Raw genomic sequence first — 115343 nt, 5'->3', positions numbered from 1 at the left:
CGCCACAGATATTAACCGCTAGGCTACTAGGAGCATATCGCTATCTGGATATTACTAATTTTGCTCAAACATCGGGATGGCAAATTCAAGTTAATGGTAACACTTTGGTGATTGCTACCCCCAAAACACAAATCACAAATATTGTTCAGAGCCAGGAATCTCCAGAGGCGAGTGCGCCTTTGCAGCAAACTCGGATGCTTGTCAATTTAGATCGTCCCACTCCCTGGCAAGTAGCACAAGGTTCTGCGATCGCCAAACCGCAAACTCCATCTTCCGATCCAGATACGCCAACCCCAAAATCCACCACACCGCCAAATCGAGAGTGGACAGTTACCCTGGATGGAATAGCCGATCCCGTTTTGATAGAACGCTATACCCCGAAGCCACCAGCAGCACCACCAACATTACTGCCAAATCTGCTCAAACAATTATTACCAACTACACCAACACAACCAATACCATCACCCCCTGAACCACTGATTCAAAAAGTGGAGGTGCTGAAAAACCAAACGATTATTAGTTTGAGCGTTCCCTTTGGTCTATCGCCTCAAGTTAGTACTGTCGCTAACCCCAATCGCCTGATTATCGATATTCGACCCGATCCTTTAGAAGAGCGGGATATTACTTGGGCCCCAGGATTGCGCTGGCGACAGCATTATGTAAACTTGGGCACAGAACGCTTTCCGGTGGTCTGGCTGGAAGTTAATCCCCGCAAATTTGGGCTAACCTTGAAACCGATGTGGGCTAGCCTTGATGGACTTGCGGGTACTGCTCCCTTGATTCAAACAGCCCAACGTTACTTAGCTGTCGCTGGAATTAATGGTGGTTATTTTAACCGTAATAATAGATTGCCATTGGGTGCGATTCGTCGGGATAATCAATGGTTATCAGGCCCCATTTTGAATCGAGGTGCGATCGCTTGGAATGATTCAGGCCAATTTTACTTTGGTCGTCTCACCTTAGAAGAAACTTTAATCGCAGCAAATGACCAGCACCTACCAATTCTGTTTCTCAACAGTGGTTACGTCCAGAGTGGCATTGCTCGTTATACTCCAGCTTGGGGATCAACTTACACACCCCTGACAGATAACGAAATTATCTTAGTGGTAGAGAAAGACCAAATTACTCAACAGTTACCAGGCGGCAAAGTTGGTGGCACAGCAGTTCCCATTCCCCAGGATGGCTACCTGCTAACCTTACGCGCTAACGCTACTAGTGCTGCCTCCCAGCTACCTATTGGAAGCACAGTCAGCATTTCCAGCGCCACTACTCCAGCTGATTTTAGTCGTTATCCCCACATTATCGGGGCTGGGCCACTATTAGTCCAAAACCGTCAAATTGTCCTTGATGCCAAAAGTGAAAAATTCAGCAATGCCTTTATTGCCGAAAAAGCTATTCGTAGCGGTATTTGCACAACGACAACAGGCACACTAATGATTACTGCCACCCATAATCGTGTCGGTGGTTATGGGCCTAATTTGGCAGAACACGCCCAATTGATGCAACTCATGGGCTGTGTGGATGCCCTAAATTTAGACGGCGGTAGTTCTACCAGCCTTTATTTGGGAGGGCAACTACTCGATCGATCGCCTAGTACCGCTGCTCGTGTTCACAACGGAATTGGTATTTTCCTACAACCACGAAAATGAGGTAATAGAAAAAAACCCAATCCCCATTACCCCTTATCCCCAGAGGGGACCCCACCTTCCCCAATCCCCAATCCTCAGTCACTTTTTAAAGTTTACAACAAGCTGCCATTTTGCTTGATGAAGACTTGGTGTAAACATCAGAATTTTAGTAGTGATAGTTTACACCATCAGGTTTGATTTTGCTATGTTTATCAAAGTGCGACAAAATTGCTGATTTTCAAGCTTGCAAGATAACGCCAGATTTTTTATCAATAGTTAAGAGTACCAACGGTTTGTTATGTCTTCAAATGAGGTAACTATGGCTCGATATCAAGAAACTACACAGACTGAAACTCTACACCTACCTCCAGCCATCACTTCTAGGGGCGTTGCTGCAACTGAATTACGTCCTTGGGGTGCTTTTACAGTTTTGGAAGAAGGGCGCGGATACAAAATTAAGCGCATCGAAGTTAAGCCCGGACACCGCCTCAGTCTACAGATGCACCATCACCGCAGTGAACATTGGATTGTTGTCTCTGGTACAGCTAGAGTAGTTTGTGGGGAGAAAGAAGTACTACTGAGCAATAATGAGTCAACTTATGTACCCCAATGTACATCTCATCGTTTAGAGAATCCTGGCGTGATCCCCTTGGTGTTGATTGAAGTCCAAAATGGCGAATACTTGGGAGAAGATGATATTATTCGCTACCAAGACGACTATGCCCGTACCAAAGATTAAAACCAAAAGAACGCTATTAAAGCTTTAATCCCAAAGGTAATTCGTGTAAACCGTCTTTGTAAACGAACTACTACACCCCAGAAGTCCCTACCTAGTTAAGGTGGGGACTGAAATATGTTAGTGTTATAAATGTAGTAATAGCGATCGCGCTCATACTTTAGATGATTTAGAATTTTGCACAAGCAAGGGTCAACCCATCTGTAAAATGGAAGATGGGGTATTCAATTGCAAAAAACGAGTTCCATGATTCATCTGAGTCAAGCAGCCGTGAGTGAAATTGGGCGCATAAAGTCCAAACAACAGCCAAATGTCTTGTTTCGATTGGCAGTAAAACCAGGTGGTTGTTCCGGGTTATTTTATGATATGTCCTTCGATGAAGCAATAAAAGTTGGCGACCAGGTTTTCGACTTGGATGAAATTCAAGTAGTTATAGATGCCACAAGCTTAAATTACCTCAACGGTTTGAGGGTGGATTATTCAGAAGACTTAATGGGTGGTGGTTTTCGCTTCCACAATCCCCAGGCGATCGCTACTTGTGGCTGTGGCAATTCCTTTTCCTTAAGTCATTAGTGATTGAGCATTAGTCAAAAAACAGATGTTCAATCACTAAGGAAAAATCACAATTGACATAAAGCCGTAAAAAAAGATATAATCAGGATTTGTTAAAACTTAGACCATAAGCAGCTTTACGCGCTGTAACTCATGCCAACAATACAGCAGCTAATACGAACTGAGCGCGAACAAGCGCGTCAGAAAACCAAGTCCCCTGCTCTGAAGCAATGCCCCCAACGTCGGGGAGTTTGTACCAGAGTATACACGACCACACCAAAAAAGCCTAACTCAGCCCTACGTAAAGTAGCAAGAGTCAGACTTACATCTGGATTTGAAGTTACAGCTTACATTCCAGGCATTGGTCACAACTTACAAGAACACTCAGTTGTAATGATTCGTGGCGGTCGGGTTAAGGATCTACCAGGCGTGAGATACCACATTATCCGTGGCACCCTAGATACAGCCGGAGTCAAAGACCGCAAGCAAGGCCGTTCCAAGTATGGAACCAAGCGGCCCAAAGAAGCGAAAAAATAGGATTGGGCGATTAATCGCATCCAACACGATTAATCGTCTACCTTAAAAGCATCGCCGTCTGTGTTCTAGCAGTAGTTATGTCTGTTTAAAAAAATCAAGCAAGCTACACCTACACTAAGCGAGCAAGTGTAGAAGTTCTGAAGAGAAGGCTGTAACCAACAGCAAATTTCTCATCTGAACATTAAAGTTTATAATCTTGTCGCCTTGAGTATTTAGTTGCAGGTAGCAAGTCAAACAATTTTAGATTTTAAATTTGCGATTTTGGATTGGCTGAACCCACGAGGGGATGAGGCTTACAGACTTTTGATTTGTTCAGATCCTTGCGCTCGGAACATGTAACGAAAACTTTTAATCCAAAATCCAAAATCCAAAATCCAAAATTGGCAGTAAATTAGGTCAGCCTTGCTGCAACGGTCGAAAAAATTGAGGAAGTCTGAGGGTTGGGTTCTACCGCTTTTAGTTTCCGGTGTCTGATAGCATATAATTTCGTTGCCAATTCCGAATTAAAGGTGAAGTATGTCTCGTCGTGGTGTTATTCAAAGGCGCCCAGTTCCGTCTGACTCTGTATATAACAGTCGCCTTGTCAGCATGATTATCAGACGGATTATGCGTCATGGTAAGAAATCGCTTGCCGCACGCATTGTTTATGATGCCTTAAAAACTATTGAAGAACGCACTGGTGCTGGTGCCTTAGAAACCTTTGAAAGAGCAGTGCGAAATGCCACGCCTTTAGTAGAAGTAAAGGCTCGGCGAGTTGGTGGAGCAACCTACCAAGTACCAATGGAAGTGCGTACAGAACGGGGCACTACCCTAGCACTGCGTTGGTTAGTGCAATATTCCCGCTCAAGACCAGGCCGGACAATGGCCAGCAAATTGGCAAATGAGTTAATGGATGCTGCTAACGAAACTGGCAATGCCATTCGCAAACGTGAAGAAACACACCGGATGGCGGAAGCTAACAAAGCATTTGCCCACTATCGTTACTAAGTAAAAAAGCGATATATCGCCTTGCCGAAGCGGTATATCGTGGATTTACAAAAAAGACGGTTTTCCGTAAAAGTATAGAATCTTAACAAAGAGTAATATACAAGATATCATGAGGCAAAAACTATAGGAGGTAGCTGTGGCACGCACGATCCCGCTAGAGAAAGTACGCAACATTGGTATTGCGGCGCATATAGATGCGGGCAAAACAACAACAACAGAGAGAATATTATTTTACTCTGGGATAATTCATAAAATTGGCGAAGTTCACGAAGGAACTGCCGTCACAGACTGGATGGAGCAAGAGCGGGAACGGGGAATTACCATTACTGCTGCTGCGATCAGTACCAGCTGGAAAGATCATCAAATTAACATTATCGATACTCCTGGTCACGTAGACTTCACAATTGAAGTTGAGCGCTCCATGCGCGTATTGGATGGTGTAATCGCAGTATTTTGTTCTGTGGGCGGCGTGCAACCGCAGTCTGAGACAGTGTGGCGGCAAGCAGAACGCTACAAAGTTCCTCGGATCGCCTTTATCAACAAGATGGATCGCACCGGAGCGAACTTTTATAAAGTTCACGAGCAAATTCGCGATCGCCTGCGGGCGAATGCGATCGCCATTCAACTACCAATTGGTAGTGAAAACGACTTCCGAGGTATTGTTGACCTAGTACGGCAACGTGCGTATATTTACGCTAATGACCAAGGAACCGATATTCAGGAAACTGATATCCCAGAAGAACTACAAGCGCAGGTAGACGAATTCCGTACCAAGCTCATAGAAGCCGCGGCAGAAACCGATGATGCTCTAATGGCTAAGTACTTCGATGGCGAAGAACTTACAGAACAGGAAGTTCGGACTGCCCTGCGTAAAGGCACAATTGCGGGGACAATTGTACCAGTACTTTGTGGTTCGGCATTCAAAAACAAAGGCGTGCAATTGATGCTGGATGCCGTTGTTGATTACCTGCCAGCGCCAAGTGAAGTACCGCCAATTCAAGGCTTACTGCCCAATGGCGATACTGTTGAGCGGCGGGCTGATGACAACGAACCCCTAGCAGCTCTGGCATTCAAGATTATGGCTGACCCTTACGGTCGCCTGACATTTGTTCGCGTTTATTCTGGTGTCCTGAAGAAGGGCAGCTACGTTCTCAACGCTAGTAAGAATAAGAAAGAACGGATTTCCCGCTTAGTTCTCATGAAAGCAGACGATCGGCAAGATGTCGATGAACTGCGAGCAGGTGATTTGGGAGCAGCCCTGGGATTGAAAGATACCTTGACAGGTGACACGCTCTGTGATGATGGATCGCCAGTAATTCTGGAATCACTATTCATCCCTGAGCCTGTGATCTCGGTAGCGGTTGAACCCAAAACCAAGAACGACATGGACAAGCTGTCCAAGGCTCTGCAATCTCTCTCAGAAGAAGACCCCACCTTCCGTGTCCGCGTCGATCCCGAAACAAACCAAACCGTGATCGCGGGAATGGGAGAGCTACACCTAGAAATTCTAGTAGACCGGATGTTGCGAGAATTCAAGGTTGAAGCGAATGTAGGTGCGCCACAAGTAGCTTACCGAGAAACAATTCGGAAAGCTGTAAACAAAGTTGAGGGCAAATTCATCCGCCAAAGTGGTGGTAAAGGTCAATACGGTCACGTTGTGATCAATTTGGAGCCTGGAGAACCTGGTACTGGCTTTGAGTTCGTTTCCAAAATTGCTGGCGGTTCAGTACCTAAAGAGTATGTTGGTCCCGCAGAACAAGGAATGAAAGAAAGCTGCGAATCCGGTGTTCTCGCTGGATATCCGTTAATTGACGTTAAAGCGACGCTAATTGATGGGTCATACCACGATGTAGACTCTTCGGAAATGGCTTTTAAAATCGCTGGTTCAATGGCGATGAAAGAGGCTGTGCTGAAAGCTTCACCCGTCCTCTTAGAGCCTATGATGAAAGTTGAGGTTGAAGTTCCTGAAGACTATATTGGGAACGTCATTGGCGACCTCATCGCCCGCCGGGGGCAAATTGAAAGCCAAAGCACCGAACAGGGACTTGCTAAGGTCGCATCCAAAGTTCCACTGGCGACCATGTTTGGCTACGCCACTGATATCCGGTCAAAAACGCAAGGTCGGGGTATCTTCACGATGGAGTTCAGCCACTACGAAGAGGTGCCTCGCAGCGTAGCTGAAACTATCATTGCAAAAAGCAAAGGGAACGCTTAGTTAAAATAAGGAAATGAGCATTCATGGCACGCGCAAAGTTTGAAAGAAATAAACCCCACCTCAATATTGGTACTATTGGCCACGTTGACCACGGTAAAACCACGTTAACAGCAGCCATTACTATGACCTTGGCAGCTCTTGGTCAAGCTATAGCTAAAGGCTACGATCAAATCGATAACGCTCCAGAAGAAAAGGCACGGGGTATTACCATCAATACCGCTCACGTTGAGTATGAAACCGAAAATCGGCACTATGCTCACGTAGACTGTCCAGGCCACGCTGACTATGTGAAGAACATGATCACCGGCGCGGCTCAGATGGATGGTGGCATCCTCGTAGTAGCTGCTACCGATGGGCCTATGCCCCAGACCCGCGAACATATTCTGTTAGCAAAACAGGTTGGTGTTCCCAGTCTGGTTGTATTCTTGAACAAAGAAGACTTAATGGATGACCCAGAACTCTTGGAACTAGTAGAACTAGAACTAAGAGAACTGTTAACCAGCTATGATTTCCCTGGCGATGATATCCCCATTATCAAAGGCTCTGGTCTGCAAGCTCTCGAAGCAATGACCAAGAATCCTAAGACCAAAAGAGGTGAAAATCCTTGGGTAGACAAAATCTACGAATTGATGGATGCTGTGGATTCTTTCATTCCCACTCCTGAGCGGGATGTTGATAAGCCCTTCCTGATGGCTGTAGAGGACGTGTTCACCATCACAGGTCGTGGTACTGTAGCGACTGGACGGATTGAACGTGGGAAAGTTAAGGTTGGCGATACTGTCGAGCTAATTGGTCTGAGAGACACTCGTAGTACCGCCGTCACCGGGATTGAGATGTTCAAGAAGAGCCTCGAAGAAGGTCTGGCTGGAGATAATGCAGGTGTACTACTGCGTGGTCTTAAAAAAGAAGATATTGAGCGCGGTATGGTGATAGCCAAACCAGGTTCAATTACACCTCACACTCAATTTGAAGGGGAAGTGTATGTCCTCACAGAAAAAGAAGGTGGCCGTAAGACTCCATTTTTCGCTGGCTATCGTCCCCAATTCTATGTACGGACAACCGATGTAACTGGTACTATCAAAGGCTACACCTCAGATGAAGGTAAAGAAGTAGAAATGGTGATGCCAGGCGATCGCATTAAAGTGACAGTAGAATTGATCAACGCGATCGCTATTGAACAAGGAATGCGCTTCGCTATCCGCGAAGGTGGTCGCACCATCGGTGCTGGTGTTGTCTCCAAAATTTTGAAGTAGCACCTTTTTGCTCATAATGAAGGAGCAGAGATGGTATTTATTGTGCCTCTCTGCTCCTTTCTCTTCCCTTAATTAATTTTAGATTTTGGATTTTAGATTTTGGATTAAATCTAAAATCTAAAATCTAGAATCTAAAATCTCTAGAACCTGGAAAATTAAAGATGGCAACTCTACAGCAGCAGAAGATTAGAATTCGCTTACAAGCCTTTGATAGGCGCTTATTAGATACATCTTGCGAGAAGATTGTAGACACAGCTAACCGCACCAACGCTACAGCTATAGGCCCAATTCCTTTACCAACAAAACGCCGAATCTATTGTGTGCTGCGATCGCCTCACGTAGATAAAGATTCACGGGAACACTTTGAAACCCGTACTCATCGCCGGATTATTGACATTTACCAGCCCTCTTCTAAGACTATTGATGCCCTGATGAAATTGGATCTACCATCGGGTGTAGATATTGAAGTCAAACTTTAATTTAGTCATTGGTCATTGGTCATTTGTCATTGGCAAAGGACAAAGGACGAAGGACAAAAGACAAATAACATTAGTATGAATATTTGGACAGCCCTGAAGAAATATATCTCAGGGCTTTTCTTTAGCTAGGAAACAAATGATAGAATGTAGAGAAAGTACGGGAAAAGCAGAGAAAAATTATTTTTTAAGATTAAGTTTATACCAAAGTAACAATGACATCATCTTCTAAAATTGCAGTTCGCGAACTACCTCTGTTCCCGTTACCCGAAGTAGTTCTGTTTCCTACCAGGCCATTACCTCTGCACATCTTTGAATTTCGCTACCGAATCATGATGAACACGATTTTGGAGAGCGATCGCAGGTTCGGGGTTTTGATGTTCGATCCAGTCAAAGGTACAATTGCAAACACTGGTTGCTGTGCCGAAATCATTCATCACCAAAGGCTACCAGATGATCGGATCAAGATGATGACTTTAGGGCAGCAAAGATTTCGTGTATTAGAGTATGTTCGTGAAAAGCCATATATGGTTGGCTTAGTTGAGTGGATTGAAGACCAACCACCGGCTAAAGATTTGCGACCTTTATCTTCTGAAGTAGAACAACTGCTGCGAGATGTTGTGCGTCTGTCAGCTAAATTAACCGAACAAAATATCGAACTGCCAGAAGATTTACCCGATCTCCCAACAGAGTTATCTTATTGGGTAGCTAGTAACCTTTACGGTGTCGCCGCAGAGCAGCAGTTATTGCTAGAAATGCAAGATACTGTAACTCGTCTAGAGCGGGAAGCAGAAATTTTAACCTCTACTCGTAATCACTTGGCAGCTCGCGCTGTTCTTAAAGATACATTTAGTGAAAAGTGAGGAGTTAGGAGTTAGGAGTTAGGAGTGAAGAGTTAGGAATAAATAACAAAAAATAAAAGATTGGCAACTTATAATTTATATTCCCTACCTGATAACTAATAACTGATAACTCGTAAATCCTAACTGATAATTATTAACTCCTAATTCATAACTCCTAACTTCTCAATTAACGGCGCTGATCGGCAAAACATTGTAAGCACCAAGAATTTTTAAAACCTCTGTGTGGATAGTTAATTCTGCTAAAGCAGATTGCATTTGTGGTTCTTTGGCATCTGCTTCTAAATCCATGAAAAACAAGTATTCGCCTAGCGATCGCTTCGTCGGACGAGATTCAATCCGGCTGAGATTAATTCCTAGTTGAGCAAATATTTGCAAAGGTTTGACTAATGCTCCGGGTGTGTTGGCAGGCATACTAAAAGCTAGCGATGTGTGACTAGTAGGCACTTTTGATGTCTGGTATCCAGTGTCCGTTTCACCCTGACTTACCACCCAAAAACGAGTAAAGTTTTCTGGATTGTCGTTGATGCCACTAGCAAGTATCGGCAAGTTGTAGAGTTGAGCGGCTCTACTAGAAGCGATCGCAGCCGTTGTTGTCTCTTGCTCCAATCGCTGTAGTGCTTCGGTTGTGGAATTGCTGGGAATAATCTGTACAGTTGGCAGAAACCGCTCTAACCATCCCTGACATTGTGCCAAAGCTTGCGGGTGAGAGTAAACAGTTTTAATCTTATCTAAGCTAGACGCGCAAGAAATTAACGTATGAGCAATGGGTAATACCAAAGCCAACTGAATTCGCAAGCTGTCCAACTGCCAAAGTGTATCCAAGGTTGTGGTAACACTCCCTTCAATAGAATTTTCCACCGGCACAACAGCCAATTGTGCTTGACCATTCGCAACGGCGTGCAATGATTGGGAGATAGTGGGATAAGGGCTTAACATAGCTTCAACTCCCGTGCTTTTGTTTAGCCAGTTGACATAAAAAACAGCTGCTTGTTCTGTGTAAGTGCCGGGAGGCCCTAAATGTGCGATCGATAGAGTCATGCCTTTAGCTTTGAGTTACAAGTTTAATCGGTAAAATGAGCGTACCAACTTTTTGCCAATGATGTATACCTGATAAGTAAAAATCATTTTTACGGTCTATAAATTTTGTAATTTTCTAATAATCAGAACTAAGTTGTTAAAAAATATTAAAATTAAGAAACAGATATTTTTATTAGCTCATGGCTACCCGGTTTACTGCCTCCCAATCGGTTGAAATCGCTGTTCCAGAGCAGCCTATTCCCATCCAGCACTACTTACGTCAGCCTCAACGTCTGGTTAAAGCTTTAGTTGACAATAGCCGGATTCAGCAGCTTTCTGAGGAAGTGTTTCGCTTGAAAATGCGTCCGCTTACTTTTATGTCACTGAGTATTCAACCTACCGTAGACATGAGAGTATGGGCAGAATCAAATGGAATAATTTATTTGCGATCGCTAGGCTGTGAAATTCTGGGTTTCGAGTATATTAACCAGCGCTTTGCTCTCAATTTAAAAGGGCATTTGTCTCCTCAAGAGTTTAGCACTGGCACTCGCCTGCAAGGAAGGGCTGATTTAGAGGTGCTGGTGGATTTCCCACCGCCATTTTCCTTTACTCCTAAGCCGATTTTAGAAGCTACTGGCAATGGTTTGCTTAAAAGCGTGCTGTTGTCAGTCAAGCAACGGTTATTAAATCAACTTTTGGCGGATTATCGCTACTGGGTGATATCACAAACCAAAGATAGAGGACTTGGCGGCGATAGTACTGAATTACCAATCCTGAATGCTGAGTAATTTTTTAATCACTCAACACTCAGGTGTTTGATTTGGCAAGGACGAAAAGACAGACGATGTAGGGGCGATGGCCCATATTGTTGCAAAGCCAGCAAATGCCGCTGGCTACCATAACCCTTGTTACTTTCTAGATTGTACATAGGGTATTTTAATGCCAGACGCATTACCAGTTCGTCACGCCAAACCTTAGCAACAATGCTAGCAGAGGCAATAGCGAGCGATCGCTCATCACCTTTGACTATTGTTTGTTGTGGCACTAGTAAATCTTTGATTGACTGATTTCCGTCAATCAAGCAAATTGCAGGCTGTACCTTTAACTTCAGCACAGCCCGCTTCATTGCTAACAGCGTTGCTTGCAAAATATTTATTTTGTCAATTTCGGCAGTGGAAGCAAACCCAATTTTCCAGTCTACAGCTAGCTCACAAATTTGTTGTGCTAGCTGAGTTCTTCGAGAACTAGACAACTTTTTACTGTCTTTGATTTTAGCTGCTATCAGTATTGGCAAAGCATGATCTGGTAGGATCACCGCTGCCGCTACCACAGGGCCAAATAAAGCGCCTCGCCCTACTTCATCCACACCTGCAACCAACCCTGGAATCCCTGACAAGGTAGAAAATTCCAGCCAAGTGGATTGTTCCAAAGGCGTTGGCGATGTTTCTACCATAAAGCAAATTAATTATCCTCGATCGCTGAGGAACGACGGCGACGGCGACGGCTGGCAGTAGCGCTGCTATTGGCTTCGTTTTCATCTGCGATCTCGTTGGCTTTGGCAGCTTTGGCAGACAAGCGTCCCGAAGGATTCGTAGTCAACTCCGATGTTTCAGTTGTCTCTTCGATCAAAGATTTTGGTTCTGGCTCAACAACTTTTGGTGTCGGTATTTTGCTTGCAGTTATTTCAGGTGTTGCCTTTTGAGCAATAGTGATTATTTCAGGTGTTGCTTTTTGGACAATAGTTGATTCTGAGGTTGATTCAATTGGGGTCGTTGGCAATTGACCAGGCTGAATCACATTAATAATCACAGACTTGGTATTTTTAACCTCTTGTTCTAGCTTCACCAAAGGAGATATCCCCATCAAGGCAAATATATCCTGTTCTTGGAGGCTCATTTCTACAGTTCTAATCTCCGGTGGTTCTACCACTGGCTTAACTGGTTCTGCCTTGATAATTTTAGTGCGCTCTACTACTCTTTCACTCCAACCTGGTTTACCAAGGGTAGGGGATGGGATCTCTGGTGCAGATCCTAGTTCTGGTTCTACATCCAGGTCTAAGTCTGGCTCGTTGACAAAAGCTAGGGGATTAGGGATAACCCGAGCTTCATCTTTCCCGTTTAACCCATTGACGCCAATTCGACTGCGGCGAGTGCGGGTACGACGTTTATCATTAAGTTCTTGATAACTAGGATGATTGATCAGATTTAGGTTGCTCAATTCTGAGTCGCCGTCAAATGTTTCCCCAAATCCATCGTAGGTTTCTCGTGGTTCTGGAGTGCGGGCAGATGGCTGACGTGGTTCTCGGTGAGGTAAGGATACAAAACGCTCGCGCTCTGGTGTATCTGCTGGTATCGGCAATCGGTTTTCGATTTCTCCAGGGAGACGCACAGTATGTCCTAAACCGCCACAGGTAGGACAAGTTTCACCAAATAATTCGTAAATATTTTGACCCTGACGTTTGCGGGTCAGTTCTACTAAACCTAGTTCGGTGAGTTGGGCAATCTGGGGACGAGCTTTGTCTGCTTTGAGTGCTTTATTAAAGTGTTCGAGAACTTGTAGTTGGTCGCGTCGCGATTCCATATCGATAAAATCAACGACGATCACCCCGGCGATATTCCGCAGACGCAACTGGCGAGCAATTTCTGTTGCAGCTTCGCAGTTTGTCCACAAAACTGTTTCTCTAGCTGTTGCCGATCGCGTGAAGGAACCTGAGTTAACATCAATCACGGTTAATGCCTCTGTCGGCTCGATGATGATGTAACCGCCAGAAGGTAGGTCTACTCTCGGTTTGAGAGCTTCGCGAATGGCAGCAGTGATGCGGAAGTATTCTAAAATTGGGGAGCGATCGCGATGATGGTCAATCAACAATCCCTGCGGTGTTTGACCGCCACTCCAATTCTGCAAGTACTGTTTAACGCGCTTCAAACCAGTACTAGAATCTACCACAATCCGATTGACATCAGCGCCGTACATATCTCGCAATACGCGCTGGATAAAGTCATCGTCCCGGTTGAGCAGTGCTGGAGCGCGGGTAGAATGGGCTTCCTGCTGAATGGCTTCCCATTGCTTTTGCAGCAACTCCAAATCTTCCATAATCGCTTCTTCGGGTTTGCCTTCGGCTTCTGTACGCACGAGCAAGCCCATCCCTGCCGGTTTGACCAAAATTGCTAATGCTCGCAAGCGGTTGCGTTCACTTTCACTTTTAATCCGTCGGGATAAATTTACGCCCCTACCATAGGGCATCAGTACTACGTAGCGTCCAGGTAAAGTAATATTACCAGTGAGCCTTGGTCCTTTTGTCCCCGTTGGCTCTTTCATTACTTGCACCAAAACTTTCTGCTGTGGTGCAAGTAGTTCTGTAATTGCTGCTGCGGTACGCTTCAGCTTCAATGGACCTAAGTCGGTGACGTGAATAAAACCGTTACGCTCTGGATCGCCAATATTGACAAAAGCCGCATCTATCCCAGGTAATACGTTTTCTACTACTCCTAAGTAGATATCACCTATTTGATGATGACCTGTAGCAACAACGAGTTCCTGTATTTGATCTTCAGAAAAAACCGCAGCAATTTGGTGCTGCTCCGCGATGATAATTTGTTTCGGCATTCAATTTCCTCAAAAATTGGCAGCACTTATAGGTTTGAGGTTTGTTGTATCAAGTCCGGTTAATTACTTCTAATTCCAAACTCCCCGCGTCTGGGCGTCAGTTTTAATTATTAGTGTTTTCTCGGTTTGATATTGTACTTTTGCTGCCCTCACAACCCTCAAAAGGCGCTACTGGTAATAAAAATCGCAAATCTGAGCTTCTAAGTTAAATAGCTATTGGCGCTCTTAAGAGCGTTTCCACGGCTGATTATTCCAGAACTGCTGCATATCGTTTAAGCAATTAAATCAACCGTCCGTAGTTGATCTGTAATACAATACCCTCAAATCTTGAGAGTTCTGAGTTGAAAGTTTTAAATCCTGAGTGAGGATTTGAACTCAGGATGTTTCATTGAGAGTAACCTACCGAATTCGTGAAGAAAAAGAAACTATTTCTATTTTCCATTCCCCGGATTTATCTTAGGGTTATACTCAGCAGCGCCAGTTGCTACCCTGCCTTGAGCTGCTCTAGCCTAAGACAAGCCGCGCTTTGCGCGTCTGTGAAAGTCTACAAGTCGGCATAACCGACAGCAGTTGCTTTAACTCTAAAAAAGTAATGCACTAGCTCTTGGGCACTACGTGGATTAGACATTCAGCAGTTGTTTAAAAAGCATGGATTTAGAGAAGCTAACTGAGCCTGCTGTTAGTTACTGATTCACAAGGTAGCTATAGAGAGAGTGTGCATTCTTTAATCTGCTTTTTGTTTGTCTAGAATAAAATCCTAGAAATTTCACTCTAAATATCTTTGCTTTCGCCCCCTGAATACCAGGGTAGTGAACCAGCTAATTCAATGCAGCGCCAGAAAATTTCTCTTCACCCTATTCTAACGCAACCTTGCTAAAAATCAATTCATATTACCTGCCATGTCAGGACAACTACTAGCAAGTTGCCTTACAGGGATTATACCCCTAAAATTAGCCGATTGCGGTGGATGTGCAGGAGTTGAAATTCTACATTCGCCACTGCTTCTAGCATAAACAGGATTTGTTCGGGACGCAACAGCAAACCGTCCTGGCGATAGCTACCTAGATAACGGATTACAGATGACATAGATTCTGCAATGCAATTGTAGTTTTCTACTAATTCCAATTCAAACAAGCGATCGCGCAGATTTATTAACTGGCTCTTGCCTGATTTATTTGTTTGCTCGTACCAAAATTCCTCTTTTGCTTTGATTATATCAATCCAGTTTTGCCATTGTATGGGTGTTGTTTCTTGAAGTGCTGCTAAAGTAATTAGATACTCTGCGGACTCTAGCAGTTGTGTAGCGGCACTAGCTTTTAAATCGATCTGCTCCACATTATATATTGGTATGTCTGTGGGCATTTCACAAGCCAATTTTTCTCGGAAAGTATCAACTTCCACTGGCACAGTTAACTCAAAATCTGCAATTTCACCGCTGCTAGTAGCCCCTAGAGCCAAAGCAGTTGCTAGAGAAATCCGTGGCATTGGGTGAAACCCGCCAGTAAAAGCAATTGGTAAGCCTGCTCGCCGCACAACTCGGTCAAATAGACGGATTAAATCAAGATGGCTCATCAAAGCCATATTACCTTGTTTCCCAAACCAAACTCGCAGTCTTTGCGCCTTAGTTGTGTTGGGGACAAATTCGCCAGCAAATTTTGGGATAGCAGGTGATTCAATTACCACGTTATGACCAAAGTCAGTGCCACAGACACCACAATGAGAACAACCTTCAAAAGAGCAGTCAGGCACAATAGAGGCTTCTAGGGCGCGTTGCAAGTCTTCTTGAAGCCACTTTTTGTCAATCCCGGTATCAATATGATCCCAAGGTAAGGGAATATCGAGGGAGTGGGGAGTTAGGAATTGGGTATTTTCCGCATCTTCCGATCTTTTCTGCTCTTCTACATGAAACAAATTCCATTCGCCATTTTCTACTTGGCGGTATTTCCAATCTAAATCGGCTTGGGCGATCGCAATCTCCCAAGCGCTAAAAGCTTGATCTAAATTTTCATACCAGGAATCCATACCAGCACCTAATTCCCAAGCACGGCGGACTACTTTGCCCAAATTGCGATCGCCTCGTCCCACAAAATCTTCCATTGCCGAAATGCGGACATCGGTAAAATTTACCTTCACTGCCTTGATTCGGCGGAATTCTTGCCGCAACAGGTTTTGTTTTCGCTTAAATTCAGCAGTAGAAACTGAGTGCCACTGGAATGGTGTATGGGGCTTGGGCGTAAAGTTAGAAATTGTCAGGTTAAAGTTTAGGGATTTTCTGCCCTTGCCTCGACATTCTCGCTGTAGCCAGCTTACTGTTTCGGCAATGCCCACAACGTCGGCATCCGTCTCACCTGGCAAGCCAATCATAAAATACAGCTTTATTTTATCCCAGCCTTGTTCCCAAGCGGTTTTCACCCCCCGCAATAATTCTTCATTTGTCAACCCTTTGTTTACAATATCTCGCATCCTCTGAGTACCAGCCTCAGGAGCAAAAGTCAATCCACCTTGGCGCGTACCTCCAAGGATATTGGCAATATTTTCATCAAATCTGTCTACCCGTTGGCTTGGTAGAGTCAGAGAAATGTTTTCATTTTTTAAGCGATTTTTGATTTCCATCCCCACTGCTGGTAGGGATAAATAATCAGAGCAACTCAGAGATAGTAAGGAAAACTCATTGTAACCAGTTGCCCGCATACCCTGTTCAATTGCTTCTACCACCTTATCGGGTTCTACATCCCGTGCTGGTCGAGTCAGCATTCCTGGTTGACAGAAGCGACAGCCACGAGTGCAACCACGCCGGATCTCAATGGTCAAGCGGTCATGAACTGTTTCTACATAGGGAACTAACCCAATGGAATATGCTGGTATGGGAGTTGCAACCCTTCGCAGAATTCGTTTTGGGACATCTGGGCGATGAGGGTGAACTGAGCCATCCTCTGCCATATCGTAAAACTGAGGCACGTATACACCTGGTATCTGTGCCAAGTCAAGTAACAGATGTTCCCGACTTAATCCTGCTTGCTTGCCTTCTTCCAAGACTAAACCAATTTCTGGCAGTAGTTCTTCTCCATCTCCCAGGGCGAAAAAGTCGAAGAAGTCAGCATAAGGCTCAGGATTTGATGTCGCTGTTTGCCCACCAGCGAAAATCAATGGAAACGATGACTGGGTATCACTAAATTCTCCCCTGTTCCCCTGCCTCTCTCTCCACGTCAATGGAATTCCAGCCAAATCCAACATTTCGAGGATATTAGTTGCACCCAGTTCGTAACTGAGGCTAAAGCCCAAAATGTCGAATTCTGTCAGAGATCGCTTTGACTCTACCGCAAACAATGGCGTATTGGTTTCGCGTAGTTTGGCTGCCAGGTCTTGTCCTGGGAGGTAGGCGCGATCGCACAATTGACGCGGTTGGGCATTTAAAATGTTATAGAGGATAATGTGCCCTAAGTTAGATGCGCCGACTTCATATACTTCTGGGTAGGTTAAAACCCAATGTATTGCTGTCGTATCCCAAGCTTTGTGTATTGCTAATAGCTCGTTACCCAGGTAACGAGCTGGTTTGGAAATACCCGATGTTATTAATTTTTCAACTGCAACAACCACTGTGCTATCTTCTAGCTACCTTAATTACAGCTATCCAAAGCTAACCTTAGCATTGAATTAGGACTTCTAACAGAGTTTGTCGTTGCAACTTACAATTCCTTTACATTAAAGTCTACTTCTTGTTCTAAGTTTTGTACTTTTACATCAAAGTTCTGTTTAGCTAAATGCAGCTTCACCGTCTAAGATTTCAAATACCCTATCAAGTTGCGTCAGTTCAAAAATAATTCTAATTGGTGGAGCAACGGCGCAAAGTCGGCAACTTCGTCCTAAAGTAAGAGCCAGTTTGTGTGTAGATAACAATGCCATCAATCCTGCGCTGTCTAAGGATTCTACTGCTGTGAGGTCTACTACCAAGATGGAAATACCATTTTGTGCCAACGCGGTGGTCATATCTCGTTCAAATTCCAAGGCATTTGCAGCATTCAAAGACCCTTGGGGGCGAATAACTGCAATCTTGGGATAGTTAAGCACTGCCTGCATAGTTACATCCTATTAAGAATTTTGAAGCGTCAAGCTAAGGATTATTTGAACATAAACTCTATTTTGTTGCATCGACCATACGTCTTACCTCTCTTTGCTGAATCTTTATTGCTTTCGTATCTCTGTTTAAAGATTGTTAAAATTCCAGTTTGAAATGTGTTTATGTATACTTTTTTTTTATCTCAGTTCAAAAACAATCAACTATAGACGGTCATAGAGCAGACAAATCATCAGTAACTATGCTGAGAAATCTTGCTTAGTCTATAACTAAAGCTAATTTAGCCAAGTCTTAACGGTAGGTTAAATCTTTCACTTTAGCGTTGCTGATGGCATTACGGCAAAGCCAAAGCGAATTATCTATCCAACTAATTAAACTGTGATATATATCACTAGTAAGTTAGTATTTGGAGCACTCTTCTATACTTAGGCTAATCTGAAATGATTAGTATCATATTACAGTTTGGTTATTACTTATGAGAACTCAGTACGCTATTCGTAAATTGGTAGAAAAAGCTCTTGACATAAAAAAACTCACCCCTGAGATAGAAAATGAAATCAATTCAGAACTTACAGAACTTGGTTATATTTCTGATGTTGATTACGAAGCCCTCGAATTATTAATGGCAGAGATGGATGCTGGCAGAATTCAGTTAGTTCCTAACCTGGGATATTAGAATAATTCGTAATGACGCTCGTGGACTCGCTACCGCTACGCTAACGTAATTACGTAATGATGCTCTATAGGAGACGCTAAAGGCGTAGCTTGCTTCCCTGTAAGGGTACTGAGATTCGCTAACTTAATTAAGTTTTGTAACGGGGATTGAAAAAGAGCTACAAAATTTGCTCATGAGGAGAGATTAAGGGAGAAGAGTTTTCCCCTCCGCTCCTTGCACCTCAAGAGTGCTGAGTAATGAGTGCTGAGTGTGGGAGATGACGGGACAAGGGGGAATTATTGAATAGTCTCTCCCTTGTCTACCTTGTCTCTTCTCCATGCCCAATGCCCCATACTCTAATCCTCAATTCCCAATCCCTCTTGATACGCTTGCCACAGTTGGTGAATAAACTGATTTAGTTGCTGCTTTGCAGCTGAATTTGATTCAGTTTTTGGTTCTTTTGCTAAAACTTGGCTCAAGAAGGTAATTACTTCTGTGTCTAATGCTGGACAAAATAAATTGGCAGGCCAAAGCAGGTCAGACGCATCTCGCAAATCGGTAATTAGCGGCGATTCTTGAATGAAAGTGACCATTAATAAAGGACGCACCCAGCATAACTGACGGGAAACTACAAATTGAATGACTTCTGCATACAGATTCCTGTCGCCATGTTTTAAAGACACAATTTGTCCTGGTTGAAGAAATTCTAGGCTGATGTCCATCATTATGCAGTTTGGGCAAGGGCAAGGATTATTTTGCAACTTCCTTAATCTTAAAAAGTGAAAATGCGTTAACTTTAAGGAAGACTCTCTATAAGATTAGGGTAACACTGTTACGGCAACCATGTCTAAGACATATACCTTACAAGTGGCTACGCAAGACTAATACGACCAATCCTTGGCAGTAAAGGGTTTTCCTCGTATAGTATCTGAGCAGAAATACTATAGAATAGGTGTATGACTGTTGAGCGATCGCAAAACAGAGACTTTGTTGTAGTGAAGTAACGAGAAAAGAGCAAAGAGCCGTGTCAGTTGAAACCATTGAAAAGCCTTCCACAACCCGCAAGCTCGCGCCTCGGTATCGCGTTTTGCTCCATAACGACGACTACAACTCGATGGAGCATGTTGTACAGTCACTAATAGCGACTGTGCCAAGTCTTACGCAACCCCAGGCTGTGAGCATTATGATGGAAGCCCATACTAACGGGCTAGCTTTAGTCATTACTTGCGCTCAGGAGCATGCTGAATTTTATTGCGAAACATTGATCAGTCACGGTTTAAGTAGCACGATTGAACCTGATGAATAGTCAAATAATTCGTAATTCATAATTCGTAATTCGTAAGTAACAAGGGTATAGCACCCCACACTAAATTAAAAATTTAGTGGAAAGTTCAGAGCTAAAACTGATTGTAATTACGGATTATTTTGACTTGTTTAGTATGAACAAAAACCTTGTCCGTTTAGCTGAACGCCCTGCCCCTATTAGGCTGGGTTGTTTTATTTTGATTTTATTGTTGCTATGGCTACCATTGGCTACACCAATATACTTACTAGTGCATGATTCAAACTTAGAAAGTATATTGACATTGGTATTTTTATATGTAGTGTTTATTTTTCTCCTGAGATTATGGGGTAAATATGTCTACCAACAGCCCCAAATTCTGCGGCATTATGGCTTAGAATTCACGCGACAAAATGGTGTGGATTTAATACGTGGCTTGGCTATAGGGATAATTAATATTCTGATACTTTTTGGGGTAGAAAGTTTGTTGGGTTGGTTGGTGTGGCAACAACCAGAAGTTTTTTTGCTGAAAGTTGTTTTAGAGGGTTCACTTGTTGGCTTAGGTGTTGGATTTGCTGAGGAATTGTTATTCCGAGGCTGGTTGCTAGATGAATTACAACGAGATTACAGTCTGCGTGTGGCACTGTGGACAGATGCAACTGCCTTTGCTACATTGCACTTTATTAAACCCTTGGAAGCAATTATTCATACATTGCCGCAATTTCCAGCTTTAGTGCTGCTGGGGTTAACGCAAGTGTGGGGAAAGCGTTGGCGGAGGGGACGCTTGGGTTTTCCAATTGGTTTGCATGGTGGTTTAGTTTGGGGCTACTACATTATTAATGTTGGGGAATTAGTGAAATATTCGGGTCTTGTTCCTGATTGGGTAACTGGCGTGAATAATAATCCCCTGCAAGGAGTGATGGGAGTGTTGTTAATGAGTGTACTAGCTTTGTGGGTACGGGCAAGGACTGAGCGATCGCGTCATATATGAAAATAAAAATATTAATCGTATCAGCTTTATTACTTACTTTTCTTTCTAGTTGTAAAGATTGTCAGGCCAAAAAAACTTCAAATCCCGCTCATGTGAAGCAGCTACTAACAACTAAAAAATGCCCCAAGTGTGATTTAGGTGGTGCTGATTTAACAAATACTGATTTAGCTGGAGCAGATTTAAGAGAAGCTGAATTGACAGATAACTTACAATCAGCTAATTTTTCTGATACTAATCTTTCTGGCTTATTTATTTCTGATAGTAATCTCCGTGCTGCGAATTTAAGTGGCGCTAACTTAAAAGGTACGTATTTTACGAAAGTAGATTTATCACAAGCAAATCTAAATCACGCTAATTTAGCTTATACTACTTTCCGTGATGGCAATTTTCACTCGACAAACTTACAAAATACTGATTTAAGCCACAGCGAATTTACCGTCGATTTAGGGTTAACAGATATAGATATGAGTGGTGCTATATTAAAATTTGCAAAATTGGATGGAAATGATTTAAGAGGTGCAAACCTCCGTGATGTTGACTTTACTCAAAGTAGCGTAGATAGAACAGACTTTCGTCATGCTAAAAATCTGACAACCGAGCAAATTAAATTGGCACAAAATTGGGAAGAAGCAGTATACGACGAAGAATTTCGCGCCAAATTAGGACTACCTGCTTGCAAAACTAGGTTAGGTAAATATTTGGGAGATCCTTTCATTTTTAGTAAAATCAAGAAAGGATGTTTTCAAAATTAATCAGTTGCCTCGTTCCCAGGAGTACATATTTGTCAGCTACAGCACGCAGCATCAAATATCCTCCCGTGGAAAATTAGCCCATTCTTCACTACGGGCTACATCAACTTCCTCTGTGGAAGGTGGGTTTCCTAAATCAGCACATAGTCCCCACAAGGATTGTCGGGGAAAGTTAGAGAGTTTATCTGTTAACTCGCGTTCTATATCAGGAGCAATTTGCTGGATCAAACGTACTTTGTCCACAGTTGAAAGCTGTTTTGCTAGTCTGATAACTTCTTTTAGGCTCACAAATTTTCACCTGCTTTATCTGCAAAAAATTTTAACAATAGCCAAGGATACTGGGGTTTTTGGTGGAATCTTTAAGCAAGCGTCTCAATCATTGTGCCCACCAAACAGGCTTTATTCAAATTAACGCCGCTCAAATTTGCACCTTCTAACTCTGCACAAAGCAAATTTGCTCCTGAGAAATTCGCCCCTGCTAAATTCGCCCCCCGTAAGTCAGCTTCTTCCAAGTTTGCTTCACTCAACAAAGCCCCTTGCAAATCGGCGCGACTCAAGTCTGCACCTTTGAGATTTGCCCCAGTTAGGTTTGCACCGCGCAAGTCAGCACCGCGTAAGTCAACGCCTTGCAAGTTCACGTTCATTAAATTAGTGCCACTCAAGAAAGCACCTACCAATGACACATCACTGAGTCTGGCTCCCATCAAGTTAGCGCCACGCAAATTACTACCCCGCAAATCAGCACCCGTTAAATCTGCTTGCATCAGGTTCGCCCCCATGAGATTCGCCCGCAAGTCAGTTTCTTGGAGGTTCGCTCCCATGAGGTTCGCCCCTTCTAAATGCCCACCTTCGAGTTTAGAACCAGCAAAATTAGCACCTACAAGGGTAGCACCAGCAAGATTAATCCGGCTTAAATCCAGTCGAGAGAGTTCCTCGTCTTCTAAATTTGCCCCTGGAAGTTGTTTGAGTTGTCCTAATCTAATGGCTTCAATATTCATGTAAAGTAACTACCAATCTCTTCACTGATCTTGCTGTGGCTATCCCATTGGGAATCAAGTATCCAGATGCCGGCGCTGACTTTGGGTGTCATCAAGGGTAAGTCGAGTCCCTGTTGTAAACCCATAACTAACAAAGCTAGGGTATCTACAAGTTTAGGGTCAAAGTGACTAGATTCTTGCTGTTTGCACTCATCTAAAGCTTGAGTAAATATCTGTTCCCGGCTTTGATTTGACGATTTTCGCTGATTGACTCGCCACTGAAAGTCTGCCAATAATGCCAAAATTCTCGACTCTAGGGGAATTTGATCTCCAGCTAAACCTACTGGTTCCCCTGCGCCATTCCACCATTCGGTTTGGTGAGTGATAATTTGGGCAACGGCTCGCAGTCGTGGCATGGTTCGCAATACTTGCACCCCTGGTATTAAAGGACAACTGGGGGGATGTAGGTAGCGTGCGGGTATATGATCAGAAGTCAGGACACTTTCGGCATTTTGTAATGGATCTATGCGATGTAACAAAGCCGCTAGCCGCAATCTCTTAATTTGCCATGCGGGAAGATCCAATAGCTGGGCGATCGCTTCCGCAAGTACAACCACTTCCGCAGCTGCCATTGGATTGTTGACATCTGCCATATCCATCAGTTGCGCCATTCGCAAAAAGGCTTGGATTTCGTTAGAAACCAAGTTGCGATCTAGGGTTTGTTTCTGAAGTGCTGTGGAGATGGATAAATTATCTTGCCCAGTCTGGAGGTAATCTACTACACGGGAGACAACTGCACCTAAATTTTCTGATCTGGCCATTGACGGTACAATTTGTTGTTTATCGGCTGTGAGTTTTTTCGCCAGTTCTGGGTTGTATTTTCTGATGTGAGCGATCGCAATTTCTGCTGTCTCTTGCACTAACTCCGGCTCAAATGTCCATAAACCATAGAATTTACGCTCTAAGTCTGATGTCGGTATCCCAGTGCTGCCATAATCAGCCTCCGATAATTCTTGACAAATTACCATTGCTGTGTATTTAGGTGACAAGATAATTAAGTGCCACTCTTGCGCCACAGAATCAACTGGATCTAATGCTACTAAGTCTACATTGGGTAGTTGACTGGTAGGATGTTCAGCAAAGCCAGATTCGGCGGCAGCCATGATGGCAATTTGGCGGCTGTGCTGGGCAATGTCTGCATATCGTTCAGCTTCTTGTAGATACCATTTTCCTTGTTGAAAGGCTGTGATCACCAAGGGTGTACCGTCGTCGGTTAAGATATGGTCTTCTAGGGCATGGCACAGGGCAACGAGGGTATTTTTGTAGTAAACACCGAATCGAATTGGCCTGGTGGTGTGGCGATGGGCTGTTTCTAGCTGTTGTAGGATTGAACCTTCTAACATGGGATTTGGTAAAAATAACCGCAGAGGCGCAAAGGACACAGAGGGGGAAAAATTCAGAATTCGTGTTTTCTAGGATACACCTGCTAACTGCTTTTCTTTAGTCTCTAATGGTGCTGTAAGTGCTGCTTCTAATTCGGCACAACCCAGTTTTTCTTCTAAGATTTTCATGACTTCGCGTCCGAAGTCGTTGGGGTTTTGTTGCCAAGCTTGCAAGCAGACTTCGCCGAAGAATGAACCAAGGGGTTCAGGATTCCAGAGAAGTTTTTTGGCTGTCCACGGCATCAAGCTCATTGGATCGTACCCTGGTTTGAGGATGCCTTCTTTAAAAGCATATTCTTCTAAATGGGTATGGGGTTGTAGCCCAATAAAGAAGATGGCGGGTTCGACTTTATCAGCACCAAAAATCCGTTCTAGTTCGCGGTGGTAAGCGATGGTTTGACGGATGGTTTCGGGACGTTCGTCAATGACGTTAAAGGAGTAGTTAACGGAAACTACATCGTTGAAACCAGCAGCTTTTAAGTCACGACAGTTTTGCAAGACGGTTCGCAGGTTGTAACCCATCCGCATTTTCCGCACGAGTTCTTGAGAACCACTGGTAATCCCGATTTCAAAGTAGTTCATCCCGGTTTTCGCCATCAAGTCACACAACTCTGGTGTCAAATTGTCGGCTCTGATATATGCTGCCCAGTGGATATCTGTCATACCAGAATCGACGATTTTTTGCAAGAGTTCTACAGCATCGGCGATAAATTTTTTCGCGGGGATGAATTGGGCATCGGTAAACCAGAAGTTGCGAATGCCGCGATCGTATAATTGGCGCATCTCGGCAACGACTTCATCGGCTGGGTTAATGCGTACTTGTTTGCCTTCGACAACGGTGTAGACGCAATAACAACAGTTGTGAGGACAACCACGCTTGGTTTGTACACCTATATAAAAGTCTTGCTCTTGCAGGTAATAGTTAAATTCCGGCCAGATGCTTTCGATATAGTCGTAATTGCAAGCAGTTTTTTCTATTGGGGTGGGTTGTTCGTGAATTAGCCGTTGACGTGGTTGAGTTTCTCCAGCAACGTAACAGCGTTCATCTCGAAAATCTCTACCACTTAAAAGTTTTTCCAGCAGGGTTTCGCCTTCACCCACTGAAATAATTGTCCCTTGGGGTAAGCTTTTACCCAACTGTTCGTAAAAAACGCTGACTGCACCACCACCGACAACTACACGCGCATCAGAGTTATACTTTTGGGCACGCTTTAAACCGCGTTTGATTAAGCCCTGATTTTGCCACAACTCTAAATAGTAAGCGGTGAAAATACGCAAACCGCCCAATCCGCCGCGTAGTTTCAATAGAGGATTTTTGGCGTAGTAAAATTCAAAGGCGTTTTGCAGCGGGTTGCCACCACGCCCGCCAACTGGGGCATAGATTTGAATATCCCGCCAAGAAAATACTAGTAGTGTTGGTTTAAATTCATCGATACAGCGATCCAGAGCCGAACTGTAATCTAAAGGTGGTACTGTTCCTAAATCAAAGATGCGCTGTTCAATATCAGGAAACTGCTTGTGGACATGATCGCTCAGGTAGACAACCCCAATAGGAAAGATGGGGTTACAAGGAAGGCGAACATAAAGAATTCGATTTTCCATCATCTGTGTTTGGACTTCCATCTTGCCAATCTGTGGAGAAAGCGAGAGAAACATTCAGTTTTAAAGTGTGTGCTTGTTTTATCTGGTTTTATTTATCAAATCGCGCTTGACATTTTAGCTAATTATTGGTAATCGGAAGCTGCTATTAGCAACTGCGGGAAACGCTAAAATTGCTGTGCATAAAACATACATGGAATCTATGGAGAGCTTTATGAAGACATTTTTTCATATAGCTTTACCATAACATCGAGTTTATTCATTAAGCGATGATCCCAGATGATTAATCCTGGGATACATGAAACAGCAAAACTTACTTCCTGGCTATGCGAAAGGCAAAGGGATCATTGTTATGTCAATTCCCTAACAATTTGCCTAAAGAAAATTAAAGCTTTTATACCAGGAAAAAATATCAAAGACTTTTATCTATAGTGTATAATTCCGAAAAAGGTGTAAATAATTACAAAGTTTTCATAACTGAAAATATATCTTTAGACAGAAATAATCTACAAAGGCTCAGTTGGTATTCGCAGTTACAACAACTGGGGATCAGTGAGTGCTAGGCTTGGCTAGTGTAATGTAAAATTGTGGCGTAAAGCTCCTCAGCAGTTATGGCTCAAATATTAGATCCTCTACCACCTGAACAATCAGGAAAAATTCTCTGCTGCTACATTAATGCCACGAGCAAAATACAGGTAGCTCGCATCTGCAATATTCCCAACTGGTACTTTGAAAGGGTTGTTTTCCCTGGACAACGTTTAGTTTTTGAAGCTCCGCGAAAAGGTCAAGTGGAGATTCACACAGGGATGATGGCAAGTGCAATTTTATCCGATAAGATTCCGTGCGATCGCCTAATGCTCGAAGAACCCAGTACTTATGAGTTTAATACAGACTCATCAGATGGAAAAGACCCTATTAATACCAAATTAATGGTGCAGCAAATTAATACAAAAATCGGAGATACTACAAAACCCTTGCAAATCCTTGGTTTAGCATAGGTTGATTAAAAAAAAGAATTTTACTAAATTTCAGGGTTGCTAATTCAGCAGCCTTTTTTATTTATTGGGGATTGGGGATTGGGCATTGAAAAGAGGCAGAGGTGCAGGGTGCGGGGGGCGGAGGGGAAAACTCTTCTCTCTTGTTCCCTGCTACCTGCTCCCTCATCCCCCTCACCTCCCCCGAAACGTTCTCCTGCTATTGCCAATTTCCGACTAAAACATAAGGTGCCCAATAATAAGGATGAGGTGGTAAATTCTGCAACTCCTGAAAAGGTGGATTCAGTTTCAAAGATTCTAAAAGTGATAATTGAGCGTTCTTCAGAGCATCTGCTTGTTTTCCCTGTGGCTGTTTCAGGTCTTGGTAAAATTGACCCATAAATTTAGCGGTAGAAGCATCACCTACAGGCCAAAGAGTGGCAAGGGTGCTGCGTGCGCCTGAACGAACAGCCATCCCTGCCAAGCCTAAGACAGCTCGTTCATCACCAGTAGCAGTTTCACAGGCACTCAGCACCAATAATTCTACAGGTGTGCCTGGTTCTCTTAGCAAAGCACTCAACTCCTTAATACTGATACTTTTTCCATCCCCTGTAATAATAAAATTCTTCAGGGGATTAGAACTAAATAGCCCATGAGTGGCTAGGTGGATTACAGGAAAATTTGATTTCAACTGTTTTTGAATAGTTTTGACAGTAAACTCTTGATTGAGCAGCTTTTGGGAAGCAGGAAAAGTTTGTTTAATTTGGTCTAATTCCTTGGGAACATTCACCAGTGCGGCAAAAAATTCTCCTTGCACCTTCATTTGCTCGCTAACTCCAGCAGCTAACACCTTAAGTTCTTTCCTTTGCAATTGTTTAGGAGCGAGCAATTGTAGGCTGGGAACTAGGGCAAGGCTATATTTTTCAATCAGATAATTTTGTCCATCGTAGAGCGCAGCTATTGGTACTCTCTGCAATCTCCCATTTAGTACAAACACTAAACTCTTGATTTGTTTGGGATCTAGCTGTGTATCGAAAGGTTTAATTAGCCAGTTATAAACTTCTCCAAAAATTGGTAAAAGTTTCTGAAGATTTTCCTTTAATTCTTTGGGATTTGGGTTAGAAGTTGAGAGAATATTTCTTGCAGAGTTATTGATACTAACGTTGTCTAAATTATCGTAAAGCCGATCTAGAGTCTCATTAACTTCCTGTTCGCTAATCGGTATTACTACCTCCTGCAAAGGTTTTCCTGATACGGAAAGGATAACTTCTAAGCGATCTGGTAAAACAATCGGATAAATGACAGCTGCATTGGCATCAATATTATCAATTTGTAATGCGACATTTCCTGTTTCAGAACAGGGGTCTTGAAAAAAGTTATCTAGTTCTGCTAATTGCAGAGATTCTATCACCTGACGGGCAAATTCTAGGCGTTTTTGAGACTTTTTGGTTTCCGATTTTTCCTGTTTAATTTTAGGATTAGATACTATTAGCGCACTTAATTCGTTGTCACTCAAATTTGATTTCAACAACAAATCTGCTAATTCTAGATACACAGGTTTGACTTCTTGGAGAAAGTCAAACTGAACATCTTGATTGTTGGCGTTTAAATCGCTGCGTAGAGATTGGAGAGTATTAAAGGCGGCGGTATAAGCTGCGATCGCTCCTTTGATATCTCCCTGTTTCCGTAGTAAACTTCCTAACTGAGATTGCCAAAGATAAGTAATTTCTCTCGCATCACCACTGATATTTTGTTCTTGGGCTAACATCAGTGCTTGCTGTGTCAGTTTGGTTGCCTGATTTAACTGCCCTTGTTTGTGGTAAAGTTTGCCCAAATACCCTAGAGCGTAGGTTTCGGTTCGTTTATCCTGTAGAGTCCGTGACTGTTGTAGTGCATTTTTTAATAAAGGTTCAACGTTATTTATTGGGGCGCTTTGCATCAAAGAATCAGCAAAGTTAATTTGGGCATAGATGGCAGCACGACTGGGAGTAAGAGTAGTCAGGTTAGGTAGAATTTGATTTTGCAATGCTTGAGCATCTTGGCTCAACTGCAACTCTAACCCAGAGATAAAATCTTTCCCCCGTTGAATTAATTTAGTTTCCGAAAATCTTGACCAAGAAGTAATCCGGCGTTGCGTCTGTTCACCCCACCATCTTTTCATCTCCAGTAATAGCTGGAAGTGATTTAGTTGTGCCTGAACTTTCGGCAGTGGTGGGGCTGATGTTACCTTTGCTGCTTGAATATAGTAATAAACAGCTTGCTCGTAGGGCGCTAGAGCATCCAAGAGAGATTGGCGATCGATAATTTCTGTGACTGCATCATAGTCCCAGCGATCGCGGATTTGGTTGCCTAAGATCCGTTCGGTATTGCCTAAACTCAGTAGGACTGAGCTTGTTTCCGGCGATTCGGGAGTTGATGACAGACTTAACTGCAAGATTTCTTGCGACTTTTGTAATAACCCTTGTCTGCGTAAGACATCGCCGAGGCTATGCAAGCCAATCGCTTGAGTTAATGTCAGGGAATCACTCTTTTGAGTAAGGGTTTTCTGAAATTCCTCGATTTGGGTTTGGCTACAGTTAGGGTTTTTGATTGCAAAAGCTTCGAGTAAAGTATTGCAAGCTTTGGGGTACAATCCTAAATCTTGCAAAGCCTGGGATTTGTTGATTAGACTCTTAGTCATTCCGTCGCGATCGCCCACTTGTTCATAAGCCTTAGCCGCCGCTTGCCATAATTTTGCTGCTGCTTCTAATTCTCCGGCATTATACCGTTCTTCACCTTCTTTTGCTAAGGCTAGAGGAGTAGCAGCATTAGGATGTAAATTGGGGAGATTTGACCAAGCCGGCGCAGTGAAACTAGATAACAATCCTAATAAGGCTGAAAAGATAAAAATTAATAGACGACGGTACTTTTTATAAATCATACAATTTTGGATTTTAGATTGACTCCATGTCTTTTAGTCATTAGCTCTGCCATTTAATCTTAGATTTTATATTACACAGTTCAGTTAAGCTTCTCTTCCTTTGCGTCCTTTGCATCCTTTGCGGTTCGTTAAAAAAAGGATTTTAGCCTTAACTCAACCGTATTATTTTAGATTTTAGATTTATTATCGCGTTTAAATTCGGGAGCTTAAGACCTTTTTGGATTTATGATTCAAAATCCAAAATCCAAAATTTAAAATCTAAAATTCAGTCAGATGTTCCTGCATTCAAAATGCTTTGTATTCCATTTGAAAATACACCCCATTTTCTTGCCATGTGCGCTTGCTATTATCAATATTTATTAAAGGAATACCCCAATCTAGGCGGGCTGTGAATTTATCCCCCATTTGCCAAAGTAGTCCTAATCCTGAGCCTACTAAAGTGTTAGGGTCGGGATTTCCCCTGTCTGTATTCCAAACAGTACCAAAATCGATAAATGGTGCAACCTGTAAAGTCCCTTGCAGTTCTGGGAACCGGGCGACGGGTAGTCGTAATTCTGCGGAAGCAAAAATGCCGTTATCACTGAGTAAAACATCTTGGCGATAACCCCGCACTGTTCCTTGACCTCCCACACTAAATTGTTCGATGGAAAGTAGAGAACTAGTGGCCAATTGCACATTAGAACGCAGCAACAAAGTCGGAGCGATCGCTGGTTGTCCTTTTGCCTGACCGAGGAGGCGCAAATAGATCAGTTGTCCCCGCCAAAGGAAATATCTGCTATCTGGTTCGCTGTTATTTATTGTGGCGTTAAAAGCTCCAATCCCCAAATTAAACTCGGAACGAGCAGCTAAAACTTCTTGACGACTCCTCTGTAACCATTCTTGGGCGAAACTCAATTCTGATATCCGCGTTTCTCCTCGATCGTCAGCCCCAGGAAACAGAGGAAAATCTACTCCTTGAATTGAAGAATTACTTACCCGCCTAGCTGCGGTTAAACTCAGTGTAAGTTCTTGGCTGACTTCTGGGGTGGCTCTTTGCAGAATTGGCTGACGAAAAGATAATTCAAATTCCCGCGAATTTACTCCAACATCTAAATCATCAAAAGGAGGTTCAATAATTTTGTTGTCGGTAATTCGATAGTTGAAGCCAATAGTGCCATTTCGGGGATTGACTGGCAAGGTATAACCACCCTCAAAGCTATTGCTACCATCGGTATTTTTGTAGGTAAAATTCAAGCGATCGCCGATTCCCAAAAGGCTGGCTTCGGATAAGGTGATGCCGCGCTCAAAACTCCCAACGCTGGGGTTGCGGTTATTATTAATACTGAGTTGGGTACTAAAAGTTTTTGCTCCCTTGACTATCACGGCTAGGGAATTGACACCCGGTCTAGTACCGGCGGTGAGTTCGGCATCTAAACTTTCAATGAGGGGATTAAGTTGCAGCAGTTGCAAAGCTTCTTTGAGGCGGTTGATATTCAACGGTTTGGTAGTAGCGATCGCAATACGACTGCGGACATAATTTGAGTTCAACCGTCCTTTAATCACATTGACTTGAATATCTTCTAAGCTGCCTTCTACTACCTGAATTTTGATGATACCGGAACGAAACTCTTGACTGGGAATATATGCACCAGAGGTAATATACCCTTTTTTAACATACAACTCAGTAATTTGATTGGCAGCTTTGAGGAGTTCGGCAAAGGTAATTGGTTGTCCGGTAAAATTGGCGATCGCAGAGTTTAATTCCCCTTGGCTAAAGGCGGTATTACCAACAAACTCAAACTTTTGTACAGTGATACTACCTGGAATATCTAGTCCTTCTTCTGGGGTTGGTGGTACTGTCGGCTGTATTTGGATAGGTATGTTTGTTGGTGGTAGGGGATTAGCTGGCGGTTGTTCTGGGGGCTTTGGGGTTATAGGATTAATTGGCTGGGCAAAAGCATAATTTGTGTGATTTAGCAAGAGTATGAGGATCATGCAAGGAGATAAAAAAAATCTCCGTCGCCAAACACTTAATACCATTTTGGATTTTAGATTTTAGATTTTGGATTAGTCATTAGTCATTAGTTATTTTTCCCCCATTTTCCCATCTTCCCATCTCCCCAATCCCCATTACCCCTTATCCCCAGAGGGGACCCCACCTTCCCCAATCCCCAATCCAGCAGTACGCAACATAAAAAAGATTTAGTGACAATTCGATGATGTTAACCCAGAACCATAAGGAGTAGGATTAGGCGTTTGGCTGGCTAGAACTAGCACACCTTGGGCGTTAACATACCAACCTCTGGCTGGGGGTGGCAGTTGGGGAGTATTATTCACCTCTGTAGCAGCATTGGTATTAGCAGACTCAAAACTAATTAAAGCTCCGGTACTTAACTGTTCACTCGGTCGAGGTGGCAATCCTCCGCGTCCAGTGATGGTAAATTCGCTTCTATTTTGACTTGTTGTCCCTCGACAAGCCTGAGCTACTACCTGTTCTGGTTTAGCTACTTCTTGTGGTAAATCTATGACTTCAAAATTCCTTTCTGCCTCTGGCGTAATGATGCTAACTTGTCCGGCGACTCCCAATTGGGAACTAGCAGTAATCTGACAAGTTGGACACACAAAGAATCCTTTTGTATTGATACTGATATTTCCTCCCATACCCTGAAAAGCGTCGGCGGTAATCTGACTGCCTTCTAACAGCGTGACAAAATTGGCAGAACTAAAACCACCAATATTAATATTGCCTCCGTTACCGCTTCCTCCCGCAGTGGCAGATATCTGGCTGTTAGTACGCATTAGTAAGGAATTGGTTTGCAAGGATATGTTACCACCTTCACCTGATGCGGTAGAAGCAGATAATAAGGCGCGATCGCTAAGTCCTACATGACTCGCTGCGATCGTCAATCTTCCACCTGCTCCCGCACCAAAATTGTCGCTAGATATCTGACTATTACCGGATACCTCTAAAGAATTCTGGACTTGTAAATCAATGTTGCCACCTTGACCGCCTCTGGTAGCTGCTGTGATTCCACCTTGACTGTCTAGCAAAATAGAGCCAGCCTTCACCCACAACGTTCCAGCATTTCCAGTACCATCATTCCTCGCTGTCACCTGTGCGCCATCGTTAACAACCAATCGCCCAGTGTTAATTGTCACATCTCCAGAAGCTCCACTGGGCACAGGAGGTACTCTTAATAGCTGTTGCAAACTCGGATCAACGATGTTGGCTGAGGAGATGATCAAACTAGGATTTACGGAGCCTGGGACTTTGCCACTGACCTCTACACTGTCTTGAGCGTTAATAGTGACGCTACCAGCCGGGCCGCTGGCTAAGGTGGAAGCATCAACTCTACCACCGTCTTTGATCGTCAGACGTTGAGTATTAATTGTAACACTGCCAGCCTTTCCTGGCCCGGCAGTACCAGCAGTTATTTCGCTAGGGGTGAAAACCAATGGTGTAACACCGATCAATTCTACTAACTTCGAGGCATTTATAGTTACATTTCCACCTAAGCCAGTACCAGCAGTTATGGAGGCAATATTTCCTCCTGAAAGCGCAGTTAATTGCTGCGTTGAAACTGTCAGACTTCCGGCATTCCCAGTCCCAAAAGTTGCTGCCGTAATATTACTGAAGCGACTAGGGTTAATTGGTGAAAATCCTGACACTTCCAACAACTCACCAGCTTTAATATCAATATTCCCTCCAGCAGCAGGCGTGTAAGTAGCCGCAGAAATGGCTGCTCCATCCTGAATGACTAAGCGGGGGGTGTTAACAGTAATATCTCCACTTTTGCCACCGCCGAGAGTTTCTGTAAATAAGTTACTTGAAAGCTGTGCATTTGCTGTAGTGCCCACTAAGGATAAGGATTCAGAGGCGTTGACGTTAATTCCCCCTGATGATTGCGCTCCTTGGGTTTGAATTAACACGATTGAGCCATCGCGGATGGAAATGTTTCGCCCTTGCAACTGAATTGAGCCACTACCTGGGCCACTGGTATCTGCTAATGCCTTTTGAGATAAGGCAATATCTTGAAAGTTTGTTACCCCTTGATAACCTAAATTCCAGCCTTGAGGACTAGGGTTGAGACTTACGAAACCTCCTGCCACACTACCTAAATCAATGCGTCCACCCTCGGCTATGAGGGTTCCTCCCTCTGAAATAATTCCTCCTCCCACCAAGGCTAGGGTATTACCTGGCTGCACCTTTAGTCCGGCGGTGTTTCCCCTAGTAAAGGGTGAGAATATCGGACTTTGCAGACTGAGGTTATGCCCTTGACCTTGGATACTAATCCCTTGCGGATTTTGCCCAAATTGTAAACCTACTGGCACACTAATCGTTAGTCGCGGGGAAGAAGTTGAATCGGTAGCACTAAATTCTGCACCATCAGCAAATTTGAGGCTATCTGCCGTACTCGCCAAAAACGAGCCGCCAATATTGAGTTGAGCGTTAGCACCAAAGTTAATACCACTGGGATTGATAAGGATAAAATTAGCACCGTAGTTTTCTTTAATTAAGCCATCAATATTGGAAATTGAACCACCTGTAACTCGGCTAATGATGTTACTAATGTTGCTTAAAGCTGGGGTGTTACTGAAAAAAGCCTCGCCACCAGTGGGAACAGAAAATTCTCGAAAGCTATGGAAGAGGTTGCTACCGACTTGTGTTCCGCCTGTGATTAAAAAATCCAGCCCTGGCGTTGTCCCTGGTGAAACTACAGTTTGTCCATCGGGAAGTGTGTTATCTGAAGAAATTTGTGCTAGAACAGGAAAACCAGTAATTAGACAGCAGATATAAGCACTACTAGCAATTAAAATTTGGCGAAAGACTTGTTTCATTTTGAGTAGGGGAAAATCACCCCACGGAAAAATTATTTGAATGTTTTTTTAGTTGAACTTAAGTAAATTTAACTAAAAATGATATTATTATTGAGTTTATATTCCAGCCTGAATTTTGATCGAGAAGGGGGGTTAAGTAATATGAACAAGTGGCAGTCTTGGGTAAGTATGGGAGCAACCCCAATATTAACTCTGGGTTTTATAGTAGCAGTCTGTGTACCCAGTAGAGCTAACAATGTACAAATAACCTGCAAGACTACCGATAGTACACCAAAAGTAATTTTGAGTTTGGCTAAAAACGGAACTCCCGAAAATTACATGATGTTGAATTTTCTCCCGAAATATTTCTCAGCGGTGAGTGCTGTGCAAGATTGCCAGAATACAGCTAAAAGTTTACAGGCTGTCTATGATACGGGAAGTTCTAAGTATTTAACGGCTGATAAGCTTAACGAGCAAGCTGTTGTGTGTGCTGTAGAACGCAGAGGTATCGGTTGTAACCATTACAGTGCCCAGGTTTTATTTATTCTGAAACCGGTTGATAACCCCTCTCAGGCTTTATATGAAATGTTGGGTAGCGATTTTAAGCAAGCACAGCGTCCCGATGCTCGGACTCTTAGTCGTACTTACACAGACACCAGACCTTGGTGGTGGCCATTATAACTAGTACAACAAGGCGTAAATAAACCACCCATTTCAAATTAATGAAACGCTTACGCTGCATTCATTTTTAATTTTTAATTCCGCCTTGCGGTACTAGTATTACGAATTAGTAAATTACTTTCGCACAAGTTTCTTTTCCTCGTTTTGCGGGTTGGTAATTAGGTTTGAGCTTCAAAGCTTTATCGAAAGCCACGTTCGCTTTTTCGGTTTGCTGGAATTTACACAGGCTCAATCCCAAATAGTACCAGACCTCAGCTTTTTGAGTATCAGTTAGCTGATGATGATCTAGAAGAAAATAAAATTGTGCGATCGCTTGATCGTCTTGCTTTAAGCCTTGTAGCGCAATCCCTTTACCCCGTAAAGCTACAAAATATTGGTTATTGTATTTTAATGCCTGTTCGTAGGCTTTTAGAGAGCCTTCATAATCTTGTTTTTGCAATAAAACTTTACCTTGATAGCTAAAAGCAATGGCTAACTCTTTGGCGTTTGCATCTTTATGTTCAACTTCCCAAATTTGTTTTAAAAGCTCAATTCCTTGATTAATAGTATTAAGGGCTGCATCTGGTTGCTTTAGTGCTAGTAGTACTTCAGTTTTATTAATCCAGAATACAGGATCTTTAGAGTTGAGTATAATCGCTTTATCAAAAGCTGCGATCGCCTCCTGATATTGTTTGAGGTTATATAATGCTTCCCCTTTACAATTCCAGGCATAAACGGCTTCTGGATTAATGATAGTTGCAGTAGTGCATGATTCTAACATCTGGTTGTAGTCTTTGAGTCCAGCCAGTGCATAGCCTCGGTTAGTCCAAGATTGGTAATAATTGCTATCAAATTTTAAAAGGTTGTTATATTTTGCGATCGCTTGTTGATAATCTCCTTGCTGCAATAAAACATTACCTCGTTTGAAAGTTATTTCTACTTGTAACCATTTGAATACATTGAATCCAAAAAATATCAAACCAGAACCACAGACCATTAAACCAGCTATTGCTACCAATATCAAAAATCGTTTAGTTATTCTAGATTCAGGACGAGCAATGAGATTGCTGACATTCAAATTATTAGCTGGTGAGATGGTTGTATTGGCCAATGAGGCAGAAAGTATTTTCTCTAGCTCCAGGTTTACCCAATTGCGATTAAAAACTGCTTGGTAAATGCGGTTTCCAAGTTTGAGTTTGTCTTGTTCTTGGATTATTAATCCTATATCCAGAAGTTCAGCCTGTTCTAGACTATCTTCGGTTGGTAATTCGCCCTCTTGGCAAATTTGCTGGTACATTTCCAACAGAGATAACGGATCGCATTGCTGATTGTGGAGCATCCTTTCATGTATCTCTTGCAAATGCTCGGCGGCGACTTGAGTTTCCCAATTGTTAATCAAGTAGGTTTGTACTACTTGATTAACAATTGCTGCTTCTGCACCTGCGGCAATACGATCTGGCGATTCTGCAAGCAATTGACAAATTTTTTCAGTGAGAGTCGGTTGTCCATCTGTCCAGAATTGTACTTCTGCCATCAAAGCTTTCGGACAACTAGCTATTTCATCTAATTTGAATAATTCTATAGTACTAAGGCTAGAAACTCCTAACCCTGCTGATTCTTGCTCTCCCGAATTGAAAGTAAAAACTGAATACTCAATGGGGTTAGAGATTTTCAAATTGTTCTGCTGTGGTACTACCATTTTCAAATGCAGTTCTTTCTGCGCTAACCTGTGATTATTTGAAGTTTCTTCCTGTTGGTGCAGTTGGGATTCTAAAGCAAAATTCTCTAGAAAAAATTTAATCGTAGTAGGTTTCAACCAACCCTTAAGTACTGCTAATTCCCCAAAGCGAAGTTTATTTTGTGGTTGTTCAGTCAGGATAGTTGTGATTTGGTGCTTATCTAATAACCCAGCTTCTTCTAAATATTTACCTAAGGGTTGTTTTGGTTTATGCTCTACAAAAGCAGGCCACTCTTGAGAGAAAAAATCAGCCGTTTTTTGTTTAAGCCATCCATGCAATACTAGAATTTCACCAAGCTTCAACCCAGCAACTTGGGTCTGCTCTTTGAGAGCAATCTCTACCTGCTCAGATGAAATAAGGTCAGCCTGTTGTAAAACTTTACCAAGGGGCTTCATAATCAAAGAGAATATATGAAATTATGAAAGTAGAAAAACAGATTATTTTTTATTTGAGTTACCAAAGACTTATATTATCATTCATGTAGCAATTTTGACTATTCTAAATTTATTAATTAATACTAACTAATGCTTTATATAATGACGTTTGGGGTAAATATATCTGCGTTTAGGTCTGTACAGGCTGTGGATATGCTACATCTCATTTTTTGATTATCATTATTATTTAGCAAAGATTGGAGTCGGCGATCGCTGACAATTATTCAGTTTACATAGTTTGTGACCTTAACCGAACCCTATTGTCTCATCTCATCTACAATCATTCTTATGAATCTGCCTTCATTTCTTTGGTTGTGGAAAATAGCCGCCTGGTCAATGGGGTTATCCCTGCTGGCATATCTGATGCTAGCAGTCAGCGGTGTTTGGATGTTTCGGGCGAGAACTTCGCAAGAATTCCCTTTTATTACCCCATTTATGGGTGGAAATAAAGGGGTGCGATCGCTCCACTATACAATGGGCATCAGCATGGTAAGCTTAGTGTTACTACTGCTAGCGATCGGTATTGTTGGTACTTTAGGGCACTTTGGTTCTTTAGGTCACTCGTCACACTTAATCGCTGGATTGATCGTGGTAGCACTAGTTTTACTATCTGCTTTCAGCGCGACGCAAATTAGTGCTATACGACCTTGGGCTAGACCCTTACACATCGGCGTAAATATTATTCTGTTTGTAGGATTTGCCTGGGTATCCCTTACTGGTTGGATTGTAGTACAAAAGTATTTACCATGAAATACCACACATCAACTACCAGGGACATAGACCTACCCTACAATGAAGAAAAGCATTGTAATTGAGCCGTGACAGCAAACTCAGCCACTATCTCACCTTCTGTTTTTCGTCTGTCTCCCTTGATTCGGATAACATTACTGAGTCTATACATAGCACTCACAGTGCCATTACCCTTTTTATCGCAGGTAACAGCTGCACCCGTACCCCCAGAATTATTGTGGATAGGGATTAGCATCGGCTTAGTTGCCTTGTATGCAGTATTGACAGAACAAGTAATAGTAGATAACCAGGGAATTAAAGTTACTTACCCCGCCTGGGTGCCTAGTTTTTTTCGTAAAGGCTGGTTTTTACCTTGGTCAGATATCAAAGAGTTAAAACCCCGCAGCACCGGTCAAGGAGGTTTAGTTTATTACTTCCTCAGCCAAGATGGCAAAGCTTATTTACTACCAATGCGTGTAGCTGGATTTGCCCGTCTAGTGCAAATTGTCCAAGCAAAAACGAGCATTGATACTATAGATGTTCGCCCTTTAGCACAGCCGTGGATGTACCTGATTTTACTAGTATTCACACTGCTGCTACTATTAGTCGATAGCTGGGCGATCGTTACAGCCTTAACTACCAAACAATTAACTTAAAATTGGATATGGGGCATAGGGCATTGAAAAGAGGCAGAGGGGCGGGGTGCGGAGGGGAAAACTCTTCTCCCTTGCTCCCCAATCCCCAATCCCCAATCCCCAGTCCCCAATCCCCATTACCCCTTATCCCCAGAGGGGACCCCACCTTCCCCAATCCCCAATCCCCAGTCTCCTTGAATACAGCAAAAGCCACACTCAGGCTAGAGCAAGTTAATCTGTTTACAAAGCTGAAAACCCAACTTCCTGGCAATCAACAGGGATACCCGATATTGCAGGATATTTCCTTAGAAGTATTCCAGAGCGATCGCATTGCCATTGTAGGCTCAGTAGGCGCTGGGAAAACTTCGTTATTATGCCTCCTCAACCGCTTAATTGAACCCACGAGTGGTAAACTCTATCTAGAAAATCAAGAATATCGCCACATTCCTGTCATCCAGCTACGGCAGATGCTTGTACTTGTATTGCAAGAGTCAAAGCTGTTGGGGATGACAGTTGGGCAAGCCTTGGCTTATCCTTTAGTTTTGCGTGGTTTACCCAAACAGACAATTCAGCAACGAATCAATCATTGGACAGAACAAATCCAGATTCCCAATGAATGGTTAGGGCGAACAGAGGTACAGCTTTCTGCCGGACAAAGACAACTAGTAGCGATCGCTCGTGCCTTAGTCATCCAGCCTAAAATATTATTATTAGACGAGCCAACCTCTGCCCTAGATGCTGGTACAGCTTCTCATCTAATGCAGGTACTAACCCAGTTGAGTCAAACTCATCAAACCACAATTCTGATGGTAAATCACCAACTGGAACTAGCCCAGATGTTTTGTACTCGATTATTACATCTACAACAAGGTCATTTATTCGCAAATCAAAGAGTGTCTGAGATAGACTGGGTTGAATTACGAAAAAGCTTGATTAAAGCAGAAGCTCAAGACGATTTTGGATTTTAAATTTTGGATGGATATTGGGTATTAGGTATTAGATATTAGGTATAAATGTTCCCACTTCCCAGTCCCCAGTCCCCAGTCCCCAGTCCCCATCACACTTGACTACTACTAAGTGTTGAACGTTGATTATTAAATCTCTCTCTTGCTAACTTTGTTGTTTGTGACTGTGAAATGTTGGTATTCAAAATTTCCATATTAAAACGGTATCCAACATTACGGATAGTTTGAATCAAATTAGGTTGCCGGGGGTCAAGTTCAACCTTTTTCCGCAGCGATAAAACGTGAGTATCAATGGTACGAGGGTTATCAATAGCGTCCGGCCAAGCACGACGCAATAATTCCGACCTACTTAGAGGTACTCCCCCAGCTTGTGCTAAAACGTACAGCAAACTGAATTCCTGGGGCGTTAAGTCAATGAACTCCCCCTGAAAACGGACGCGGCGCTGAACTAAATCGATTTGCAAAGTGCCATAATCCAAATAAGCTGGTGCAGTAGGTGTGCGCTTCCGGCGAATTAGTGCCTCTACCCGTGCCAAAAACTCTTGCATCCCAAAAGGTTTGCTCAAGTAATCATCTGCACCCGCCTTTAAACCTGCAACGATATCAGCTTCACTATTACGAGCAGATAGCATTAAGATTAGAGGCTGTTGCTGACGATGCAACCAACGACAAAACTCAATGCCATCACCATCAGGTAGGTCTGCATCTAAAATTACCAGTGTTGGTTGATGGCTTAAAAATACTTCCCTTGCTTGATAAATACTGGCAGCTTGATGCACACGGTATTCCAGTTGTTGCAAGTGCCAACCCAACAACGACCTCAGATGGGGATTCCCCTCAATGATTTCTATACAAACCGAACCCACGGTGGCAAGACCCCTTAGCGTCTGATGACTTTCAAAGTAACAAGCCCATCTCTAAGGTTTTGTAGCCTTTGTTACTTCAATTGCGATTAACTTTACATTTCCTAATAAAAAGGGTGTCAATATCTTTAATTTATGCCTTGCCGAAAGGGTATTAGAAATATTATTAAATTTTTATTAAATTTATCGAAAGTGTTGTTAGACTTAGTCAAAAGTTCTTTTAGCGTAACATTTGCATGGAAATGGATGTAATGTGGCAAATATCCATAACCTAACCAGCTAACCGTTAATACAACCGCTTTTCAACCTGATGGCAAAAGTAGATTTTTTCACCAAAATTAGTACCTACATCCAGGAATATAACACCAATACAATTGGGCTGTTGATCGTGAAAATTAGAAAAATAACTTAGCAGCTAACTAGAATCGATGTTTTCTGGAATAGGATTAAAGTAGCTTGTAGCTGCTACGAGGGTACTACCCAAAGTAGATGTGTTGACTTTGAGTTAATGCCAAAGTGAAATTACAGTTCACTTTCGAGCGTGAATCATTTACAATTCTCATTCCAAAGAGATTAATACAGCAGTTATGCTCCAAGACACACAAACCATCCGCTATTACCAAAGACTTACCGATGCCTTCATCGAACTATGGAATCGCGGTTATCGCACGGATGATATGCGGATGTATTTGGATGGATATCTAGCCGCACTGCGACATAGCAATGTCATTGAACCTTTCCTGATTCATCGCCTAGAAGAGGAAGCCAGCCGCTACTTGTACGATGGGTCAAATTTTGCAGTGCCGCAACCACAGCCACAGCCAGATTACTACTAAGTACCATTTACTTGGTCATTGATAGTAACCGCTAATTACCGCAGATAATTATAGCATATTATCTGTATTGGTCAACGGGTTGCCGTGGTGTGAGATTTTGGAGATATTGTATTGATTAAACGCGTCCCCTCAGCCCCATATTGGTCTTGCCAATGTGACTGAGGGGATTGTTGACGTAACCATAAATGCATTTGGGTTAAGACTTAATCCTCCCTAACTCTTCTTAAAGTGGAATTAAAGCAAAAATTTTTTTAATACCCTGATTTTGTCAAGAGTATGAGTGAGAAATTTAGGGAAGTTAGTAATTGAAAAATTATTATCTCAACGAGTCAATCTATTTTTGTCAGAAACCTATTAAAAAACCTTGAAAGGGGAGATATAGTATTTCCCATTTCAAGGATATTAAAAATAATACATTGCCTTGATTACAAAGCGCTAATTCAGTAGTACACCCTCTAGTTTGTTGTAAACAGGACGTTATGAGGCTATAGCTACTTCTACCTTTTCTTGCAATTCCCCTTTCTGGTACAGTTCAATCAAGATGTCAGAACCACCAACGAATTCACCATTGATATAAACTTGGGGAATTGTGGGCCAGTTAGAGTATTCTTTAATTCCCTGACGAATTTCAAAGTCTGATAGAACGTCAATTGTCTCGAAGGGAACTCCCAAGGTATTGAGAATCTGCACAACGTTGTTGGAGAAACCACATTGAGGCATTAACTTGTTTCCCTTCATGAAAACCAAAATCTTGTTATCTTTTACCAACTTATCAATTTTGTCTTTGAGTTCTGGCGTCATGGTATTTGTGTTTCCTATGTTGCATTAAGAGAGTGAGGAGTGAAGAGTAAGGAGTGAGGGGTTAAAAATTCATAATTCATAACTCCTAACTCATAACTCATAACTTTAGGAACTTGCTGTTGCTTGCCATGCTTCAGGAGTGTATGTTTTTAATGCCAAGGCATGAATCGCTTCAGTTGACATAGCTTGTCCCAACGCACCATAAATTAACTGATGCTGTTGCACTAGTCCTTTACCTGCAAAGCGCGATGAAACTACTGTCACCTGATAGTGGTCTCCGCCACCAGTCAAGTCTTGCACCTGAACCTGGGCGTCTGGCAGTTCCGCCTTGATCATTGCCTCAACCTGCTGCGGACTAATCATCGCAATTCCTGAAAAAACTTACTTTTCTATTATTAACAGATATAGAGCAAATACCTGTGCCAATTTCAGGTTTTAGCAAGGACAGTAATAAATGCGCCTCTGAGGTATATTTTTGAGAGCGCTAGGAAAGCTATGGCAGATAATCTTATCCTAGCACTAGGCGTTCTACGGTGCTGTTCAGGGAGAGAAGGATGTGAAAAATGAGGGAGATGGGGAAAAGCAGGTAACAAAAATTTAATTTATTTTTTTTGGGATGAGGAAGATGAATTACCACCTTCTTTGGGATAGGGAGAATCGACAAAACCCAATTCAAACAACTGTTTATAGGCTTTCTTGCCTAAATCCCGCGTTGGATTTTGACTCTTAATTATTTGAATCAACAACGGTACAGCTAATTCTGGCTGATTTTGTGCGCGATGTACCAATGCTAGCTGAAAGGTGGCTTCGTCTCGTTTTTGGGCTGTTAATAGAGCTTTTTGACGCTGAGAATCAGAAACTCTATTGTCAATTCCCGAAAAGCTAGAATTTAACTCTTGATAAAAATTAGATAGCTGATTATAAACCTGACGTGCTTCTTGCAGTTTCTTGGCAGCTAAGGGGTAGTTTTGAGCAGAAACGGCTTGTTCTGCCTCTTTTACTAAGCGATCGCCTCCTGCAATGCTCAAAAGGCTGTTACTTTCGGTTACGGGGCGAAGATTATTAGGATCGTTGGGATCAATGGGTTGTGGTTGGCTGGTAGTGCCTGGTAACTGTGGTACCTGAGCATTCACAGGTGATAGCAGACTGAGGACTGCTATGACTGATAAAACAGTACGGTGCATCAAGGTAACAGCGGCAGCAGTGTTCATGGGATCAATTAGTGCGACAACTAGATAAAAGAGTTATGGAAACTTCGGGTATCTTAACTCTGTTTTGGTCTTGGACAAAGCAAAGTTACATCCTAAGTATCTCTGATTTAGACTAAAAATCGGTTTAATAGAGTTCCCATTACCCCTGTATACCAATTAACGTCTATCGCAGCGATCGGCGATACCTATAGTAGACTGCTTAATTACCGACTTTTTTCCCCAGTAATATCTCAGGTTAACGTGAATTCGATTGCTTATATAATATCTACCCAATTTGCTCAATCAAAAAACCTCTAAGAAGGTTTTACTACGCAAAACCGTCCCTCTCCGACTCGGAGAGGGACAGACTTGAACTTTAGTTCAAGGCAGGGAGAGGTTCGTCGAATTCACGTCAGGTTAACTAGGATATTTGGCAGGATAATTTTCCCAAAGCACTGCTTGAAGTATTTGCATAGGCATCGCACCAATCCAGTCCACGCTTCCGAAAATTTTGTTTTTAACAGTAATATTTATGACATTAAGAATTAGTAATTTCTGCGAATGAGTGATTAGTAACTTTTGTTTCTTGATGACTTAATTGTTGGAGTGCCTTGACTAAATCAGCTGTAATGCTTTTGGCATCTTGTTTTATACAGCCATTCATGTAATCCCTGACTCTGATTGGGGAACCAATGTCAATACTCACATCTGTACCCCAATTGGGATAAGGTTGGCTGTAATTAATGCCTATAGGTATAATTTTCACTCCCAGCCCCGAATGACTAGATTCAGCATTCAAAGCAAGACGAGCAATTCCTGGTTTCAATTGGTGAACTTGACCATCACGAAAAATGTTACCTTCTGGAAAGATTACCAGGGTTTTTTGCTGCTGAAGTAGCTCGACTCCATGTCGCAGCGTGCGGATTGATGGATGCTTTGAATTTACAGGAAACCCACCCAAACGTCGGACAAACCAGCCTTGCAAACCTTGGCATTCGTCAATCGTCACCATAAACCGCAAGTCTTGTTTTCTCAGAGAAGCGGTAGCATAGGGTACGAGCAAGGCATCCCAACGCGCCCGATGGGTAGGCGCAAGGATCACAGGCCCAGTTGTGGGGATATTTTTTTGTCCGGTTATTCTAATTTGTCCAAAGAATAATGGTAATAGGCAGTGACGCCCTAATAAATGTGCCAGAGGACTTAACCAAGGAGAAACCCTTGAGGTAGCGCTATCTACCTGAGGATTTGCTGGTGTGCGCTGGCAGTTATCGGATGAAGAATAAAATTCCATCATGACGGATGCAGCTGATTGACAGGTAAAAATTTAACGAAAAGTCTGATTAGTTACACCGTAGATTCTCTTGCGTGAATTGTGCCGTACTAGATGGACAGTTTTACCTCTGTCCGTTATTTTCCCCGACGCCGCCTAGTGGCAAACCACGCCTGTAATTGCTGACGACAAGCTGACTCCAGAATGCCTCCGATTACTTGTAAGCGGTGATTTGAAGCAGCGCTATCGGGTATGTTAATAACTGTACGAATTGCGCCAGTTTTTGTATCGTCTACTCCATATACAAGTAGTCCTAGACGCGCTTGCAAAATAGCACCTGCACACATCGGACAAGGTTCGAGAGTTACGTAGAGGGTGCATTCATTAAGATGCCAATTTTGTAAAGTTGTTGCAGCTGTCTTGAGAGCGAGAATTTCCGCATGAGCGGTAGGATCTTTGTCGCGCTCTTTTCTGTTTTCTCCTTGTGCTAGCAATTTGCCTGTTGAATCAATGATAACAGCACCGACAGGGATTTCACCTGCATCACCTGCGGTTTTTGCTAATTCTACGGCACAACTCATCCATTTTTGATGTATAAGATATTCTGTATACTTAGTTAGCATCTTCTTATCAATGCATGATGTGCAACTTAATATTCTGACCTCTCTCCAAATCACCAATACTGTTTGGTTAAGGCAAGAGACGCGATGAATCGCCATCTCTACAATAATCTTTAATAATCTTTTGTCTTGACGGCGATTTATCGCGTCTAAATAGCGGCTTGGGCTAAAAGGGGATCGAGTTGACTTTGTGTGTCTAGTTGATAAAGGTCATCGCAGCCGCCAATATGCTGGTTATTGATAAAAATTTGTGGTACTGTACGGCGATCGTTAGCGCGTTCTGCCATTTTGGCTCTGGCTGATTCGTCGCCGTCGATTTTGTATTCAGTAAAATCTACACCTTTCCACCACAGTAGTATTTTGGCACGAATGCAGTAGGGACAACTTTGCCATGTGTAAAGTTCGACGTTGGCTTTGACTCGCTCTGGATGGCGATTTAAAAGGGGATTAAGAAAGTCCAGCATATTGATCTTAAGCAAGGTTTTAACTATGTCTCTAGCCTAGATCATTCATTACCGCATTGGCGCTGGAACCCACTTTTGGAAACTCTCTAAATGATTCCAGTAAGATAAATATCCAGTCAATGCCCAAATTAAGGCCGCTACTATCAGCACTGCTACGCCAATTAGCCGCCAGGTTCGGTTGGTTTTCCAATAGAGAGTTGGCGCGGCAAAAATCCCACCTAAGCCAGTTAAAATAAAGCCGATTCCCGATAAAAGCGGTTGCTTGGTCAAATTCAAGTTGATGATGCGGATACCGACTACGATCGCAACTGCACCAGCAAAGAAGCCGTAAATTGCTATTGTCAATAAATCCCAATTTTGAGCCAGGGCGATCGCCGCTGCAATAAACAAGATTCCAAATAGTACACTTGTCTCACCAAAAGCAATGTTAAAGCTCCCGATAACTGGCCAGGTGAAGCTCATGTGTAAACCAGTTGTGAGTGCGATCGCACCCGTAATTCCAAAACCCGGAATCCACTGTTTTTGATTAGAACTATCTATACCACGATACACATAGTCAGCTAGTAGAAATAAGCCAGCCACCATGTTAATTAACATGAGGGTGATGTAGTCGATAAACACGATTAACCTCTGAATTTAACAAGTCGCGGCGTTCCTCCCCCATCAACTTTTATGTATGGTGGGGGAGGGAACGCCTCTCCGGTACTGGGGACTGGGAAAAAGTTTTTTAAAATTTAGTGGTGGGTAAGAGCAAGCACCATAATTTTAAGGGTTTGATACCCAATCCCTAATCCCTAATCCCCAGTCCCCAGTCCCTTTTACAAAACTCTTTACTCTGCACCTCGTTTTTCAGTTTTTAGTGAATCTACCAGCTTTTTTATTAATTATTTTATACCTCAAGATAGATACTGAAGAACTGCTACCCATTTGTAACAGTTTTTAACTTAGTTAATTTTGAACACGCTTTATACTGAAGTACTAAGGGTAAAAAACAAGAATGTCTTAAATGGCACTTTTATAACGAGTTAGCAGTAAAACTTAACTTTCTTCCACGTGTATCCGCCCTTTGGTAGACTTGAGAACTGAAATAGGCAGATGAAACGACGCAAATTCAAGCAGATGAGAGGGCTGACTCTGTGGAAAATACACTTGGTTTAGAAATTATTGAAGTAGTAGAGCAAGCCGCGATCGCATCCGCAAAGTGGATGGGGAAAGGCGAAAAAAATATCGCTGACCAGGTAGCTGTGGAAGCTATGCGGGAACGGATGAATAAAATCCACATGCGTGGTCGCATCGTGATCGGGGAAGGCGAACGCGACGACGCACCGATGCTATACATCGGGGAAGAAGTTGGTATCTGTACCCAACCAAATGCTGAAAGCTTCTGTAACCCAGATGAACTAATTGAAATTGATATCGCAGTTGACCCCTGTGAAGGTACGAACTTGGTAGCTTATGGACAACCTGGTTCGATGGCTGTGTTGGCAATTTCTGAAAAGGGCGGATTATTTGCTGCTCCTGACTTTTACATGAAGAAGTTAGCAGCACCTCCCGCAGCTAAAGGCAAGGTAGACATCAACAAGTCAGCCACAGAAAACCTGAAGATTCTCTCTGAGGTTTTAGACCGGGGTATTGATGAACTTGTAGTAGTAGTCATGAAACGCGAACGCCATAACGACTTAATTAAAGAAATTCGTGAGGCTGGAGCGAGAGTTGCCCTAATTTCCGATGGTGATGTGGGTGCAGCTATCAGCTGTGGTTTTGCTGGAACTAATATCCACGCGCTGATGGGTATCGGTGCGGCTCCTGAAGGTGTAATCTCGGCAGCAGCTATGCGTGCTTTGGGTGGACATTTCCAAGGTCAACTGATCTACGATCCAGCAGTCGTAAAAACAGGTCTGATTGGAGAAAGCAGAGAAGCCAATATCGATCGCTTAAAGTCTATGAATATCAATGACCCCGATAAGGTCTATGATTCTCATGAACTAGCATCTGGTAAAACTATTCTGTTTGCTGCTAGCGGCATTACCAGTGGTAATCTCATGCAGGGTGTACGTTTCTTCAAGGACGGGGCAAGAACTCAAAGCTTGGTAATTTCTAACCAGTCAAAAACTGCTCGATTTGTTGACACAATTCACTTGTTTGGTGAACCAAAAGTTCTCCAACTGAACTAATTTTTAGGGAATGGGGAATGGTAAAAGTAGGGGCGAAGCATAAGGAAAAAATATTTCTATAAAACGGAAAAATAGTCACCAAAATGCTTTTCCTTTACAGTAGTTAGTAGTTAGTAGTTAGTGATTAATTGTTGGTTGAAAAACTATCAACAAATAAAAAAAAATTCCCCATTCCCTATTCTCACTTAATGCCAGATTGCCAACTACCAACTAGTAACTACGATTTAGCAAATGAATATAGCAGTGGTGGGGTTAAGCCATAAGACAGCCCCAGTAGAAGTCCGGGAAAAACTGAGCATTCCAGAATCACAAATTGAAAGTGCGATCGCTCAGTTGGCCAGCTATCCCCATATTGATGAAGTTGCAATTCTTAGCACTTGTAACCGCCTGGAAATCTATATTGTTACCAGTGAAGCAGACCAAGGTATCCGAGAAGTAACGCAGTTTCTTGCAGAATTTAGTAAATTACCCGTGCTTTCTCTACGACAACACTTGTTTATGTTGCTCCATGATGATGCCGTGATGCACGTTATGCGGGTAGCTGGTGGTTTAGATAGTCTAGTACTCGGAGAAGGTCAAATTCTGGCTCAGGTGAAGACTACTCACAAACTGGGACAGCAATATAGCGGTATAAAAACCATTTTGAATCGATTATTTAAACAAGCGCTAACAGCTGGTAAGCGGGTTCGCACTGAAACTAGTATTGGTACTGGCGCTGTCTCGATCAGTTCGGCAGCTGTGGAGTTAGCACAGATAAAAGTGGCAAATTTAGCTGCTTGTCGAGTGGTAATTTTGGGTGCTGGTAAAATGTCGCGGTTGCTGGTGCAACACCTACTTTCTAAAGGTGCTGTACAAATTAGTATTGTAAATCGCTCTCGCGATCGCGCCCAAGAATTAGCCAAGCAGTTCCCTCAGCAATCGATCCAAATTCATCCACTGTCGGAAATGATGGGAGTAATTGCCGATAGTGATTTGGTGTTTACCAGTACTTCGGCAACAGAGCCAATACTTGACCGCGCCAAATTGGAGATGGTTTTAGAAGTTCAGCGCTCTTTAATGTTATTTGATATTTCTGTGCCGCGTAATGTTCATGTGGATGTTAATGAATTAGAAAACGTGCAGGCGTTTAATGTGGATGATTTGAAGGCAGTAGTAGCGCAAAACTACGAAAGTCGTCGCAAGATTGCACAGGAAGCCGAGCGACTTTTAGAGGAAGAAGTGGAAGCCTTTGATATTTGGTGGCGCAGTCTGGAAACTGTTACCACTATTAGCTGTCTGCGAAATAAAGTCGAAACCATCCGCGAACAAGAGTTAGAAAAAGCTTTGTCGAGATTGGGTTCGGAATTTGCCGACAAACATCAAGAGGTGATTGAAGCATTAACGCGGGGAATTGTCAATAAAATTTTACATGACCCGATGGTGCAATTGCGATCGCAGCAAGATGTGGAAGCCAGAAGGCGCTGTATGCAAACTCTGCAAATGCTGTTCAACCTCGATGCAGAGGAACAGTTTAGTTAAATTAAACAACAAGTTAGATCCCCGACTTCGTAAAAGTTGTCGGGGATCTTTTGTTTTAAATTAGATATACTTCTAATTAGATATCTATCTAATTAGAAGTTAGTTATGCAACCAGAGCAATTTAACATCTTACTGCGCTTTTTCAAGGCATTAGCGGATGATAGCCGATTGAAGATTGTAGGTATCCTGGCGAATCAGGAGTGTAGCGTCGAAGAATTGGCGGTGCTACTGCAACTCAAGGAACCGACAGTATCTCATCATTTAGGGAAACTAAAGGAGCTAAATTTGGTGACAATGCGTCCTGAAGGCAATAGCCGCCTATATCAATTGGATAGCGAGGCTTTGCAAAGCATCAGTAAGGAAATTTTTACACCTGAGAAAATAGCATCCTTGATTGAGGATGTGGATACTGAAGCTTGGGAAAGCAAAGTGTTGAAAAACTATTTCGAGGGCGGATACCTTAAGGAAATCCCTGCTAGTCGCAAAAAGCGCTTAGTAATTCTTAAGTGGTTAGCAAACCAGTTTGATGTAGGAATCAACTACCCTGAACGCCTTGTAAATGACATTCTCAAACGCTACCATCCTGACTGCGCCACCCTGCGACGGGAGTTGATTGCTTGCCAGTTAATGCAGCGAGAGGATGGGGTTTATTGGCGTATAACATAGGTATGAAAGATGAATAAGCAACCGCACAATCATAGGTCGTATTTTTATGCAGTTAGAAACACAAAAAATATATTACACACCTGAAGAGTATTTAGAAATTGAAGAAAAAGCAGAATATAAAAGCGAATACCGTGATGGAGAAATTGTACCGATGACGGGTGGCACTACAAATCATAATAAAATTGCTTTGAATTTAGCTGCATCCTTAAAAATTGCTTTAAGGCGTAAAAATTATGATGTTTATATTGGTGATGTACGTTTATGGATACCCCGTTATCGGCAGCATACGTATCCCGATGTGATGGTGATTGAGGGACAACCTATTTATACAGGAACTAGCACAACAACGGTTATGAACCCGATGTTAATTGCTGAAGTTTTATCTAAATCGACTAAAAATTATGACCAAGGCGATAAGTTTCTTTATTATCGCTCTATTCCCGAATTCAAGGAATATATTTTAATTGACCAATACCAGTATCATGTGATGCAGTATGTAAAAACTGCGGAAAGTCAATGGTCATTCACTGAACTTGAACATGAATCTGCAATTTTATCACTGCAAACAGTTGATTTTCAGATTGAATTGCGCGACCTTTATGAGCAAGTCAATTTTGCAGAAAATAACGAAGATTGAAACAATGATGTAATTGCGAGCAAGATATGCAAACTCTGCAAATGCTGTTAAACCTGGATGCAGGGGAACAGTTTAATGAAACTCAACAACAAACAAGATCCCCGACTTCTTAAAGAAATCGGGGATCTAAACTTTTCGATTTTCACAAGAGTTGTTCTGGGTCAATTCCCCGTTCTTGCAGTCGTGTCAATAAATCTTGATATCGTTGGCGTTCTTCCTCTAGTTGCTGGAGAGCTATTTCTTTAGCTTGACGTTCTTGTGTACGTACTTGGTCAAGCTCAACGGGTGTAAGAAATTTATATCCATCAAGGCGATATATTTCTAGGGTTTGTGGGGTGAGTTCAAAGCGGATTCCCAAACGGGGACTTATCCATCCATGAATCTGATTAATTTCCTGTAACCAATCTTCTGAGCGCAGAAAACCTGTTAATTCATTTCGGTCTGGGTCGTAAATGTAATATTCTTCAACTCCATAGCGTTGATAAAACAGGAGTTTATTTGCCATTTCTTTAGTTGTATTACCAGGAGATAATATTTCAAATACCACCTGTGGCGGAATATTATCTTCTTCAAATTGCTTGTAAGAACCCCTATCTACTTTGGGTCTACCAAACACTACCAGAATATCTGGTGCTTGTTTGATGTTAGGATTGCCTGCCACTGGATACCAAAATAAATCTCCAGCGATGAATACATCTGGTTGGGATGCAAATAAAATTTCTAAATTTTCTTTAATAGTTACTATCCAGCGAAACTGCTTGGTATTATCCGCCATTGGTTGTCCGTCGCTTTCGGGGTAGATAACCTCAGATGCGGTATTAGGAGTGATTACCATAATGCTACGCCTCCACTCTTGGGCTTTCTCATAGTTTAGATGGTGGGATGGAAGTTGTGAGCTAATAATGGTAATTATGTACTAATTAAATATTGAGCGATCGCTATAAAATATTGTTGATCGTGCGATCGCCTCTTCTTCAACGACAAACACGCACCGAAAAGTGTAGAAATATTATTCCTACACTTTTGCAATTTAGCGATCGCTTAAAACCGCAAACCAGGATTCGAGTTTCATCTAGTAATCTAAACCTGCTTCAGTAAAAGCGGTTTGAACTTGCTCTAAATCTCTGACTGTCATCATTGACATAAAAGGCTTTTTCCACTGAGATATACAACTCGATTTTAACAAGAGCCAAATTTCCAAAAAATTAATCAGATGAGAGCAAAACAATATCACCTTCTTTTGCAGCATTCTGAAAAAACTCTACCAATTTTGGATATAGTTCAAACAAAGGCTCTATCTCCTCTTCGTCCCATCCTCCAGGGCTAGGATTTGGGTAAATTTCTGCTTCATTAAATACAGCAGAATTAAATCTGCTCTTCAATTCTTCAACAGAAATTTGACTTAAAGCATCGGCAACATCTCGAACCTCTTCAAGTGTGAGATAGCGTACAAATCCGTAACCTGCTTCAAACTGTGTAGGCGTACCTCCCATAACGACATTACAAAGAGGAGGTGATACTTGGGTATCAACTTCCAAACTTGACTCTCCAGTGAGAAGAAAATGTAGTGCGTGCCAATCATCAAGGCTGAAGTCACGTTTATTGCTTCGTTGCTCTTGTCGTTGGGCAATCATTGCCTGTGGATTAGTAAAATCAAAAACTAAATTATCTAAATTAAGCTTAAAGAAAGATTCTGCTGCTTTAGTATCATTCTGAATTTCTGCGAACTTTTGTGGCGTAATGCGTTTATAGCTAGCTGTAATACCCATAATATTTAGTTGAACCTAAATGCTGTTAATAGTGTTCCCTTTGACTTTGGACAAATAACGGTATTCATCTACTTTTATTTGTCCAAAGTCAAATCACTAAATGCATTGCATAAGCAGAAAGTTTATAGCAATTTATTTGCCCAAATAAGCTTCTAAAACTTTGGGATTAGTTTGAATCTCCGAGGGTGTACCATCAGCTAAATTTTGCCCTTCGGCAAGTACCCAAACACGATCGCACAAGGACATAATCACATCCATATTGTGTTCGATAATCAAAAAGGTCATACCGTCTTGACGGTTCCAAGTGATAATGCGATCGCAAATATCATCAATCAATCTGGGATTCACCCCAGCAGCAGGTTCATCCAACAAAATTAACTTGGGATTAGTCATCAGCGCCCGTCCCATTTCTAGCAGCTTACGTTGTCCACCAGACAAGCAACCAGCATAATCGTGTGCTTTTTTTGCTAAACCCACTGATTCTAATAAAAACATTGCTCGTTCTTCGAGTTGCTTTTCTTCCTTGGCGACAATGTGCGATTGCAACTGCACCTGCCAAAAATTTTCACCCGTTTGTTTTTGCGCTGCCAGCAGCATATTTTCTAACACCGACAACCGCGAAAGAGTGCGTGCAACCTGAAAAGTGCGGATTACCCCCTGCTGGGCGATTTGATATGGTTGCAAATTGTGAATTGGTTCGCCATCAAAAATCACTCGTCCCTTGTCGGGGCGAATGAAGTTTGAGAGTAAGTTAAATAAAGTAGTTTTTCCAGCACCATTGGGGCCAATTAAGCCCGTAATGCTGCCTTTAGCAACTTCGATTTTCGCCTCATTAACTGCTTTGACACCGCCAAAGCTTTTAGAAAGTCCAGTGGCTACCAAAAGGGGAAGCGGGGATGAATAGTTATTTACCAAGGGTGAGTTCCTCCTTTTTCCCTAAGATACCTTGAGGACGCCAAATCATCAGTACCATCAAAATTAGTCCGATTACCATGATCCGAAATGCACCCAAACGGGCTTCATCAAGGGGGACGATTCTAGGCAAGACTTCTCGCGTTAGCGCATCGTAAGCAAAGAAAATTACCGCACCTAAGATTGTGCCAACGTTATTCCCAGAACCACCTAAAATCACCATAATCCAAGTGTCAAAGGTAATTTGCGGTTGAAAGTTATCAGGGTAAATAGCGCCCAGTTGCCAAGCGAAGAAAGCACCAGCGATACCCGCGATCGCACCCCCTAACATGAGAGATTGTAATTTATACCAAAAGACATTTTTTCCCAGCGCTTTAGGAATTTCTTCATCTTCACGGATGGCTTTGAGAATTCTACCCCAAGGCGATCGCACCAAAATTTCTAACCGCCAGTATACAAGTGCTAAAACCAGCAGCAACACTAGCATTAAACCCGCTTTTGGGTTGTAATTATACAGTCCAATCACCCCAGAAATATAAATCGCTGCTGCCAAAACTGCTAAAACAATTCCCACACCCAAACGGGATGCGAATTCTTGCTTGCTAGTTGTCCTTTTGCCTAAATCAGTAGTCCGAGATACTTGGGTAATGCGAATCCATCGCCACAAGGTAAAGAAAGTTACAGAAGTTAGTAGCGTTAACAACCCAATCATCCCAAATCTGACAAACAAATTCGGCTCCGTAGATAGAGGTATGGGATAACTTTGTACACCAAACGCCCCAGAAACCCAAGTGTCACCCACAGGTAAATCTTGATTATTCACCACCAAACGAATTAATTCGCCTGTACCAATGGTGACAATTCCTAGATAATCTTCCCGTAAGCGTAAAGTTGCAAAACCAATTATCAAACCCAACAAGGCGGCGACAATTGCCCCAGCTATTGCTGATATCAGTAGGGGTACACCCTTTAAGCTTAACAATACGGTTGTATATGCTCCCAGAGTCATGAAAGCAATATGACCAAAATTAATTAACCCGGTAAAGCCCCATTGCAAATTGAGTCCAAGTGCGAATAAAGCGAAAAGTGCTGTAGAAATTGCTAAGAAAATGAGATAGTCAACCATGTTTTGGAATGGGGAGTGGGGAGTGGGGAGTGAGGAATCGGGAATTGGGAATGGGGAATCGTTATTTTCGCTTGTACCCCTACTCCCCACTCCCACTCACTAAGCGAATAAATTTTAGCGTAGCTTGAGCATAGCTAATTTTATGGGAATACTATCTATTGTTGGTGTTTGTTGGTAGGGAATAATTGACGTATGAATTTGCTGCGACTGAGAATGCATCATCTAATCGAGCAATTAGGTGATGACGATTTGCAAGACATTTGGAACGTTCTGGAAGGTTTATATTATGACTTTTATATGCTCAAAGCGATACAACAAGTTAAGCGATCGCAGCAACCGTGGGATATATTAACCCATGAAGAAGCGGTAAGACTGTTGATGTTTTTCTGATTCAGTAGCGCTTTTAGTAGTGCTGAGTGCCCAGTAGTAGCCCATAGTTAAAACTAAGGGATTAGTTAGGATTAGGAAGAAATTTATTTATTATTTAGAACTAAAGTCAGAGGATTTAGATCCATATACTGAATTGTAAGTCTTAGTACTGGTTCTTGACTCAGCACTCAGCACTTTCAACTCAGCACTCTTTGACCCCTCAAGTTTTGGTGAAGGTAACGCCCAGTGAGTCTGGAAATGCGCTATGCCAGGTCTTTTTTACTAGACCTGAAGAATCTAGAACCTGCCGCCTACGAGCGGGTGCATGATTTTGTTTTTATTGAGTTAGCTCAAAAGTGGCAGTTGAGTGATTTACAAGAACTACGACAGCTTGATGGTGAAGGCATTTTTCACCGCTTCACCCTCGATAATTACCTGATTGGTATAGAAATTAGGGGTGAGATTGTGAAATTTCTGCGTGTCATCCCTATGCCAGATGTTTAAAGTGAGGAGTTAAGGGAACACTGAAAACTGTAAACTGTATAAGGCTAGGCAGGGATCGCTATAACCTTACATTAAACTGGTTTTTGAAAAACACTTTATTTGAGATTTCCCTATGGATGCTAGGGCACTTTGGCAACGATACCAAAACTGGTTATATTTCCACGAGGGATTGGGGCTGTACTTAGACGTGAGTCGGATACGGTTCGATGATGCCTTTGTGGAGTCGTTGCAGCCGAAGTTTGACAAGGCGTTTGCGGATATGGCTCAACTAGAGAAGGGTGCGATCGCAAATCCCGATGAGAACCGCATGGTTGGACACTACTGGCTGCGAAATCCTGATTTAGCGCCATCTCCAGAACTTACACAAGAAATAGTCCAAACCCTAGAACAAATCGAAGCCTTTGCGGAAAAAGTCCAAACAGGTGCTATTCATCCTCCCAGAGCAAGCCGCTTTACGGATATTATTTCCATTGGCATTGGTGGTTCCGCCCTCGGTCCCCAATTCGTCGCGGAAGCTCTCGCTCCTGATTTTCCGCCCCTGAAAATTCACTTTATCGATAACAACGATCCCGCAGGTATCGATCGCGTTCTCAATCATCTGCGAAATAGCCTCGCCAGCACTCTGGTATTGGTGATCTCCAAATCTGGAGGAACACCAGAACCCCGTAACGGCATGATTGAAGTTAAAAAAGCCTACGCCGGACACAATTTGGAATTTGCTCAATATGCGGTAGCAATTACCAGCGTTGATAGCAACCTCGATAAACTGGCCAAAGATGAAGGCTGGCTGGCCAGATTTCCCATGTATGACTGGGTAGGAGGACGTACCTCAGAAATGTCTGCTGTGGGGCTAGTACCCGCCGCATTACAGGGGATTGATGTTCGTGCCATCCTAGATGGTGCAAAAGAGATGGATGACGCTACCCGCGTCCCAGATGTGAAAAATAACCCAGCAGCCTTACTCGCCTTGTCTTGGTACTTTACTGGCAACGGCAAGGGCGAAAAAGATATGGTTGTCCTACCTTACAAGGACAGCTTATTTTTATTCAGTCGCTATTTGCAACAGCTGGTGATGGAATCCTTGGGTAAAGAAAAAGACTTAGACGGCAAAGTTGTCCATCAAGGCATCGCCGTTTATGGCAACAAAGGCTCAACAGACCAACACGCTTATGTGCAGCAGTTACGCGAAGGTGTAGCGAATTTCTTTGCTACCTTCATCGAAGTGTTGGAAGATCGTCAGGGCCCATCCACTGAAATAGATCCGGGAGTTACATCAGGCGATTATCTTTCCGGTTTTCTTCAAGGAACCCGGCAAGCGCTTTATGAAAATCACCGCGATTCCATTACAGTCACCATTCCCCAAGTTAATCCCCGAACTGTAGGGGCATTAATTGCGTTATATGAACGCGCTGTTGGTTTATACGCTAGTTTGGTTAATGTCAACGCCTACCATCAACCAGGGGTAGAAGCTGGCAAAAAAGCTGCCGCTTCCATTCTGGATTTGCAAACACGAGTGGTAGCAGTACTACAAAAAGAAAAAACTCCCCTTTCTCTTGACGAACTCGCCGAAAAAGCAGGTGCATCAGATCAAGTTGAGGCAATTTACAAGATTTTGCGTCATATCCACGCCAATCAGCGAGGTGTAGTTTTGCAAGGTGATCTTCAGAAACCCGGTAGTTTGACGGTTTCTGCTAGCTGATAGTTCTAGTCTAAATATCACATCTTATCCATAATTGTTGTATCAGCAACAATTTTTTATTGTGAAGCATCCTAGATAGAAGATATATCTTCCGTCTAGGATGCTTCACCGTATAATTCGTAATTTGTAATTAACTTCTCTCCGGGTTCTCAATACTGTTCGGTTAAGGCAAGAGACGCGATGAATCGCCGTCTCTACAATAATTAATTCTTTCGTCAATGTCTTAATCTTTCATCGCGCTTGGACGCAACCGATGATGATGAAAGTAAAGTCAAAAAAACTGCTATTTGGATGCACGACAACCCTATATTACTTCCTCCAGTAGAAGATTCTCAGCAATCAGAATTTTTAGCAAGTTTTGACAAGCTATTTATGCTGTCAAATTTCTATAATTCTCTGCTCCCAAAGTGGATTCCTGAAGAAAAAATATTTTTGACAACTAATGGTATTAATTAACGTGAGTTCGACAAGTCTTATTTGACCTCTCCCCCAGCCCCTCTCCGTGTCGGAGAGGGGAGCAAAAAGCTTAATTTTTCGTTGCTCCTCCCTCTCCGAAACGGAAAGGGAGGTTGGGAGGGAGAGGTTCATCGAACTCACGTTAATTAGGACTTACGCATTGACAGAAAAGCCAAAATAACAGATATAGTTTTCAAGGCTTCTAGCTAGATTTTTCAATTATCTTTTTGCGATCGCAACCAACAAAGGGTAATGTGCAAAAGTCTGAAACAACGTATTTACGTTGACACACAAGATAGTTATTTTGTACAGTGCGTAAGTCCTATTAATGTAGAAGATTTTAATTTAACAGGAATTTATAGAAATCCAAAAAGACTGATTTCGATTAGTAAAGGTAACAAACCTATGGTTGGGATAAAGTTGCTAAACAGTGGCACGAGGCATTTTTCTCAGTTTAAATAAAATACAGGATTAGTTTGTAAGTGTAGCCCCTTTTAGACATCGTTTCCACCCTATCCCATCCCATTCTCCCAGTCTTTAAACGGAACTAGAGCTAGTCTGAAGAATGGGCTGATTTTGAAGACGCTTCCCCTTCACCACTATCTTCACACCACCTGCTGGGCTAAATAGCAACCCCTTACGTACTGGCTGCACTGGTTTGCTATCAGCCAGTTCCATCTCGCAGTGAGATAGCACTGTTGCCAACACCAGTTTCATCTCAAACAAGGCAAATGCCATACCAATACAGCGACGGTTTCCACCACCAAAGGGTAAATACTCATAGGGGGAAAATTGCCGTTCCAGAAAACGCTCTGGCTTAAATTGCTTCGACTCAGGATATAAATCTTCTCGATGATGGGTCAAATAAATAGAGGGATTGAGCAAAGTCCCAGGCTCAAAGTTGTATTCTCCAATTTGTAGGGGTGATTTGACCACTCGATTTAGTGCCGATATCGCTACTGGATAAAGACGTAGGGTTTCAGAACAGACAGCATTCAAATAAGGCAATCGGAAAATAGCGTTTGGATCTGGTTGTTCACCCAACTTATCTAGTTCTTGTAGCAGTTTTTCCCGTACCTGTGGTGCATGATGAATCCAGTACAGTGCCCATGATAAGGAAGTTGCAGTAGTTTCGTGACCTGCTACTAATAGGGTCATCAGTTCATCACGTAATTCCAGGTCTGTCATCGGCTCTCCCGCTTCATCACGAGCAGCCATCATCAAAGATAGAATATCAGTTCGAGATGGATCGGGTTGTGCTTTGCGTTCTTGAATCTGGGCGTAGATGAGTTGATCGATTTGCTGCCGTAAAAGCAAGTATTTCCCCCAAGGACTCCACGCTCCTAAATCCCGTCGCATTGCTGGAAAAAGCAGCAGAACTGTTCTTAAGATAGAGATTTTCGGATTCAGGATTGCAATCAGGAGTTCATCGAGTTTTTCATAACGTGATCCATCTTCTAGACCAAATACAGCCTTCAAAATCACTTGAAAAGAGATTGCTTGCATTGATGGCAGAACTGCAAAGGTTTCTCCAACCTGCCACTGATTAGTCACTTGCTCAGTGATGTCGCGGATTAATTCACCATAAGCTAGCATTCGTTCCCCATGTAAGGGCGGTGTCAACAGCTTTCGTTGTCGTTGATGAGGCTTTCCTTCCAGCGCCAGTAGTGATTGCCTTCCTAATAAAGGTGAACTAATCCCTGCTGGCTCACCAGAGTCCAACTGCTTTGGATCTGTAGTAAAAATCTGTTGAATCGCTTGAGGATTGCTGATGAAAACTTGAGGAGCAGCATTTTGTCCTAGCTGAAGGGTGAAGATATCACCATAACGTTTAGCACAGTCTTCTATGTATTCTAATGGGTTCGTCAGCCATTGATACGTCTGTACCCAAGGGTGAGTTTGAGGGCCATTAGGCAATTTAAGTGCAGACATTTTTATTAATCTCCCAATGATTAAAGCAAGATTGTTATCACCCAGTCATTCATGCACCCGTAGCTTGATTAATCTTAGAACACAGATTGGGGAGATGAACTTACCAATTCTTGAATCTGCCTTGGGGTTAATTCTTGCACATTACGCAAAACTACTGCTGCTTTGGCTGCTATTAGTGTCTCACTATAGGCATCACCGCGCGCTACTGTTTCCTGGACATGGGGTGGTAAAACCCCTACACCAATCCACGAACGAGCAGAATCTAAACGCCGCGCTTTCTCGACGGTATACATATCTGCTACTGTATCTCCCACATACACTACAGCTAATTTTTGCTCAATTCCATTATCTAACTCACGAACTGTCGCGAAAAGTCCTGTGGGGTCAGGTTTTCCTGGTGCATCTTCCATCGCAATCAATACTGGAGATTCTAAACCCAGGCGTTTTTCTAATACATAGTTAGCAGAAGCACGAGTTGCACCGCTAAAAAATCCCCAAGCAATCCCCGCTTGGGTAAGTTGTTCTAAATAGCTAGGTTGTAATAATAAAGGTTCATTACAAATATACCCAGTAAAATTATTTGGGTCTGGGCCGCGGTAGCGCGATTGAAAAAATGCAACGATCGCACCATAATCTAGTTGCAGTTGTTCGCGGCTCTGTCCTTGGGTTTCAAAGTAGCGGTAAATTAATTCCTGCGAGGCTTCCCAATCGTTATTCCACACACCTTCAGACTTCAGTTGGTCAATATCTTGTGGGGTTGGACGATAGGCTTGGGTCGTAAAATATTCTACGGTATCTGCGATCGCACGGCGATAGGAACCGCTCACATCGCGCACAACGCCATCAATATCGAAAACAACGATCGCTTTTGTAGAAGTGAGTTGAGTCATGGGATAAGAAGCAAAAGAGTTTTACATCATCATAAAACGTGAGATCATGACTCAGGTAAAAAATCGGGGTCGAGGGCTTGCTCTGGCGTCAAAGGAGATTGTTCGGGCAAGGTAGCCACACCCAATGATGTTGTTTGAGATTGGGGCTGTTGGGCAGTTACGTCGCTTCTCTACGAGACGCCAAGGGCGAACGCTCCGAATTCAGCTTCGCGTAGCTTGCTTCCCCGCAGGGGTACGCGGACTCGCTAACGCTACGCTAACAAAATTAATAATTCTCATAAACAAATTTACTTACTCTGTATCATGAGTCTGTTTCGGTCATAAGCATCTTTGTTAGCCCCGACTATCCCTTATGCTAGCCCAATCCAATCACTGTTTGGTCATTTGATAGGGTATTGCGTTAAAATAAGCGATCGCTATCCTTGTTAAATAATGCCCGGAAATTCCCGGAGGTGTGATTGACCAAGTTTATTTTGAAAATATTGTGGTTAGACGAAAACGTTGCTCTAGCAGTCGATCAAGTTGTAGGCAAAGGCACCAGTCCTTTGACTAAGTACTTTTTTTGGCCCAGAAATGATGCCTGGGAAGAGTTAAAGAAGGAATTAGAGTCCAAACATTGGATTACTGACCTGGATCGTGTCGAGTTGCTTAACAAAGCAACAGAAGTGATTAACTACTGGCAAGAGGAAGGCAGAAACCGTCCAATGGCAGAAGCTCAGTTGAAATTTCCTGAAGTTGCCTTTACAGGTAGCGCTTGATATTACAAATTAGCTATTGTCCTGTTCTACAAGCTGCCACAGTTTGATAGTCTTGTCCCGGCTGCCGCTTGCAATTAATTGTGTAACTTTGCTCACAGCAACAGCGGATACTGAGTCTACATGACCAGAGAGAGTAACAATCTCTTCTGCTGTGCTTACCCTCCAAAGTTTAACTGTTTTGTCGCAACTTGCACTTAGGAGCGTTTCGCCATCGGCAGTAAAAGCCACAGCCACCACAGACCAAGAATGGCCTACAAGTGTGCTAATTAGCTGACCAGTGTTTACCTCCCACAATTTAATGGTGTTATCATCACTACCCGTCGCCAAAATTTGACCATCTGGACTAAAAGCGACTGTCAGAACCGCCCATGCATGACCCGAAAGGGTGCTTAACAAGCTATAGCATGGGCGGTTTTGAAGAGGTAAGGGGGCAAGGGGCAGGGGGAAAGGGGGAATGTCCTGCGCCCCTTGTGGATAGTCTTTTAACTCAGCACTATTTATATCCCCCTGCCCCCTGCTCCCTGCTCCCCTGCTTCTTGTTGGTATCTGCCACAAGCGAATTGTTCTGTCATAACTAGCGCTAGCTAAAAGCTCTCCTTGGGGACTAAATGCCACTGAATTTACCTTTAATTGATGTCCAGCTATGGTGCAAATTTCTCTGCCGGTATTGACATCCCAGAGTTTGATTGTCTTATCCCAGCTACCACTAGCGAGAATCTGCCCATCTGGACTGAAAGCAACTGATTTTACTGCGTGGGAGTGTCCCAATAAGGTGGAGATTTCCTTTAATGTCTCAAACTGCCACAACTTAATAGTTTTATCATCGCTAGCAGTTGCCAAAATTTGACCATCTGGACTAAAGGCAACTGATTTTACAGCCTGGGAATGTCCTGATAAGCTAGCTATGACTTTTTGAGTATTTAAATCCCACAACTTGATGTTTTTGTCATCACTACCACTGACTAAAGTATAACCATCAGGGCTAATGGCAATGGTATTTACCCCACTCGACACACCAGAATGTCCACTTAGGGTATGCAGGCATCGCCAAGGAGGATTTGGTAATTTAAAATTTTGAGTTTTACATTCCATACCCATTGCTTGCATAACTTCATTAGCTGATTGAAAGCGGCGGTTAACAGCATTTTGCAGCAGCTTGTCGAGAATTTGCGCCAAGCGTAGACTCTTTGAGTCTTGTAGCCAGACATCCGTAACCTTAGTAGTAAGATATTGTTGCCAGATCCAGCAATCATTTGCAATATCAAATAAATCAAAGGGAGGAATCTGGGTCAGTAAGTAAATACAAGTAACACCCAAGCTATATAAATCACTCGCAAAAACCGCTTTTCCTCTTGTTTGTTCTGGAGGAGCGTATTCTGGACTGCCGATACTGGTTTCAGATGTTAGCTGATCAATTTCTGTGACGATTTTCGCAGTGGAAAAATCGACTATAATAAAGTCCCCTTTCTTGGTAATTGGGGATCTACGGATGATATTTTGGGGTTTAATATCGCGGTGGATAATGTTGCGATCGCTCATCAACTGCAAAACTGGCAAAACATCTTCTAAAAGTTGCCAAATCTGAGTTTCATTAAAAGCACCTTCTTCCTCAACCACCTGAGCTAAATTAGTGCCTGCAATAAACTCCTGTACTAAATAAAAATACCCGTTATGCTCAAAATAAGCCAATAAAGCGGGAATTTGCAGGTGCTTTCCTAATTCCTCTAGCTTTTGCGCCTTTTGCTGAAAATTTTTAAATGTTTCGGATTCCGGCGATGATTCTTGAACAACGCAAGGAATTGGCGGAAACTGACCTTCATCTACAGCGAGGAAAGTTTTACAGAATCCCCCTTTACCAATCTGCTTGAGTAAACGATAACGTTCTTGTAAAAGCAAAATTTCCCTACCTACGAGGTGGGCAAAATGCCCTGTTTTTTGTACTGACAATTCAGATCATCTGGAAAACCTCTCTCTAAATCTCTCTCCTAAAAGGAGAGAGACTTTGAATTTTCCCCCTTCCCGTGACGAGTTGGAGGTTAGGTTTTTGGTGGACTTTTCACGTTATATGGAAAGTCAAGTTTTTGTAAGGGCACAACAATGTTATGCCCCTAACTCATGTTCCTGATGTTACTTATCTTCGGGAAAATTCACAACTATAGGTGGATAACCGTTTTCTGGGGTTGGTTGTGCTTTAGTAACTACTGGTTGCGGATGCAAAGGTGTTGGTGTCAATTCACCTTTACCAGTTTGATTCCATAAAATCATGGATAACAGCCCATCCACTAAGCCGTTATTGCTGCCATTACTGCCAACCAAGACATCTGGAATCAAACGGACATTGCGATCGCCGATAATCTGCATCAGTTGCATTGCTGTATAACCTTGTGGCCCCAGAGCTTCCACACCAGCGCGGTAGGTTTCAGCTTTGGCGTTACCTGTGGCTCGGATACCTTCAGCCTCAGCAATTGCTCGGAGTTTTGTACCTTCAGCTTCACCATTCGCCTGCTTAATTTGAGCTTGGGCTTTCAAGTCAGCTATATGCACACTCTGCTCCGATTTCACCATTTCTTGCTGAATATTAGCCAGTGCCGTTTCCCTAACAAGCTGCTGCCGTTGGGTTTGCGCCATCTGCTGGACTTCATAAGTCTTGCGTTCTTCTTCGGCAATTTTTCGATCTGTCTGTGTCTGCATTAACGACGCTGGTGGCTGAATATCACCAATGAGGGTGTCGATCGCTTGCACATCATAAGCCCGCAATGCTGTTTTAATATACTCAGCAGCCTCAGATTGTCGCTCACTCCGAGCAGTGAGAAAGTCTAGTACAGTATAGTCTTGGGCTGAGTTGCGGAAATAATTCCCGATAGTCGGTTCTAATACATGGTCTACCAGATTTTGCATTGCCCCAACGCGAGAAATTACCTTCGGCGCATCTAAAGCACCAACATGGATAATTTGCGCTACTTCCAAATCAAAGGCAAACCCATCACGCGATCGCACTGTTAAAGAAGCCAGTTTAGCATCATAGCTGTGGCGTTCAGTCCGGCCTGACCAGTTTAAAACGATGTTGGTCGTTGGCACGAGTTCAATCTTCATAATCCGGGAATTAATCGGGTGCTTACCAGGATATAGCGGTTCGACCCAAACACCTTTGTGTCCCTGATTGACTAAGTTCCCGTGGGTGAAAGCTGCACCGCTGACATCTTGATGTGCTTTACCCACGAAAGAAATTACCACACCCACATATCCAATGGGAATTTCCGTCATCGGTACTTGTTCAACCTGAACAAACCAAGGATTCAAGTTCCAAGAACCAGAAAGTAAAGTTTGCTCTTGTAAACCTCGCCGCCCACCGCCATTAATAAATTTCTGACCATTTTGGAAGTTGTTGTGTTCTTCAATGATGGGGCCTGCGAGTTCACCAGCAGAAATTGGTACACCATCTAAGGTAGTAACGATGCCAACTTTATCAGATGCCAGACTGTATACCCGCAGTTGTTCTGGAGTCATGCCATGAGTGGCGGCATTTGATGCCATGATGACTTTAAATAGGGCGGTATTAATCCGGTACGTACCAGCTGTGAGAAAACCCATTTGCCGCCCTTTTTCGCCGCCTTGGGTAAGGAATTTCCGAGCATCTTGGAAGTTGTCACAACCTACAATTTTACCCAAAATCCGCTCTGGTGGGTTGGATGCTCCATCTGCCGCCACAATCAAAGCGATTTCTCCTTGGGGAACGACAATTACCGATTCTTTCTTTACAGAATATTGCCAAGGCCAATAGCCCCAGTGCCAACCAGGGGCTAAAGTGTCTGCCTGCAAGCCAGCTTCGCCGTTAAGGGCAATCAAGCTACCAGCGGGGAGTCCACGCCCAGAAAGGGTAAATTTCCTCACGACAATACCAACTTCACGTTCGCCAATCACCACAAGTCCGCCAAAGAACAGGGGGACGAATATGACTAAACCGCCGATAAGTACGATGGGAACCAGTACAACAGGATCGATTCCAGCAGCTTGATATTGAATCCTGCTAGTTTGTAATTGGGCAATATTAGGTTTAGTCTGATTTCGCTGGACTGATGCTGGAGTAATTTCTTGTGCAGTAGTTATTTTGACAGAAGTAGCATTGGCAGAATGAATACTACCAGAGAGTGCTAAAGTTGCTACGACCGATGCTGCAAAACGAGCTACCTTATTTTGTTTACGAGTACCAAGCAAAGATGAAAGGCTTTTCATAATTTGTGCCCAAAAGGGCAACTAATTAGTTAATTTAACACTCCACCAAAGCTTGGCTCAATTTCTTAAACTTGGCGTAATTTTTTTTAAAATTAATAAATAAGGAGTCAGAATTCAGAATGGGCTACGCCCCGCTGCGCTAACAGGATTCAGAATACTCTATCCATAAAGGGATGGAGTTTTGGCATCCGTACAGAATTTATACTGATTTCTGGCTCCTGACTCCTGAGTTCTTCTTAATAAATATTTTATTTTGTAGGTTGGACATTGCCCAACCTACAAACTTGAAATAGAAATTGAATTTAGACTGAACCGCCAGCAGCTTGAAACCGAGCGCGGGCGCGTTTGAAAGCTTGGTTCGCTTGGATTTGGGCTTGGCGATCGTCTGCGGAAACTTGAGTTAGCCGTGCTTCTGCTTGGTTGTAAGCGGTACGGGCTTCATCAAGGTTAATTTTGTCACCACGTTCAGCGCCGTTAACCAGAATTGTCACTTCATTTTCTTCAACTTCGGCAAAGCCACCCAAAAGAGCGATCGCTTGCCAATTCTGATTTTTAGCAGCACGGACTCGCATTACACCAGTATCTAGAGCGGTCAAAAGTGGTGCGTGTCCTGTTAAGATACCTAGTTGACCAGTCGTGCTAGGCAAAACGACTTCTTCAGCTGGGGCATCCCAGACTGTTTTATCTGGGGAAATTACACGAACGGTTAATGTCATTTGTCTTTTGTCCTTCGTCCTTCGTCCTTTGTCCTACCCTACGGGAAGCCGCCCTTTGGGCGTCTATGTCTTTTGTAATTGCCATTAGTCATTAGCAGTTAAACTAATGACCAATGACTAATGACCAATGACTAATGACTAACCTTTGATTTTTTCAGCTTTGGCGATCGCTTCGTTAATATCGCCAACTAAGTAGAAAGCCTGTTCTGGCAAAGCATCCAATTCACCAGACAGAATCTTTTGGAACCCTTTGATGGTGTCTTCCAACTTCACGTACTTACCAGGAGAACCGGTGAATACTTCTGCCACAAAGAACGGCTGAGACAAGAAACGCTCAACTTTCCGGGCCCGCGCGACGATGAGACGGTCTTCTTCAGACAATTCATCTAGACCGAGAATCGCGATAATGTCTTGGAGTTCTTTATAACGTTGCAGAGTTGATTGCACCGCCCGCGCAGTATTGTAGTGTTCGTCACCGACAATATTGGGCTGAAGCATGGTGGAAGTTGAACCCAGGGGGTCAACTGCGGGATAAATTCCCTTAGCTGCCAAACCACGAGATAGTACTGTTGTACCGTCCAAGTGGGCGAAGGTGGTAGCAGGTGCGGGGTCAGTGAGGTCATCCGCTGGTACGTACACTGCTTGAATGGAGGTAATGGAACCCTCGGTAGTTGAGGTAATCCGCTCTTGCAGTTCACCTACGTCGGTTCCCAATGTGGGCTGATATCCTACCGCTGAGGGCATCCGACCTAGTAAAGCTGATACTTCTGAACCTGCTTGGACAAACCGGAAGATGTTGTCAATAAACAACAGCACATCCTGCTTGTTCACATCGCGGAAGTATTCTGCTACTGTCAATCCCGAAAGACCAACCCGCATTCTGGCTCCGGGTGGCTCGTTCATTTGACCGTAGACTAGAGCAATTTTTGATTCATTGAGGTTGTCTTTGTTGATTACCCCAGATTCAATCATTTCGTTGTAGAGGTCATTGCCTTCACGGGTGCGTTCACCCACGCCAGCAAAAACGGATACTCCACCGTGTTGGGTAGCGATGTTGTTGATCAACTCCATCATGATCACGGTTTTACCAACACCAGCACCGCCGAACAGACCAATCTTACCGCCGCGTCGATAGGGAGTCAGAAGGTCAACAACTTTAATCCCAGTCTCAAACACCGAAGGTTTGGTTTCCAGGTCGGTGAATTTGGGAGCAGAGCGGTGGATGGGTAGAGTTGCCTCAGCATTTACTGGGCCTCTGTTGTCCACAGGTTCGCCAAGGACGTTGAAAATCCGGCCCAAAGTGGCTTTACCAACTGGTACGCTGATGGGAGCGCCTGTATCGGTGACTTCAAAACCGCGGACTAAGCCTTCGGTAGAACTCATCGCCACAGTCCGCACCTGGTTGTCGCCCAGAAGTTGCTGTACTTCAATGGTGATGTTGATTTCCTGTCCAGCTTCGTTGGTGCCTTTGATTTTCAAGGCGTTGTAGATTTGTGGCAATTTCCCGCCGGGAAATTTAACGTCTACAACTGGGCCAATGATTTGGGTAATGTAACCAATGTTTGTTTTTTCTGCGGTTGTTACCATGCTGCGCCTAATGAGTGAAGCTAGATTTCAGATAAGGTCGTAGAAGACATAAAATTAAACAATGTCACCTTTCAGATTAGCACTGAACGCCCCTACTCTACGCCATAAATTGATCCTTAAGACTAGGGCTTGGGGATCAAGATCAGGCTAACCTAAAATCAGTAGTTGGAGTATTTTTTTATTTGGAAGTCCCTTAGCTGAGGATTGCTGTTGTTATTTGCTCTCTGATAACGCTTTTCAAGTAATTTAACTACACTACTTCTCACCCCTGGCTGAGTTGTAGTTTAAATACCTGAAAATTGCTGTATAAACTTAGATACGAAAAAGTGCTTTTAGACCAGCCGTGATGCCTGCGGTTTTTGCTAGTCTAGGCTTCATCCTCACACTTTCACCGAACAACAGCTTATGAATTTCTCGTCAGCACGACAATATTTTTACCAGGAGATTCAACAGTCTGACGAGCATATTGACTTAGCAAAGGCAGCTTTGTATATTGCACAAGAAGAATATCCCAATCTAGACCCAGAAGAATATCTCAACGCCCTTGATACAATGGCGTGGGAGCTTCAAGAACGCCTGCCTGATTCACGATATCCTTTGCGGATAGTTCAAGGTATTAATCAGTATCTCTACGAAGATTTAAAATTTTCTGGTAATAAAATTGACTATTACGACCCGCGCAACAGCTTTTTCAATGATGTAATCGATCGCCGATTGGGGATTCCCATTACCTTAGCGCTGGTTTACCTGGAGGTTGCGAGAAGGATTGATTTTCCGATGGTGGGTGTGGGGATGCCAGGACATTTCTTGATTCGCCCAGATATTGCCGATATAGAGATTTTTGTGGATGCTTTCAATGGGGGTGAAATAATATTTGCCCAAGATTGCGAAGAACGCCTGTCTCAACTTTATCAGCAACCTGTAACGCTACAACCAGAATTTTTAGCCGTAGTCAATAATCGGCAATTTTTGGCACGGATGCTGACAAATTTAAAATTTATTTACCTTAAACAGCAAAAATTAGAAAAAACGCTGGCAGCAGTTGAACGAATTTTGCTGCTATTTCCTGATTTAACTTTAGAATTGCGCGATCGCGGCTTGATTTACTATCAACTCGGTTACTACCCCCAAGCCATAGACGACTTACAAAATTATTTAACAAAAATTCCCGATGCTGAAGATGCCTCTGTGATTCGGCGGCTACTTACCGAATTGGGTAAAGGTGAGTAGGGACTGGGGACTGGGGACTGGGGATTGGGGGAGGCAGGGGAAGCAAGGGAGAAGAGTTTTCCCCTCCGGCCCCTGCACCCCGCCCCTCTGCCTCTTTTCAATGCCCAATGCCCAATTATGAATTTTCTGCAACTCGTTTGAGGCGGCGCAGTTGGGCCTGCATATCTTGTTTTGTCCAAGATGCAGCAAAGGTGTTGAAGCCCCAACTGACTAAGGGGTTAGGGATATCGTACTCAAAGCGGTTGAGTAGAAGCGTTCCCTTTTCTATGGGTTGACATTCCCAGCGATCGCGCCCTTGAAAAAATCCCTGGAATTCCCAGACTACCAAACCCGGTTGTCGTTCTACAACTACGCTATTTAATGTAGGTTTTAGTAAAGGAATTTGAATGATAAAACGACTTTGACTGCCTACATCAGTACTCCAAGCTTCGCCCACAGGTTCGCAACGAAGAACGGGGTTGAGCCAACGGTGCATGAGAGTTAAATCGCTAATACAGCGCTCCACCACCGTAGCTGTAGCATTAATTTGAATCGATTGTTCCAAAACTTGGGACATTCCACATCTTTGGTGCGTTGCTGCAATTAGATTAACGCAAAATTTTGGGGAATGGGGAAGGGAGATGAGGGAGAAATCAATTCAAAATGACGCTCGCGGACTCCCTAACGCTGCGCTAACAAAATTCAAAATTAAAGAACTTCTACCTCCTCTTTCCCAATACCCCATACCCAATTTAAGTAAATTAAATCAATAAATATATGTATTTACTGGTAAATTGATAGACAAAACACTGACTCAGTGTTTGCGGCGAATACTTAAGCATAATTCCCGAAAACCATGAACACAACTTGGCAAGGAATAACCCAGGTGATAGGAGTTGGGTTGTCTACGAGGGTGGAGCAATTTTTGGCACAATCGCCCAGTCTGCAACAGGTGCAACCAGCAGTGAATCAAGGAATCGCTGATGTCCGAGGTATTGTTCAACAGTTGATTCTGTTTACGCCTCGTCTACTAGGGGCGGTGGCAATTTTGTTTGTAGGTTTGCTAATTGCCTTCGGCGTAGCGGCACTGACACAAGGAATTCTCAAGCGCACAAACATAGATAATCGCATTGCCGCTGGCGTAACGGGTCGTCAAGATGTTCCCCAAGTGGAGAAATTAATCTCCGGCTTAGTCTTTTGGAGCATTATCTTGTTGACGGCGGTAGCTGTTTTACAGGCATTAGATTTAGAGGTAGCCTCTCGACCCCTGAATAGTTTTCTTGATCAACTTATTGGCTTTTTGCCAAAGTTGGTTGGTGCAGGAATCCTTTTGACAACAGCCTGGTTTTTAGCGACCATTGTGAAGATTATCACTGTGCGCTCATTACAGGCATTTAATCTGGATGAGCGTTTGAATCCAGAACCAGAAGACAGCGCACCCAGCCTCAATCAGCTATCTCTGAGTGAGACGATTGGCAATGCTCTGTATTGGTTTATATTTTTACTGTTTCTCGCCCCAGTTTTAGATACTCTCGGACTCAGACAGGCTTTACAGCCAGTACAAGCTCTAATTACACAAGTTCTGCTAATTCTGCCGAACATTTTAGCGGCGATCTTAATAGCTGTAGTTGGTTGGTTCATCGCTAATGTAGTACGGCGGATTGTGACGAACTTGCTGGCGACAACTGGTATTGACCATTTAGGTAGTCGGTTGGGATTATCTGCAAGTGCTGGGGTGCAACCTCTATCGAATATTATCGGCACAATTGTCTATGTTTTGATTTTGATTCCGGTGGCGATCGCAGCGCTTAATGCCTTGCGAATTGATGCAATATCAATACCTGCGATCGCTATGCTGCAACAGGTTCTCAACGCCCTTCCTGCCATCTTTACAGCCATAGCAATTTTGATTGTTGCTTATTTGGTGGGGCGGTTTGTCGCAGATTTGATTACAAGTATCCTCACCAATTTAGGCTTTAATAACATTTTCACTATTTTGGGTTTGACTACACCCAGCAGACAAATCGTCATTTCCACAGAATCAACAATCCCGCCGACTCCAACCCGCACCCCATCGGAAATTGTCGGTATTGTTGCCTTAGTGGGTATCATCCTGTTTGCCACGGTGGCGGCGGTGAATATCTTGAATATTCCAGCCCTGACAGTATTAGTATCTGGGATTGTAATCATATTCGGGCGAATTTTGGCAGGATTGGTCATCTTTGCCATTGGCTTATTCCTGGCAAATCTGGCTTTTAATATCATCACCAGTTCCGGCGAACGCCAAGCCCAGATTTTGGGACAAGTGGCGCGGATTGCAATTATTGCCTTAGTCTCTGCAATGGCACTGCAACAGATCGGAGTTGCCAGTGATATTGTAAATTTAGCCTTTGGACTTTTACTAGGTGCGATCGCTGTTGCTATTGCCTTAGCTTTTGGTCTTGGGGGGCGCGATATTGCACGAGAGCAAGTTCAAGAATGGCTAAACTCTTTCAAAGGTAGAAATTAAAAGTTGATGAAGGCGCAAGTTCATCAGACTGAGTGCTAAGTACTGAGTGCTGAGTGCTGAGTGCTGAGTAAGAAGGAGAGTACTCAGTACTTTCGCACTCAGTAAGAGCAAGGCCTATTGTGGGCGGTTTTTCAACTCAGCACTGGCTCAACCCTAGCTATCCGCTAACAGCACTCGGAACTCAGTACTCTTCATGTTTCGAGTTCTACAGATCAATGGTAATAATCAGCGATCGCTCTAAGGAATAAGAGATACAGCAGATTTCAAGTTAGTGAGCTACAAAAATAATCGTTATGAATGCTGATACGAATTACAAATTTCTGCATCACTTTTTGAGTTTTACCTTGTAGAGTAATTCATCTTTAATCCGGTTAAGAATTGAAGTCTCATCCAGGTTAGCCAAAATCCGGTTAATCACTGCTTTCGGCCCATCAGGCCCCCAAGTCGCGCCATTGGCTAAATAAACTTTGGTAACTTGTCCAATACCGTAAGAAGAAACACCAGCTACTCCCCCTTGCGTGAGTGCCACCGATATATAAGGGCCTAAGGCAATGCCACCTGTAGCTGTAGCAGAGATCCCCAGTAAAGTTTTTAATCCACTTAAGCCCAAGTTTGCTAACAATTCACTAGCACCTATGCCGCCCATACTCAGGGCAATTTTTTGTAGCAATTGTATAGCCCCGGCTTCGGTCATGGAGAAGCCATAGAGTTTAGATAAACCCAATATCAGAGCAATATCAATGACTACACTACTCAGAATATCTACCACAGTTACGGGATTAAGTGCGATCGCTAATGCCTTAGTCATCACAGCTTTCCAAATCAGCTGATTGGCATTCTGTTCCCGAATCATCACTTTTCGCTCTATCAATTGCTCATTTACAATGTCGGCATAAAGCATAGTATTGAGAGCAACCAAGGCTTTACCCTCACGGTGTAGAATCTCCAAAATTTTCAGCTTCAGTTCTTCAACTTGGGCATTCCCTGTACGTAACTGTATACCCCTAGTGCCATCAGGGCGACGAATCGCCGTCTTCACCAATGGCGATGCCGCAGCCATAATAATTTCTAGAGGTGTAAGTAATTCGCGCACCCTTTCATCCCGGATTTTGTGATAAATTGCCATCCGGTCTGCTTCTGGATACTGGTCTACTTTGTTAAACACCAGAATGATCGGTTTACCTGCTTCCCGCAACTGAGAAAGGGCCATGTATTCTAGCTTTGTCATGTCGCCAGATATCACAAACAGAATTAAATCCGCTTGTTTAGCAATTTGTTCAGCTAAGGCGGCACGGGTTGCACCATCAACTTCGTCTAACCCAGGAGTATCAATTAATTCTACCTGCGATTGACCTACACCAGGGAGAGTAACTCGCAAAGCACGTTCAGTTTCCCCAATTGCTTCCTCGCTAATACTCCAATTAACTCTTTGTGCAGCACGGGTGACACCGTGCAGCGGCCCAGTTTCAAATACTGTTTGTCCAACCAAAGCATTGAGTAGCGAAGACTTACCACGTCCCACCATGCCAAAAGCCGCAATCTGTACCACCATGCGGTCTAATTTCCCTAACATGGTTTCCAACTCAGCAATTTCCGTCTCTAACCCGGTTTTTTCTTGGGGGGTGAGGTCGAGATTGGCTACCAAATTTCGCAGCGCCGTTTGTGCTTGTTTATAGTTAAGTTCTGTTTGAATATCTTCAAAACTGAAAATAGCACTATCCAGTTCTTCCTCCCAACTCAGAGAATTTGGATCAGTGTTAGCGGAATCGCTTTGATGAGGTTCAGGCATAGGCAAGGTAGAAGTCATATTAATTTTAGATTTTAGATTTTAGATACACCCCCTCTACCATCCTAGTTATTTTTAGCAAGGGTTTGGCGAGATGAGAGGTAGCAGAGGTAGCAGGGGAAGAATAATTTTTACCCAATCCCCAATCCCCAGTCCCCAATCTCCAACTCGTAGACTAATGACTAACAAAAAGTCATAAACTGAAAAATGCATCTAATATAACGCGTTAGAATCTTGACTAAATTACCTGTGCGGAAAATCGTTATTGCCGGCAACTGGAAAATGTACAAAACTCAGGCAGAAACCCAGGAGTTTTTACAAGGATTTCTGCCCCACTTAGAGGAAACCCCGGAAGGGCGAGAAGTGATATTGTGCCCTCCGTTCACTGATTTAAGCGTTTTGTCCAAGACTTTGCACGGTAGCCTTATCCAATTGGGGGCACAAAATATTCATTGGGAAGAATTTGGAGCCTATACGGGTGAGATTTCTGGCCCAATGCTGACAGAAAGTGGTGTGCGCTTTGTGATTGTCGGTCATAGCGAACGACGGCAATACTTTGGTGAAACGGATGCCACTGTTAACTTGCGCCTACGAGCTGCTCAAAGGTTTGGTTTGACTCCAATTCTCTGTGTTGGCGAAACTAAACAACAACGAGATGCAGGAGAAACTGAATCCCTGATTATTCGCCAACTGGACAAAGCCTTGGTAGATATCGATCAGAATAATTTAGTGATTGCCTACGAACCAATTTGGGCGATTGGTACTGGTGATACTTGTGAAGTAACGGAGGCAAATCGGATAATTGGCTTAATTCGTAGCCAGTTGAGTAATCCGAATGTATCAATTCAATATGGCGGTTCAGTTAAACCGAATAATATTGATGAGATTATGGCTCAACCAGAAATTGATGGTGTTCTGGTGGGTGGAGCAAGTTTAGAACCTGAGAGTTTCGCTCGGATTGTGAATTTTCACTTAGGGTAATGTGCCTTATTTTCGTTCCCATGTTCTGCATGGGAATGCCTAATGTAGATTTATGCCAAGCAACTTGATAATTCGAGGACGCTGTTTCGAGTGGGGACAGCAGACTTATCTGATGGGTATTTTGAATGTAACGCCTGATAGCTTTAGTGATGGGGGTGAGTTTAACACCACCTCTGCTGCTTTAGTACAGGCGCAAGCACTGGTAGCTGCTGGTGCTGACATAATTGATGTGGGCGGTCAATCAACTCGACCAGGGGCAAAGCAAATAACTCTGGCGGAAGAACTTGACCGAGTACTATCGGTGTTAGAGGTGCTAAGACCAGAAATTTCAATCCCGATTTCTGTAGATACAACTCGTGCTGCTGTAGCTAGGGCATCTGTAGAAGTTGGAGCGGATATTATTAATGATATTTCTGGCGGCACTTTTGACTCAGAAATGTTGCCAACAGTTGCAGAGTTAAATGTGGCGATGATTTTAATGCACATCCGGGGAACACCACAGACAATGCAACAACAGACAGATTATCAAGATTTGCTTACAGAGATTTATAGTTTTTTGGCTCGGCAAATTGAGGTAGCAACTACTGTGGGCATTGACCTGGATAAAATTATTATTGATCCTGGTATTGGTTTTGCTAAGAACTATGAGCAAAATTTAGAAATTTTTCGGGGCTTGCGATCGCTCGCAGCACTCAACTGTCCTATCTTAGTAGGAGCATCTCGTAAAAGTTTCATCGGTCGCATTTTAAATCAACCAGATCCCAAAGCACGAGTTTGGGGAACGGCAGCAGCTTGTTCTGCTGCTATTTTTAATGGCGCTGATATCCTCCGAGTTCACGATGTTCAAGAAATGCGCGATGTTTCATTAGTAGCCGATGCAATATTCCGACAAGCCGCACAGCCTAACCAATAATTCCTTGATGTTACAGAGTAAGCAAATTCTAGATTTATTTATGGGGTTAATCTAAAATCCAAAATCCAAAATCCAAAATTGTTTGACTCTTAAGTATTACCGTTTTCGGATTTTTTGCCGTGACCTTCTGTAATTATTGACTCGGCAATCAACTCCTGAAACATTTCAGTCGAATTAGCTGGGTCTACAAAGACAATTTTGGCATTACTACTCTCGCCAAGTTTTTGGCTGGCATCTACGTAATCTTGAGCGACAAGATACCGCAGAATGTCCCTACTTTCTTTGGGATTGCTACTTAGAGCTTGAGAAATGATTTGCACTGAAGCCATAGTTCCTTCAGCTTTCTTAATGGCAGCTTCCTTTTCCCCTTCGGCTTCGGTAATCAGCGCCCGTTTTTTGATTACGGCGGCTTGTTCCTCTTCTCTAGACTTGCGTACACTCTCAGGTAGTGTGATTCTCTGAATATCTAACCGGAGAATCTCAACTCCCCAATCTGCCGTTATATGATTCAGCTGGTCTAAGATGGCTGAGTCCATCTCCGCTCTAGAGACATTAGTCTGCTCTAGGGTATTCTGTGCAATGATTTCGCGGAGCGTGGTTGTGGTTATCTGTGTCAATGCTCCTTGGAGATCCTCAATTGCGTAAAAGCTTTTTTCAATATCTCTAATACGCCAGTATACAATAGCATCCACTTCTACGTAAATATTATCTTGGGTGATCACATTTTGAGGTTTGATGTCTGTAAACTGCTCTCGTGTAGTATCTTCCATCACAATCTGATCCACCAAGGGAACGATAAAGTTCAGCCCTGGCTTAAGTTTCCGATGAAACCGCCCCAAGCGTTCGACTAGGGCTTCATTTCCTTGATTAATCAGTTTTGCAGAACCTAATGCATAACCTATAAGGGCTAAAACTATAGCAATAATTGGCTCCATGTATGCTCCTATTCAGCTTTGGGGAGAATTTAATGTCAAGGATATGGTACTAGCTTGTCATATCTTTGAGTTTAATGTTTTGAATCTTTGATACTCCCGACGCCTAGAAGGCGGGGGATTCTTGGTTAAACTGTTTTGCGGAATGCGATCGCTATTAAAGCACCTTGATAAAACGCTGGCAAGGACTACTTGATGTAATCAACATTACTTGTACTGGTATCTTCAGACAATCCGAAATTTTATTCAGTATATTCACGTATATAAATGAATTTTACGTAAAATTTCGTAGAATTTTCAAAACTCTACTATAATCAGGTTAAAATTGGTTTTAGACATTAAAAATATCAAAATATTATGGGTAGGTTGTTAATCAAACTTATAGGTTTAATTCTACTTTTCACAGGATTATACTTTTTTGGTCAAAATATCATATTTGTTAGCGGTTACTATTCATATTTTTACCGTAGCTTACCTGCTACAGCTTCGGTTTTGGCAATTATGGCAGGTATCTTTGCATTAGTTTTTTTTCGTAGAGAAACTGGTAATTTGGGATGGGTTTTTCTAGGCATTGGCATAGTATTAGTTTTCTTAAGCGGTGGAGTTATTTTAAAGCCAACTAGCTTATGGAATTTCATAATTGCTTTTACAGCATTAGCATCTGGATATAAATTACTAAATGAGGGTAGAATCAACTTTTAAAATCTGTAGAAATAATCATATTTTCTGATATTTCTTAGTATTTAAGGCTACATTATTTTCCAGCTTTTAGTACAGCTAGAAAAATTTAGTATTATAATTTTCTCATCTTCTCTATTATCTCTGAGAGTGCATTAGCTCACTTAGATTAACTTTTCGTTAAGTGCTGATTTAGAGATTCAGAAGCACACGTAACCCGCCTCAAACGGACGAATAGTCTCTTAATCATGACTTTAGCTAAGGGGTGTTTTACTCAGGTTGAGGGTAATATTACAATGGAGACTATTGATGATGAGGAAAAGGCAAGAATGACCCAGGTGGTTCTAGGAGAGAACGAAGGAATAGACTCAGCTTTGCGTCGGTTTAAACGTCAGGTTTCCAAAGCTGGGATATTAGCTGATGTGAAATATCATCGGCACTTTGAAACACCGATAGAAAAACGTAAACGTAAGGCGGTGACAGCTAGACGCACAAGACGCTTTAAATAAACCTATTGGTGCGATATCGGCGTTGCTTGAGGTTATGACTGAAAACAAGCAACAGCACTATCGCCATTATTCTTACAAAAATTAAGCAAAGTATGCCGCACCGCCAATTAAGGCGTAGATGAGTTACTTTCTCTATACACAGAGAGCCTTATAGGCTTTATCTTGATTGGATGGAACAAGCTAAAATTGCTGTCCATCAACCAAAATAAGTGCCTTTGCCAAACTTATAGGGAAGTATTCACCCAACCCTAAGACTCAGAATTATTAATGGTGCGGCTATTACAAACATTCATTGCCTTTTCTACTCCCTGTTTGAGGCTTAGTTCAAGACATTCAACTACGAACTGAAGTACAAGAGACATTTGCTGATTTTCGGCAGCAGAAAATCGCCCAAGTACATGGGAGATAGCACCGGAATCATCGTTATTAGCTGCATCTTTGGGTTTACCAATCCCAATTCGCAAACGGGGAAAGTTTTGGGTACTAAGATGTGCGATCGCACTTTTCATGCCGTTATGTCCCCCAGCCGAACCAGATAAACGCAGCCGAGTTTTTCCCAAGGGTAAATCCATATCGTCATAAATTATCAGCACTGATTCAGGCGGCAATTTATACCAACTTGTCACCGCTTGTATTGCTTGTCCTGAGCGATTCATATAAGTTAACGGCTTCAGCAAGCGAATCTTACCTCCACCTGGGGCCATACCCTCGCCATACTCACCCTGAAACTTGCGGTTTTCTGCTAAAGAAATGCGCCAAGAACGGGAGAGAGTTTCTAAAGCAGCAAAGCCGATATTATGGCGTGTTTGGTCATACTTAGCTTCTGGATTCCCCAACCCGACAATTAGCTGGGGAATTACCAAAGCTGGTTGCGTAACTGCTTCTGTCATTTTGCCTACAGTCAATCAATTTTAGATTTTAGATTTTAGATTTTGGATTGAAATAGACCGTAAGGGTACAAGGCTTAGTGATTTTAGATTGACGATAGCGCAGCGTCGGAACTAGCGTTTTTTGGATTTGTTACGTTCACCAAAGACGTTGCTCTAAACCGCAAAACAATCTAAAATTCAAAATCCAAAATCCAAAATTCCTATGTTCTCCTAGCTAGATTGAGAAGAACTTGCGGTATCTTGCTCAGATTTGGCAGGGTAAATTTGCTTAGGTTCCAATTCAGCAGTAGTCTTTACAGCTTCTTCTAACTGTTCTGCTTCTTTTTGAAACTCGTTTTGAAACTCCTTGGAAGCTTCTTGGAAACTACGAATTGTTTTGCCCACACTCCGACCAATTTCTGGCAGCTTCTTGGGACCAAAGATTAACAACGCCACTACCATAATTACAGCCATTTCCGGTAGACCGATACCAAATATATTCATTTTTTGTCTCCTGTAAACTATAGAACTACTACAGAAACTCGCATATTATTATGTAGTCTACTCAATAATCGCCTATCATAAAAGGCGATGCCTGCGGCGAGCTACGCTAACGCCCCACGAGCGAGTGATGCTTTATGTCTCTGACAATTAAAGACTTAGAACAATTACAGTCACAAAATCCTGATTTGCGGATGGAGCTTGTAGAGGGAAACATCATCGTTATGGGGCCATCCTATTATGAGTCAGACGAAATTGGTTCTCGTCTGCTGACATTTTTGAATATATGGGTCATGCCTCGCAAATTGGGACGTGTGACTGGTTCTAGTGCTGGTTTTATCTTGCCCAGCATTGAAAATGATGAAACTGGAGGCGACCCGGAAAAAAGGAACCTACGCGCTCCAGATGTTTCCTTTGTTCGAGCCGAACGACTCAAGAAGACTCAGCGTGACTTTGTGCAGTTAGTACCCGACCTGATGGTTGAGGTCAAATCGAAAAGCGAGAGTCCTTCGGACACGCTTTGCGACCGCATCAAACCACTCCAAGAAAAGATTAAGCTATTTTTAGAACTTGGATCTACAGTGGGTATTCTCATTGACCCTGACAAAGTTTTAGTAACAGTTTATCGCCCTAACCTTGAACCAGTAGTTTTAAAAAATAACGACAAACTGACGATACCAGAATTACTACCAGGTTGGGAATTAGCGATCGCAGAACTGTGGCCACCTGAGTTTGATTAAATTAACCACCTGAACAGACAATTTCATTTGTAGAGACAGCGATTTATCGCGTCTCTTGCCTTAACTTCCATGCCCGCCCGGAAATAAATTTTCGGGCTAATAGCTTAAGTCTACTGAAGTAGACTGGAGATTTTTGGCGATATTTAGTCATCTTCAGATGACTTTAGCTATCATACGGGAATTTCAATTCCCGGCGGACAAGCGGTTTCGCGTTAAGTTGACAGCTATGGGCAATGCGATGCACTTACTAGCGTACTTGTATCATTATTAAAGTGAAATGGTATGACTACGGCTATAATTCAATGCGCTTGGGTTAAGGGTTACTGGCAACAATTTTGGGTTTTCAAGACGCTATAAATCGCCGTCTCTACAAGTGTATTGGGCTATGATTATGCGGACATGATATGAATTCTGAATCACAACTGACAAAAAAACCCGGAAGAACCGGGTGTAACTTAACTTGTTATCCAAACTTGATCGCTGTGTATCTTTTAGCGTCCTAAACTCCGCCAATCTACAAGTACATCCTGAATCAAGAATGATTGATTGTAAAGTTGCAGAATAATCAGCAAAAACACGAAAAATAGCAAAATAAAAACAGCCATCACCGGGGTAGTACCCCAACCTGGAGCCACTTTCCCATATTCAGAGTTCAGTGGTTTCAGGATATCTCCCAACCTAGTCCTTTGTGCCATAGTTCACCTAAGATTACTTGCCAAAGCTTTTTTTAATCTTCTGTAATATTCTATAAGAATAGCACTCATAATCAATCTCTCAATTATGGAACCCGCAATAGTTCTTAGCATTTCTATGGCTGCCGTGGTGGTTGTCATCACTGTACTGTCGATTTATACCTCTTTTGGCCCTCCTAGCAAGCAATTGAACGATCCGTTTGATGACCACGAAGATTAAAAGAGTCATTAGTCTGTGGAAAACCACAACTGACCACTGACACAGCTATCGTGGCTTACTCTAGCTTGGGATTAATTGTTGGTATCACCTTGAAACTGGCAATTTTCCAAGGCTCTATCGTCAAGTTTTGTTGCCTAGATGAGAATTCAGTGCTGGAGGAACGCTCTAATAAATCTACTCTATCTCCTAGATTCAACCCTAAATCACTTTGCAAAGATAACTCGGCTGTTTCTCCGTGAGATTCATAAAACCGCAGAATTAACTGCTGTGGGTTATCTTCAAATGGCTTCAAGGCCATCAAGATTAAATTTTCAGCTGATAAATCTAAGAAACTCGCCCCTTCAATAGTTCTGAGTTCTGTTAGCGTTAATGGGGCGTTTAGCCTGTTGTGAGTATCGGATGGATTCAAGATTACTTGCAACGGTATATTCAATTCATAGCCACGCCATACTGTATGGGCTGCTTCCCAGCTACCAGCATGAGGATACAAGGTATATGTGAATTCGTGAAAACCTCTATCAGCCTCGGAGTCTGGCCAATTAGGACTGCGTAGCAATGTTAAGCGGAGTTGATTTGGTTTGCTGTCGTAACCGTATTTACAATCATTCAGCAAACTGACACCATAACGATTTGGGATTGCGGTATTTGTCTGTGTATCTTCTGCTGTCAAATCAGCCCAACGCAAAGCGGGGACTTCCCATTTTGCTTGTTCTGCGGGGGTTTGTGGCTTAGTTGGGCGGCGAATCGCGCCACAGGGAATTTCATAAGTAGCAAAGTCGGCTTCCAGATTGAGAGGAAAAGCAGCTTTCACTAATACATGATTTTCTTGCCAATTCACTGTAGTAGCGATGTTCAGCAGAGGTGAACCAGCTTGCAGAATATAGTCTTGGCAAAATTCTGACTCACCCAACTGACGCACTACGCGCACACGACTTTGCACTGGGCCTTGTTCTAACCACTGAATGGATTGAAGATTTGTTGCGGGTAAAGGATGTTGGGCATAATTAGGGTCAATATTCCAAGCATCCCAATATTGACCACTGTCTTTAAAAGCTTGCAGTTGATTCCCCGCCCCACTTAAAATTTCTCTTTGATAAGTTTTGTCAAAAACACTTGATAAATCTCCAGTATCAGGATCTATAACAACTCGCAAGAATTCATTTTCTAAAATCCAGTCTGGGAGGAGTGGGGGGGATGCGGGGGATGCGGGAGATAAGGGGGATGAGGGGGAAAGCCAAAATATGCGGTAGCCTACGGGTGGAATTTCGGGGGCGAGAAATAGTAGCGTTGATGGTTCAGATAATTGGGAGATAAGTTGCTTTCCAGAAGTATCGTAAATCTGCCATTCTTCTGGTGTGGGTAAGGCTACAGAGACTACCTCAGAACGTTGCCAATTGAGAGAATTGAAAACGAAAATAGGCAAACTATCGGGTTTTGGTGGTTCTGATAGGGTAATGTGAGATACGATCGCTAAAAGTGATTCCTGTAATATCTTCGTTCCCAATTGTTCCACTTGCTGCCATTGGGGTAAGGCATCGGTGTAAACTTGGGTAATTGAAGAACCAGGTAAGATATCGTGAAATTGTTGAAATAACACCAGCTTCCAAGCTGCTTCAATTTCTGCCTTGGGATATGTCACACCACAGCTTACTGTTGCCAAGGTAGCAAATAGTTCAGTTTGATACAACAAATTTTCACAACGACGATTCCAACGTTTTTGGTCTGCGTGGGTAGTGTAGCAACCGCGATGAAATTCTAAGTATAGTTCGTCATTCCAAGTAGGGAATGAGGGGGATGAGGAAGAATCATCACTACTACCTCTCGTCTCCTGCCTCCTGCCTCCTTTACTAATCTTCTGTAAATACTTTTCAGCTGTTGTAAATTCTAAGTCTGGGAAGAAAGGAGACTTTTGCCAACGTTGGGCGGTTTCTAACATATCACGGGTGGGGCCGCCGCCGTGGTCGCCGACACCGGGAAGCCAGAGAGATTCTAGTAAACCAGTTTGGGTTTGCCATTCAAGAGCGTAGGATGCCATTTTAACCGGATCAATGCTTTCACCGATGGGTGCAGACATCAAACTAAAGACTTCGCTACCGTCAGGCGATCGCCACCAAAATGCTCCATAATCAAATTTAGTAGTATCATTCCACCGCAACTTCTGGGTGACAAAATACTCAATTCCGGCATTAGCGAAAAACTGCGGTAAAGTTGCACAAAAACCAAAAGTATCTGGAACCCACACCACAGTTGAAAGCTTGCCAAATTTCTCCTGAATATAGCGTTGACCATACAATAGCTGACGGACTATTGATTCACCAGCAATGAGGTTGAGTTCCGGTTCCACCCACATTCCGCCGACAACTTCCCAACGTCCTGCGGCCACCTGTGCTTGAATTGCTTGAAACAAATCCGGGCGATTTTCTTCAATCCAAGCATAAAGCGCGGGAGTCGAATGACAAAAAATTAACTCAGGAAAATCTGCTTGCAACTTCAGAACCGACTCAAAAGTTTTTTGCGCCGCATTCCAAGTTTCACTCACAGGCCATAGCCATGCTAAATCTAAATGAGCATGACCCAACAGGAAAATTTGAGATTTTTGATCCCCCCAACCCCCCTTAAAAAGGGGGGCTAAGATGTCAGATTGAATTAGGTTTTGGCGTAGAGACAAAAACGACTTTACTAACTCTCCCTTTTCTTCCTCCGTGTCCTCTGCGCCTCTGCGGTTCGTAACCTCCCCCACCACCTCTGCCAAAACATCCAACTTCTCCGGTGCAAACCTTTCCAAATAAAGCTGCACCACAGCTAACTCATCAGCGACAAAACCGGGATCGGGATTATTATCAATAATAGATTCATAAACTAGGAGCGATCGCACTAAAGCACCATCACAATGCCCCGGACTCACTAACCGCAAAGCCACAATCAACTCTTCCCCTGGACTCACCTCCTGACTGAGAAGCACTCTCGGCGAACAATCAAATAAATCACCCTCCAGCACTAACTCTCCATTTACATAAATCTCAGCAGAATCCGCCCACCAAACCAGCGCCAGGCGCAAAGATAACCCAGCTAAGGGATAACCCTGTAAATCTTGAGGAACCACCAATCTTTGCACTAGCCATAGCACTTTTTTCCCGTCCGTCCAAGCAATATGTTCTTTAGCATTCAACTGGACAGGTTGCCAATGAGACAAATCAGCAGCTACAACATCAGTAATAATCAGGTCAGATTCCTGGTATAGCCAAGTAGACTGAAGATTAACTTGACAAAAAGAGCGCAGTTGCTCAATTACTTCTGAGATAAATTTGGTTTGGGATTGAGAGACAGTCGGGGTCATATATTCGCTAAAATGAGGTGTTGGTTGTTTTTATTGTTTGGCGCGAGTCTCACAACTTAACAAGACTTGAACTAAAAAATTACTACTTATGTCTTCTGGTTCCTCTGGTCGTTATCAAAGCAGACTATTTAACTTTGTCCACCAGCAATCTCGGCGGGTAACACAACAGTGGGAACACACCTACCGACATTTGCAAGTTGCTACTAAGTGGGGTGTGGAGGTATTACTTTACCCAGTGTATCTACTGTTTCAGTCATCTGAATCATCTGGGAAAACGCTACACACCAAAGAACCACAAACTAGACTAAAGTTACAACCTGATGACACCGATTTCCAGCCCGAAACTCCGCCAAATGCTGATAGCCCCATTCAAAATGTACTAGAAGCAGTCTATTATCTGTCATCTGATGAAGCTGCCTCTACTCCGGCGAAAACATCTGAACCTTTCAAACGCTTGGCTTTATTGGGAATTTTTCGGTCGAAATTCGTTGATAATCACTCTACAAATAACGCTAATCTTATTCAAGCATCAAATATTACAGAGAATCAAGCCGGAAGTATCAACCCTTTACAATTGGAGAATTCCCTGCAACCGCATCTTCCAATAGTGCGGGGAATTGCCACAAATTTAATGAATCGGAATTTAGTACTAGTTACTGCCGATAATGAAATTCTTGATATTTTGACATCCCAACAACAGGCAAAATTAGAAGAACGAATTATTAATGAAGTTGCTAAGTATTGGCAGTATTGGCGGTTGATTATAGCTAAAAAAGAAACGCAGCAGCTATTACCACAGATTGACCAGTTATTAGCAAAACTAACTGACGGAAATCCAGCCAAAATTCCAGTTTTAGCCGAGGGTATACCAAAAGATTTACTGAATACAGATAGATTATTAACATTTCTAGATATAGCTGTTGCTAAGTTGGAATCAAATGCTTTAGTACCTGTACAAGAACGTAGTCAGGAAATTGCCCAACTTGCCCAAACTCAGCTAAACATATTTCTTTACGGCAAAGAGCAATTAGCTGGTAGGGGAGAAATTGCCCCCAACGCTGATGGTTTGGAAACTCATACACAAAATCTTCAGGCTTTGATTGAAGCGGCACTTAATTACTTTTTTGGTGTTGGCAATAAAAAAACACTTGAAGCAACAAACAATGAGGAGCGATTGCCTGGTAAACTATTCTCATCACACCTTAGAAAAGCCTTATCCAAAAGCCCTCAGTTAGATAATCAGGATTTAACAGATGATCCTTGGCTAACATGGAATGATTTATTTGGTGACACCGAAACCGTCGCTGATAAGTCAGTTACACTTTCTCAAAGGACAAATCCTGCTTTAGTACCAAGTTTATCAATAGGGCACTTTCCACAAAAGAATTTGAGTGTAAAAAAACCTCAATTCGGATCTGGCTTGGTGCAAAGGAAACAACCAACTAGTAATCTTGCCTCAAGACAAAAAACATCTGGAAAAATCGCCGCTGCAAAACAAACCCGAACCAGCATTTCTCAAACTACAAGCGAGAGTCGTAAAGGGGAAATGTTGAAACAGCAGTTTCACCAAAGTAGTCAAGTTGAGGCACAGCCAGACTGGATAGAAACCAAAGCAACTTCAACTGGCTATGAAAAGCACCCCTTAGAGCAACTTCTGGAATGGCTTGATTATGTTATGCTCTGGCTAGAAGAGAGATTTGTCAGGATTTTTCAGTCGTTGCAGCAACTATGGCAGGGTAAATAAGCTAAGAGGATGTTTGAAAAGTCCTTTCCTCGGTAGGAAAACGTTTTAGATCCCCCTAAATCCCCCTTTTTTAAGGGGGACTTTGACTCTGGTTCCCCCCTTTTTAAGGGGGGTTAGGGGGGATCAATAAGTGCCTAAAATCACAGCCAACCACTTTTCAAACAACCTCTAAGAGATATTTTTGAAAAATCTACTATAATAAATATTCACAATTTTCCAATTCAGATTTTTGGAATAAACGTAGGGTACGTTAGAACAGTGCAACACACCCTACATATACTCTTAAATTTTGAATTTTGAATTTTGAATTGTTATTGGTGGTTGTCTAAGTGAAAATTATTGTTTACTGTAAATACTTCAATTTCAAAAATCCATTAGATAAACCGAAAATTGAGACATTTGTGGTAAATGTGCCTCAAATCCCTAAAATAGGTGAAACAATTGTAGTCGAAAGAATTTCACCCCAAAAGCAGTTTGTAATTATCTTTGAGTACATTGTGACAGCAGTGCAATTTAACGCTTCTAGAGAATCGGCTGATTCAGCAGATGCCCAGGTAAGCGCTTTTTTGAACCACTGTTGGGAGGGAACATCGAATTTCAAAGTGACAAACTTTTTAGAGCAATAATTTGAAGAAGAATTCAGAAGTCAGAATTCAGGAGTCAGAATCAAGACGCTCGCGGACTCGCTAACGCTTCTCTACGAGACGCCAAAGGCGAACGCTATCAGTCGGGCATTCAGACCCCCGACTGATTGAAGACCACTAAATTTTAGTTGACATGTTAGTAGCTTGCTGGGAAAATGGATAAAAAATTAACCAGATGATTGACCATAGCGATCGCCTAGCATCTCATAGAGAAGGTACATTCCCAGGTGTTGGAGGACTTGACCTGTATTACCAAAGCTGGCATCCAGAGGGTAAAGTACGGGCAATATTAGCTATTTCGCATGGACTTGGAGCGCACAGCGATCGCTACAATAATGTAATTCAGCATTTGATACCCAAGCAATATGCTGTCTACGCCTTAGATTTGCGTGGTCATGGACGTTCACCAGGTCAGCGAGGCTATATTAGCGCTTGGAGTGAGTTTCGCGAAGACCTGGGAGCATTTTTAGAGTTAATTCAGACTCAAAATCCTGGATGCCCAATTTTTATCTTGGGTCATAGTTTAGGCGGTGTGATTGTCTTAGATTACATTCTGCGCTATCCCCAACAAGCATCATTATTGCAGGGTGCGATCGCGATCGCACCAACCTTGGGGAAAGTAGGGGTTTCACCGATTCGGATACTTTTAGGAAAAATGCTCTCACGGGTATGGCCGCGTTTCACCCTGAATACAGGTATTGACATCAGCGCTGGTTCACGAGATCAACAAGTTTTAGCTGCTTATGCCCAAGATACACTGCGACATACCCGTGCTACCGCCCGTCTGGCTACAGAATTCTTTGCAACAGTTGATTGGATTAATGCTCACGCCGCTGATTGGCAGTTACCATTATTGATTCTCCACGGTGGCGCAGACCGAGTTGCTTTACCAGAGGGAAGCGAAATCTTTTACCAACGAGTAAATTACACAGATAAGCTGAGAATCGAATATCCAGGAGCTTATCACGAACTTCAAAGTGACATCAATTACTGCGAGGTACTGGCTGATTTAGAAGATTGGTTGGAACGACATCTACCATCTGGGGTGGTGCAGGTGAGACGGAGAAGCACTGAGTTAGAGTTTCCTAATTCTTAGACATCTCCAGAAATTAAATATACGTTACCTAAAACCCTTGTAGAGTCGTAGCAGTGCTACGTCTCTACATTCTTTTTCGGAGATGTCTATTAGCTTTCAGTACTTCAAGAGTGCTGAGTGCGATTATTACTTTTCTTACTCAGCACTCGTTACTCAGCACTCAGCACTGTTTTTGTGAGGCTTGATTGAAACCTGCGTCCTTCACAGCAAAGCGCCACCACAACTAGAACCACACCCAGCAGTACAACCATAACAATAAGCAGCAGTTTGTACCTCACTAATCAGGTCTAAACTACCAGTTTCTAACAATTTGCCAACTGTTAAGGTTTCACCATTGCGAGTTTTTGCAGGCAAATTCATCATTTGGTTAAAGTCACAATCATATACATTGCCCAGATAGTCAATTGAAAGTTCGTCACGACACATTAAATGTTCAACTGTGCTGGGATTAAAATGCAACTCTAAAAACTGCAAATAGCTGGTGTATAGCTTTTTCCGTTCTAAATGCATTTTAGTTCTACCAACTGGTAGGTTGGTAATGGTGAAGAGGTTGTTAAATACAATATCAAAATGTTCTTGTAAGAACATTTTGTAATCTCGTTCTAGGTTGCCCTGTTCGGGAGCCAAGGAAAATTTTTCACCGTTGGGTAATTGGGGATTAAATACCAAGTCCAAAATTAGATTTTGGTCTTTACCATAGCCAAGTTGGTTAAGCCACTGCAAAGCTTTGACTGAACTATCAAAAACACCCGCACCGCGCATTTTATCAACATTATCTGCTAGATAGCAGGGTAGAGAAGCCACAACTCTTATCTGGTGTTTAGCAAAGTATTCTGGTAAATTACCAAAGCCATCTTCAAAATAAATAGTCAAATTAGACCGGACAATCACTTGTTTTCCAGTTGCTTTTGCTGCTTCTACCAATGGCTTAAATCCATAATTCATTTCAGGTGCGCCACCAGTCAAATCCACAATTTTAATTTCGGGAAATTTATGAATTAGCGAAATCAACTGTTCGCAAATTTCAGGAGAAAGTTCTTCTGTACGCTTTGGCCCCGCTTCGACATGACAGTGTGTACAGGCAAGATTACAACGCTTACCTAGATTAATTTGTAAAACAGCGATTCCTTTTTTTGTCAAAGGAGAACTGAGTTTGTGATTAAATGGTGTTACTGTTGTATCTAGTGTAATTATTGATTGAGTTTGCATTGTTTACTTTTCTTTCAAAATTGCACGAACAAATATATTTAGATAGTTTTCCTAGCCTTGCAATAATCTGTAGATTATTCCACTAATAATTGCAGCAGTTGGTAAAGTTAAAACCCATGATAGTAATATCTGAGAAAAAACACCCCTATTAGCTGTTTTGCTAATCAATCCTACCCCAAAAATAGAACCAACTGAAACATGAGTGGTAGAAACCGGAAGCCCAAATCGGCTAGCTAGAATTACCAAAACTCCCGTTACTATGTTGGCTGATAAGCCTTGAGTATGATTCATTGAGGTAATCTTTTCACTCATGGTAATAGCAACTCTTTGGGAGTTAAGTAAACCGCCAAGTGCCATTGCGATCGCTATTGTGATCATTCCTCCCTGAATTGAAAAATACTCAATAATCAGAATGAGTGAAACAATCTTAGGAGTGTCATTTAATCCTCTAGCAAAACTGACAATTCCAGCACTAAGAAAATGGCAAGTATCAATCGTTTTTTGATTGATTGGTAGATGCCGTTTTGAATTAATATAGCCAGATAAGCTGTAAATTCCTGCTCCCAAAGGAATAGCCAGGATTGGACTAAGTAATAAAGGCAAAATAAAGGAAGTTCCTAAAATTGCAAAATTCAGTTGAAGTCCGATCGCTACTAATCCAGCGCCAACAATCGCACCTGTTAAACTGTGAGTTGTAGAAATGGGAAACCCCATAAGTGTAGCAATGAGTACAGTTAAACCAGCAGCGATCGCTACTGCAATATGAAACTCTGGAGCATTAGCGATCGCATCAGGTAATAGTCCTTTTCCAGAGAAGTTTTTAATTAGTGTGCGTGCTAAAAAAGTTGCAGTTATTGCACCAGCAAAAGTTGTAAAAGTCGCCCACAAAATTGCTGTTTGATAGCTACTTGTTCTACTACCAAACAACGTTGCTACACCCTTGAAATTGTCATTTGCACCATTTGAATATGCTAAAAAAAGCGTAGCTAAAAATAGACTAATTAACAACATTTCAGGGTTTATCAATAAGAAATCAGAATCCAGAATGAAATTGGTGAAATATTTAAATTGTGCATTCATTTCCCAGTCGTACAGAATTATTCTGAATTCTTTCTGAAAAATTTAACAGCAACCACCACCGCTATAGTGCCAAGTTGAATCAGTAACAATAATTTCTTGTGGCTTGATAGCGGCAAGTTTAGCAGCAGTTTTATCACACACTGCTGCGGGAATACCTCGCTGAAGTAGATGACCTGCTGAATCATCAAAGAAAGGTTCAGTACCAGCATAGATTGCTGTTTTGCCAGTGAAAATGCAAGCACCATCTTCTGGAATTACAACTTTAAAAGAGACAGAATCTAGACTTTCTAAAAGTAGGTTTTCTTCTAAATTATAAGTTTGAGAATCTAGGAGACGGTAAGGACGACGGGCGCGAATTTCAACTTGACCAAAACCAGCATGTATAATCCGTTCAGTATACTGTTGATATGTGAGTGCGCCTGATAAACACATAGCTCTCAGTCGTTCATCTTGTTGGAGATGTTCTGGAATTGGACGAGTTGCAATTGGATCGCTCATCTGCAACCGTCCACCTGGTTTTAATACCCGATATGCTTCTTTTAAAGCAAGAGTTAAATCTTCTGGTTCAAAGATGTTGAAAAGGCAATTCTGTGCCACAATATCGACGCTAGCATCAGCAACAGGTAAGTTAAAAGCATCACCTTCGCGGATTTCTACAAAGCTGGGGTCAAACCAAGGGTTTTCTTGAGCCGCAATTTCTAGATTACGTGTGGCTGCTTCCCGCATCGCCGCAACCGGTTCAATGGCAATTACAGCACTTGTATAGCGTGAAAAATAAGCGAATTGCAACGCTTCTAAGCCGCCACCAACGCCAACATAGAGTACAGTAGGCTGGTTTCCTAATTCTGTGGAGTGAACAGTAGTGCCACAACCATAATTCATTTCCTGCATTGGCAAAGGAATTTTCAATCCTGGTAGTTGCAGGGGCGTACTTTGCACACAACAAAGTCCAACTTGTGGGGTTTGGGCAACTTCGCGGTAAAACTGCGCTGCTGTTTCTAGATAGGTCATGCCATTTTGGATTTTAGATTTTAGATTATGACAGCTTTGTGCATCCTAGTATAGTTAACTCCGAGTTGGATGAGTTTTTGCTGAGATTGCCAAAAAACCTAAATTTTCATACGAGAGTGGGGACTGGGGACTGAGAATTGGTAAGAGACAAGAAAGAGGGATAGGGTAGTTTCATAGGAAAAAACAAAAATATGGAAGTCTTTATTTCTCGTGTAGAACCATAGATTTTAACTCCTCTTCCAACCTCTCGTAGAAAGGTCAAAAGGCTTTGAAAACTAGTTGCAGTTTTTCTCTGTTTGTATGAAACTACCCTGAAGAAGACAACAGAAAAACTTGTTCAACAATTTTCCCCAATCCCCAATCCCCAGTCCCCAATCCCCAAATTCAATCACGCAATGTATACCCAACACCACTCACAGTTTGAATGAGACATTTTTCGTTATTGGCTTCAAGTTTCAGGCGTAGGTAGCGAATATAAGCTTCTATAATATTGGCATCGCCGATGAAGTCATAACCCCAGACTTCTTCTAAAATGCGATCGCAGGTAATTACCTGTCGCGGATGGGCTAATAAATATTCTAGTAAATCAAATTCCTTAGCAGTCAACTCAATTAACCGCTGATTTCGGTACACTTCTCGCGTGCGACGATTTAAACTCAGGTCTTCAAATTCTAAAACATCTGCGGCGTCTGCTTGGTAGCTTCTTCGTAGGTGAGCGCCCACTCTAGCTAATAATTCATCAACGCTGAAGGGTTTAACGAGGTAATCATCAGCACCAGCATCTAAGCCTGCAATGCGATCGCTTACTTCGTCTTTGACCGTTAATAAAATTATTGGCACTTTATCAATAATATTTCGCAAGGGGCGATAAATTTCCAACCCCGACAAACCAGGCAACATCCAGTCTAAAATTACTAAATCCAGATGTAACTCACGCGCTGCGGTGAGTGCAGTTAATCCATCGTAGGCAATACTGACTTGATAGCCTTCATAATTCAATTCCAATTCGACAAATCGTGCCAGTTTGACCTCATCTTCAACCAGTAAGATGTGCGTCATGATGATGTTAATGATTTCAGCAGGGTACGGTAAGCAATAATACGGTCTGGAAACACTGTCTTCGAGGTGTCAGCTACTTACAGCTATTTTCAAGGTAAATAGACCACGCGGTAGGGGCACAGCATTGCTCACAGGTGTCAACTTAACGGCAAACGGGCGGTTAGAAACCGCGTCTATATAAACAAAACCCACCTGCGTGGGTTTCAAACCCTTAATTTGAATTTAGTCCGCGCAGGCGGACTTTGGCTATGTAGCCGCGAATTCCATTCGCCCAGGCTTAAGTTGACACCAATGAGCATTGCTGTGCCCTTACAACAGATGTGATTCAAATATATGAAAACTGCTGTAATAGCCAAACATCTAATTAGGTGTACGTTAGCTTAGTATAAACCTGAGTAAGTAACAACCGTAAGTCTGCAATTAGCGATCGCTGCTCGATTAAAGAACGATACAACTGCCTATTAGCAATAAGCTGTGACATCTTCACCGCATTCATCGGCAAGATAACAGAGCGCTTTAAAACGCAAACCCACTACTTCCTCGTATAGAGGATTTAATTTACACATCGGTGGAATATGCAATAGCTTCCGACCAAACAGGGTGATATCTCGCTCAAAAGGACACTGGGCAGGAATAGCTTTTAAGCTTACCACACCACTACAAAAGCCCAGTATTACAAACAATTCAGAACCGCTATAGTTAACTTGTGCTGTTAAACAAATTCTTGGAGGCGCAGCTAAACTCACCCTAAAAAAGCATCCAGCTTTAGAGAAGCTGTGAAAACTAATGACTAATGACTTTTTCAGTAATAAAAAGCTACTTTTTGACCGATGGGCACCAAGTTATGACTGGCTCTTTCCTTCAGTATTTTATCGAGCCGTTCACAAACGCTTACTGGAGTACGTCGAATTACCAGAGCCAGCAAATGTACTTGATATCGGCTGTGGTACTGGCCGCTTACTTGAGCGCCTTGCTACTCAGTTTCCCGACTTGCAAGCCACCGGATTAGATTTATCTACTAATATGTTGCGGGTAGCAAGACAGAGTAACCGTCACCGCCCACGTTTAATTTATATTGAGGGGAAAGCTGAGTCTCTTCCCTTTGCTGATAGTCAGTTTGATGCTGTTTTCAGCACTATCAGCTTCTTGCACTATTTAGAACCAAAACAGGTGCTTAGTGAGATAGCACGGGTACTTTCTCCTGGTGGACGCTTTTATTTAGTTGACATTACTTCTAAAAAAGAGACAGAACCTCAATTATTGCCAGTCTCTCCCCGTGGAATTAGACTCTACAGCCCTAATCAACGTCAACTTCTTGGCTCCTCTGCTGGGCTATTGTGTTTGAATCACCATTATTTACTAGGGCCTGTCTTGCTAACAATTTTTGCGAAACCTACGATTTGAAAATGGGGACTAGGGAATGGAGAATAAGGGAGAGTAAAGGCTTGAAAACATCTTGTATTATCCCTTGTTCTGCATACCTTAAATTACGAATTAGCCTGAGCTTGATACTTCATAAACACCACAGGAACTCTGAGCAATCTTTTAGCTAGTTGCGACAATCTAAATTTTCCCTTGAGCGTAGATAATCCTCTTGTCTTAGGAAATTGTGGCAAGTCTTCAAAAGATACTGGCACAAAGTCAAAGCGACTGTAAAACTGCGCTAGTCGCTGACCTAAACATTCCAGATAAAGTGGTTGCGTTGCTGTATTAATCAAATGCTGCGTTAACAAAGTACCCAATCCGCGACCTCTCCAAGCTGATGCAACAACCAAACTACCAAGCTCTTGCGCTCCTGAAAAGTTACGTAGCTGTCCACAGAGTCCTATAGTTTGGATCGCAATCATCACATCATATTATTAACTTTATTTACTTAGAGAACGTTGTAAAGGAGACTGGGGATTAGGGATTGGGGACTGGGGTAAAATCGAAAAATTATGGTGCTTGTTGTTATCCACCACCAAATTTAAAAAACAATACTTACGATAGATAAACGAATCAGCCATAACTAGATTTTGGATAGATACACTCACACTCCTAATTTTTTAAGATAGTCCCAACGATAAATAATCAGGAATGTGATCATGGCTGAACAACAAAAAGAAAAATCTAAGAATCAAGAAACTACGCCTACCGCTTCTGGTGGCTACCAAACCCCTATCGACGAAAGTACCCGCAAAACTGGCGATGCTGAAAAGAGTGATGCTAAACCTACTGCTACTCCAGAAGCACCAGGAGAGGATTCTGTAGCAGGTAGTCCCAATCAAGGAACTGAGTCACGTTAATTGATTTGAATTCTCCCAAGTTTTAATTATTTCGTGGTGTCTTTTGTTGTAACCCTAATACAGTAAATTTTGAGTGGATATATGGTCTAACAGCCACAATTATCCACTCATTTTTTTGTGTCACACGCTGTATTGTCTCTACGTTAGGGACTTCCAAATAAAAAATATTCAATTAACTCTTATCGGGTAGGCAACATGAGCGCCATATAAACTGGGCGCTCATGTTGCCTACCCTACAATATTGGATAATTTAAACCAAATCAAAACGATTTTCTTTCTCCCTGCCGTCAAAACGATAGGATATTTTTTTATTTGGAAGTCCTTAACCGCAGGTATCGCAATCCGAAGCTTTAATGCGTCTAGCAACATAAACATAGTTTTCAATATATAACTATGTCTACGTAATAATACTGTATTTTTTGATTAAAGGATCGTCATAAGCTTGCTATTAGAGCTAAAACTGATGTGATTATTAGCTACACTTTTGCGAGTATTCCATGAACAAACTGTTAGAAAAATTGGTTCCAGGCGGTTTTAGCTTGGCATTACTGCTATTGTGTGGCGTCGGAACAGCTTCTTACTTAAGTATCCAAAGGTTGACGGAAGAAAAGCGATGGGTATTTCATACTCATCAAGTGATAGAAGCGCTAGATCATACGCATATTGGTCTCAGTAATGCTGAAGGCGCACGAAGTAGTTATATTCTCACGAAAAACACAGTTTACCGAAAAATTTATCAAGGCGAGAAGCAGAAGGTCTATGAGGTGCTTAAAGTCATCCGACAGCTAAGTAGTGATAATCCTAGCCAACAAAGGCGGCTTGATACACTGGAATCTCTGATTGCACAGAAATTTTCCTTGCTTGAGCAATCCATTGATTTGGTTGGGCAAGTAAGTTTAGATCAGTCAACTCAAATAGCGATCGCAGATCGGAGTATAGAGATCCGCGAACAACTTGAGGCAATGCACAATCAAGAAAAAACTTTACTGCAACAGCGAATAGCAATTACAGATGATCTTTTTCGCCAAGTATTGATTGTAGTCGGTCTAGGGTATGTTTTAAGTTTCCTTTTGCTAATTGTGGTTTATTTACTACTGCAAAAACAAATTCGTCTTAACCAGGCTTTATCACAAGAAGCTATTCATCTGGAACAACAAGGTGCAAAAGCAAAACTGGCAGATATTTTAGAGACTATTACAGATGCTTTTGTTGCCCTCGATCGAAACTCATCCTGCACCTATATCAATCAGAGGGCAGGACAAATATTCAACTACCACCCCGCAGACTTAATTGGTAAAAACATTTGGGAAGTATTTCCCGAAGCTGTGGAATATCAGTTTTACCATGCCTATTTCCAGGCTTTGGCAGAACAGCAAGTCATTCAGATGCAGGAATTTTATCCACCGTTTGAGCGCTGGTTTGAATATTGCATGTACCCCTCACCGGAAGGAGTATCAGTATTCTTTCAAGATATAACTCGCCAAAAATTTGCAGAAATTGCCCTAGAAGAGAATGAAAGACGCTATCGTTCACTGGTGGTTGCAACCTCTCAAGCTGTCTGGATAGCTGATACGAAAGGGATGCCAAAAGACTTTTCGTCTTGGATAGCCTTAACTGGGCAAAGTGATGCTCAAATCGAGGGCTGGGGATGGCTCGATGCAATTCATCCTGAAGATCGGGAGTTGTCAGAGTTGTTGTGGACTCAGGCACTAAAAACCAAAAATCCTTATTTTAGTGAGCATCGCCTAAGGGTTGCAGATGGTAGCTATCGATTTTTTGCCGCGCGCGCAGTTCCCGTACTGGATGCCAATGACAAGATTCAAGAGTGGGTAGGTACTCACACCGATATTACAGAACAACAAATTGCCCTGCGCGATCGCAACCTTGCACAAATGGCACTACAAAAGGCTAATGAGGAATTAGAAATCAAGGTACAGGTACGGACGGCAGAATTACAAAAGCTCAATGAGGAACTAAAACGCTCTAACCAAGAGTTAGAACAATTTGCTTATGTGGCTTCCCACGATTTACAAGAACCATTACGAGCCGTAACGGGCTATACCCAATTATTAGAAAATGAATATCAAGACCATTTAGATGACTCTGCCCAAGAATACTTTGGTTATATTATCGACGGCGCAAAGCGGATGCAGCAGTTGATTCAAGACCTGCTAGTTTATTCTCGCGTGGGGACTCGCGGTCAAGAATTTGTCCTTGTTGACTGTAATACTGCACTCAATCTAGCTCTTAATAATTTACATATAGCGATCGCTCAAAGCAAAGCCATCATCACCCATGAACCTTTGCCAAAGTTGTACGCAGACAAAACCCAAATGGTGCAGTTATTCCAAAATCTGATCAGCAATGCAATCAAGTTTTGCCGAAAAGAGCCACCCCAGATTCATATTGGCGCCATCCTCAGAGAAGCAGGGGAGGTAGGGGAAACAGGGGGAGCAGGGGAGGCAGAAGAAAAACCTAACTCCCCACTCCCCACTCCCCACTCCCCACTCCCCACTCCCCACTCAGAATGGCTCATCTGGGTACAGGATAATGGCATCGGTATTAAGCCTCAATATCTTGAGCGGATTTTTGAGGTTTTCCGCCGTCTTCATACTCGTCGAGAATTTTCTGGTACAGGCATTGGTCTAGCTATCTGCAAAAAAATCGTCGAGCGGCATGGTGGTCGCATCTGGGCTGAGTCGGAACCAGGCGTAGGAACAGTTTTCTATCTTACTCTCAACGCAAATTAAGGTATCTTTAGTATATATACTGTATATCCGCGTAATAACTCTCTAATAACTGCATGATTGATCGTCAAGCATTGCGACCTATTGAAGTTTTGCTAGTTGAAGACTCTCCTAGTGATGCAAACCTAACCATCAAAGGCTTTTCAAATGCTCAAATCGCCCACAACTTACACTGGGTTGAAGATGGTGAAAGTGCTATAAACTACTTACGGGAGCAAGAAGAGTTTACTAATGTTCCGCGTCCAGATTTAATCTTACTGGATCTAAATCTTCCAGGAATGGATGGGCGTGAAGTATTAACAGAAATCAAATCAGACCCAAATCTTAAGTCCATTCCTGTTGTCATAATCACTACCTCAACTGATGAGCAGGATATTCTACGCTCCTATAATCTCAGTGCTAATTGCTATGTCACAAAACCCATTGATGTCTACCAGTTTATTCAAGTTGTGCAGCTGATCAAAGATTTCTGGTTGATAGCAGTAACATTACCACAAAAGTAATTGGGTTGGAAATTTCAATTGTTACTTACAACACTAGACAATTAAACCCTATCTAACAAATAGGAAATCAGGTGATTATCTAACAAATTGATATAACCCTTTACTATGGAAAAGTTCACTATTCATATTCTATTAGTAGAAGATAGTGCTAGTGATGCCCATCTGCTACGCCGGATATTTTTACATGCAGATCAAGAACAATGGCAGATGTTACATGTTGAACGGCTATCTGAGGCAATAGATGCTAGCAGAGAAAACTCTGCATTGACCCTTGATAATTCTCAGATAGTGAATCGAAGACAACGCAGATTCGATCTAGTTTTGTTAGACCTCAGCCTCCCAGACTCTATTGGATTGGATACGTTGAAAGAATATCGGGCAGCAGTACCCGATATTCCAGTAGTGGTGTTAACAGGTCTTGATGATGAAGACTTAGCAATGCAAGCATTAGCAGAAGGCGCACAAGACTATCTAGTTAAAGATCAAATCACTATACAAAGATTAGTGCGTGCTATTCGCTATGCCATTGAAAGGAGCGAAATTCTTAACCAACTACGGGAAAGTGAAGAACGCACTCGTCAAGCCCTAGCAAAGGAACAGGAACTCAACGAGTTAAAGTCAAACTTTGTCGCAATGGTTTCCCATGAGTTTCGCACCCCTATGACTACAATTCGGACGGCTGTAGATATCCTGGAATATAACAGTGATAAACTAACCGATGACCGGAGAACTAAATATTTTGATCGTATACAAAATGCTATAAACCAAATGCTTCATCTCTTAGATGAGATATTATTTTTGAGTAAAACAGAAGCAGCAAAACTCGAATACAAACCTACACTTTTAAATTTAGAAAAATTTTGCAGCGAACTCACAGATATTCTTCAAATTAATGCAGGTAGTCAGCACAGTATTATCTTTACTTGTCAAGGAAAATCTACCCAAGCCCAAATGGATGAAGACCTACTAAATTGTATCTTAACCAATTTAATTTCTAATGCCATCAAATATTCCCCTCAACATAGCACTATTTGGTTTGATTTAATTTGCAAAGATCGCCTTGCAGTTTTCCAGGTAAGAGACAGGGGAATGGGCATTCCCCTCAAAGACCAAACCCGTCTGTTTCAAACCTTCTATCGCGCTAGTAATGTGGGTGTAATTCAAGGAACAGGACTAGGACTCACTATAGTTAAAAAATGTGTGGAGCTACATGGTGGTTATATTCAATTAGAAAGTGAGCAGGGTGTTGGCACAACGGTAATTGTGACTTTACCACTGGAATGATTGGGCATTGAAAAGAAGCAGAGGGGCAGGGTGCGGGGGGCGGAAGGGAAAATTCTTCCCCCTGCTCCCTACTCCCTTGCTTCTTCCCCATTCCTCACCCTATTTTCCTACTTGGGGATTTGGCGTTGGACAAGTTTTATTAGCAAAATCACACTGATAAATATAGGGTTCTTGCCAACTCAGAGGAATTTCTAATAAGTCTCGTGTGCCTGTCATACCTTGTCCAATAAATAGTAACAAAGCAATGCAGTTTAAAATTGTATGAACGATACGCCAACGATTGGATTTATCTTGATAAATATCTTGAACAATTGCTAATGAAAAAATCATCAGCAGTGCTGCGGTAATCCCAATATAATAATGTGACCAATACCACTCATTAGTGCGGCGATAGACTCCATCCTGACAGCCTAAAATGACTAAACCTGCACCAGTTAAAGTTGCAAAAACTCCCCGCCATACCCGTTGCTTTGCCCGATAAAGAAATACTAAAGAGGCGATGGTGGCAGCAAACAGTAACAGGATAAAAACAACTTGAAAAGGTGTTTTATTCCACAATTGATTTGTGATAATATTTTTGCTAATAGGGTAGCTTAATCCGATTAAAGTTAATCCGACAACTGCACTTGTTAGCTTTTCACCTAACTGCTTATGTTCTCCACCCACCACGGGAGGAATTTTGCTCTTACTCCCAGCTAAAATTTGCAATCGGCGTTGGCGTGTTTGCCAAGCAAAATTCACTACTGTACCAATGAGTGGAAACACAAATATGATTGCGATCGCTGGATGTACAAGACTAAGAAAATCTGTTATTTGCATACAACACCTTTAAATGAATTATTGAATTCATCTCAAAGGATAATTTAGGTCATATTACCATCATTTAAATTAATTTGAGATGAGAATTTGTTTAATATTCATTTCTATTATTTTTAGCTGATTTTAATCAAGCAAATATTTGAATATCTTATAAAAGATTATGAATCTAGAAAATATAGGTTATGTATTAAAAAATACATAGCAATCTTTGATTATAAAGTATTATTAGAAATGTTTTGTAATATTTCTTCAAAAAAATCCGTCACAAAAATCTGGTGAAATACTTTTTTACAGAATAGTTTTAGGTGAAAAAGGGTAAATAAAATGTCAGGATCAAAACTTCGCTATAAACCATCTCAAAATACTGTTTCTAAGAGAGTTATTCAATTCCACACAGCAACGCTACTTTTATTAGGCATTGTTTTATTTTCTGGCATCATTATAGCAGGATGGTTCGCTGGTGAAGATAAAATTAGTGGAATTTTTGCTCAAATCAATTACTGGCAAATGCATCCACCAATGTGGTTAGCAGTTCCAAGAATAGAGGGTAAATATTTACTGCTACCCACTCTTGGATGCTTGTTAACTGTGTTTATCGTGACGAAAATATCTCCAATACCACGGATTTGGTCGCAACGGTTAATAGTGGGAATGTTAATCATCTTAACTTTGCGGTATGTTTTGTGGCGATCGCTCTCTAGCTTAAATTTAGTAGATCCCTTGAATGGGGTATTTAGTCTAGGGTTATTTTTTGCAGAGATGTTAGTGATCGTCAATAGCACTATACAGCTATTTTTCATGTTGAATATCAAAGAACGTCACCGAGAAGCAGACATGAAATCATTAGCTGTACTCAGTGGTAGCTTTGTACCAACTGTTGATATTCTTATACCAACTTATAACGAGCCAGTTTTTATACTACGACGGACAATTATTGGTTGTCAAGCCCTAAATTATGTAAGTAAAAAAATCTATCTTTTGGATGATACTAATCGTTTAGAAATGAGGGATTTGGCAGAAGAATTAGGTTGTTATTATCTAACGCGACCTGATAATAGTTATGCGAAAGCAGGTAATTTGAATCATGCGATCGCTAAAACTAATGGAGAATTAATAGTAGTTTTTGATGCTGATTTTATCCCTACTAACAACTTTCTCACTCGCACTATTGGATTTTTTCAAGATACAAAAATTGCCCTTGTACAAACACCTCAAAGCTTTTATAATGCTGATCCCATAGCCCGTAATCTAGGCTTAGAAAATGTTCTCACCCATGAAGCAGAAGTATTTCATCGCCAAATTCAGACAAGTCGTGATTCTTCCGGTAGTGCAATCTGTGCCGGTACATCCTTTGTTGTTCGCAGAAGTGCTTTAGAGGAAATTGGGGGTTTTGTAATTGAATCTTTAAGTGAAGATTATTTCACAGGAATTCGCTTATCTGCTCAAGGCTATCGTTTAGTTTATTTAAACGAAAAGTTAAGCGCTGGTTTAGCAGCAGAAAATATCGTCGGCTATGCAATTCAACGATTAAGGTGGGGACAAGGTACACTCCAGGCGCTATTTATTAAATCTAATCCTTTAAAAATTCCTGGGCTAACTCTTATGCAGAGATTAGCTTCTTTAGCAGCATTGCTATATTGGTTTGGCAATATTTCGCGGATCTATTTTCTGCTTATCCCATTAGCATATTCCTTTTTCCATGTGATTCCTATCCGTTCAACAGCAGCAGAATTATTATTTTTTTTCTTGCCCTACTATTTAGTGAATTTAGCAACATTTTCTTGGTTGACTTATCGTTCTTGTTCAGCTTTACTCTCAGATATTTATTCACTAATAATCTGCTTCCCTTTGGCAATAAATACCCTACAAGTGATGGTTTATCCTTTTGCAAAAGGATTTCAAGTTACACCAAAAGGTATAGTAAAGAATCGTTATACTTTTAATTGGAATTTAGCCATACCTCTCATAATTTTGTTTTTTGCTACTGCTATTAGTTTGTTGCTAAATCTAAATATTGCATCAGAAACTACGCAACAAATTACAGGTATCAATTTAGGTTGGCTGTGGAGTATTTATAATTTGATTATGATTGGTATCACCATTTTAATTTTAATAGATGCACCAAAAGCAGATATGTATGAATGGTTTAATTTGCGGCGAATAGTGCAGTTAAGAGTTGGCGATCAGAATTTGTGGGGTGTGACTACAATGATTTCGGAAGCAGGTGTTGAAATCGCTCTAACTCAGAAATTGCCCATCTATTTATTTGCCCATCAGCTAATAAATATAGGAATTATAGAAGAAAATTTGTGGCTAACTGGTGAGCTTGTGAGTACTGGGTTTAAAGATGAATCTTTCACAGTGCGGCTTAGGTTTAAATCAGTAAGTTTAAATCAACATCGCCGCCTTGTAGAGATGCTCTTTTGTCGTCCTGGACAGTGGAAGCGCCAGAATGCACCAGGAGAATTACATTCGTTATTATTACTATTTAAAATTTTGCTGAAACCACGAATTCTATTTGATAAAAAAGTAGATGTAAGAGCAATGACAGTTTCGCAAATCTGAAATTTTAGTTTGCTAAAGTACTGAATAATTTTCCCAAACTTAGTATATCATGCTAGTGCAATGAGTGAGGGTTTTCTACTTTCCAGAGCAAGTAATGATTGTCACTATATAAAACATTTGTTTTATACTGATAATTACTTTCTATTTGCTTGCGCCAGCTATCTGAAGGATTTAGTAAAAAAATATCAGTGAACTCATCAGGAATATTAGGGATAGCTTGATGTTGTACTAATTGAAACTGTACCTTTGGTTGTAAAAGATAGCTCAGAGAAAATATATTCCCATAATTAATACCAGAATCATCACTAATCAAAAGTGGATGAGCAGCCTGATTGATAATTTTTGCAACTTGTGGATTACCATAGCTAATCACCTTACTCCACCAAGTTTCAGCTTGGGAACTCACTCCATAAGAAACTAGCCCACAAATAATCACTAATCCTATAATTGTTTGCCAAATTTTTCGGCGTACAAGATTCTCATTATATAGCTGCGTAGTCAGGAGATAAGCAACAGCTAATTGAATGCCTAAATAAGAAGGCAATAAATAACGTTCGGAAAGTGAACGTATACCCCCAAAGATTAAATCTGGTAGTACTAAAGGTAGTGCAGGAAGCGTAATCAAGGTGACGACAAACAACCAGATTTTATAGTTAGTTGTCCGACAAATAAAATAAATAGAATATCCAATAAGTATTAAAAAAAATGGTGTAATTATATAGCTAATGGGATTTTCAAAACCAAAGTTTAAATCAAGAAAAATCCGGTTCAACTGTAAAAGCCAAGATTTAATTAAAATCTCTAGGGGAAACTGCATTTTTGTCCAGGCTGTTGAACTGTCAAATTGCAAAAAGTTATCTATTACAACCAGTATCCAAGGTGTGAAGGCGAAAAACCCTATTAAAGATGCTAATAGATAAGCTTTTACTGTCCGATTTAATCTAAATCTGGCAATGGTAATTACATAAATTCCATGAGCTAATGCTACCAATCCACTCAACAAAAATGTGTAGAGGCTGAGTGCTAAAGTGACTGCATAGATTCCCCAATTTAATATGCGTGGTACTTCGTTTTTTGATTCCAGCCGTAATGCTCGTAGCAACGAGGCGCTGGATAATAATATAGTTACCATCCAGAGAATATATTCTCGTGCTTCTTGGGCGTATACTAGCTGAATAGGGGAGATTGCTATGAGTGCGATGGCTACGCCCGCCGCAGGCATCGCAACCTCCGATACCCATACCGATGCTTTAAATAATTCTCGACATAGCCAATAAAGACTCGGAAAAATCAACAAGCTGATAAAGGCAGATAAACTTCTGATTGCCGTCACCGAATTACCAAAGATTCCCACCCAAAACCGAGCGATTATATAATACAGTGGTGGATGCTGTGGATCTTCTGTTTCCAAAGACATAATTGTGTCAATTAAGCCCTTTTCCATATTAGGACTTTGGAATTTGGCAAAACTTTCCTTAGTAATTATGCGACCATTAAATATTTGCTGCCTAACTTCATTTGCCGTATAACCAGAAATCCGTAATGAAGTAAAAGTCTCATCATGCCAATAAACTTTGCCGTCAATGTTAAAAAAGCGAAAGAATATACCAACTATTAACAAAACGACAATGAGAAACCGCAACCTGTTTGGAGTAAGTTTGAAACGCCGCATAACTAAATTTTACAATAACTTGTAGACAATTATGTACTCTAAACATCGGGTGAAAATTAAATAATGCATTACCTGAAAACCATGTTGCACTATAAATTAGCAGATAATTGATTATTCGGTGACATATTACGTCGGCGCAAATTACGATTTTTAGTAAGTTTCCAGATCGAATAATAGTCATCACTATAAACGATATCTGTCTTTAGCTTATATTTTTTTTCAATTGTTTCGCGCCAAGGGTCTGAAGGATTAAGTAAAAACACATCAGTAAACCCATTAGGGATTTTAGGAATTTTTTGATTATTCACCAACAGAAATCGCACCTTTGGCTCTAAAAGATAGCTCAGAGAAAAAACATTCCCATAATTATTGCCCAAAGCATCACTAATCAAAAGTGGACGAGTCGCCTGATTAATGATTTGGGCAACTTGTGGATTGCCATAGTTCATACCTTTATTCCACCAAGTTTCTGCCTGAGAACTCACCTTAAAAGAAATTAGACCACAAATAATCACTAATGACATAATTGTGTGCCAAATGCTCCGGTGTGACAGGCTCCCATTATATATTTGTGTAGTTAGCAGATAAGCAACAGCTAATTGGATTCCTAAATAAGCTGGTATTAAATATGGTTCGATAGATGATCGTATAACCCCAGCAATTAAATCTGGCATTATTAGGGGTAGTGCTGGTACTATAATTAATGTAATGATAAAAGACCAGACTTTATAGTTAGTTGTTCGACAAAGAAAATAAATTGCATATCCTACCAAAGTTAAAAATATTGGTGTAATTAAATAGTTTAGAGAATTTTCTGAAGTAAGGTTTATATCAAAAAAAATCCGGCTTAACTGCATTATTAAAAATGGAAATACAGTCATTAAAGATGACTGTGAGGTTGTTTTATCTGCTGAAATCAAAAATTGAAAAAAGTCACCGATTACAACTGTTATCCAAGGCATAAAGGCTAAAAAGCCTACCATTGATGCTATCAGATAAGTTCTGACAGTTTCAGTAAACTGAAATCTGGCGACGATCATCACATAAATGCCGTGAGCAAGTGCTACAAATACACTCCAAAGAAATGTATAAAGACTGATGGCTAAAGTTACTGCATAAATGCTCCAGATAGCGAATAAATCTGATCTGTGTCGTTCTTTTCCTAGCTCATCTTCTACCCGCATAGCTTGTAGCAGAGACGCACTGGATAGTAATATGGTGACTAACCAAAGAATATATTCTTGTGCTTCTTGGGCGTATACTAAGTGAATGGGAGAGATAGCCATGAGTGCGATGGCTACGCCCGCCGCAGGCATCGCAACACCAGAAACCGATAATGGCACATTAAATAATTCTCGACATAGCCAATAAACACAAGGAAAAACCAGCAAACTAATACAGGCAGATAAACTTCTAATCGCCGTCACCGAATTACCAAAAACTTCCATCCACAATCTAGCTATGATGTAATATAACGGTGGATGCTGTGGATCTTGTTTTGCTAAAGACATAATAGTGTCATTTAAGCTTTTTTCTGGATTTGCACCTTGAAACTGGGTAAAACTTTCTCCACCAATGACACGATTATTAAAAAGTTGCTGTTTTGCTTCAGTTTTTGTGTAACCAGAAATCCGTAATGAAGCATAAGTTTCATCATGCCAGTAAACTTTGCCATCAAGGTTAAAGAAGCGAAACAAGATACCCATCGCCAATAAGAAAATAATTAAAAATCGCAACCAACTCGGAGTCAATTTGAGATGGCGCATAAGTGATTTTCCCAATAAATAATTTATCTACAATAATCGAGTCAGTAAGACTAAATAAGGTGCGATCGCTAAAAATTATATCTGAGTTTGTTCATTGAAGATGCTTTGAGCGATCGCACCCGATTCAGAGTAATGAATAAACATCAAAAGTTAATTCCTCTAACCACCTGTAAATGATAGTCTTTAGCAAAAAAGACAATTTTTACAAAATTTTGTAACGCCATCTAGCAAAGTCTTTACTATTAGATATAGTTAAAAAATCAATAGTCTTAAACTGCAAATCAACAGCTGGAACACTGCATATTTTAGCTCCAATATTCAAATATGCCTGCAAAATTTTCGGAATTTCAAAATTATATGAATCTGGACAATCTTGAGGCAGTTCTAGAGAAGATTGTGAATTTGGATAGACCAAAATACTCGGATGCATCAAGCCATTCTGCCGAAAATAATCATAAGCGCAAGTAGCTTGCCAAGGACATTGTGTTAGTAACGATGCACATCCAAAAAAATATTGGTTTTTACTCCAGATCAGATAATTTGCCAGACCTTCCCAGAGTAATAAAAGTGCCTGACTATTGCGATATTCTCTAGCTATACATGCACGTCCAACTTCTACAGATCCTCGCAGTACAGAATCAGGAATTCCATTAAGATTAAATATATCAGCAGCATCAAAGCCCAGTCTTTGAGAAGCCATTGTATAGGTTTGCATCCGATAAGTTCCAATGGTTTTACCCGTTTGTTTGGAGAACAAGATTAAATGATGGCAAACCGCATCAAACTTATCTATATCCATCTGGGTAAAGTTAGAAGTAGATAATCCTAAGCCTAGTTCCAGATTAAAAACTTCAAAGCGTAACCGAAAAATTGATTCTAATTCTTCTTGAGTTGACGCTAGCCGTAGGGTATATTTTTCAGTTTGAAGGACGGGAAAATCTTCAAGAGGGGGAAGAGGATTCAGTGGGTAATTGATGTGGCGTCCAGAAACTTCCATCTATCTTCCTACTTAGATTTGCGAAAATATCCTACTAGGATTTAGGTACTATAAAAATAGCTCACATTATGCATTAATGTGTCGAAGGATAATTGAGACGGTTTTCGATAAAAGATCCTTGAGAGAGCTTTTTTACTTTCTGGGATTAGAGGTATAGTGCTTTTATTATGGGCATTAATTCCTAAAAAATCTGGCAATAAGATACAAAATTTTTCTTTGATATAGGCTATAAATGCAAGTCATACCATTTTGGATTTTAGATTTTAGATTTTGGATTGTAAACTGCTTGGTGTATCTGGATTTTCTCATTCCATCTGTTGCAATTATTTTTAAAATTGGTATCAGTTATAAAGCAATACAGTTCAGAATGAGCAACAAAACCCTCATGTAGAGACGCGATTTATCGCGTCTTGAAAGATCAATTATCTAAAATCACAATCAGGCAGAAAGCCCCCGGATGAATCCAGGGGCTTGGATGGTTTTGGTTGTCATCGCCTACGCGATCGCCATCTGCGGTAAATGCACTCTAAAATAGTTAATTAATTACGGTGATTATTGCTGTAGTGAACCCTTGTACCTGCCCACAGCAACTTCTCCCGTAGCGTCTGATAGTAGGAATTGTTCTCGCGCAAAATAATAAATTTAGCCCGACACTCTGCCATCCGCACATCAACGCGGTGTCCCGGCCAAATTGAAGTCCCTAAAACCCCATCTGTCCACAGCTTGGTACTCAAGTCGTAATCCCCCAAAGGCCAAATACTCACCACAGAACCAGGGGGTAAAACGAGAGGGCGACTAGAAAGGCTCATTGCACAAATAGGAGTGACGGTAATCGCCTCCATACCATCGTGCATAATTGGCCCATTAGCAGAAACAGTGTAACCAGTAGAACCTGTGGGAGTGGAAATAATCAACCCATCTCCGACATATTGATCGACTACCTCACCGTCGATTTCCATTTCCAGAATTGAGGTAATCATTCTATCAGCTGAGGCGGGTTTGACACAAAATTCATTCAAAGAGAGGTAACGCTCACTCACAGGTTCCAAATTAGACCCATGACCCTCATACACCGCAGCTTGTAACATCATCCGTCGTTGGATAGCATAGCGATCCTCAAACAGCCGATCCCAAACTTTCTCCGTATCCTGAAACTCTTCCACCGACTCAGTTAAAAACCCCAGATGACCTCCTACATTCACTCCCAGAATTGGGATGCCAGCCGGGGCTAAATGTCTGGCACTGGTTAAAACAGTACCATCGCCACCGAGTACCAAAGCGAGATCGATTGGTTGACCTGCCGAAGCCAAAAAGACTGGATAGGGGTTGTCTTTCGGCCCGCTAGGCCCCATCAACACTTGGCAATCGCGACTTTCTAGTTGTTTAGCACAGATTTCTGCCCATTCTTTACTCCGGGCATCCCGCGCTTTATAAGCAATGATTACCTGCTTTAGTTGCACGCACAATTACCATTTCAGGAGATTAAACTGCTCCATATCGACGGTATCGCGGTTGCGATAAATGGCCAGCACGATCGCTAAACCCACCGCCGCCTCGGCTGCGGCCACGGTAATCACAAATACTGTGAAAACCTGACCCTTAATTAATGTTGAGTCGAGGAAGTTGGAAAATGCCATTAAATTCAGATTAACAGCATTGAGCAGTAACTCAATTGACATCAGCACCCGCACAGCGTTGCGGCTGGTAATTAAACCGTATATGCCGATGCAGAATAAAGCTGCTGCTAGTAATAAAAAGTACTGGAGTTGCATGAATCTGAGTATCCCTCCTGAAAAAGCTGGCTGTTTATCTGCGACTCAGGTCGCAAATATTACTCTTTTGTTTCGCTAGTTGTTGATACTAGTTCTCTGGGGCGTTCTTGTAAAGTCAAAACAGTTTGCCCCACATTGGATCGTGTCAGTTGATCTGGCAAATACTCGCGACGTGCCAAAATAATTGCTCCTACCATCGCTATCAGTAGCAAAATGGAAGCTAGTTCAAAAGGTAGTAAAAAGTCAGTGAAGAAATGTTCGCCAATCAAAACAATAGAACTTTCACCACCCGCTACAGCAGGAGTTGAGTACGCCCAAGGAGTAGCCAGCACCATCGTACTTAAAAGACCAAATAATCCCACACTGACTAAACCTGTAAGTACTTTCCGCACCCAGGAGTTAGGAAATGCGACAAAATTCTGCCGTTTGTTCACCAACATAATGGCAAACAAAATCAACACGTTAACCGCCCCAACGTAAATTAGTATTTGTGCAGCTGCAACAAAATCAGCATTTAGCAACAGGTAGATTCCCGCTATGCTGATAAACACACCCCCCAGCAAAAAGGCAGAATAGACAATGCTGGAGAACAGCACCACACCAATGGCCGCCCCAATCATCATCACGCCTAGTATGCCAAGTGATACTAACTGTACTCCTTCTGCTAGATTCACTGTTTTTTGTCCTTAGTCAATCAATTTTGGATTTTGGATTTTCGATTGCCGATTTTAGATTTTTTTTCAATCCAAAATCTAAAATCTAAAATCTAAAATTTGTATGGTCATTGGTCATTGGTCATTGGTCATTGGTCAAATAACAAAGGACAAATGACATTTATTTTTCTGTTTGTTCTACCAAGTCTTCTGGACGCGCCCCTGCACGTGGCGCATCTGCGGGCAGTCCATGTGGTTCGAGGACGCCTTTGGGTAGGTAAACTAGTTCGCGTAGTGGTGTCACCATTGGATCATCTGTTACCTTGTAGGGCAGACGACCTAGTGCTACGTTGTCGTAGTTCAATTCATGGCGATCGTAAGTGGCAAGCTCATATTCCTCTGTCATGGATAGACAGTTAGTGGGGCAAAATTCCACACAATTACCGCAAAAGATACAAACTCCAAAGTCAATGCTGTAGTGGTTGAGTTTTTTCTTTTTGCTGGCTTTGTCGTATTCCCAATCTACTACAGGCAGATTAATCGGACAAACACGGACGCAAACTTCGCAGGCGATGCACTTATCAAATTCAAAGTGAATTCTACCGCGAAACCGTTCGCTAGGAATTAATTTCTCGTAAGGGTACTGTACAGTAATTGGACGCCGCCGCATGTGGTCGAAGGTGACAGAAAGCCCCTGACCAATGTAACGCGCCGCTTGTACTGTTTCTTTGGCGTAATCACCAACTTGTTTCAGGAACTTTAGCATTGTGTTTCACTCTCTCTTTTCAATTTTGGATTTTGGATTTTGGATTTTAGATTTCAGACTTAATCTAAAATCTAAAATCTAAAATCTAAAATTGGCTTACCCGCCGAAGGCGAAGGGAAAGGCTAGTTTCAGGGCGGCGGTTAATAGGAGATTAACCAAGCCGACTGGTAACAAAAACTTCCATCCTAAATCTAACAGTTGGTCAATCCGTACCCGTGGCACTGTCCAGCGCAACAGAATGGCGACAAACACTAGTAAATAGGCTTTGAACACGGTCATGGTGATACCCAAGGCCGCAGTTATTATCTGGAATACGGGATTTACTTCACTGACTCCCAGCCAACCAGCGATGAGGTTGAGGGGAATTGGAAAGTCCCAACCGCCCAGGTAGAGAATTGCTACTAGTAAGGAAGAAAGGATCAAGTTAACGTAGGAACCCAGGTAGAATAGACCGAATTTCATCCCTGAGTATTCAGTTTGATAGCCGGCGACGATTTCTTCTTCCGCTTCGGGTAAGTCAAAGGGTAATCGTTCGCATTCAGCTAGGGCGGCTATCCAAAAGATCAGAAAACCGATTGGTTGTCGCCAAATGTTCCAGCCCAAAATGCCGTAGCCTGATTGTTGATTGACAATATCAACGGTGCTGAGGCTATTAGACATCATAGCGATCGCTAACACCGCCAACGCCAAAGGAATTTCATAACTAATAGATTGCGCTGCTGCCCGCAACCCCCCTAAGAGGGAGTATTTATTATTAGATGCGTAGCCAGCCATCAATAAGCCAATAGGTTGAATGCTTGACAAGGCAATCCACAAGAATACGCCCATGCCCACATTACTAATTACGATATTCTGTCCAAAGGGCACAATCAGGAACGACAGAAACACCGGAATTACAACAATAATTGGCCCGAGAGTAAACAGCCAGGGGTCAGACTTGGCTGGTACTATATCTTCTTTAAATACCAGCTTCAGACCATCCGCTACAGGCACCAGCAACCCAAAAGGACCCTGGTATTCTGGCCCAATTCGCTGCTGTGCGGAGGCAGAAATTTTCCGTTCTAGCCAAGTAGCAACTAATACCCCCACTGTTGCCCCAATCAGCATCAGTATCATTGGCAAGGGCATCCAAATTGCTTTGGCTGTTCCTGCTGGTATACCTAAATCCCGGAGGGATTCAATAAAAGTTCCTTGGAGGTCAATTCCTGAATTCATGTTTCCGCTCTTTAAGACATGAGTCATGGTGAGTTACAACTATTAGTTAAATTAATACCTGTAAATTCACCCATTTTTTATTTTTGCCTAGATGACGCCCAACTGAAGATTTGTTGCCAATTCCCATGCCTAGTATATCGTTGGATGGTTTGACCACCCTGAAGCGCGATGAGAACTTCTACTTATGGTTGGCATTGAGATTGGCTATTGAGGGGATAGGGGACTGGGGACTGGGGACTGGGAGAATAAACAATGCCCAATGCCCCATACCCAATGCCCAATGCCCATGCCCTATGCCCATTTACCTTTTGTCAATGGGGGTATAAGTAGCTTCGTGCAGACCGTTATAAACCTGGGTAGGACGGAAAATCCGGTTTTCTGCTAGTTGTTCTTTCCAGTGGGCTAGCCAACCGGCAACACGTGCGATCGCAAATATTGGTGTAAACAAGTCGGTAGGAATACCCATCTTCCTATATACCAAACCGGAATAAAAGTCAATATTTGGATAAATTCCTTTACTACCGAGTTTTTCCTCTACCACTCGTTCCATTTCTTGAGCAATGTCATAGAACTTGTCATGGCCAAACTTCTCAAACAATTGCTCTGCAAGATTTTGTAAAATTATGGCACGTGGGTCTTTTACTTTATACACACGATGTCCAAAGCCCATAATCTTAGATTTACTTTGCAGACAGTCCTCTATGTAGGGACGGACATTTTCTACAGAGCCAATTTTTTCCAACATCTGAATTACTTCTTCATTGGCTCCACCATGCAGAGGCCCACCCAAAGTTCCCACAGCGCTAGCAACTACAGCGTAAGGATCAGTCAAGGTGGAAGCTGTTACCCTGGCACTGAAAGTAGAAGCATTCATTGTATGCTCGACTTGAAGTATCAAGCAGATATCAAAAATCCGCGCCATCAGAGGATCGGGTTCTCGCTCATCGAGCATGTAGAGAAAGTTGGCGGAGTAGTCTAAGTCATCACGGGGACGCACGGGATCATTGCCTTTTCGCATCAGTTGGAACGCCGCCACCATCGTGGGAATAGTTGCTATCAGGCGCACCACTGAATCTCGAATGTAGACAGGATTATGTAAATCCCGGAGCGAATAAAACAAACCTAAAGCCGCAGCAGAGGCTTGTAGGGCATCCATTGGGTGGCCGCTTTCTGGAAAGCATTTCATCATGTCCCGAATGCGGTATTTTATCCGCCGATGGTAACGAACTTCATGCTCAAATGTTTCCAGTTCTCCCTTGTTTGGCAGTTTACCCCAGATTAAGAGATAAGCAGTTTCTAAGAATGTACTCTTTTCTGCTAATTCCTCAATCCTAATGCCACGATATTCTAGTATTCCCTTTTGCCCATCAACATAGCTGATACTTGATTGGGCGGCGGGAATGCCTTCTAAACCAGGCTTGTATTCGCACACCATCATGGCAACACCATTTGCTTTGTGAAATATCTGATCAAGCTAACTTACCAGAAATTTATTGTCGCCATAACAGTAGCCGTTCTAACAACAATCGAAAATGTTGAAAAACTGTTATAGCAGGTACTTGGGTGGTGTCAACCAAAACATCTGACTCCGACCCAGAGGAGAACCTGTTTCTGGTAGTTTTATCCCAATCATACCTGCTTTTTTCAAGACTAAGCTTGCTTTAGCTTCTCCCCACAGGAGAATTTCTGCCCAATTGCTCAAATTAGGTTCGTGTCCAACCAGCGCCAGTTGGGTATTTTGGGAATAATTTTTTGGCTCTAACCAGTCTTTGAGCCAACTAGAAATTTGACCATCGGGCGCGAGGTGGCTAGATTCCTCTAATTGGGAGCTTAGTTTTTCTGCTATCAGGATTTCAGCCGTTTGGCGCGCCCGCACTAAGGGACTGGTGAGAATTAAATCAAAGCTTAAACCTAATTTAACAAGTTTCTGGGCAACTTTCTCAGTTTTTTGCCGCCCTTCTTTGGTTAGACTACGATCTTCATCCTTGATGCCTAATCCCTGGTCTTCGGCGATGCCATGACGAATTAAATATAGTTCCATACTTTTAGTTTTGTTAGCGTAGCCTATGCTGAGTTATTAGTTACGCTTGTGTTCATTGATCTATCTTAATCTTAATATAGAGCGGTTGTTTTTATTTTAATAGCACCCTAAGTAGAAAGAAAAGTTAAGCTAGAGGCAACTGTTTATAAAAATAAAAATCTCTCTATGTATGTCACGGTTAACAGATGCTTTAGATAGAGTTTTGAATTGGTTTGAAGAACATGAGGATTTAGATTTTGCTCATTTTGAATCCTTACAACCTGGACTCACATCTGAGGAAATTGAAGAAAAAGTAACTGATTTATTACCTTTTTGTTTACCGAAAGAAGTTTATGAACTTTACCAATGGGGTAATGGAGGATGGATTGGTGAGGAGATATATGCCAGATTTTTTGATAATTATGTTTTTTTATCGTTAGAATCAGCACTAAAGGTATATTGTAATTTGACAGCAATAGATCAAGAAAATGATCCCTGTGTATTTGTTATTAAATCAAATTTTAATGTGCAATGGCTTCCAATTTTAGAAGATATTGATGGTCGGGGTTATTGTGTTGTAGTTATTAATGAAGTCCAAACAGAAACCACACCTGTATTACAAATTAATTTTGACGATATATGTGATGAGCCATACATCATATATCCCACACTAACTAATATGATGCTTGCAGAAGCAGAATGCTATGAGGCTGGTGTGTACTCGAATGAACTTTATGAAGAAGCAAAATATATTCGTAGTAAATACCAAGAAACACCGATCAGAATTTGGCGAGCCTAACAACTAGTAGTCTGTCCCAAAAATTTTGAGAGTTTAGTGGTGTTCAGATACCCGACTTCTTGAAGAAGTCGGGTATCTAACAGCCCAACAAAATTAATGGGACAGACTACTATATTTTTAATAGTTCATAATTTTAATAAAAAACTCCACGCCACTTGTGGGATGGAGTTTTTTATCGTAAATTAAAGGTTTTAAGACCCCTACATCTACATATAGCACCCATTTAAGTCGGGGTTTGTCTTGAGAAATCGCTCCACTTGGGCTTTGCCCAAGTGGAGCGATTTCTCGCTAAATCCCCCGAAGTTGCCACAACGCGGGGAACCCGCGCAAGGCACTTCTCTTCTCTACGAGACGCTACGCGAACGTCTGAAATTTCTTTAATTTTGATTTTTGTTAGCGCAGCGTTAGCGAGTCCGCGTTCGCTTTTAGCGTCTCGTAGAGAGCGTCATTTTGAATTTTGAATTGTTAATAAGTTACTTCACTTCACTGGGTTCAAACTTAGTCACCTTACCTTTCTTAATGGCAACAATCACATCGTAATGTGAACAATAAGCGAATGTGACATCATTGGCTTTGTTATAAAGGTTAACTACATGACCTGCACCACCTACTTGGATACCGATTGGCTCCAAGTCACCAAAAAAGAAACGACGTAGTTGATCGCCACTACCAATCTGACCCTTACTCTTAGTCAGCAAGTCTAATTTCTGCGTTACAGATAATTCTTCGGCTGCTGATGCTTGTACTAATGACGGATTGATCGCCTTTAAGGGTACGTCCCAAACTGTGAAAAAACCAACCAAGGCTATACTTGTAAGAAAGGGTGCGAGTTTCATTTGTTACTTCTTTTCTCTGTTTCATCCTGAACATCCTAAGCATCTCAGGTGGCAGTGAGAGCTTATTGAAACTAAGCCACTATTTTCATGAATTTATCCCTTGAGAAAATTTAGTTAATTCTCAGCATTTTCTCAGATAATTATGGTCATTCAAAGTCACAGCATAATTTAAGTGTTTTCTCAACAAAACCTCATTTTGAACTGCATGAACGCAACTTAAGATAATGAGCAATGCTTTTATTGCAGTGATGTTATTGTGACTAGACCCAAAAAACCACATCGCCTAATCCATAGAATTTCAGGACAAACATATCTCTGGCTAGCAATGCTAATTTTTGGAGCATCTGGCGCAGTTACTCGGAAGCTAACAGAAATTGGTGCCCAACATCTTATTGGCAATGCCTACGGCGGCAAATTACGCAATCCGATTTCTTTATGTAATGTTTTATTTGTGGGAAATCTTTGTGCCTTGATACTTCTGATCCTTATCTATGGGCGGCAGTGGAACAAAGCTACCTTGAAGCAATTCTCAAGGAAAGATTGGGTCAGTCTAACAGTAGTGGCTATTTTATCAGGAGCGTTAGCCCCTGGCTTAATTTTCCAGGCATTGGCACTCACAGGGGTAAACAATGTTATTTTGGTGGGACGCTTGGAACCGCCTCTAACTCTGGCTTTATCAGTCTGGTTATTGAGGGAACGGGTAAATATTTGGGAATTTATCGGTGCGATCGCAGCCTTTATCGGCGTTATCCTAACTATTATCCTTCAGCCTCCGACAGAAACCATGATGAACATGGGAGGTTTCGGTTTAGGCATAGGGGAACTTTTGGCAGCAGCAGGATCTATTGCTGTAGCTGCTTCCACAATTATTAGCAAGAAACACCTTTCGCAGATTCCTTTGGGAATCTATAGTATTTTTCGGACTGCATTAGGAACTGTAATCTTTTTCTTTATTGCTTTAGTACTCTATGGCAGGGATCATTTCGCTGATGCCCTCTCACCGTTCTTGTGGCAATGGATGTTTCTCTATGGCGGGTTGATTGTGGTATTAGGTCAGTCTTTTTGGATTAAAGGCTTGAAAACTTCCACTGTATCTACGGCTTCCTTGGTTAGCTCATTTGGCCCAATTGTGGGCATCCTAGCAGCCTATTTAATTTTGGGTGAAGCCCCTAACTTCGCTCAATATATTGGCGGTAGCTTGATTTTAGTAGGTATATTCTTGAGCCAAGTTGGCACTTGGCGTCAGACTTCCAGAAAGGTGAATTCTACTCCAGCACAGCAACAGGTAGAAACTGGTATGGGATTCAAGGGGATTTGAAGGAGGCGGAAGAATTTTAGATTTTGGATTTTGGATTGAATATCTAAAACCGCAAATCCAAAATTGAAGGGGCAGATTAACAATTCAAAATTCAAAATGACGCTTGCGGACTCGCTAACGCTGC

Annotated in this window: 105 protein-coding genes and 1 pseudogene (1 of these 106 only partly in view); 49 read left to right on the top strand and 57 right to left on the bottom strand. The window is 42.2% G+C overall.

All coding sequences use genetic code 11. The features are described 5' to 3' along the window. From V7L07_RS16490 to V7L07_RS16450, 9 genes are all read left to right on the top strand, one after another. Nucleotides 1-1649, top strand: the 3' portion of a protein-coding gene (locus V7L07_RS16490; protein WP_335059606.1) for a phosphodiester glycosidase family protein. Its footprint begins 376 nt before the window's first position; the window shows 1649 of its 2025 coding nt (coding positions 377-2025); its start codon lies beyond the left edge, outside the window; the stop codon is at nucleotides 1647-1649. A 298-nt stretch (nucleotides 1650-1947) separates the two neighbouring features. Beyond that, nucleotides 1948-2367 (top strand): cupin domain-containing protein, encoded by a 420-nt coding sequence (locus tag V7L07_RS16485; RefSeq protein ID WP_069070111.1) that lies wholly within the window; start codon nucleotides 1948-1950, stop codon nucleotides 2365-2367. A 243-nt stretch (nucleotides 2368-2610) separates the two neighbouring features. Beyond that, complete coding sequence (locus V7L07_RS16480) at nucleotides 2611-2937, top strand: HesB/IscA family protein (protein ID WP_292853756.1); 327 nt, start codon at nucleotides 2611-2613, stop codon at nucleotides 2935-2937. 132 nt (nucleotides 2938-3069) lie between these two features. Continuing rightward, on the top strand, nucleotides 3070-3453 hold the full coding sequence (rpsL, locus tag V7L07_RS16475; RefSeq protein WP_015214573.1) for a 30S ribosomal protein S12: 384 nt from the start codon (nucleotides 3070-3072) through the stop codon (nucleotides 3451-3453). A gap of 516 nt (nucleotides 3454-3969) precedes the next feature. Next, complete coding sequence (gene rpsG, locus V7L07_RS16470; protein ID WP_069070112.1) at nucleotides 3970-4440, top strand: 30S ribosomal protein S7; 471 nt, start codon at nucleotides 3970-3972, stop codon at nucleotides 4438-4440. A gap of 136 nt (nucleotides 4441-4576) precedes the next feature. Continuing rightward, nucleotides 4577-6655, top strand: coding sequence for an elongation factor G (gene fusA, locus V7L07_RS16465; RefSeq protein ID WP_179067582.1), 2079 nt, complete (start codon nucleotides 4577-4579; stop codon nucleotides 6653-6655). A gap of 23 nt (nucleotides 6656-6678) precedes the next feature. After that, nucleotides 6679-7908 carry an elongation factor Tu gene (gene tuf, locus V7L07_RS16460; protein WP_334779439.1) on the top strand — a complete coding sequence of 410 codons (1230 nt, stop codon included), beginning with the start codon at nucleotides 6679-6681 and terminating at the stop codon, nucleotides 7906-7908. 161 nt (nucleotides 7909-8069) lie between these two features. Continuing rightward, on the top strand, nucleotides 8070-8387 hold the full coding sequence (gene rpsJ / locus V7L07_RS16455) for a 30S ribosomal protein S10 (protein WP_008232935.1): 318 nt from the start codon (nucleotides 8070-8072) through the stop codon (nucleotides 8385-8387). Nucleotides 8388-8599: 212 nt separating this feature from the next. Beyond that, nucleotides 8600-9247, top strand: coding sequence for an LON peptidase substrate-binding domain-containing protein (locus V7L07_RS16450; protein ID WP_335059533.1), 648 nt, complete (start codon nucleotides 8600-8602; stop codon nucleotides 9245-9247). A gap of 162 nt (nucleotides 9248-9409) precedes the next feature. Here the strand turns inward: V7L07_RS16450 and pheA are convergent, their stop codons facing one another. Further along, nucleotides 9410-10285 (bottom strand): prephenate dehydratase, encoded by an 876-nt coding sequence (gene pheA, locus V7L07_RS16445; protein ID WP_335059531.1) that lies wholly within the window; start codon nucleotides 10283-10285, stop codon nucleotides 9410-9412. 179 nt (nucleotides 10286-10464) lie between these two features. On the opposite strand from pheA, the gene V7L07_RS16440 reads away from it, so the two are divergent. Then, nucleotides 10465-11052 carry a DUF1997 domain-containing protein gene (locus tag V7L07_RS16440; protein WP_335059529.1) on the top strand — a complete coding sequence of 196 codons (588 nt, stop codon included), beginning with the start codon at nucleotides 10465-10467 and terminating at the stop codon, nucleotides 11050-11052. 8 nt (nucleotides 11053-11060) lie between these two features. Here V7L07_RS16440 and V7L07_RS16435 read toward each other — a convergent pair whose 3' ends face one another. The 4 genes from V7L07_RS16435 to V7L07_RS16420 all read right to left on the bottom strand — a co-directional run bounded on the left by V7L07_RS16435 (nucleotide 11061) and on the right by V7L07_RS16420 (nucleotide 17947). Beyond that, nucleotides 11061-11717, bottom strand: coding sequence for a ribonuclease HII (locus tag V7L07_RS16435; protein WP_335059527.1), 657 nt, complete (start codon nucleotides 11715-11717; stop codon nucleotides 11061-11063). A gap of 8 nt (nucleotides 11718-11725) precedes the next feature. Continuing rightward, nucleotides 11726-13870, bottom strand: a complete 2145-nt coding sequence (locus V7L07_RS16430) for an Rne/Rng family ribonuclease (protein WP_335059525.1) — start codon at nucleotides 13868-13870, stop codon at nucleotides 11726-11728. 936 nt (nucleotides 13871-14806) lie between these two features. After that, the gene (locus tag V7L07_RS16425) at nucleotides 14807-17467 is read right to left on the bottom strand and encodes a TIGR03960 family B12-binding radical SAM protein (protein WP_335059523.1); all 2661 of its coding nucleotides are present in this window, start codon (nucleotides 17465-17467) and stop codon (nucleotides 14807-14809) included. Nucleotides 17468-17623: 156 nt separating this feature from the next. Continuing rightward, nucleotides 17624-17947 carry an STAS domain-containing protein gene (locus V7L07_RS16420; protein WP_335059521.1) on the bottom strand — a complete coding sequence of 108 codons (324 nt, stop codon included), beginning with the start codon at nucleotides 17945-17947 and terminating at the stop codon, nucleotides 17624-17626. A gap of 473 nt (nucleotides 17948-18420) precedes the next feature. On the opposite strand from V7L07_RS16420, the gene V7L07_RS16415 reads away from it, so the two are divergent. After that, nucleotides 18421-18621, top strand: a complete 201-nt coding sequence (locus V7L07_RS16415) for a hypothetical protein (protein WP_335059519.1) — start codon at nucleotides 18421-18423, stop codon at nucleotides 18619-18621. Between the two features lie 335 nt (nucleotides 18622-18956). Here the strand turns inward: V7L07_RS16415 and V7L07_RS16410 are convergent, their stop codons facing one another. After that, the gene (locus V7L07_RS16410; protein WP_179069258.1) at nucleotides 18957-19322 is read right to left on the bottom strand and encodes a hypothetical protein; all 366 of its coding nucleotides are present in this window, start codon (nucleotides 19320-19322) and stop codon (nucleotides 18957-18959) included. Nucleotides 19323-19624: 302 nt separating this feature from the next. Here V7L07_RS16410 and clpS point away from each other — a divergent pair, with 302 nt between their 5' ends. The 3 genes from clpS (at nucleotide 19625) to V7L07_RS16395 (ending at nucleotide 21625) form a co-directional block, all read left to right on the top strand. After that, nucleotides 19625-19906, top strand: a complete 282-nt coding sequence (gene clpS / locus V7L07_RS16405) for an ATP-dependent Clp protease adapter ClpS (RefSeq protein WP_179067591.1) — start codon at nucleotides 19625-19627, stop codon at nucleotides 19904-19906. A 133-nt stretch (nucleotides 19907-20039) separates the two neighbouring features. Beyond that, nucleotides 20040-20873 (top strand): CPBP family intramembrane glutamic endopeptidase, encoded by an 834-nt coding sequence (locus V7L07_RS16400; protein WP_335059517.1) that lies wholly within the window; start codon nucleotides 20040-20042, stop codon nucleotides 20871-20873. Then, complete coding sequence (locus tag V7L07_RS16395) at nucleotides 20870-21625, top strand: pentapeptide repeat-containing protein (RefSeq protein ID WP_335059515.1); 756 nt, start codon at nucleotides 20870-20872, stop codon at nucleotides 21623-21625. The genes V7L07_RS16400 and V7L07_RS16395 overlap by 4 nt, the downstream gene beginning before the upstream one ends. Nucleotides 21626-21676: 51 nt before the next feature. On the opposite strand, the gene V7L07_RS16390 is transcribed toward V7L07_RS16395, so the two are convergent. From V7L07_RS16390 to V7L07_RS16375, 4 genes are all read right to left on the bottom strand, one after another. Continuing rightward, on the bottom strand, nucleotides 21677-21910 hold the full coding sequence (locus tag V7L07_RS16390) for a hypothetical protein (RefSeq protein WP_335059513.1): 234 nt from the start codon (nucleotides 21908-21910) through the stop codon (nucleotides 21677-21679). Between the two features lie 71 nt (nucleotides 21911-21981). Continuing rightward, nucleotides 21982-22620 (bottom strand): pentapeptide repeat-containing protein, encoded by a 639-nt coding sequence (locus V7L07_RS16385; RefSeq protein WP_335059512.1) that lies wholly within the window; start codon nucleotides 22618-22620, stop codon nucleotides 21982-21984. Then, the gene (locus V7L07_RS16380) at nucleotides 22617-24002 is read right to left on the bottom strand and encodes a DICT sensory domain-containing protein (RefSeq protein WP_335059510.1); all 1386 of its coding nucleotides are present in this window, start codon (nucleotides 24000-24002) and stop codon (nucleotides 22617-22619) included. Before V7L07_RS16380 ends, V7L07_RS16385 begins: the two co-directional genes overlap by 4 nt. A 69-nt stretch (nucleotides 24003-24071) precedes the next feature. Beyond that, the gene (locus V7L07_RS16375; protein WP_335059604.1) at nucleotides 24072-25664 is read right to left on the bottom strand and encodes a photosystem II high light acclimation radical SAM protein; all 1593 of its coding nucleotides are present in this window, start codon (nucleotides 25662-25664) and stop codon (nucleotides 24072-24074) included. 587 nt (nucleotides 25665-26251) lie between these two features. Here V7L07_RS16375 and V7L07_RS16370 point away from each other — a divergent pair. Then, nucleotides 26252-26638 (top strand): DUF1830 domain-containing protein, encoded by a 387-nt coding sequence (locus V7L07_RS16370; RefSeq protein WP_335059508.1) that lies wholly within the window; start codon nucleotides 26252-26254, stop codon nucleotides 26636-26638. Nucleotides 26639-26834: 196 nt separating this feature from the next. On the opposite strand, the gene V7L07_RS16365 is transcribed toward V7L07_RS16370, so the two are convergent. The 3 genes from V7L07_RS16365 to V7L07_RS16355 all read right to left on the bottom strand — a co-directional run bounded on the left by V7L07_RS16365 (nucleotide 26835) and on the right by V7L07_RS16355 (nucleotide 34352). Then, nucleotides 26835-29534, bottom strand: a complete 2700-nt coding sequence (locus V7L07_RS16365) for a CHAT domain-containing protein (protein ID WP_335059507.1) — start codon at nucleotides 29532-29534, stop codon at nucleotides 26835-26837. A gap of 285 nt (nucleotides 29535-29819) precedes the next feature. Continuing rightward, nucleotides 29820-31553 carry a ShlB/FhaC/HecB family hemolysin secretion/activation protein gene (locus V7L07_RS16360; RefSeq protein WP_335059505.1) on the bottom strand — a complete coding sequence of 578 codons (1734 nt, stop codon included), beginning with the start codon at nucleotides 31551-31553 and terminating at the stop codon, nucleotides 29820-29822. Nucleotides 31554-31715: 162 nt separating this feature from the next. After that, nucleotides 31716-34352 carry an S-layer family protein gene (locus V7L07_RS16355; RefSeq protein WP_335059503.1) on the bottom strand — a complete coding sequence of 879 codons (2637 nt, stop codon included), beginning with the start codon at nucleotides 34350-34352 and terminating at the stop codon, nucleotides 31716-31718. Nucleotides 34353-34493: 141 nt separating this feature from the next. On the opposite strand from V7L07_RS16355, the gene V7L07_RS16350 reads away from it, so the two are divergent. Beyond that, nucleotides 34494-35012: a COP23 domain-containing protein gene (locus V7L07_RS16350; protein ID WP_335059502.1), complete on the top strand. Its 519-nt coding sequence runs from the start codon at nucleotides 34494-34496 to the stop codon at nucleotides 35010-35012. Nucleotides 35013-35118: 106 nt separating this feature from the next. Here V7L07_RS16350 and V7L07_RS16345 read toward each other — a convergent pair whose 3' ends face one another. Continuing rightward, a complete protein-coding gene (locus V7L07_RS16345) occupies nucleotides 35119-37125 on the bottom strand; it encodes a tetratricopeptide repeat protein (RefSeq protein ID WP_335059500.1) in 2007 nt (668 codons plus the stop codon). 327 nt (nucleotides 37126-37452) lie between these two features. On the opposite strand from V7L07_RS16345, the gene V7L07_RS16340 reads away from it, so the two are divergent. From V7L07_RS16340 to V7L07_RS16330, 3 genes are all read left to right on the top strand, one after another. After that, nucleotides 37453-37914, top strand: coding sequence for a DUF4079 domain-containing protein (locus tag V7L07_RS16340; protein ID WP_335059498.1), 462 nt, complete (start codon nucleotides 37453-37455; stop codon nucleotides 37912-37914). Between the two features lie 68 nt (nucleotides 37915-37982). Continuing rightward, on the top strand, nucleotides 37983-38549 hold the full coding sequence (locus tag V7L07_RS16335) for a hypothetical protein (RefSeq protein WP_335059496.1): 567 nt from the start codon (nucleotides 37983-37985) through the stop codon (nucleotides 38547-38549). A gap of 173 nt (nucleotides 38550-38722) precedes the next feature. Continuing rightward, on the top strand, nucleotides 38723-39496 hold the full coding sequence (locus tag V7L07_RS16330) for an ABC transporter ATP-binding protein (RefSeq protein WP_335059494.1): 774 nt from the start codon (nucleotides 38723-38725) through the stop codon (nucleotides 39494-39496). Between the two features lie 89 nt (nucleotides 39497-39585). Here the strand turns inward: V7L07_RS16330 and V7L07_RS16325 are convergent, their stop codons facing one another. Next, a complete protein-coding gene (locus tag V7L07_RS16325; protein WP_179067605.1) occupies nucleotides 39586-40359 on the bottom strand; it encodes a response regulator transcription factor in 774 nt (257 codons plus the stop codon). Nucleotides 40360-40943: 584 nt separating this feature from the next. On the opposite strand from V7L07_RS16325, the gene V7L07_RS16320 reads away from it, so the two are divergent. Further along, nucleotides 40944-41192: a DUF6761 family protein gene (locus tag V7L07_RS16320; RefSeq protein ID WP_292743052.1), complete on the top strand. Its 249-nt coding sequence runs from the start codon at nucleotides 40944-40946 to the stop codon at nucleotides 41190-41192. A 477-nt stretch (nucleotides 41193-41669) separates the two neighbouring features. On the opposite strand, the gene grxD is transcribed toward V7L07_RS16320, so the two are convergent. From grxD to V7L07_RS16285, 7 genes are all read right to left on the bottom strand, one after another. Further along, the gene (gene grxD / locus V7L07_RS16315; protein WP_335059492.1) at nucleotides 41670-41993 is read right to left on the bottom strand and encodes a Grx4 family monothiol glutaredoxin; all 324 of its coding nucleotides are present in this window, start codon (nucleotides 41991-41993) and stop codon (nucleotides 41670-41672) included. Between the two features lie 105 nt (nucleotides 41994-42098). Continuing rightward, nucleotides 42099-42356 (bottom strand): BolA family protein, encoded by a 258-nt coding sequence (locus V7L07_RS16310; RefSeq protein WP_179067608.1) that lies wholly within the window; start codon nucleotides 42354-42356, stop codon nucleotides 42099-42101. 239 nt (nucleotides 42357-42595) lie between these two features. Next, complete coding sequence (locus V7L07_RS16305) at nucleotides 42596-43204, bottom strand: hypothetical protein (RefSeq protein ID WP_335059490.1); 609 nt, start codon at nucleotides 43202-43204, stop codon at nucleotides 42596-42598. 517 nt (nucleotides 43205-43721) lie between these two features. Next, the gene (locus tag V7L07_RS16300) at nucleotides 43722-44477 is read right to left on the bottom strand and encodes a lysophospholipid acyltransferase family protein (protein ID WP_335059488.1); all 756 of its coding nucleotides are present in this window, start codon (nucleotides 44475-44477) and stop codon (nucleotides 43722-43724) included. Nucleotides 44478-44590: 113 nt separating this feature from the next. After that, nucleotides 44591-45076 (bottom strand): tRNA adenosine(34) deaminase TadA, encoded by a 486-nt coding sequence (gene tadA, locus V7L07_RS16295; RefSeq protein WP_292853655.1) that lies wholly within the window; start codon nucleotides 45074-45076, stop codon nucleotides 44591-44593. 146 nt (nucleotides 45077-45222) lie between these two features. Beyond that, the gene (gene grxC / locus V7L07_RS16290) at nucleotides 45223-45537 is read right to left on the bottom strand and encodes a glutaredoxin 3 (RefSeq protein WP_335059486.1); all 315 of its coding nucleotides are present in this window, start codon (nucleotides 45535-45537) and stop codon (nucleotides 45223-45225) included. A 48-nt stretch (nucleotides 45538-45585) separates the two neighbouring features. Next, nucleotides 45586-46158, bottom strand: a complete 573-nt coding sequence (locus V7L07_RS16285) for a DUF981 family protein (protein WP_335059483.1) — start codon at nucleotides 46156-46158, stop codon at nucleotides 45586-45588. A 515-nt stretch (nucleotides 46159-46673) separates the two neighbouring features. On the opposite strand from V7L07_RS16285, the gene glpX reads away from it, so the two are divergent. The 4 genes from glpX to V7L07_RS16265 all read left to right on the top strand — a co-directional run bounded on the left by glpX (nucleotide 46674) and on the right by V7L07_RS16265 (nucleotide 50532). After that, nucleotides 46674-47711: a class II fructose-bisphosphatase gene (gene glpX, locus V7L07_RS16280; RefSeq protein WP_335059481.1), complete on the top strand. Its 1038-nt coding sequence runs from the start codon at nucleotides 46674-46676 to the stop codon at nucleotides 47709-47711. 231 nt (nucleotides 47712-47942) lie between these two features. Then, nucleotides 47943-49229: a glutamyl-tRNA reductase gene (locus V7L07_RS16275; protein WP_335059479.1), complete on the top strand. Its 1287-nt coding sequence runs from the start codon at nucleotides 47943-47945 to the stop codon at nucleotides 49227-49229. Nucleotides 49230-49334: 105 nt separating this feature from the next. Continuing rightward, nucleotides 49335-49895 carry a DUF2087 domain-containing protein gene (locus tag V7L07_RS16270; RefSeq protein WP_335059477.1) on the top strand — a complete coding sequence of 187 codons (561 nt, stop codon included), beginning with the start codon at nucleotides 49335-49337 and terminating at the stop codon, nucleotides 49893-49895. 46 nt (nucleotides 49896-49941) lie between these two features. Then, nucleotides 49942-50532 carry a Uma2 family endonuclease gene (locus tag V7L07_RS16265; protein WP_179067617.1) on the top strand — a complete coding sequence of 197 codons (591 nt, stop codon included), beginning with the start codon at nucleotides 49942-49944 and terminating at the stop codon, nucleotides 50530-50532. A gap of 142 nt (nucleotides 50533-50674) precedes the next feature. Here V7L07_RS16265 and V7L07_RS16260 read toward each other — a convergent pair whose 3' ends face one another. Further along, nucleotides 50675-51367 carry a Uma2 family endonuclease gene (locus V7L07_RS16260; protein WP_335059475.1) on the bottom strand — a complete coding sequence of 231 codons (693 nt, stop codon included), beginning with the start codon at nucleotides 51365-51367 and terminating at the stop codon, nucleotides 50675-50677. A 92-nt stretch (nucleotides 51368-51459) separates the two neighbouring features. Here V7L07_RS16260 and V7L07_RS16255 point away from each other — a divergent pair, with 92 nt between their 5' ends. Then, nucleotides 51460-51630 carry a hypothetical protein gene (locus V7L07_RS16255; protein WP_335059473.1) on the top strand — a complete coding sequence of 57 codons (171 nt, stop codon included), beginning with the start codon at nucleotides 51460-51462 and terminating at the stop codon, nucleotides 51628-51630. 107 nt (nucleotides 51631-51737) lie between these two features. Here the strand turns inward: V7L07_RS16255 and V7L07_RS16250 are convergent, their stop codons facing one another. The 3 genes from V7L07_RS16250 to V7L07_RS16240 form a co-directional block, all read right to left on the bottom strand. After that, a complete protein-coding gene (locus V7L07_RS16250) occupies nucleotides 51738-52301 on the bottom strand; it encodes a YfbM family protein (RefSeq protein ID WP_335059471.1) in 564 nt (187 codons plus the stop codon). Between the two features lie 132 nt (nucleotides 52302-52433). Then, nucleotides 52434-53216 (bottom strand): ABC transporter ATP-binding protein, encoded by a 783-nt coding sequence (locus tag V7L07_RS16245; RefSeq protein ID WP_335059469.1) that lies wholly within the window; start codon nucleotides 53214-53216, stop codon nucleotides 52434-52436. Continuing rightward, nucleotides 53206-54339 (bottom strand): branched-chain amino acid ABC transporter permease, encoded by a 1134-nt coding sequence (locus V7L07_RS16240; RefSeq protein WP_335059467.1) that lies wholly within the window; start codon nucleotides 54337-54339, stop codon nucleotides 53206-53208. The genes V7L07_RS16245 and V7L07_RS16240 overlap by 11 nt, the downstream gene beginning before the upstream one ends. 192 nt (nucleotides 54340-54531) lie before the next feature. Here V7L07_RS16240 and V7L07_RS16235 point away from each other — a divergent pair, with 192 nt between their 5' ends. The 4 genes from V7L07_RS16235 to V7L07_RS16220 all read left to right on the top strand — a co-directional run bounded on the left by V7L07_RS16235 (nucleotide 54532) and on the right by V7L07_RS16220 (nucleotide 57367). Continuing rightward, nucleotides 54532-54729 carry a hypothetical protein gene (locus tag V7L07_RS16235; protein WP_179067621.1) on the top strand — a complete coding sequence of 66 codons (198 nt, stop codon included), beginning with the start codon at nucleotides 54532-54534 and terminating at the stop codon, nucleotides 54727-54729. 225 nt (nucleotides 54730-54954) lie between these two features. After that, a complete protein-coding gene (locus V7L07_RS16230) occupies nucleotides 54955-55212 on the top strand; it encodes a cytotoxic translational repressor of toxin-antitoxin stability system (RefSeq protein ID WP_292853673.1) in 258 nt (85 codons plus the stop codon). A gap of 112 nt (nucleotides 55213-55324) precedes the next feature. Further along, nucleotides 55325-56911 carry a glucose-6-phosphate isomerase gene (locus V7L07_RS16225; protein ID WP_335059465.1) on the top strand — a complete coding sequence of 529 codons (1587 nt, stop codon included), beginning with the start codon at nucleotides 55325-55327 and terminating at the stop codon, nucleotides 56909-56911. Between the two features lie 240 nt (nucleotides 56912-57151). Further along, the gene (locus tag V7L07_RS16220; RefSeq protein ID WP_335059463.1) at nucleotides 57152-57367 is read left to right on the top strand and encodes a hypothetical protein; all 216 of its coding nucleotides are present in this window, start codon (nucleotides 57152-57154) and stop codon (nucleotides 57365-57367) included. 537 nt (nucleotides 57368-57904) lie between these two features. Here V7L07_RS16220 and V7L07_RS16215 read toward each other — a convergent pair. Next, nucleotides 57905-59299 (bottom strand): cytochrome P450, encoded by a 1395-nt coding sequence (locus tag V7L07_RS16215; protein ID WP_335059461.1) that lies wholly within the window; start codon nucleotides 59297-59299, stop codon nucleotides 57905-57907. Between the two features lie 74 nt (nucleotides 59300-59373). After that, nucleotides 59374-60189, bottom strand: coding sequence for a TIGR01548 family HAD-type hydrolase (locus tag V7L07_RS16210; RefSeq protein WP_335059459.1), 816 nt, complete (start codon nucleotides 60187-60189; stop codon nucleotides 59374-59376). 458 nt (nucleotides 60190-60647) lie between these two features. Here V7L07_RS16210 and V7L07_RS16205 point away from each other — a divergent pair, with 458 nt between their 5' ends. After that, nucleotides 60648-60947, top strand: a complete 300-nt coding sequence (locus V7L07_RS16205) for a 30S ribosomal protein PSRP-3 (protein WP_094333099.1) — start codon at nucleotides 60648-60650, stop codon at nucleotides 60945-60947. A gap of 9 nt (nucleotides 60948-60956) precedes the next feature. On the opposite strand, the gene V7L07_RS16200 is transcribed toward V7L07_RS16205, so the two are convergent. From V7L07_RS16200 to atpD, 4 genes are all read right to left on the bottom strand, one after another. Further along, nucleotides 60957-62843 carry a serine/threonine-protein kinase gene (locus V7L07_RS16200; RefSeq protein WP_335059602.1) on the bottom strand — a complete coding sequence of 629 codons (1887 nt, stop codon included), beginning with the start codon at nucleotides 62841-62843 and terminating at the stop codon, nucleotides 60957-60959. Between the two features lie 231 nt (nucleotides 62844-63074). Further along, nucleotides 63075-65180 (bottom strand): SPFH domain-containing protein, encoded by a 2106-nt coding sequence (locus V7L07_RS16195; RefSeq protein ID WP_335059456.1) that lies wholly within the window; start codon nucleotides 65178-65180, stop codon nucleotides 63075-63077. Nucleotides 65181-65482: 302 nt separating this feature from the next. Next, complete coding sequence (gene atpC, locus V7L07_RS16190) at nucleotides 65483-65896, bottom strand: ATP synthase F1 subunit epsilon (RefSeq protein ID WP_335059454.1); 414 nt, start codon at nucleotides 65894-65896, stop codon at nucleotides 65483-65485. 138 nt (nucleotides 65897-66034) lie between these two features. Next, nucleotides 66035-67483: a F0F1 ATP synthase subunit beta gene (gene atpD / locus V7L07_RS16185; RefSeq protein ID WP_094348862.1), complete on the bottom strand. Its 1449-nt coding sequence runs from the start codon at nucleotides 67481-67483 to the stop codon at nucleotides 66035-66037. A 405-nt stretch (nucleotides 67484-67888) separates the two neighbouring features. Between atpD and V7L07_RS16180 the strand changes: the two genes are divergently transcribed. After that, entirely contained in the window at nucleotides 67889-68713 is an 825-nt protein-coding gene (locus V7L07_RS16180) for a SirB1 family protein (RefSeq protein WP_335059452.1), read from the top strand. Between the two features lie 115 nt (nucleotides 68714-68828). Here the strand turns inward: V7L07_RS16180 and V7L07_RS16175 are convergent, their stop codons facing one another. Next, nucleotides 68829-69269: an SRPBCC family protein gene (locus V7L07_RS16175; protein ID WP_335059450.1), complete on the bottom strand. Its 441-nt coding sequence runs from the start codon at nucleotides 69267-69269 to the stop codon at nucleotides 68829-68831. A gap of 279 nt (nucleotides 69270-69548) precedes the next feature. Here V7L07_RS16175 and V7L07_RS16170 point away from each other — a divergent pair, with 279 nt between their 5' ends. Continuing rightward, a complete protein-coding gene (locus V7L07_RS16170; RefSeq protein ID WP_335059448.1) occupies nucleotides 69549-71201 on the top strand; it encodes a mechanosensitive ion channel in 1653 nt (550 codons plus the stop codon). Between the two features lie 325 nt (nucleotides 71202-71526). Here V7L07_RS16170 and V7L07_RS16165 read toward each other — a convergent pair whose 3' ends face one another. After that, on the bottom strand, nucleotides 71527-73008 hold the full coding sequence (locus V7L07_RS16165; RefSeq protein WP_335059446.1) for a GTP-binding protein: 1482 nt from the start codon (nucleotides 73006-73008) through the stop codon (nucleotides 71527-71529). 228 nt (nucleotides 73009-73236) lie between these two features. On the opposite strand from V7L07_RS16165, the gene tpiA reads away from it, so the two are divergent. Together tpiA and folP are read left to right on the top strand one after the other, a co-directional pair. After that, a complete protein-coding gene (gene tpiA, locus V7L07_RS16160; protein ID WP_335059600.1) occupies nucleotides 73237-73968 on the top strand; it encodes a triose-phosphate isomerase in 732 nt (243 codons plus the stop codon). Between the two features lie 52 nt (nucleotides 73969-74020). Continuing rightward, nucleotides 74021-74881, top strand: a complete 861-nt coding sequence (gene folP, locus V7L07_RS16155) for a dihydropteroate synthase (RefSeq protein ID WP_335059443.1) — start codon at nucleotides 74021-74023, stop codon at nucleotides 74879-74881. Nucleotides 74882-74970: 89 nt separating this feature from the next. On the opposite strand, the gene V7L07_RS16150 is transcribed toward folP, so the two are convergent. Beyond that, nucleotides 74971-75816 carry an SPFH domain-containing protein gene (locus V7L07_RS16150; RefSeq protein WP_335059441.1) on the bottom strand — a complete coding sequence of 282 codons (846 nt, stop codon included), beginning with the start codon at nucleotides 75814-75816 and terminating at the stop codon, nucleotides 74971-74973. A 354-nt stretch (nucleotides 75817-76170) separates the two neighbouring features. Here V7L07_RS16150 and V7L07_RS16145 point away from each other — a divergent pair, with 354 nt between their 5' ends. Together V7L07_RS16145 and rpsU are read left to right on the top strand one after the other, a co-directional pair. Further along, the gene (locus V7L07_RS16145) at nucleotides 76171-76515 is read left to right on the top strand and encodes a hypothetical protein (RefSeq protein WP_335059439.1); all 345 of its coding nucleotides are present in this window, start codon (nucleotides 76171-76173) and stop codon (nucleotides 76513-76515) included. Between the two features lie 305 nt (nucleotides 76516-76820). After that, on the top strand, nucleotides 76821-77000 hold the full coding sequence (gene rpsU, locus V7L07_RS16140; RefSeq protein ID WP_322681522.1) for a 30S ribosomal protein S21: 180 nt from the start codon (nucleotides 76821-76823) through the stop codon (nucleotides 76998-77000). 248 nt (nucleotides 77001-77248) lie between these two features. On the opposite strand, the gene pth is transcribed toward rpsU, so the two are convergent. Further along, nucleotides 77249-77890: an aminoacyl-tRNA hydrolase gene (gene pth, locus V7L07_RS16135; protein WP_335059438.1), complete on the bottom strand. Its 642-nt coding sequence runs from the start codon at nucleotides 77888-77890 to the stop codon at nucleotides 77249-77251. A gap of 210 nt (nucleotides 77891-78100) precedes the next feature. Continuing rightward, nucleotides 78101-78373, bottom strand: coding sequence for a TatA/E family twin arginine-targeting protein translocase (locus tag V7L07_RS16130; protein ID WP_179068263.1), 273 nt, complete (start codon nucleotides 78371-78373; stop codon nucleotides 78101-78103). A 134-nt stretch (nucleotides 78374-78507) separates the two neighbouring features. On the opposite strand from V7L07_RS16130, the gene V7L07_RS16125 reads away from it, so the two are divergent. Beyond that, complete coding sequence (locus tag V7L07_RS16125) at nucleotides 78508-79110, top strand: Uma2 family endonuclease (RefSeq protein WP_335059436.1); 603 nt, start codon at nucleotides 78508-78510, stop codon at nucleotides 79108-79110. A 491-nt stretch (nucleotides 79111-79601) separates the two neighbouring features. On the opposite strand, the gene psbH is transcribed toward V7L07_RS16125, so the two are convergent. Then, nucleotides 79602-79805 (bottom strand): photosystem II reaction center phosphoprotein PsbH, encoded by a 204-nt coding sequence (gene psbH, locus V7L07_RS16120; RefSeq protein ID WP_179068264.1) that lies wholly within the window; start codon nucleotides 79803-79805, stop codon nucleotides 79602-79604. Nucleotides 79806-79890: 85 nt separating this feature from the next. Between psbH and psbN the strand changes: the two genes are divergently transcribed. After that, on the top strand, nucleotides 79891-80022 hold the full coding sequence (gene psbN / locus V7L07_RS16115; RefSeq protein ID WP_179068265.1) for a photosystem II reaction center protein PsbN: 132 nt from the start codon (nucleotides 79891-79893) through the stop codon (nucleotides 80020-80022). Nucleotides 80023-80077: 55 nt separating this feature from the next. On the opposite strand, the gene V7L07_RS16110 is transcribed toward psbN, so the two are convergent. Then, the gene (locus V7L07_RS16110) at nucleotides 80078-83359 is read right to left on the bottom strand and encodes an alpha-mannosidase (protein ID WP_335059434.1); all 3282 of its coding nucleotides are present in this window, start codon (nucleotides 83357-83359) and stop codon (nucleotides 80078-80080) included. A gap of 88 nt (nucleotides 83360-83447) precedes the next feature. Here V7L07_RS16110 and V7L07_RS16105 point away from each other — a divergent pair, with 88 nt between their 5' ends. The 3 genes from V7L07_RS16105 to V7L07_RS16095 all read left to right on the top strand — a co-directional run bounded on the left by V7L07_RS16105 (nucleotide 83448) and on the right by V7L07_RS16095 (nucleotide 86843). Then, the gene (locus V7L07_RS16105) at nucleotides 83448-85103 is read left to right on the top strand and encodes a hypothetical protein (protein ID WP_335059432.1); all 1656 of its coding nucleotides are present in this window, start codon (nucleotides 83448-83450) and stop codon (nucleotides 85101-85103) included. Between the two features lie 329 nt (nucleotides 85104-85432). Next, a complete protein-coding gene (locus V7L07_RS16100; RefSeq protein ID WP_179068268.1) occupies nucleotides 85433-85729 on the top strand; it encodes a hypothetical protein in 297 nt (98 codons plus the stop codon). A gap of 193 nt (nucleotides 85730-85922) precedes the next feature. Further along, on the top strand, nucleotides 85923-86843 hold the full coding sequence (locus V7L07_RS16095; protein WP_335059430.1) for an alpha/beta hydrolase: 921 nt from the start codon (nucleotides 85923-85925) through the stop codon (nucleotides 86841-86843). Between the two features lie 201 nt (nucleotides 86844-87044). Here V7L07_RS16095 and arsS read toward each other — a convergent pair whose 3' ends face one another. The 5 genes from arsS to V7L07_RS16070 all read right to left on the bottom strand — a co-directional run bounded on the left by arsS (nucleotide 87045) and on the right by V7L07_RS16070 (nucleotide 91948). Then, nucleotides 87045-88052 (bottom strand): arsenosugar biosynthesis radical SAM (seleno)protein ArsS, encoded by a 1008-nt coding sequence (gene arsS, locus V7L07_RS16090; protein WP_335059428.1) that lies wholly within the window; start codon nucleotides 88050-88052, stop codon nucleotides 87045-87047. A gap of 51 nt (nucleotides 88053-88103) precedes the next feature. Beyond that, complete coding sequence (locus tag V7L07_RS16085) at nucleotides 88104-89132, bottom strand: inorganic phosphate transporter (RefSeq protein ID WP_335059426.1); 1029 nt, start codon at nucleotides 89130-89132, stop codon at nucleotides 88104-88106. A 42-nt stretch (nucleotides 89133-89174) separates the two neighbouring features. Continuing rightward, on the bottom strand, nucleotides 89175-90143 hold the full coding sequence (arsM, locus tag V7L07_RS16080) for an arsenosugar biosynthesis arsenite methyltransferase ArsM (protein ID WP_335059424.1): 969 nt from the start codon (nucleotides 90141-90143) through the stop codon (nucleotides 89175-89177). A gap of 384 nt (nucleotides 90144-90527) precedes the next feature. Continuing rightward, nucleotides 90528-91202, bottom strand: a complete 675-nt coding sequence (locus V7L07_RS16075) for a response regulator transcription factor (protein WP_335059422.1) — start codon at nucleotides 91200-91202, stop codon at nucleotides 90528-90530. Between the two features lie 461 nt (nucleotides 91203-91663). Next, the gene (locus V7L07_RS16070; RefSeq protein WP_335059420.1) at nucleotides 91664-91948 is read right to left on the bottom strand and encodes a Mo-dependent nitrogenase C-terminal domain-containing protein; all 285 of its coding nucleotides are present in this window, start codon (nucleotides 91946-91948) and stop codon (nucleotides 91664-91666) included. Between the two features lie 40 nt (nucleotides 91949-91988). On the opposite strand from V7L07_RS16070, the gene V7L07_RS16065 reads away from it, so the two are divergent. Then, nucleotides 91989-92606, top strand: coding sequence for a class I SAM-dependent methyltransferase (locus V7L07_RS16065; RefSeq protein ID WP_335059418.1), 618 nt, complete (start codon nucleotides 91989-91991; stop codon nucleotides 92604-92606). 83 nt (nucleotides 92607-92689) lie between these two features. Here V7L07_RS16065 and V7L07_RS16060 read toward each other — a convergent pair. After that, nucleotides 92690-93031 (bottom strand): annotated as a pseudogene (locus tag V7L07_RS16060) (GNAT family N-acetyltransferase); the annotation flags it as partial. 255 nt (nucleotides 93032-93286) lie between these two features. On the opposite strand from V7L07_RS16060, the gene V7L07_RS16055 reads away from it, so the two are divergent. From V7L07_RS16055 to V7L07_RS16040, 4 genes are all read left to right on the top strand, one after another. After that, nucleotides 93287-93487: a hypothetical protein gene (locus V7L07_RS16055; RefSeq protein WP_335059416.1), complete on the top strand. Its 201-nt coding sequence runs from the start codon at nucleotides 93287-93289 to the stop codon at nucleotides 93485-93487. A gap of 497 nt (nucleotides 93488-93984) precedes the next feature. Beyond that, nucleotides 93985-96237, top strand: a complete 2253-nt coding sequence (locus V7L07_RS16050; RefSeq protein ID WP_335059414.1) for a sensor histidine kinase — start codon at nucleotides 93985-93987, stop codon at nucleotides 96235-96237. Between the two features lie 53 nt (nucleotides 96238-96290). Next, complete coding sequence (locus tag V7L07_RS16045; protein WP_335059412.1) at nucleotides 96291-96737, top strand: response regulator; 447 nt, start codon at nucleotides 96291-96293, stop codon at nucleotides 96735-96737. A 105-nt stretch (nucleotides 96738-96842) separates the two neighbouring features. Continuing rightward, nucleotides 96843-98021 (top strand): hybrid sensor histidine kinase/response regulator, encoded by a 1179-nt coding sequence (locus V7L07_RS16040; protein ID WP_335059410.1) that lies wholly within the window; start codon nucleotides 96843-96845, stop codon nucleotides 98019-98021. Between the two features lie 99 nt (nucleotides 98022-98120). Here V7L07_RS16040 and V7L07_RS16035 read toward each other — a convergent pair whose 3' ends face one another. After that, nucleotides 98121-98840: a DUF4079 domain-containing protein gene (locus V7L07_RS16035; protein WP_179068282.1), complete on the bottom strand. Its 720-nt coding sequence runs from the start codon at nucleotides 98838-98840 to the stop codon at nucleotides 98121-98123. Between the two features lie 324 nt (nucleotides 98841-99164). Here V7L07_RS16035 and V7L07_RS16030 point away from each other — a divergent pair, with 324 nt between their 5' ends. Beyond that, complete coding sequence (locus V7L07_RS16030; protein WP_335059408.1) at nucleotides 99165-101405, top strand: glycosyltransferase family 2 protein; 2241 nt, start codon at nucleotides 99165-99167, stop codon at nucleotides 101403-101405. Between the two features lie 52 nt (nucleotides 101406-101457). Here V7L07_RS16030 and V7L07_RS16025 read toward each other — a convergent pair whose 3' ends face one another. From V7L07_RS16025 to sixA, 10 genes are all read right to left on the bottom strand, one after another. Then, nucleotides 101458-103077, bottom strand: coding sequence for a glycosyltransferase family 39 protein (locus V7L07_RS16025; RefSeq protein ID WP_335059406.1), 1620 nt, complete (start codon nucleotides 103075-103077; stop codon nucleotides 101458-101460). 89 nt (nucleotides 103078-103166) lie between these two features. Continuing rightward, complete coding sequence (locus V7L07_RS16020; protein WP_335059404.1) at nucleotides 103167-104843, bottom strand: glycosyltransferase family 39 protein; 1677 nt, start codon at nucleotides 104841-104843, stop codon at nucleotides 103167-103169. A 202-nt stretch (nucleotides 104844-105045) separates the two neighbouring features. Continuing rightward, the gene (locus V7L07_RS16015; protein WP_335059402.1) at nucleotides 105046-105840 is read right to left on the bottom strand and encodes a GNAT family N-acetyltransferase; all 795 of its coding nucleotides are present in this window, start codon (nucleotides 105838-105840) and stop codon (nucleotides 105046-105048) included. A gap of 539 nt (nucleotides 105841-106379) precedes the next feature. Then, on the bottom strand, nucleotides 106380-107300 hold the full coding sequence (locus V7L07_RS16010; RefSeq protein ID WP_334765203.1) for an NAD(+) kinase: 921 nt from the start codon (nucleotides 107298-107300) through the stop codon (nucleotides 106380-106382). Nucleotides 107301-107306: 6 nt separating this feature from the next. Continuing rightward, on the bottom strand, nucleotides 107307-107612 hold the full coding sequence (nuoK, locus tag V7L07_RS16005) for an NADH-quinone oxidoreductase subunit NuoK (RefSeq protein WP_006199065.1): 306 nt from the start codon (nucleotides 107610-107612) through the stop codon (nucleotides 107307-107309). A 59-nt stretch (nucleotides 107613-107671) separates the two neighbouring features. Beyond that, complete coding sequence (locus tag V7L07_RS16000) at nucleotides 107672-108286, bottom strand: NADH-quinone oxidoreductase subunit J (protein ID WP_334776367.1); 615 nt, start codon at nucleotides 108284-108286, stop codon at nucleotides 107672-107674. A 160-nt stretch (nucleotides 108287-108446) separates the two neighbouring features. After that, nucleotides 108447-109031, bottom strand: coding sequence for an NAD(P)H-quinone oxidoreductase subunit I (gene ndhI, locus V7L07_RS15995; protein ID WP_335059400.1), 585 nt, complete (start codon nucleotides 109029-109031; stop codon nucleotides 108447-108449). A 96-nt stretch (nucleotides 109032-109127) separates the two neighbouring features. Beyond that, the gene (gene nuoH / locus V7L07_RS15990; RefSeq protein WP_335059398.1) at nucleotides 109128-110246 is read right to left on the bottom strand and encodes an NADH-quinone oxidoreductase subunit NuoH; all 1119 of its coding nucleotides are present in this window, start codon (nucleotides 110244-110246) and stop codon (nucleotides 109128-109130) included. Nucleotides 110247-110547: 301 nt separating this feature from the next. Continuing rightward, nucleotides 110548-111684 (bottom strand): citrate synthase, encoded by a 1137-nt coding sequence (locus tag V7L07_RS15985; RefSeq protein WP_335059396.1) that lies wholly within the window; start codon nucleotides 111682-111684, stop codon nucleotides 110548-110550. 108 nt (nucleotides 111685-111792) lie between these two features. Then, nucleotides 111793-112287, bottom strand: coding sequence for a phosphohistidine phosphatase SixA (sixA, locus tag V7L07_RS15980; RefSeq protein WP_335059394.1), 495 nt, complete (start codon nucleotides 112285-112287; stop codon nucleotides 111793-111795). Between the two features lie 169 nt (nucleotides 112288-112456). On the opposite strand from sixA, the gene V7L07_RS15975 reads away from it, so the two are divergent. Beyond that, a complete protein-coding gene (locus tag V7L07_RS15975) occupies nucleotides 112457-113065 on the top strand; it encodes an SMI1/KNR4 family protein (RefSeq protein WP_335059392.1) in 609 nt (202 codons plus the stop codon). Nucleotides 113066-113538: 473 nt separating this feature from the next. On the opposite strand, the gene V7L07_RS15970 is transcribed toward V7L07_RS15975, so the two are convergent. Next, nucleotides 113539-113901, bottom strand: a complete 363-nt coding sequence (locus tag V7L07_RS15970) for a hypothetical protein (RefSeq protein WP_179068632.1) — start codon at nucleotides 113899-113901, stop codon at nucleotides 113539-113541. Nucleotides 113902-114157: 256 nt separating this feature from the next. Between V7L07_RS15970 and V7L07_RS15965 the strand changes: the two genes are divergently transcribed. Then, the gene (locus tag V7L07_RS15965; protein WP_335059390.1) at nucleotides 114158-115219 is read left to right on the top strand and encodes a DMT family transporter; all 1062 of its coding nucleotides are present in this window, start codon (nucleotides 114158-114160) and stop codon (nucleotides 115217-115219) included. The last annotated feature ends 124 nt before the right edge of the window (nucleotides 115220-115343 follow it).

The organism is Nostoc sp. (assembly GCF_036916985.1).
Lineage (GTDB): Bacteria > Cyanobacteriota > Cyanobacteriia > Cyanobacteriales > Nostocaceae > Nostoc.
Note: the sequence above shows the minus strand (reverse complement) of the source record. Positions and strands in the feature narration are given on the sequence as shown.

What these genes read in the sequence shown, in the direction of transcription:
- V7L07_RS16485 (WP_069070111.1), top strand. Translation starts at nt 1,948, where the DNA reads ATGGCTCGATATCAAGAAACTACACAGACTGAAACTCTACACCTACCT.
- V7L07_RS16480 (WP_292853756.1), top strand. Translation starts at nt 2,611, where the DNA reads ATGATTCATCTGAGTCAAGCAGCCGTGAGTGAAATTGGGCGCATAAAG.
- rpsL (WP_015214573.1), top strand. Translation starts at nt 3,070, where the DNA reads ATGCCAACAATACAGCAGCTAATACGAACTGAGCGCGAACAAGCGCGT.
- rpsG (WP_069070112.1), top strand. Translation starts at nt 3,970, where the DNA reads ATGTCTCGTCGTGGTGTTATTCAAAGGCGCCCAGTTCCGTCTGACTCT.
- tuf (WP_334779439.1), top strand. Translation starts at nt 6,679, where the DNA reads ATGGCACGCGCAAAGTTTGAAAGAAATAAACCCCACCTCAATATTGGT.
- rpsJ (WP_008232935.1), top strand. Translation starts at nt 8,070, where the DNA reads ATGGCAACTCTACAGCAGCAGAAGATTAGAATTCGCTTACAAGCCTTT.
- V7L07_RS16450 (WP_335059533.1), top strand. Translation starts at nt 8,600, where the DNA reads ATGACATCATCTTCTAAAATTGCAGTTCGCGAACTACCTCTGTTCCCG.
- pheA (WP_335059531.1), bottom strand. Translation starts at nt 10,285, where the DNA reads ATGACTCTATCGATCGCACATTTAGGGCCTCCCGGCACTTACACAGAA.
- V7L07_RS16440 (WP_335059529.1), top strand. Translation starts at nt 10,465, where the DNA reads ATGGCTACCCGGTTTACTGCCTCCCAATCGGTTGAAATCGCTGTTCCA.
- V7L07_RS16435 (WP_335059527.1), bottom strand. Translation starts at nt 11,717, where the DNA reads ATGGTAGAAACATCGCCAACGCCTTTGGAACAATCCACTTGGCTGGAA.
- V7L07_RS16430 (WP_335059525.1), bottom strand. Translation starts at nt 13,870, where the DNA reads ATGCCGAAACAAATTATCATCGCGGAGCAGCACCAAATTGCTGCGGTT.
- V7L07_RS16420 (WP_335059521.1), bottom strand. Translation starts at nt 17,947, where the DNA reads ATGCAGGCAGTGCTTAACTATCCCAAGATTGCAGTTATTCGCCCCCAA.
- V7L07_RS16415 (WP_335059519.1), top strand. Translation starts at nt 18,421, where the DNA reads ATGAGAACTCAGTACGCTATTCGTAAATTGGTAGAAAAAGCTCTTGAC.
- V7L07_RS16410 (WP_179069258.1), bottom strand. Translation starts at nt 19,322, where the DNA reads ATGGACATCAGCCTAGAATTTCTTCAACCAGGACAAATTGTGTCTTTA.
- V7L07_RS16400 (WP_335059517.1), top strand. Translation starts at nt 20,040, where the DNA reads ATGAACAAAAACCTTGTCCGTTTAGCTGAACGCCCTGCCCCTATTAGG.
- V7L07_RS16395 (WP_335059515.1), top strand. Translation starts at nt 20,870, where the DNA reads ATGAAAATAAAAATATTAATCGTATCAGCTTTATTACTTACTTTTCTT.
- V7L07_RS16385 (WP_335059512.1), bottom strand. Translation starts at nt 22,620, where the DNA reads ATGAATATTGAAGCCATTAGATTAGGACAACTCAAACAACTTCCAGGG.
- V7L07_RS16380 (WP_335059510.1), bottom strand. Translation starts at nt 24,002, where the DNA reads ATGTTAGAAGGTTCAATCCTACAACAGCTAGAAACAGCCCATCGCCAC.
- V7L07_RS16375 (WP_335059604.1), bottom strand. Translation starts at nt 25,664, where the DNA reads ATGGAAGTCCAAACACAGATGATGGAAAATCGAATTCTTTATGTTCGC.
- V7L07_RS16370 (WP_335059508.1), top strand. Translation starts at nt 26,252, where the DNA reads ATGGCTCAAATATTAGATCCTCTACCACCTGAACAATCAGGAAAAATT.
- V7L07_RS16365 (WP_335059507.1), bottom strand. Translation starts at nt 29,534, where the DNA reads ATGATTTATAAAAAGTACCGTCGTCTATTAATTTTTATCTTTTCAGCC.
- V7L07_RS16360 (WP_335059505.1), bottom strand. Translation starts at nt 31,553, where the DNA reads ATGGTATTAAGTGTTTGGCGACGGAGATTTTTTTTATCTCCTTGCATG.
- V7L07_RS16355 (WP_335059503.1), bottom strand. Translation starts at nt 34,352, where the DNA reads ATGAAACAAGTCTTTCGCCAAATTTTAATTGCTAGTAGTGCTTATATC.
- V7L07_RS16350 (WP_335059502.1), top strand. Translation starts at nt 34,494, where the DNA reads ATGAACAAGTGGCAGTCTTGGGTAAGTATGGGAGCAACCCCAATATTA.
- V7L07_RS16345 (WP_335059500.1), bottom strand. Translation starts at nt 37,125, where the DNA reads ATGAAGCCCCTTGGTAAAGTTTTACAACAGGCTGACCTTATTTCATCT.
- V7L07_RS16340 (WP_335059498.1), top strand. Translation starts at nt 37,453, where the DNA reads ATGAATCTGCCTTCATTTCTTTGGTTGTGGAAAATAGCCGCCTGGTCA.
- V7L07_RS16320 (WP_292743052.1), top strand. Translation starts at nt 40,944, where the DNA reads ATGCTCCAAGACACACAAACCATCCGCTATTACCAAAGACTTACCGAT.
- grxD (WP_335059492.1), bottom strand. Translation starts at nt 41,993, where the DNA reads ATGACGCCAGAACTCAAAGACAAAATTGATAAGTTGGTAAAAGATAAC.
- V7L07_RS16310 (WP_179067608.1), bottom strand. Translation starts at nt 42,356, where the DNA reads ATGATTAGTCCGCAGCAGGTTGAGGCAATGATCAAGGCGGAACTGCCA.
- V7L07_RS16305 (WP_335059490.1), bottom strand. Translation starts at nt 43,204, where the DNA reads ATGAACACTGCTGCCGCTGTTACCTTGATGCACCGTACTGTTTTATCA.
- V7L07_RS16300 (WP_335059488.1), bottom strand. Translation starts at nt 44,477, where the DNA reads ATGATGGAATTTTATTCTTCATCCGATAACTGCCAGCGCACACCAGCA.
- tadA (WP_292853655.1), bottom strand. Translation starts at nt 45,076, where the DNA reads ATGCTAACTAAGTATACAGAATATCTTATACATCAAAAATGGATGAGT.
- grxC (WP_335059486.1), bottom strand. Translation starts at nt 45,537, where the DNA reads ATGCTGGACTTTCTTAATCCCCTTTTAAATCGCCATCCAGAGCGAGTC.
- V7L07_RS16275 (WP_335059479.1), top strand. Translation starts at nt 47,943, where the DNA reads ATGAATATAGCAGTGGTGGGGTTAAGCCATAAGACAGCCCCAGTAGAA.
- V7L07_RS16270 (WP_335059477.1), top strand. Translation starts at nt 49,335, where the DNA reads ATGCAACCAGAGCAATTTAACATCTTACTGCGCTTTTTCAAGGCATTA.
- V7L07_RS16265 (WP_179067617.1), top strand. Translation starts at nt 49,942, where the DNA reads ATGCAGTTAGAAACACAAAAAATATATTACACACCTGAAGAGTATTTA.
- V7L07_RS16260 (WP_335059475.1), bottom strand. Translation starts at nt 51,367, where the DNA reads ATGGTAATCACTCCTAATACCGCATCTGAGGTTATCTACCCCGAAAGC.
- V7L07_RS16250 (WP_335059471.1), bottom strand. Translation starts at nt 52,301, where the DNA reads ATGGGTATTACAGCTAGCTATAAACGCATTACGCCACAAAAGTTCGCA.
- V7L07_RS16240 (WP_335059467.1), bottom strand. Translation starts at nt 54,339, where the DNA reads ATGGTTGACTATCTCATTTTCTTAGCAATTTCTACAGCACTTTTCGCT.
- V7L07_RS16235 (WP_179067621.1), top strand. Translation starts at nt 54,532, where the DNA reads ATGAATTTGCTGCGACTGAGAATGCATCATCTAATCGAGCAATTAGGT.
- V7L07_RS16225 (WP_335059465.1), top strand. Translation starts at nt 55,325, where the DNA reads ATGGATGCTAGGGCACTTTGGCAACGATACCAAAACTGGTTATATTTC.
- V7L07_RS16215 (WP_335059461.1), bottom strand. Translation starts at nt 59,299, where the DNA reads ATGTCTGCACTTAAATTGCCTAATGGCCCTCAAACTCACCCTTGGGTA.
- V7L07_RS16210 (WP_335059459.1), bottom strand. Translation starts at nt 60,189, where the DNA reads ATGACTCAACTCACTTCTACAAAAGCGATCGTTGTTTTCGATATTGAT.
- V7L07_RS16195 (WP_335059456.1), bottom strand. Translation starts at nt 65,180, where the DNA reads ATGAAAAGCCTTTCATCTTTGCTTGGTACTCGTAAACAAAATAAGGTA.
- atpC (WP_335059454.1), bottom strand. Translation starts at nt 65,896, where the DNA reads ATGACATTAACCGTTCGTGTAATTTCCCCAGATAAAACAGTCTGGGAT.
- atpD (WP_094348862.1), bottom strand. Translation starts at nt 67,483, where the DNA reads ATGGTAACAACCGCAGAAAAAACAAACATTGGTTACATTACCCAAATC.
- V7L07_RS16180 (WP_335059452.1), top strand. Translation starts at nt 67,889, where the DNA reads ATGAATTTCTCGTCAGCACGACAATATTTTTACCAGGAGATTCAACAG.
- V7L07_RS16175 (WP_335059450.1), bottom strand. Translation starts at nt 69,269, where the DNA reads ATGTCCCAAGTTTTGGAACAATCGATTCAAATTAATGCTACAGCTACG.
- V7L07_RS16170 (WP_335059448.1), top strand. Translation starts at nt 69,549, where the DNA reads ATGAACACAACTTGGCAAGGAATAACCCAGGTGATAGGAGTTGGGTTG.
- V7L07_RS16165 (WP_335059446.1), bottom strand. Translation starts at nt 73,008, where the DNA reads ATGACTTCTACCTTGCCTATGCCTGAACCTCATCAAAGCGATTCCGCT.
- folP (WP_335059443.1), top strand. Translation starts at nt 74,021, where the DNA reads ATGCCAAGCAACTTGATAATTCGAGGACGCTGTTTCGAGTGGGGACAG.
- V7L07_RS16150 (WP_335059441.1), bottom strand. Translation starts at nt 75,816, where the DNA reads ATGGAGCCAATTATTGCTATAGTTTTAGCCCTTATAGGTTATGCATTA.
- V7L07_RS16145 (WP_335059439.1), top strand. Translation starts at nt 76,171, where the DNA reads ATGGGTAGGTTGTTAATCAAACTTATAGGTTTAATTCTACTTTTCACA.
- rpsU (WP_322681522.1), top strand. Translation starts at nt 76,821, where the DNA reads ATGACCCAGGTGGTTCTAGGAGAGAACGAAGGAATAGACTCAGCTTTG.
- pth (WP_335059438.1), bottom strand. Translation starts at nt 77,890, where the DNA reads ATGACAGAAGCAGTTACGCAACCAGCTTTGGTAATTCCCCAGCTAATT.
- V7L07_RS16130 (WP_179068263.1), bottom strand. Translation starts at nt 78,373, where the DNA reads ATGAATATATTTGGTATCGGTCTACCGGAAATGGCTGTAATTATGGTA.
- V7L07_RS16125 (WP_335059436.1), top strand. Translation starts at nt 78,508, where the DNA reads ATGTCTCTGACAATTAAAGACTTAGAACAATTACAGTCACAAAATCCT.
- psbH (WP_179068264.1), bottom strand. Translation starts at nt 79,805, where the DNA reads ATGGCACAAAGGACTAGGTTGGGAGATATCCTGAAACCACTGAACTCT.
- psbN (WP_179068265.1), top strand. Translation starts at nt 79,891, where the DNA reads ATGGAACCCGCAATAGTTCTTAGCATTTCTATGGCTGCCGTGGTGGTT.
- V7L07_RS16110 (WP_335059434.1), bottom strand. Translation starts at nt 83,359, where the DNA reads ATGACCCCGACTGTCTCTCAATCCCAAACCAAATTTATCTCAGAAGTA.
- V7L07_RS16105 (WP_335059432.1), top strand. Translation starts at nt 83,448, where the DNA reads ATGTCTTCTGGTTCCTCTGGTCGTTATCAAAGCAGACTATTTAACTTT.
- V7L07_RS16095 (WP_335059430.1), top strand. Translation starts at nt 85,923, where the DNA reads ATGATTGACCATAGCGATCGCCTAGCATCTCATAGAGAAGGTACATTC.
- arsS (WP_335059428.1), bottom strand. Translation starts at nt 88,052, where the DNA reads ATGCAAACTCAATCAATAATTACACTAGATACAACAGTAACACCATTT.
- V7L07_RS16085 (WP_335059426.1), bottom strand. Translation starts at nt 89,132, where the DNA reads ATGAATGCACAATTTAAATATTTCACCAATTTCATTCTGGATTCTGAT.
- arsM (WP_335059424.1), bottom strand. Translation starts at nt 90,143, where the DNA reads ATGACCTATCTAGAAACAGCAGCGCAGTTTTACCGCGAAGTTGCCCAA.
- V7L07_RS16075 (WP_335059422.1), bottom strand. Translation starts at nt 91,202, where the DNA reads ATGACGCACATCTTACTGGTTGAAGATGAGGTCAAACTGGCACGATTT.
- V7L07_RS16065 (WP_335059418.1), top strand. Translation starts at nt 91,989, where the DNA reads ATGACTAATGACTTTTTCAGTAATAAAAAGCTACTTTTTGACCGATGG.
- V7L07_RS16055 (WP_335059416.1), top strand. Translation starts at nt 93,287, where the DNA reads ATGGCTGAACAACAAAAAGAAAAATCTAAGAATCAAGAAACTACGCCT.
- V7L07_RS16050 (WP_335059414.1), top strand. Translation starts at nt 93,985, where the DNA reads ATGAACAAACTGTTAGAAAAATTGGTTCCAGGCGGTTTTAGCTTGGCA.
- V7L07_RS16045 (WP_335059412.1), top strand. Translation starts at nt 96,291, where the DNA reads ATGATTGATCGTCAAGCATTGCGACCTATTGAAGTTTTGCTAGTTGAA.
- V7L07_RS16040 (WP_335059410.1), top strand. Translation starts at nt 96,843, where the DNA reads ATGGAAAAGTTCACTATTCATATTCTATTAGTAGAAGATAGTGCTAGT.
- V7L07_RS16035 (WP_179068282.1), bottom strand. Translation starts at nt 98,840, where the DNA reads ATGCAAATAACAGATTTTCTTAGTCTTGTACATCCAGCGATCGCAATC.
- V7L07_RS16030 (WP_335059408.1), top strand. Translation starts at nt 99,165, where the DNA reads ATGTCAGGATCAAAACTTCGCTATAAACCATCTCAAAATACTGTTTCT.
- V7L07_RS16025 (WP_335059406.1), bottom strand. Translation starts at nt 103,077, where the DNA reads ATGCGGCGTTTCAAACTTACTCCAAACAGGTTGCGGTTTCTCATTGTC.
- V7L07_RS16020 (WP_335059404.1), bottom strand. Translation starts at nt 104,843, where the DNA reads ATGCGCCATCTCAAATTGACTCCGAGTTGGTTGCGATTTTTAATTATT.
- V7L07_RS16015 (WP_335059402.1), bottom strand. Translation starts at nt 105,840, where the DNA reads ATGGAAGTTTCTGGACGCCACATCAATTACCCACTGAATCCTCTTCCC.
- nuoK (WP_006199065.1), bottom strand. Translation starts at nt 107,612, where the DNA reads ATGCAACTCCAGTACTTTTTATTACTAGCAGCAGCTTTATTCTGCATC.
- ndhI (WP_335059400.1), bottom strand. Translation starts at nt 109,031, where the DNA reads ATGCTAAAGTTCCTGAAACAAGTTGGTGATTACGCCAAAGAAACAGTA.
- nuoH (WP_335059398.1), bottom strand. Translation starts at nt 110,246, where the DNA reads ATGAATTCAGGAATTGACCTCCAAGGAACTTTTATTGAATCCCTCCGG.
- V7L07_RS15985 (WP_335059396.1), bottom strand. Translation starts at nt 111,684, where the DNA reads ATGATGGTGTGCGAATACAAGCCTGGTTTAGAAGGCATTCCCGCCGCC.
- sixA (WP_335059394.1), bottom strand. Translation starts at nt 112,287, where the DNA reads ATGGAACTATATTTAATTCGTCATGGCATCGCCGAAGACCAGGGATTA.
- V7L07_RS15975 (WP_335059392.1), top strand. Translation starts at nt 112,457, where the DNA reads ATGTCACGGTTAACAGATGCTTTAGATAGAGTTTTGAATTGGTTTGAA.
- V7L07_RS15970 (WP_179068632.1), bottom strand. Translation starts at nt 113,901, where the DNA reads ATGAAACTCGCACCCTTTCTTACAAGTATAGCCTTGGTTGGTTTTTTC.